The sequence below is a fragment of the Collinsella sp. AF18-8LB genome (genome assembly GCF_003459795.1).
GTDB lineage: Bacteria > Actinomycetota > Coriobacteriia > Coriobacteriales > Coriobacteriaceae > Collinsella.
The window spans coordinates 1-106,578 of sequence record NZ_QRWU01000007.1 but is presented as its reverse complement, the minus strand read 5'-3'; the positions used below and the strand labels follow the sequence as shown (position 1 = coordinate 106,578).

Sequence of the window (106,578 nt, the reverse complement as noted above, 5' to 3'; positions counted from 1 at the left end):
TGGCAGAGGAGGCATAGGGGGCGGTCCCCCGAACATAAGCCAGTCACCCCGGAAGCGGTTCGATCCGAAGCCGTTGAGGCGAACCTCAGGTCCCTTTTCTGCGAGCGCCCAGGGCGCCACACGCGTGCACAGACTGTCGGTTCGACGTAGAAGCCTCAGCCGTAGCAACGGATTGCCCAGCGAGAGATCGCCACGGGCGGATATTAAACTGCAAAGACGAGCGTCGGTAAGACACGCCGAGGTCGCCGCGGACGGGTTGATATAGGGAGAGGGCCTGACCCCATATCGTTGGGGCCAGGCCCGATTTTGCCTCTTGACAATGTCCTGCTCATATTAAAAGGAACGTCCCCAACTGCCGGCAGAAAGGGAACGTCCCTAAGTGCCGAATTAGTATTCGATGCCTTGGCGGGCTAGGAGGCCTTCGTCGAAGTAGTGTTTGACAGGGCGCATTTCGGTTACCAGATCGGCAAGGTCGGCGAGGGGCAGCAAGCCGCGGCCGGTGAGCACGAGCTCCGTGGTGGTCGGTTTCATCGCGATCAACGCTTCGACATCTTCGCGCGTCACAAAGCCCCGTCGCATGGCTTCTCCCAGCTCATCCAAGATCAGCACGTCGACCTGGCCAATCTGCTCCCGCGCCAGCTCCTTGATCTGTGTGGCACAGGCTTCGGGCGTGTCGCGGTCGGCCTGTACGATGCGTAGCCCCAATCGAGATGCTGCGTCATGTTCGGCGCAGTGCAGCTTCTTGGCAAACTGAAGCATGAGTACGTTAAGCCCATAGCCCGTGGCGCGCAGCGCGAGCCCCAGCGCAGCCGTCGTCTTGCCCTTGCCGTCGCCCGTGTAGATCTGAACCTTGCCGACTTCCAGTGATGCCATCTCTGTCCTTTCGTGCCCGGCGTCGGTTTATCGCCGTTCGGGTTGGGTATTCTAGATAGCATTATCAACCCCAGTAGATGGAGTTCAAGCAGATGGAGATGGATGACAACAAACGTAGACGGAATATGATCCTCTACGTGCTCATCGCCTTCGTCGTCTACCTCGTGCTCTCGACCGTTCTGTTCCCCAACATCGGTCACACGCAGCAGATTACGAAGACCGATTATTCGACGTTTGTCAAAGCGCTCGATAAGAAGAGCGTCGACAAGGTCGAGTACAACACGGACGATTACACGATTTATTACACCAAGAAGGGCGAGGACGAGAACATCGCCTACAAGACGACCGGCGTGCCAAATGACGCGGGTTTTACCGATCGCGTGCTTGAATCCGGTGCGTCCCTGGAGTCGGTCGTTCCCGATAAAAACTCGGGTTTGATGACCTACTACCTGCTCACCCTCATTCTTCCCATGGTGATTTTCTTCCTGATTGGCTGGTGGCTCAACCGCCGCATGAAGAAGGCCATGGGCGATGACGGTCCGTCGATGAACTTTGGCGGCGGCGGTTTTGGCGGCGGCGGACTGGGTAAGTCCGGCGCGCGCGTGATCGCCTCCAAGGACGTGGGCGTGACCTTTAAGGACGTCGCCGGCCAGGAAGAGGCCAAGGAGTCCCTCAAGGAGGTCGTCGACTTTCTGGAGAAGCCGCAGCGCTACGAGGAGATCGGCGCCAAGCTGCCGCGCGGCGCTCTTCTTGTTGGCCCTCCGGGTACCGGTAAGACCCTGCTTGCCAAGGCTGTTGCCGGCGAGGCGGGCGTGCCGTTCTTTAGCATTTCGGGCTCTGAGTTCGTTGAGATGTTTGTTGGTCGCGGCGCTGCTAAGGTGCGTGACCTGTTTAAGCAGGCCAAGGAAAAGGCCCCGTGTATCGTCTTTATCGATGAGATCGATACCATCGGTAAGAAGCGCGATGGCGGCGGCTTTAGCGGCAACGACGAGCGCGAGCAGACGCTCAACCAGCTGCTGACCGAGATGGACGGCTTCGATAACCACAAGGGTATTGTCGTCCTTGCTGCCACCAACCGCCCCGACAGCCTCGATCCGGCCCTGCTGCGCCCCGGCCGTTTTGACCGCCGCATTCCCGTCGAGCTGCCCGACCTGACCGGCCGCAAGAACATCCTCGAGCTCCACGCCAAGAGTGTGAAGACCCAGCCACCGATTGATCTGACCGCGATTGCCCGCGCTACGCCCGGTGCCTCGGGCGCCGACCTGGCCAATATCATCAACGAGGGCGCCCTGCGCGCCGTTCGCGAGGGTCGAAAGCGTGCAACCCAGGACGACTTCGAGGAGTCGGTGGAGGTTGTTATCGCCGGCCAGCAGCGTAAGTCCACGGTGCTTTCCGACCACGAGAAGCAGGTTGTTTCCTACCACGAGATTGGCCATGCCATTGTCGCTGCCCGCCAAAAGGGCTCTGCCCCGGTCACCAAGATCACCATCGTGCCGCGCACGAGCGGTGCTCTTGGCTATACCATGCAGGTCGAGGAGGACGAGCGTTTTCTGACCACGCGCCAGGAGGTGCTCGACAAGCTCGCTGTCTACTGCGGCGGACGTGCTGCCGAGGAGCTCATCTTTGGTGAGATGACGACCGGCGCGGCCAACGATATCGAGCAGGCCACCAAGCTCGCCCGCAACATGGTGACGCGTTTTGGTATGTCCGATGAGTTTGGCATGATGGCGCTCGGTACCGTTCAGAACGCGTACCTCAACCAGGACACGTCGCTCACTTGCGCCCCCGGTACGGCTGAGCGCGTGGACGCGATTGTCGCCAAGCTGATCGAGGATGCGCATGATCGCGCCCTGCAGATCCTCAAGGAGAACAAGTTTAAGCTTCACGAGCTGGCTCGTTATCTGTACAAGAAGGAGACGATCACGGGCGAGGAGTTCATGAACCTCCTCACGCGCGAGAATCCGCTGATGCTAAAGCAGCAGTAAAGCCGCGGCCGAGCCAGTGATCACCGACGCCCCATTTGAGCAGCTTTCTCAAATGGGGCGTTTTGCTTGAGAGGGATGGAAATGAAGATCGTGGTGAGCGCCTGCTTGATGGGCGAGAACTGTAAATATAACGGGCTTGACAATTACCATCGCAAGCTGGTCGAGGCTTGCGAACGTACGGGGACCGAGGTCTTACTGGTGTGCCCTGAGGTTTTTGGCGGTCTGCCTACGCCGCGCAAGCCGTCCGAGATTGTGGACGGTGAGGTCCGCACCTGCGAGGGCACCTCGGTCGATCGCGAGTTTCGTCTAGGTGCCCAGCGTGCGCTCGATATGTGCGAGCACTTTGGCGGCCCGTCCGAGATCGCTGCGTGCTTCCTTCAGGACCGCAGTCCCTCGTGTGGCGCGGGTCGTATCTATGATGGAACCTTTAGCGGTACGCTCATCGCGGGCAACGGTGTCTTCGTCGACCTACTGCTGCGCCACGGTTATCGCGTGATTCCGGCTAGCGAGTTCGACCCCAGCATGCTGGAGCAATAATAAACCACCACAAAGGTGCCTGTCCCCCTTGTGGTGGTTTTGGTAGGTTAGGCGAGGAGCGTGTGACCGTAGGCGTTGGCCGCCCGGTATTTTGCTCCAAGAGAAAGTCCACAGCCACGAGATTTTTCGAACGTATAAAACCAGTGTTGAGGGTTTTTTGCCGGCGTTGACCGTGCTACTATACAGCGCATAAGCGTTGATGGGGACGAGTAGTCGGCCATCCGCATGCTACAGAGAGCGGGGAGCGCTGAGAACCCGTGCATGCGACCGATGAAAATCACCCCGGAGCTGCGGTCCCAACGGACGCGCCGCACAGGCACGTCTTAGTAGACATCGCCGAGATGGTCGTCGATACAGGCCAGCCGAGTAACGGATGCGAGCGCGTGGCGATGCGGGCGAGGGCATCTAAGCTGGGTGGTTAAGCGAAGAGCTTTTACGGGCATTCTGCCCGTTTTGTGGCGCTTCGTCCCAGCTTGTAGGGACGGGCGCTATTTTTGGTGCCCAGAGGGCGTGTGCGCCCACGACATGAAAGGGGTACCGTGGCAAACGAGTACAAGCAGACGATGAATCTGCCCAAAACCGGATTTCCCATGCGTGCCGGTCTTTCCAAGTCCGAGCCCAAGCGACTCAAGGACTGGCAGGACAACAAGGTCTACGAGCAGGTTTTGAAGAAGAACGAGGGTCACAAGAAATTCGTGCTGCACGACGGCCCTCCGTACGCCAACGGCCCGATCCACATCGGCCACGCCATGAACAAGATCTCTAAGGACATGATCAACCGTTACTGGATGATGCAGGGCTGCGAAGTTCCCTATGTCCCCGGTTGGGACTGCCACGGTCAGCCGATTGAGCACAAGGTCGAGGAGAAGCTCGGCACCGAGAAGTTCAACCAGACCTCCACGGCTAAGATTCGCGAGCTTTGCAACAAGTTCGCTGTCGAGAACATCGAGTTGCAGAAGGCCGGCTTCCGTCGCCTGGGCGTGCTTGGCGACTGGGACAACCCCTACCTGACGCTTTATCACCAGCACGATGCCGCCGACATCGAGGTCTTTAAGGCCATGTTCGACAAAGGCATGATCTATCGCGGCCACAAGCCGGTTCACTGGTGCAAGCATTGCCATACCGCGCTGGCCGAGGCCGAGATCGAGTACTCCGACGAGACGAGCCCCTCCATCTTCGTGCGCTTTGAGATGACCTCCAAGCCCGCCGGCCTCGAGAACTTCGATGGCCCGGTCGACTTCATTATCTGGACGACCACGCCGTGGACCATCCCCTCCGACCAGGCCGTTTCCCTTAAGCCCGGCGCCGCCTATGTCGCCGTTGAGCACGAAGGTCGTGCTGAGGTCATGCTTGAGGACCTGGCTCCCAAGTGCTGCGAGGAGTTTGGCTGGGAGTACACGCCGGTCATGGTCGACGGTAAGCCCTACGTGGTTCCCGCCGAGACCTTCCATCACATTCACTACAAGCAGCCGATCTTTGACGGTGTTGAGGGCGTGGCTCTGCTGGCCGATTACGTTGGTGTCGATGACGGTACCGGTATTGTCCACAACTCGCCCGGCCACGGCGTCGACGACTACTTTGCCTGCCTCAAGGAGGGCATCACCGACATCTGCATGCCGGTCGATGACGACGGCAAGTTCTACACCGGCGAGGAGTTTGGCGCCGGTGGCCCCTTCAGCGGTATGGACACCGATGAGGCCAACCCGCACATCATCGAGTTCCTGCGCGAGCGCGGCACCCTGGTTCTCGAGAAGAAGATCACGCACAGCTATCCGCACTGCTGGCGCTGCAAGCACCCGGTGCTCTTCCGTGCCACCGACCAGTGGTTTGTCTCGATGGACAAGACCGGTTTGCGTGAGCAGGCTGGCAAGGAGGTTCGCGAGAACGTCAAGTGGTATCCGGCTCACGCCGCCAACCGCATCGGCGCTATGGTCGAGCAGCGTCCCGACTGGTGTATCAGCCGCCAGCGCAACTGGGGCGTGCCTATCCCCAGCTACACCTGCGCCGACTGCGGCGAGAAGGTCATGAACGACGCCACGCTCGACGCCGTCATCAAGCTCTTCCACGAGAAGGGCTCCGATGCCTGGTTTACCGACGCCCCCGAGAGCTACCTGGGCGAGTCCTGCGTCTGCCCCAAGTGCGGCGGCCATCACCTCAAGGCCGATAAGGACATCCTCGACGTATGGTGGGACTCCGGCGTGTCTTGGAAGGCCGTCTGCGAGTATCGTCCCGAGCTGGAGTACCCGGCGGACGTCTACCTCGAGGGTTCCGACCAGCACCGAGGTTGGTTCCAGAGCTCGCTGCTCACCTCGGTGGGTGCCAACGGCCACGCTCCGTACAAGGCGGTCGTCTCGCAGGGCTTTACCCTCGACGGCCAGGGCCGCAAGATGTCCAAGTCGCTCGGCAACGTCATCGACCCCAACAAGGTCTGCGACGAGATGGGCGCCGACATCATCCGTCTGTGGGTCGCCTCCGTCGACACCAGCTCCGACGTCTCCATCGACCACGAGATTCTCGCTCGTACGTCCGATGCCTACCGTCGTTTCCGTAACACGCTGCGCTTCTTGCTCTCCGAGCTCGAGGGCCAGTTTGAGCCCGAGACCGACGGCGTCGCCTTTGCCGACCTGCTGCCGCTCGACAAGCTCATGGTCGCCCGTCTGACCCAGGTCCAGGCTGAGGTCGACGACGCCTACGCTAGCTACGAGTTCCCGCGCGCCTACCGTGCGCTCTACGACTTTGTGGTTACCGAGCTTTCCAACGTGTACCTTGACGCCCTGAAGGACCGTCTGTACTGCGACAAGCCCGGCTCGCTCGAGCGTCGCAGCGCCCAGACCGTGCTGGCCGAGCTCTTCTCGATGCTCATGCGCGACCTGCAGCCGATCTTGTCCTACACCGTAGACGAGGCCATGGCCTACGCGCCTGCTGGCTGCGTCGATCACCAGAAGTACGCCGCGCTGCTCGATTGGTACAAGTCGCCTATCACGGTCGACGAGGCCAACGAGTTTGAGGGCGTGCTCGAGGCTTCGCTCGAGCTCCGTGGCGCCGTGACCAAGGCCCTTGAGGATGCCCGTTCTGCCGGCACCTTCACCAAGAGCCAGCAGGTCCGCGTCAAGGCGGCCGTTCCCGCCGAGATGTATGCGCTGCTGACTGGCGATAAGGCCGTCGACTTGGCCGAGTTCTACATCGTTTCCGATGTTGAGCTGACCCAGGGCGAGGAGCTTTCCGTTGCCATCGAGGCTGCCGAAGGCGAGTGCTGCGACCGTTGCTGGAACTACCGCACCACCGTCGGCGAGTACAACGGCCACGCGCACATCTGCAAGCGTTGTGCAGAGGCCCTGTAGGTTACGGCGTTTTACCAAACGCCGTAACCGGCCGACGCTGCGCGGGCCGCATTTGGACAATCTGCCGTTCAATTTCAAGGGCGCGACCGAAAGGTCAGCGCCCTTTCATTTCGCGGCACCTTGTCTCAAATGCAGCCCGCTCGCTGATTTTTGTTCTACCTGCGGTGTTTTAATGATGTGACAAAGGGACTGTCCCTTTGTCACATTAGTGGATATGTCGTGCGGTTTGCGTATGGCAATATAAGATGGTTACTTGCACAGAACGTAACTTGAGCTTTTGAGGGTAGGGGATTGATTTGGGTCGTACTGCGGATATGGCGCCGTCTTTGCGTTGGCGGCTGGGTATTGCTGGTGGGGTGGCGCTGGTTGTGCTACTTGTTGACCAGCTGACCAAGCTTGCGGTTCGTGCCGTGGGCGATGCCCTGCATATGACCGTTATCCCTGGCGTGATCGATTTTGTGTTTGTTCGCAATATCGGAGCTGCGTTTAGCATGGGCGAGGGCCATGGCGTTGCGTTCGCTATGCTGGCGCTTGCGGTCATTGCCGCCATTGCCGTGTACTTGGTTCGTGCGCCTCAGCTTGCTCGCCTGGAGGTCGTTGGTATGGCTATGGTCGCGGGCGGTGCCGTCGGCAACGTGATCGACCGTCTCGCCTTTGGGTTCGTGACCGATTTTATTGCCACCACCTTCATCGATTTCCCCGTCTTTAACGTTGCCGATATCGGCATTACGGTCGGTGTCGTGCTGGCGCTCATCGGCTACATGTTCTTGAGCCCCGCCGCTCGCGAGGTCGATGCGACCGCCGAGCTCAACGCCCGTGATGAGGCCCGCGCCAAGCGCAAAGCCAAGCAGCGTGGGGAGCGTGCCCGCAAGATTCGCGATAGGAATGAGCGATAATGGCCGACATTCATATTCTTGTTGCTGACGATTCCGCTGGTCAGCGTCTTGATGCCTATCTGGGTGCCAATGACGGCTGCCCTACGCGCTCTGCCTGCGCGCATCTGATCGAGGGCGGTGCCGTTGCCGTCAACGGCGAGACCTGTCTCTCCAAAAAGTACGCCGTGCGAGCCGGCGACCGCATTTCGGTCGATTTGCTCGAGCCGCACGACCCGGCCGACGTGATTCCCGAGGCCATTCCCATCGATATTCGCTACGAGGACGACTATCTCATTGTGCTCTCCAAGCAGCGCGGCCTGGTGTGCCATCCTGCGCATGGTCATGAGAGCGGTACGCTCGCGAATGCCCTGGTCTATCACTGCGGCATCGACCATCTGGGCACCGTGCAGGGCGAGGATCGCCCCGGCATCGTGCATCGCCTGGATCGCGACACTTCGGGCCTTATGCTTGCGGCGAAGGACGACGACACCCAGCGCGCGCTCCAAAATCTTATCCGTACGCGCACGCTCGACCGCCGCTATATTACGCTCGTTCACGGACATATCGCTATGGATGAGGGCACCATTAACACCGGCATTGCCCGTTCTACGCGTGACCGTGTCAAGATGGCGGTTTCGGACGATCCTTTCGCGCGTCAGGCCATTACGACCTTTAAGGTCCTCGAGCGCTTCGATTCCACGCGTTTTGACGACGGCTATACGCTCGTCGAGTGCCACCTGTTTACGGGCCGCACGCATCAGATACGCGTGCATATGCGCCATATCAACCACGCCTGCGTGGGCGATCCGCTCTACGGCAAGTGCGATGCACACGCCGATCAGGGTTTGACCAGGCAATTCCTTCATTCCTGGCGCGTCGCATTCGACCATCCCGTGACGGGGGAGCGCATTGAGTGCCGCGACGAGCTGCCGTGGGATCTCGCTGCGGTTCTTGACGACCTGGCCCCGCGCTCGCTTGGTCGCACCGCTGCCGGCGACGAGATCGTTCCTCAGCTCGGTCTTCTCGAAGCCTAGTCGGTATTAGGTGGTTTCTTGAACGCCCCTAGCCTGCGGTATGATATACGATTGTTTACGTAACGCGTTCCTGGGAGCCTGCATGCTCGCCTTTTTACAAACCAACACGCCCATCGTGATCTTTAACCAGATTGTGGTTACGCTGCTCACGGTCTGCTTTCTGTACCAGGTCGTCTTCTTTGTCATTGGCGCCCTGCGCGGTGAGGTTGCACCTCCCAAGGCCAAAAAGCTCCATCGCTATGCCTTCTTCATTGCGGCGCATAACGAGGAGGCGGTAATTGCCAATCTCGTGCGCTCCATCAAAGACCAGGACTATCCGTCCGAGCTTATCGAGGTCTTTGTGGTCGCCGATGCCTGCACCGATAACACGGCGCAGCTCGCTCGCGAGGCTGGCGCCATCGTCTATGAGCGTAACGACCTGGCCCGTAAGGGTAAGAGCTGGGTCATGGACTTTGGTTTTGACCGCATTCTTAACGAGTATCCCGATACCTTTGAGGGCTACTTTATTTTCGACGCCGACAACGTTATCTCCCGCGATTACGTCTCCAAGATGAATGACGCCTTTGACCAGGGCTTCCATGTGGTCACAAGCTACCGCAACTCCAAAAACTTTGGTAGCTCGTGGATCTCGGCTGCCAACGCCACTTGGTACCTGCGCGAGGCGCGTTTCCTCAATAACGCACGTAATATCTGCAAGACTTCCTGTGCCGTTTCGGGTTCGGGCTACCTTATCTCGGCGAGCGTGATCGAGGGTATGCACGGTTGGCAGTTCCATACGCTGACCGAGGACATCCAGTTCACCACGTTCTGCGCCATTCACGGCATCCGCATTGGCTATGCGCCGGCGGAGTTCTTTGACGAGCAGCCCGTGACGTTCAAGGCATCCTGGAAGCAGCGTATGCGTTGGACCAAGGGCTTTTACCAGGTGTTCTTTACGTATGGGAAGCACCTGGTCAAGTCGACCTTCCGCTATCATCGCTTTGCCGCATATGACATGTTTATGACCATCGCTCCGGGCATGCTTCTGTCCCTGATTTCCATGTTAGCCAACGCGACGTTCCTTATCGTGGGTGGACTCTCACACGGCTTCTTGGCTACCGAAGTCGAGATGCAGGCTTGTGCCGCCTCGCTCATTATGACCTTCGCGATGATGTATCAGACCTTCTTTATCCTGGCGCTGCTCACGACCATCTTTGAGTACAAGCACATTCACTGCGCTCAAAAGTGGCGCCTGGTGACCAACCTGTTTACCTTCCCGATCTTTATGTTCAGCTATATTCCCATCACGGTGGCCGCACTGTTCCTAAAGGTCGACTGGGTCCCGACGCAGCACGCCGTCAGCGTTACCCTCGACGAGGTCATGCAGGGCGCTAAATAACCACCACCAAAACCACCACAAAGGGGACAGGCACCTTTGTGGTGGTTTTTGCTTTTGAGCAGCTGTTCATGGAGGTGCATGATGTTCTATATCCCATTTTGGATCTGCGCCTTTGCCGGTGCGGTGGTTGATGCCCGCGAGCGGCGGTTCCCGAATGAGCTTGCCGGCGCGTGCGTGGTGGCGGCGTTTGCGGGCGTTTGGCTCGACGTCGGTTTGAGCACAGCGCTTGACCACGCGGGTCTAGCCGTCATCATGTATCTTGCTCTCGTGCTGACTGAGTCCCTCTGGCGTCGTCTTCGCCAAACCCCGGGCATCGGCATAGGAGATGCCAAGGCGCTCTTCGCGCTTTGCACGCTCGACCCCATGGGTGGCATCGTGGCATTTGCCGCCGCGCTCCTGGCCCTTGCCCTCTCCTGCCTCATCACAAAATCGCGCTCCCTGCCTTTGCTCCCGTTTTTGGTGCCGATTTTTGCCATAATCGAGGTCGTGGGCTGCACATTGTAACCGATTGCGCATCCTTCTTAAGGAGCATGCCATGGCAACTAATCAAGAAACGGCCGTCATCAAGGCGCGCATGGACCGTATTCCCTCGGCGTTATCGTCCGAACTTGTCGAGCGCATTGCCGCCGATCGTGCTTCGGGCTATGTCAACCCGTATCGTTGCAACGACGACCAGGTCATTCGTCGTGTTGATCGCGTCGCCGACAAAGGTACGCTTATGCGTCCACCGTTTATGCGCGATACCGAAAAGATACTTCATCTTCCGGCGTACACCCGGTATGCAGGCAAAACGCAGGTCTTCAGTTTTCGCAGCAACGACGACCTGTCGCGCCGCGGTCTGCACGTGCAGCTTGTTTCGCGCATCGCACGCGATATCGGCCGCGCCTTGGGGCTCAACTGTGATCTGATCGAGGCGATTGGCCTGGGCCACGACTTGGGACACACGCCCTTTGGCCATGCCGGTGAGCGATTCCTCAACGATATTTACCACGAGCGTACCGGTCGCTTCTTTTTCCATAACGTGCAGTCGGTGCGCGTGCTCGATGCCCTGTATGGCCGCAACGTATCGCTTCAGACGCTCGACGGCGTGCTATGCCATAACGGCGAGTACGAGCAGCGCGTGTTTGAATTGTCGGATATGGGCTCCTTTGACCAGTTCGATCAGACGGTTGAGGACTGTATCGCCACGGGCTATGGCACTATTGAGCACCTGCGTCCCATGACGCTCGAGGGCTGCGTCGTTCGCATTTCGGACATCCTCGCCTACGTCGGTCGTGACCGTCAGGATGCGATCGCGGCGGGCCTGCTTTTGCCCGACGCTTTTGATGATGGCCGGGGCGGTGCCTACAACAGTTGGATCCTCACGCACGCTTCCATCGATATCGTCGAGCACAGCTATGGCAAGCCGCGCATCGAGATGAGTGAGGACCTGTTTGAGGAAATCCGTCGGGCCAAGCGCGAGAACTACGAGAAGATCTATAGCAAGGGCGGCATCGAAGGCGACTCCGAAGCGGAGCTGCGCGAGGCGTTCGAAAAGCTCTACGACCGTTGCCTGCGGGATTTAAACGAAGGCGACGAGTCTTCGTACATCTTTAAGCATCATATTTCTCGCATTGAGCAGCAGCTTTCTTACTACGATCGCGTGTATGCCTGGCAGGACGACAAGGATCAAGCCGTGGTGGATTATATCGCGAGCATGACGGACGGTTATTTCTGCGAGCTTACGAGCAAGCTGTTCCCGGGTTTAAAGTTTCCGCACCGCACCTATATTAACGAACGGTAGTTCGTATCCTTTCGGTATACTGTTGGTCAACAACGATTTTGATTGATGCACGGGATGGCTATGGACGACCTTTTTTCTGCCTCGACGCGCGAGCGTTCCTTTAGAAATGCGCCGCTCGCGGTGCGCATGCGCCCCAATTCGCTCGATGATTACGTGGGCCAGCAAAAGGCCGTCGGTAAGGGCTCATGGCTGCGTGCCGCGATTGAGCACGACGTGCTGTCGAGTGTGATTCTGTACGGGCCGGCCGGTACGGGCAAGACGACGTTGGCCCACATTATCGCCAACCATACCAAGAGCGAGTTTGTCGAGGTCAGCGCCGTCACGGGTACTGTGAAGGATCTGCGCCGCGTGATTGACGAGGCAAAGACGCGCCTGAATACCTACGACCGTCGCACCATCCTGTTTATCGACGAGATTCATCGCTTTTCCAAGTCGCAGCAGGATGCCCTGTTGCATGCAGTCGAGAATCGTACCGTCATTATGATCGGCGCCACGACGGAGAATCCGTACTTTGAGGTCAACTCGGCATTGCTCTCGCGTGGTCGCGTGGTGGAGCTTGAGCACCTCAAAGACGAGGATATCGCCACGCTTATCGAGCGTGCGCTCGAGGCGCCGCAGGGTCTGAACGGCAAGTTCTCGGCCGATGAGGATACGGTTAAGACCATCTGCACGCTGGCCGCCGGCGACGCTCGCTCGGCGCTCACGACGCTCGAGCTTGCGAGCGAGATTGCCGTCACGCGTCCCGATACCGAGGGAACGCCAGCGCCTGCGGCGGGGGAGCGCTATCCCATTACCGTGGATGACGTGAAGATTGCCAATCCGCGTCGCGGTTTTTCGTATGACAAAAACGGCGACATGCACTATGACATTATCAGTGCGTTCATCAAGTCCATGCGCGGCAGCGACCCCGATGCCACCATTTATTGGCTCGCGCGCATGATCGATGCGGGCGAGGATCCTAAGTTCATCGCCCGCCGCATTATGATTCAGGCTTCTGAGGACGTTGGTAATGCCGATCCGCAGGCACTTTTGGTGGCGCATGCTGCCTTTAAATCTGCTGAAGTTATTGGCTATCCTGAATGTCGCATTAACCTGGCACAAGCTGCGCTCTATGTGTGCTTGGCGCCTAAGTCCAATGCGTGCGAGGCCTCGATCGATGCGGCGCTAGCCGATATCCACAGCAGTGGTCTTCGCGAGGTGCCCAGTTACCTACGCGATCGCCATCGCCCTGGTAGCGATGAGTACGGCGTTTACAAGTATCCGCACGATTATCCCGAAGGCTGGGTCGATCAGCGCTACTTGCCCGACGGCCTGGAACATGGTGCCTTTTGGCAGCCTGCCGGCCGCGGTTGGGAAGAGTGGCGTGTGGAGCAAAGCGAACGTGACCGTAGCGGTAACGCGCCCAAGTAGGTCATCGGCACCTCGCACATTCCCTTTGGGTATCTTTCCCCTTCTTTGGGGTACCATGAACAGCGTCTGTATTTCGATTTTTCCGGGAGGCTTGTATGAGTCCCATTCAAATTGCCCTGCTGGTGCTTGCCATTGCCGGCGTGTGGGCTATCGCTGAGCTCGCGCTCACGCTGCGCAAGACCCGCACCGTTGTCGACTCGCTCGATAAGACCGTAACCGACCTCAACAACACTATCGCCGAGGCGCAGCCGGTGGTGGCAAAACTCGACGGCGCTGTCGACGAGCTTACACCGGCACTTGCCCAGATTGAGCCGCTGCTTAAGTCGAGCAAGACCGCCGTTGACGCCCTGACGTCCAACCTCGTTGAGGTTGAGGCCGTCGTTCGCGACATTTCCGAGGTCACGGGCAGTATGGCCGAGGCCAGCAACGCCGTGTCGAGCGTGACCGATTCTGCCGCCGGTGCCGTGCAGAAGCTCTTCAATAAGGTGAAGGCTCCTGCTGCCGACGCCGATCGCAAGCTCGCCGCTGCCGCCGCCGAGGCCGAGCAGCCTACTGAGCGCGTTCTGATTGGCGATGACGATGCCGCTGCTGACGACGACGATGTTCAGAAGCCCGCAGCCAAGCCTGCTCAGTATTACACCTATACGCCTGCCGAGACCTCCGAGGAGTCCTGCGATGAGTAGTGAAGCAACCTGCCCCATCACGCTGAGCGTTGCCGGCGACCCGCGTCTCGCTCGCCTTGTGCGCATGACGGCGGCCAACGTTGGTGCCCTGTGCTCCATGTCTGTCGATCGCATCGAGGACATCCGCATGGCTGCCGAGGAAGCCTTCATCTTTGGCTGCACGGCTGTTGATTCCGACGATATCTCGATCAAATTCGATGTCGACGAATCGCACGTGGGCATGACCTTTACCTTTGGCGATCAGGCGACTGTCGATGAAGACGACCAGGCTGCGGTGTATGCCGAGCTCATCCTTGCAAGCGTGTGCGACTCCTACGAAAAGACCGCGGCGCCCCTGACGCTTTCCCTCGACCTCAAGGCGGATATCTAATATGACCGAACGTTCCCGGAGCGGCAAGACCGCTTGGGATAAGGAGAAAACCCGCGAGCTGTTTCGCCGCTACAAGGAGACCGGTGATCCGGACGCCCGCGAGCAGCTCGTCATGTCCCATATGAACCTGGTAAGGTTTCTTGCCAACAAATTTAAGAATCGCGGCGAGCCACTCGATGACCTTTTGCAGGTCGGCTATCTGGGCTTGCTCAAGGCTATCGACCGCTTTGACCCTGAACGCGGACTTGAGTTCACGACTTTTGCGACACCCACTATCCTGGGTGAGATCAAACGCCATTTCCGCGACAAGGGCTGGAGCGTACGCGTGCCGCGTCGTCTGCAGGAGCTCTCGGCCAAGGTCAACCAGGCTACTGACAAACTTACCAACGAGCTGCAGCGTTCGCCCAAGGTTGAGGAGATCGCTGAGTATCTAGATGTGACTGTCGACGAGGTCCTCGAGGCTATGGAATCGTCTTCGGCCTATACCTCGGTGCCTATCGAGGCTCCCGGTACATCTGATTCCGACGATTCGCCTTCGATTCTCGACCGTTATGCCGACGAGGACAATGAACTCGACTTTACCGATGACCGCTTGGTGATTGAGGAGGCCATTCGCGATTTCTCGCCGCGCGAGCGCGAGGTGATCGAGCTGCGCTTCGTGAAGGGCATGACCCAGATTGAGATCGCCAAGAAGCTGGGTATTTCTCAGGTGCAGGTTTCGCGTCTGCTGCGCCGCACGCTTAAGAAGATTCAGGACAAGATCGACCCCGACGGAGTGATGATTCGTTCATGAGTGAGCGCCCCCAGCAAACCGATCGCGCGCTGCGCGGCACCCGCATTATGACGCTGCGCATTTGGGCTGTTGTCGGCTGCATTGTTATTGCTGCTGTCATCTTTAACCTTATGGGCATCCTGGCACCGGTTATCGAGTTTCTCACTGTCGGTTCCATCATTGCTTTTGTGATGTCCCCGATCACCAACTGGCTCGAGCACCATGGCTTGAATCGCGGCATCGGTTCGCTTATCGCGCTTATTGTGGTCGTTGCCGTGCTCGTCGGTGTCGTTTGCATCTTGTCGCCGATTCTTTTTGGTCAGATCATGGAAGTCCTGAGCCGCCTGCCCGAGCAGCTGCGTGTTGCGGGTGGCGATCTCAATGAGATAATCTCGCATGCCAAGACCCTCAACAACACGCCGCTCAAGGAGTATTTGGACGATAATCTTTCGTCGCTGGTTACCGTGGCATCGAAGTATGTGTCACAGATTGCTGCCGAGCTTGGCCGCGGTGTTTTCCCGCTCATCACCAATACGGCCTCGCAGTTGTTCGTGATCTTCCTTGGTCTGGTGCTTGCCTACTGGATGGCATGCGACTACCCTCGCATCCACCGCGAGATTTGCACCATCATCGGTCAGGAGAAGGAGACTTCGTACCGCTTTATGGTCGCCATCCTTTCTCGCTCCGTCGGCGGCTACATGCGCGGTATGGTCGTGACGTCCATCTGCGGTGGCTTCCTTGCCTTTATCGGTTTTATGATCATCGGCCATCCGTATGCGGCGCTCATGGCTATCTTTACGGGGATCATGCATTTGGTTCCGGTCGTCGGTCCCTGGGTGAGCGCAGCAATCGCCACGGTACTCGGCTTTATGTTCAGCCCCATGTTGGCGTTATGGACGCTCGTCGTGACGATGGTCGCACAAAACGTCACCGATAACGTGATTTCGCCTAAGGTCATGCAGAGCTCGGTGCAGGTGCATCCCATCATGAGCCTTACGGCCCTCGTTATTGGCTCGGCACTCATGGGCCCCATCGGCATGATTATTGCCATCCCGCTGTGTGCGGCCCTCAAGGGTATCTTCGTGTACTACTTCGAGAATGAGACCGGCCGCCAGCTCGTGGCCTATGACGGCGCCGTGTTTAAGGGCACGCCGTACCGCGATGCCGATGGCAACCCGGTCGCCGCCTACGACGCGCTCGGAGATGATACGTTCATTTACGAGTCTGAGCTCATCGGCAACGAGACTGCGCCCGAGGCCAAGGCCATGCCCAAGCCTGAGCTCGATAATCCCTGGATTAAGCTCTCGGGCCTGCAGCCCGATGCGACCGGTTTTTTCAAGAACCCCTTCGCCAGGGATGACGATTCCAATACGGACGACACCAAAACCGGCATCGACGGCTCCATGGACGATTCGGATGCTAAATAGGTCCCATTAACGTTTCTTGAAGTTGTAAATGACAAGAAACGCGATCAAAGCGATTGATAAGGGGCCAGCCACATAGAAAAAGATGGCGTCAATTGCGCTTAGGGTGTAATACGCTTTATCGCCAGATGTTACTGCGTACAATGCGTAGCCAAATCTCGGCTGGTTCACATACCAGCTCGAGTAAGCGAAGATTGCTAAAAGGGCTACTGAGGTTAGTGCATTCACGACAAACCGTTTGCTATTCATCGATCGCTCCTTCCGGACGATTCTTATATGAAATTTTACCGAAATCATTTTTTTTTCAAAGTATTTGACAGACCTAAATAACGTGCACTTTCGCTGGAGGGTCGCTGTTTGGCGGCCCTCTTTTTTGCACAGGCGCGGTGGGATGGTAATATCGTTACGTTTGAACTGTTTCGATGTGAAACTGAGGAGATTCCCTCTATGAGTGCTGACTACCCGTCAATGACTACGGCAGAGATTCGCTCCAAGTTCCTCAACTTCTTTGAGGAGCGCGGTCTTAAGCTCTATCCTTCTTCGTCCCTCGTCCCCGACGATCCTTCGCTGCTGCTTGCCAACGCAGGCATGAACCAGTTTAAGGAGTACTACCAGGGCAAGAAGACCATGAAGGAGATCGGCGCGATCTCCTGCCAGAAGTGTGTCCGCACCAACGACATCGACTGCATCGGTGAGGACGGCCGTCACCTGTCCTTCTTTGAGATGCTCGGCGACTTCTCCTTTGGCGGCATCTCCAAGCAGCAGGCCTGCGCTTGGGCTTTTGAGCTCATCACCAAGGAGTTCAAGCTGCCGCTCGACCGCCTGTACTTCACCGTCTTTACCGAAGACGACGAGACCCACGATGTGTGGCGCTCTCTGGGCGTTGCCGAGGATCACATCTCCCGCCTGGGCGAGGACGACAACTTCTGGGCCGCTGGCCCCACCGGCCCCTGCGGTCCGTGCTCCGAGATCTACTTTGACATGGGCGAGGAGGTCGGTTGCGGCAGCCCCGACTGCAAGCCTGGCTGCGACTGTGACCGCTTCCTTGAGTTCTGGAACCTCGTGTTTACCCAGTACGACCGCCAGGAGGACGGCTCCATGCCGGAGCTGCCGCACCGCAACCTCGATACGGGCATGGGTCTGGAGCGCATGGCCGCTATCATGCAGCACAAGACCGCTAACTACGACGGCGATCTGATGCAGCACCTCATCAAGCTCGGTGAGAAGATCAGCGGCAAGACCTATGACGCCGACGATTACTCCGGTGCCAGCCGCTCCCTGCGCATCATCGCCGACCACTCCCGTGCCGTTGACTTTATGATCTCCGACGGCGTCCTGCCCGGTAACGAGGGTCGCGAGTACGTCCTGCGCCGCCTGCTCCGTCGTGCCGTGTTCCACGGTCGTCTGCTGGGCATCGAGGGCGCCTTCCTGACCAAGTTTATCGACGAGGTCAACGCTCAGATGGGCGAGGCTTATCCCGAGCTGCTCAAGAACGTCGCGCTCGTTAAGGGCATCGTCGCCTCCGAGGAGGAGCGTTTCTCAACGACGCTCGACAACGGCCGCGTTTACCTGGACGAGGCCCTGGCCGCGCTCGCCGACGGCGCTGTCCTTCCGGGCGATGTTGCCTTTAAGCTTCACGACACCTTTGGTTTCCCCATTGACCTGACTGTCGAGATCGCCGGCACCGCCGGTCACGACGTCGACATGGATGGCTTTACCGCTTGCATGGAGGACCAGAAGGCCCGCGCTCGCGCCAATGCCAAGGGCGACGCCTGGGGCAGCTTCAACGACGTGTGGGTCGAGCTTTCCGACAAGGTTGCCGCGACCGAGTTCGACGGTTACGACAACGATGTGATTGAGGGCGCCAAGGTTGTCGCCATCGTGCGCAACGGCGAGTCCGTCGAGTCCGCTGCCGCCGGCGAGGATGTTGAGGTCGTGCTCGACCGCACTCCGTTCTACGCCGAGATGGGTGGCCAGCAGGGCGACGCCGGCAAGCTTTCCGCCGAGGGCGTTGTTCTGACTGTTGCCGACACCAAGAACCACAATGGCCTGTATGCTCACGTCGCGCACGTTGCCGAGGGCACGCTGACCGTCGGTGCTACCGTGACCGCCGCGCTCGACGCCGAGCGCCGTGGTTTCCTGCGCCGTAACCACACCGCCACCCACCTGCTCGACGCCGCGCTTAAGCAGGTCCTAGGCGAGCATGTCTCCCAGGCCGGCTCGCTGGTGACGCCCGAGCACCTGCGCTTTGACTTCACGCACTTCGAGGCTCTGTCTTCCGAGCAGCTCAAGGCTGTCGAGGACCTGGTCAACCAGCAGATTTTCGCTTCCAAGCCGGTCGTGACCCGCGTCATGGGCATCGATGAGGCCAAGGCCGCCGGCGCTGTCGCCCTGTTTGGCGAGAAGTACGGAGACGTCGTCCGCGTCGTCTCCGTGGGCGCCGAGGATCAGCCGTTCTCCCGCGAGCTCTGCGGTGGTACGCATGCCGCCAATACCGCCGAGATCGGTCTGTTCAAGATCATTTCTGAGTCCTCCACGGGTTCGAACGTCCGGCGTATCGAGGCCGTGACCTCCAAGGGCGCTCTCGATTACATGGACGACCGCCTGGCGCTCGTTGACGCTGCCGCCGCTGCGCTCAAGTGCCGCGTCGACGAGGTTCCCGCCCGCGTGGAGAACCTGCAGGCCGAGCTGCGCGAGACTTCTAACAAGCTCAAGAAGGCTCTGACCGGTGGCTCCTCCGACGCCATTTCCAGCGCCATCGACGGCGCTGTCGAGCTGAATGGATACAAGCTCGTCGTCGCTGAGCTCCAGGGTCTCGAGGCCGCAGACCTGCGCAACGTCTGGGATACCGTGCACCAGAAGGTTGCCGGCCCCGTCGCCTGCGTAGTTGCCAGCGTTACCGAGAAGGGCACCCCGGCCCTGCTCGCCGCCGGCTCCGATGACGCTGTGAAGGCCGGTTTCCACGCCGGCAACGTGATCAAGCAGATCGCGGGCCTGGTCGATGGTCGCGGTGGCGGTCGTCCCAACATGGCTCAGGCCGGTGGCAAGAACGCCGCCGGTATCGCCGATGCCCTCGCGGCCGCCAAGACCGCGCTCGGCGCCTAAGAACCTAAGTAGTCGCTGTGGTCGCGCTCGCACTGGACATAGGGGAGACTAGGATCGGTATTGCCGTCTCGAGCCGTGATGGCAAGATAGCGATGCCTGTCAAGGTGCTTCCGGTTGCCGAGGTCACCGGTATGGCCAAGACGTTTCGCTACCTGGTCGAGGACTATGAGCCCGATATCCTGGTAAGCGGGCGTCCCTTGACTATGGCCGGTGAGCCCGGCCCCCAGGCCGAGCGCGTCGCCGCCGTAGCGCAAAAGATTGCCGACGAGCTCGAACTTCCGCTGGAGTTTGAGGACGAGCGCCTGTCCTCGCAAGAGGCCAAGCGCATCTTGCGCGAGCAGGGACTCAACGAAAAGCAGATGAGGGGCAAGATTGACATGATTGCCGCTAGCCTGTTTTTGCAGACGTGGCTTGATCGTAAAAACGAGGAGGTCTCGCATGCCTAGCGCTTCCGATCCGCGCCAGCCGATTCGTACACGACAGCCTGTGCCGCGCCCTACCCAACCTGGCCAGCGTCCGGCACAGACGACACAGCGCGCAGCTCAGTCTGCCGCGCGCCCGGTGCAGTCCTCCTCTCGTTCGGCCCAACCTGCTCAGCGGACGGGTCAGCAGCCCACTGCTCGTACGGCCCAGCCTGCAGGCGGTACCCGCTTTAAGCAGCAGGCACCTATCCAGCGAACGCAGGTCCCCCAATCGCATTCGCATCACGCTCATGGCTCGCACGGCGTTGCTCCGGCCACGCGATCGAGCTATAACACACACACCCGCCGTGGTTCCCAAAAGAAAAGCTCCCCGGTGCCTATGATTATCGGTGGCGTCGTCGCCGTGCTTGCGCTTGTCGCGATCGTGTTCTTTGTCGTGCCAGTCGTCAAGGGCTTCTTTGCCGGCGAGGATTCGAAGGTCACGGCTGGTCAGCAGGTTACGGTGACCATTCCCGACGGTGCTTCGGGCGATACGATCGCCTCGATTCTTTCCGAGAATCATATCGTCGAAAATCCCAAGGATTACTATGCGGCGGTAAAAAAGCTCAGCGCCGATATGTCGCTTAAGCCCGGCACTTATTCGTTCACCACGCTCATGGATGCGACTAAGGTGGTGCAGCAACTCATGGAAGGCCCCAACGCGGGCTCCAATGCGCTGACGATTCCCGAGGGCTTGACGGTCGATCAAGTCGCCGACCGTGTGGCCCAGGCCTACGACAGCATCTCTAAGGAAGACTTCCTCAACCAGGCCAAGGCCTCCAACTACGTGGACGATTATAGCTTCCTTAGAGGTGCTGCAAACGATTCGCTCGAGGGCTTCTTGTTTCCCAAGACCTATTCGCTGGGCGATTCGCCGACGGCCGATGATGTGATTCGCGCCATGCTCGATCAGTTTAAGACCGAGTACAAGTCGCTTGACTTTGCAAGCTGCGAGGCCAAGATCAAGGAGCGCTACGGTGTGGAGATGTCCGATTACGACATCGTTAACCTTTCCTCTATCGTTGAGCGCGAGGGTCTCAACGCCGATCAACGGTCGCACGTGGCCTCGGTCTTCTACAACCGCCTTGCCGGTAAGCTTGACGGTCTGCGTTATCTCAACAGCGATGCGACCATGATGTACGTTACCGGCGGCGAGGTTACCGCCGACGACCTGCAGAGCGATAGCCCGTATAACACCTATAAGCACGAGGGCCTGCCGCCCACGCCCATCTGCTCTCCGTCGCTCGAGGCGCTCAAGGCTACCCTTGAGCCGACCGACTCCGATGACCTGTATTTCTACATTACGCAGGACGAGGAGTATTTCTCGAAGACCTACGAAGAGCACCAACAGTCTTGGAATTAGCATGAGGATTTTTAGCCCCAAACGATACGTTGCCTCGGTCGATCGCATCGACCTTGATGCCCTGTGGGCCGACGGCAAGCGAGCCATTCTGCTCGACCGCGACAACACCCTGGTGCCGCGCGATACCGAGCAGGTTCCCGCCGCGGTTTCCGCTTGGCTCGATGCCGCCCGTGCCAAAGGCTTTAAGCTGTGCATGGTGTCCAACAACTGGCATCGCGACCAGGTCATGAGCTCTGCACGCGAGTTGGGGCTCGAGGCCATCAGCCACGCCATGAAGCCGGCGCCGTTTGCCCTCAAGGCGGGTCTTAAGCGCCTCGACGCCACGGCCGACGAGGCGGTGCTGATTGGTGATCAGCTCTACACGGACGTGTGGAGCGGCAACTTTGCCGGCGTCGATACCATCCTGGTCAAGCCGCAAGCAACCCAGGACCTGTGGTACACGCAGATCTTCCGTATCTTTGAGCGCCGGGCCCTGCGCGACCTTCCCTGCGAGGAATAGGTCTCTCTATGTCCCAGCACATCAAACACGGCTGCGACCATATCTTCTTTATCGGCTTTTTGGGCGCGGGCAAATCGACGCTCGCGCGCAACGTCGGCACCATGTTCAAGCGGCGTTTTATCGATACCGACCGCCTGGTCGTGCGTCGATGCGGCAAGTCGGTTACCGAGATTTTTGAGACCGAGGGCGAGGATCGTTTTCGCGAGCTCGAGACCTCGGCACTCCGTTCGCTTCAAAGCGAGCGCAGCCTGCTGGTATCGTGCGGGGGTGGCATCGTCGAGACGCCAGTGAACATTAAACTGATGCACGAAATGGGTACGTGCGTGTACCTCGAGGGCGACTTCGAGGACTCGTTGCGCCAGATTCGTCGGTGCGACACGCGCCCCGATTTCCGCTCGCCCGACCATGCCGCGCGCCTGTTTGAGCATCGCCGTCCGCTGTATCGCCAGGCCGCCGACCTTACCCTTGATATTCGCAACAAGTCCTTCGAGGATGTTTCCTACCTTTGTGCCGAGATGCTTTTGGAGCGTGGACTGCTATGATTCGCCGTCAACTGATCAATTTCCAAAACCGCAGCGTCGATGTCCGTGTCGGATTGGGCGCGTTCGATGAGCTGTCGCGTATGTTTGCCTCGGCCGTGGGCAAGCCTAAGCGTGCGATGGTCGTTTGGAACACCGCCACGTCAGAGCGTTTTGGCGAGGTCGTTGAGCATGCGCTGGTCGACGCCGGCTTTGCCGTGTCGCTGCTCGTCCTCGAGGTTTCGCCTGCCGGTGCCACGCTGGCCGATGCCGATACCGTCTTTGGCGCCCTGTCGGCTAACGGCATTACCTGTGACGATCTCGTTGTCGCCGTCGGCGACACGGCGACCTGCTCGGTCGTTAGCTGGTGCGCCAACCAGTGGTGTGGCCGAACCGAGTGCGCGCTGCTGCCGACGACCTTCGACGCCATGCTCACGGTCGCGACGACCATGAAGCCGCTCGTCGCTTCGTCGGCGAATGCGCTTCCCGCTATCGCGTTTCGTCCCGAACCGGGCCTGGTCGTGTGCGACCTCGATCTTGTCCGCGATGTGGATCCTGAGGAACTCAAGCGCGGTTATGCCGTGCTCGTGGGCACCATGCTCTCCAGCAGCAAGTCTCGCTGGAATCAGTTTACTGAGACCGTCCCCGAGATTCTCGCGGGTGAGGAGGTCGCGCTGGTCAATGCCGTTCAATGGTCTCAGACTGCCCGCAAGGACGTATTGATGGCCACGAACCCGAGCGCTCGCCATGCGCTCGATTTTGGCAAGACGGGGGAACGCACCCTGCGCGCCTGCTTGGGAGATGCCGCTTCGCGGATCCCTGCCTACCAGCTGTTGTCCGAGGGCATGCGCTTTGAGGCACGCCTAGCACATGATGCCTGCGACTTCGATATCGACTATGTGTTTGATGTCGATGACTGCCTGGAGGACTTTGACATCGAGGAACTTGCCTTCGACCTGGAGCCTACCGCGTTTGTCGAGGAGTTCCGCAGGCAGCAGTTTGCGCGCTCGAACCGTAGCATGCTGCCGTTGCCCGCGGCGCTTGGCGCTATACGTTTGACCAGCGTGGAGGACGAGGTTCTCGAGCGCCATGCCCAGGCGTATCTGGCTTCTCGTAAGGAACTTCTCTAAGATTTATTGACATCCATCGTCTTTCGTATCATGTTGAGGGACGGGTTTTCAATCGGTTACGAATCGCTTACGTTTTCGTACGCTGATTGAGCCCGTCCCGTCTTTATGTGACGACAACAAGAAAGGAATCTGCATGTCTGAGTTTGCTGGCGGTCCTGCCGGTCGTATCGAGCGTGTCCGTGCCCTGATGGTCGAGCGTGGCTACGACGCCATCGTGGTGCGCGACGAGGCAAATCTTCGTTGGCTTACGGGCGTGAAGGGCGTCTTCGATTACACCTTCGAGTTTCCGCACGCGGCGTTTATTACGGCTGACCAGTGCCTGTTCCATACCGATTCGCGCTATCTCAACAGCTTTGAGGAGAACACGCCCGCCGGCAGTCCCTGGGTCTACGACATGGACGAGGGCACCATCCCCGGTTGGGTCGCCGGCAAGATCGCGGCCAACAAGTGCCGCGTCTGCGCTGTCGAGGACGATATGCAGATTAACTTCTACCAGGGCATTCAGCGCGGCCTGGAGGACCGCTCCGTCGCTTGCATGCTGCCGCTGATGCACGACGACATCCGTAAGATGCGCGCCGTCAAGGATGCCGAGGAGATCGAGCTCATGCGCCACGCACAGTCGATCACCGACGCCGCCTTCCAGCATATGCTCGGCTTTATTAAGCCTGGTATGACCGAGAAGCAGGTTCGCAACGAGCTTGAGAACTTTATGTTCGCCAACGGCGCCGACAGCTTGGCCTTTGGCTCCATCGTCGCGAGCGGTCCCAACACTGCGAACCCGCACGCCGTCCCGAGTGACCGCGTGATCGAGAAGGGCGACTTCGTCCTCATGGATTACGGCGCGGGCTATTGCGACTACCGCTCCGATATGACGCGTACCGTCGTGATGGGCGAGCCTACCCAGGAGCAGCTCGACCTGTACGCGCTCGTGCGCCGTACGCACGAGGAGTGCGTCGCCGCCATCTATCCGGGCGTCGAGGGCAACGACATCTTCAAGCTTTCTAAGAAGATTATCGGGGATGCCGGTTATGGCGATTACTACAACCATGGCCTGGGCCACGGCGTCGGTATCGACATCCACGAGCTGCCCAACTTCAACCGTAGCAAGAACATCATCGAAGTTGGCTCGGTTATTACCATGGAGCCCGGCGTGTACCTGCCCGGTGTGGGCGGCGTGCGCTTGGAGGACTACGGCGTGGTCACCGAGAACGGCTACGAGCCCTTCACCAAGACCCCGCATGACCTCCACGTTATCGACTGCTAGTCTACTTCGTAGATAGTTTGGGGCGGGGCGTCCGAAATGATTCGGGCGCCCCGCGTTCTCTTTTTATGCGCTCGCTGCAGGCGCCGTCTGCAAGTGTATAATTTCGGTCGTATGTAATTTGGACGCTTGTGCGTTCTGCCTATAACAAGAAAGGTCGCTATGCCTACCATTTCTACCGCCGACTTCAAGAACGGCCTCGGTCTCCGCATTAAGGACAAGGTCTACACCATCGTCGAGTTCCAGCATGTCAAGCCGGGAAAGGGTGGCGCGTTTGTGCGCTACAAGACCCGCGACATCAAGAGCGGCCGCGTCGTCGAGAACACCTGCAACGCCGGCACCAAGTTCGAGAGCGTCATGCTCACCACCCGTGAGTTCCAGTACCTCTACAACGATGGCACCGACTACATCTTCATGGACAACGAGTCCTATGAACAGGTTCCCGTTCCCGAGGACATGGTGGGCGAGAACTCCAAGTGGCTGCGCGAGAACGACGTCTGCCAGCTGCTCTTCGCCGACGATGAGCTCATGGGCGTGACCCCGCCGATGTTCATCGAGACCACCATTGTCCAGACCGACCCGGGTTTTAAGGGCGATACCGTCCAGGGTTCCACCAAGCCGGCCACGATCGACACCGGCGCTGTCATCCAGGTCCCCATGTACCTCAACGAGGGCGAGGTCATCAAGGTTGACACCCGCGACGGCAAGTTCGTCTCCCGCGTCTAGCAACCAACTCTTCTAGGAGGACTCATGCCCCAGGAAATCAAGATTGACGGCATCGGCATTTCGCCTGATGTTCTGACCGCCATCGTCTCGCGCGCCGTGTCCGATGTCGAGGGCATCGCCTCCGTTGGCGTCAAGGACCTTGCCACCAACCTTGTCTCCATGATGCTCTCGTCCAAGGCCCCGGCTTCCGAGCCGGCGGTCGAGGCGGAGGTCGTCGGCGACAAGCTCGCACTCACCGTGCGTGTCGTGGTGTTCTTTGGCTATCCGTTCAAGAAACTCGCCGAGGCCGTTCGCGCCGCCGTGGTCGCCGCCATCGATGCCCAGGTGGGCGTTGAGGTCGAGCGCGTTGACGTTTGCATCGATGGCCTCGTTTTCCCCAAGGAGTAACCTTTGAGCCTTAAGGTTTATCGCGGGCGTACGCTTGCCCGCAGTCAGGCGCTGCAGCTGCTGTTCCAGGCCGAGGCCACGGACAGCCCGCTCGAGCGCGTCCTCGAGGGCGATTTCTTGATCTCGAAGGGTCCCCTCGACCCCTATGCGCTGGTGCTTTGCCGCGGTGCCTACGAGCATATTGATCGCATCGACTGTGCCCTGCGCGCCGTCGCCAAGAACTGGGATCTTATGCGCATGCCCGGTGCCGACCGCAATCTGCTGCGTATCGCTGTCTATGAGATGCGCTTCCTCACCGACGAAGAGGTTTCGGACGCTATCGTGATCAACGAGGCCGTAGAAATCGCTAAGGCTTATGGTACCGACCAGTCCGCATCGTTTGTCAACGGCGTGCTGGGCAAGATCGCTCGCAGCGAGGAGCTGCCGGGCGAGGACCTGTACCAGGAGCTGCTGGCCGAGGATCGCGCTCGCGAGGAGGCACAGGCTGCCGAGGCGGCCGCCAAGGTCGCTGCCGCTCAGGCTGCCGCCGGCGTATTAGCCGAGGATGCGGACGCTGCTGAGGCCGTCGAGGCCGACTCCGTCGAGGAGTAGTCATGCCAGAGGGTTCTGTCCGCAACTTTGACGAGATCTCGGACCGTCTAGACCAGATCATCGCTACCGTTCGCTCCAAGGATACGTCCTTGGAGCGTTCACTCGATCTGTTTGACGAGGCGATTGAGCTGGGCTCCCGCGCGGTCGATATGGTCGACAAGTTTGAGCTGACTCCGCGTGAGGCCGATAAGCTCGAGCAGGAATACGATGAGGACGCGGCAAACGAATCCCAAGATAGCTAGCCGCATCTCCGGATACGAATGGTTGATGGCATTCATGAAACGCGTGCGTCTTGATGACGAACTGATTTCACAGGGCATCTGCGCCGATCGCGCGGATGCCCTTCGCACTCTTATGGCCGGCTTGGTCTCGAGTGGCGGCGAGCGCTTGACTTCGCCGGGCCTTAAGGTGACCCCGGGTCTGCCGCTGCACGTGAAGGGGCGCATTCCCTATGTCGGCCGCGGCGGTCTTAAGCTCGAAGGCGCGCTTGATGCGTTTGGCATCAATCCGACGGGCCTTGCCTGTCTGGATGTTGGCTGCTCTACCGGCGGCTTTACCGATTGCCTGCTCAAGCGCGGAGCTGCGACCGTTGTCTCGGTGGACGTGGGTCGCGCCCAGTTCGATTGGTCGTTGCGTCAGGACGATCGCGTGACACTGCATGAGCGCACAAACGTGACGCAGCTGCCCGAGCTTGGCTATGCGGGCGCCATCGACCTGGCTGTGTGTGATGTCTCGTTTACCAGCATTGCGAACATTATCGATGCGGTGCTGGCGTGCCTGGCACCTATGGGCGCATTCTGCACGCTCGTAAAGCCGCAGTTTGAGGCTCCGGCGGCGCTGGTGGGTGAGGGCGGCATTGTGACCGATCCCGCCGTGCGCCGCGATACACTCGCGGCGGCGATTGAGCTCTTTGCTGCCAAGGGCCTGTTCCCGGTCGATGTGTGCGTATCACCCATTCATGGTGCCAAGGGCAACGTTGAGTTTTTCCTGTGCGGCACGAGGTTTGCCCCCGGTGAACGCACCGACGATGAGCTGCAATCCCAGGTATCGGTTTTGAGCGAGAAAGCTGCAACGCTATGAAGGTCTTTCTGGTTCCCAATTACTACAAGCAAGAGGCGGTCGAGAGTGGCCTGATGCTCGAGCTTTGGCTTTCGCGCCAGGGCTACGAGGTGGCATGGGCTGCCGATCAGCGCTCCAAGATCCAGAGCGCGCCCGATGTTGACGATGCCGACCTGGTCATTACGCTCGGCGGCGACGGCACGCTGCTGCGCGCGGCTCGTATCCTCAACTATCGCGAGATTCCTATCCTCGGTCTTTCCTATGGCCACCTGGGCTTTTTAACTGCTGCGAGTCCGGAGGAGCGCGACATCCTGCAGGTCGTGAGCGATGCCCTGTCCGGCGAGCTGCACGTGAGCCGTCGCGCCACGATCGCCGCGGATATCGTGTCCGTGCGCGACGATGGCACGAAGGATGTCGTGCGCACGTTCGCCCTCAACGACATGGCGCTCACGCGCGGCCCCCTTTCCGATATGGTCGAGTTTGACATCACGGTTTCCGGCCACCATATCGATCGCTTGCGTGGTGATGGCGTGGTCGTGTCCACGGCGACTGGTTCTACGGGGTACGCGCTGAGTGCCGGTGGCCCCATCGTGAGCCCCGACTATACGGGCATGGTCTGCGTACCCATTGCCCCGCACACCATTCAGGCTCGTGCCTTTTTGACTTCGCCGAGTGATGTCGTCGAAATCTTTATGTCTGATGACCGCCCGAGCGTTCCGGCGATCGCTATCGATGGACAGTTTATTACCTGCGATGGCACCGTCGAGAGCGTGGCGGCGCGCCGTGGGCCCGGAGATGTGCTGCTGCTCGATTACGGCCCCGAGAGCTTTTATAACTCGGTGAGCCGCGTATTCTACGGAGTCCGTCATGATCGATGAGCTGCAGGTTTCTAACATTGCACTCATTCGCGAGGCGACGTTGGTGCCGAGTGCCGGCCTGACTGTCCTGACCGGCGAGACCGGCGCCGGCAAGACCGCGCTGCTCTCGGCGCTCAAGCTCATTTTGGGCGAGCGCGCGGATTCGTCGATGGTGCGCGAGGGCGAGGCGCTGGCGAGCGTCGAGGCGCGCTTGTTCGACGGGCCGCACGACACGGAAGGCTTCACCGTGCAGCGCAGCCTTTCCGCCGAGGGCCGCAGTCGCGTAAAAATTGACGGCCGCATCGCCAGCGTGCGCGAGCTTTCGGAGTGCGTTGGCGTGATGATGGATCTGTGCGGGCAGCATGAGCATCAGCGCTTGCTCGACCCGGCGCATCACGTTGCGATGGTCGATGCCTGGGCGGGGCGCTCTGCGCTCGAGGCGCTGGATGCGTACCGCACCTGCTTTAAGGCATCGCGCGCTGCCGCCAAGGAAGTTCGACGTGTCGAAGAGGCCTCGCGTGCGCAGGGGAGCCGCGTCGAGGAGGCGCGCTTTGCCCTCGAGCGCATCGGCGAGGTCGATCCCAAGCCGGGCGAGTATGAGGAACTCGAGGAACTGCTGCCGCGCTCCGAACATGCCGAGGTACTGGTTGCCACAGCTAACGATGCCCATGCATCGCTTGCCGCCGAAGGGGGAGCGCTCGATGCCGTGAACAGTGCCGTGGCAGAGCTTTCCCGTATGGCTGCCGTCGATCGCAAACTGGGTGACATTGGCGATGCGCTTTCGGATGCCTGTATCTCCCTTGAGGATTGCGCGAACGAACTTCGTGCCTATCGCGATGGCGTCGCCTTCGACCCGCGCGAGCTCGCTCGCATGCGTGAGCGGTATTCCGACCTCAAGGGCCTGTTGCGTCAGTGGGGTCCCACCATGGACGATGTTTTTGCCATGCGCGATCGCTCGCAAGAACTGCTGTCCCTGGTCGATGATGGCGATGAACAGATCAAAAAGGCGCGTGAGGCGCTCGGGATCGCTGAGCGCGAGTTGTTTGCCGCTGCCAAGGCACTTAAGCGCGCTCGCAATACGGCGGCCCCGCGCTTCTGCCATGAGGTTGGCCGCCAGATGGCGCGCTTGGAGATGGGTAGTGCCGAGCTCGTCTGGGAGTCACGTGATCTTCCCCGTGCTGAGTGGACGCCCGTTGGTCCTTCGAGCTACGAGCTGCTATACCGCAGCGGTGCCGGTTTGACGCCGCGCCCCCTGCGCCGAATTGCGTCGGGCGGCGAGCTAAGCCGCGTCATGCTGGCAAGCAAGGTTGTCCTCGGTAACGCAGACGGTGTCGATACGCTGGTGTTTGACGAGGTTGATGCTGGTGTTGGTGGCTCCACGGCGCGTGCGCTTGCAGGCGTGCTGGCAGATCTCGCCGCTACGCATCAGGTGATTGTCGTAACCCACTTGGCACAGGTCGCCGTCATGGCCGACAAGCATTATGTTGTCAGCAAGGAACCGGGCGATGTTCCCCAGACGCATTTGGACGAGGTAACCGGCGAAGCGCGTACCGCCGAGATCGCCCGCATGCTCAGCGGCGATCAGTCCGAGGCAAGCTTGGCTCACGCAAAGCAGATGCTCGAAGAAGCTCGAGGTTAGGTCGTATCAGCGGTGTTGGTGGGACAAAATAGACTGTAATTTTTGTCCCACAACGCGTTTTACTCAACGACCTTGTCCGGCTGGATGAGCTCCTCGTAGTAGCTGATATGCTCGCGCGCGTCCTCGATTTCGGGCAGCAGGAAGTTGTAGATAACCTCGATGATCATCGTTGCGCTGATTTTAGAGAACGCAAAGTCGCCCGTCGTCAGCAGCGCTTCGTGGTTGACGGTATTAAAGGTGTAGTCTGCCAGGCGCGCGAGCGGGGATTTGCTGTCGCTGCTGATGACGACTATGGTTGCGCCGCAGTCGCGAGCCGCTTTTGCCATGCGATTCAGTCGGCGCGATTTGCCGGAGTTTGAGATAAGCACGATGACGTCACCCGGGCGCAACGTGAGCGCAAAGCCGATTGATGTCTCGCTAATGGTGCTTGCCATGCAGCGCAGGCCCAGCTGCGAAAACTTAAACGTCGCATCGAGCGCGACCGCGTTCGTATTGCCCACAGCCGCAAACTCAATAACCCCTGCATGCTTAAGGGCATGCACAACAGCCGCCAGCGTATCGTGGTCGATCCCGTCGATGGTCGCATTAAGCTCGCTTACCTTGGCAGCCAGTATGTTCTTGAGGCTCTGCTCCATATTGTCGAGCGAGACCTCGTCAGTCAGGCCCTCGTTGCGCTGGCTTTCCAAATCCCTTGCCAACGAAAACTGAAAGCTGCGGAAGCTACCAAAGCCAAGCTTGCGGCAGAAGCGAGAAACGGTCGCCTCGGACGTGGCGGCGGCGCGCGAGAGCTGAGCCGCCGTGAGGCGTGGCGCCTCGGACTGGTGCTCCAATATATAGTCGACAATGCGCTGCTCGGACTCGCTATATCCCTGATGGGTACTAATGAGGGAAAGCGCGCTCTTGCTACTATCGGTCATGGATGGCTCCTGGTTGGCATGAAAATCGGACTCGTTTTGTAATGTCATAGTATAGGGGGATTGTCAATTACAAGATACACCTTGCCGTTTCAAGTGTTGATGGTAAACTTTCACTTACCGTTTACGGTTATGAAAGAACCTTTCACCGGAGAATTGCGCCTTGTCTCTTCTCACGCGGACGGTAGGTTGGTATCTTTCAGTTGTGGAAAAGCGCGCAAGGACGCGCGTGTAGGGGAGCGCCTGCGGGCGCAAAACTTAAAAAGGAGGGACACATGGCTAAGTTTGACATCATTGCCGCGACCGGTTGCCCGACCGGCATTGCGCACACCTTCATGGCGAAGGAGGCGCTGGAGAAGGCAGCTGCCGAGCGCGGTCTGACCATTAAGGTCGAGACTCATGGCCAGGTCGGTGTCGAGAACGAGCTCACTAAGAGCGAGATCGCTGGCGCCAAGGCCGTCGTCGTCGCAGCTGACAAGGATGTCCAGGCCGAGCGTTTTGCCGGCAAGCCCATGGTTTCCGTTGGTGTATCCAAGGCCCTGTCCGTTGAGGCCGCCGGTAAGCTGATTGACCGCGCGCTCGCCGCCAAGGGCGACAGCACGGTTGCAGCCGCTGCCGATGTCGAGGACGAGGTCGAGGAGAAGGAGTCCATCGGCCACGTCATCTACAAGCACCTTATGAACGGCGTCAGCCATATGCTGGTCTTCGTCGTCGCCGGTGGTGTCCTGACCGCCGTTTCGTTCCTGTGGGGCATCACGTCCTTCGATTCGACGGCTGCCGACTACAACAGCTTCGCCGCTATGCTCAAGATCATCGGCGGCATTGCCATGAACCTCATGGTTCCCGTGCTTTCCGCCTACATCGCCGAATCCATCGGCAAGCGCCCGGCGCTCGTCCCCGGTTTTGTTGCCGGCATGATCGCCATCCAGGGCCTGCCTGTTAACGCCGAGACCGGCCTGATCGACGCTGGTGGCGCCGGCGTGGGCTTCGGCTTCCTCGGCGGCATCGTCGGTGGCTTCCTCGCCGGTTATGTCATCCTACTGCTCGAGAAGGTCTTTGCCGGTCTGCCCAAAAACCTGGACGGCCTCAAGGCAATCTTCCTGTACCCGCTGTTCTCGACGGCTATCGTCGGCCTGGTCATGCTCGGCATTTCCGGCCCCATGGCTGCCATCAACACCGCCATGATGGACTTCCTCAAGGGTCTGTCCGCCTCTGGCGCCGTTGTTCTGGGTCTTGCTATCGGCTGCATGTGCGCCTTTGACATGGGCGGCCCGGTCAACAAGGCTGCTTATGTCACCGGTACCGCTATGCTCACCGAGGCCCTGGCCGCCGGTGTTGGCACCGACACCTACAACTTCGGTACCAACTTCATGGCTGCCGTCTCCGCCGCTTGCATCGTTCCGCCGCTGATCACCACCTTCGCCGTCGTTGTCGGCAAGAAGTACTTCAGCCAGGAGGATCATGACGCCGGTATCGTCAACCTCATCCTTGGTTGCACCCACATCACCGAGGGCGCCATTCCGTTCATGACCAAGAACATCTGGCCCGTCATGCCCATCATGATGCTCGGTTCCTCTATCGCTTCGATCCTGACCATTATGTTCAACGTTCACGATCCGGCGCCTCACGGTGGCTTCCTGGTCCTGCCCGTTGTCGAGAACGGTCCGCTGTGGGTCCTCGCGATCCTCATCGGCGCCGTTGTCGGTGGCATCCTGTTCGTGGCCTTCAAGAAGCACGACTTCGAGAAGAATCAGAAGGCCGCTCCTGCTGCTCCCTCTAAGTCGGTCGAGGCTCCCAAGCCCGCTGTTGTCGAGGCCCCCAAGGCCGAGGCTGCCGACTTTGTGAAGGTCGAGAACGTTTTTGTCGCCGAGGACTTCACTTCTCGTGACGAGGCTCTGAGCTTCGTTTCCAACCAGGCTGTCAAGGCCGGTATCGCCAGTGACGCCGACGCCGTGATGAACGCCTTCCTGGCTCGCGAGGCCGAGGGCACCACGGGCATGATGGAGGGCTTCGCCATTCCGCATGCCAAGTCCGACGCCATTACCGAGGCTGCCGTCATCGTCGTCAAGGACGAGTCTGGCGTGACCGGTTGGGACACCATGGACGGCGCTCCCGTCAACGTGGCCATCGCTCTGCTCATCCCGGGTGCCCAGGCTGGCACCACGCACCTCAAGATCCTGTCCAAGGTCGCCGAGGCGCTCATGGACGAGGACTTCCGTGCCACCGTCAAGGGTTCCACCGACGCCGCCGAGATCGCAAAGACGATCAACGCCCGCCTGGTCTAATCCCACAGTTCGCGAATTACATCGCCCCCTGTAATAAAGGTGGAGACCCTCTCCAGGGCCTCCGCCTTTTTCGAAAATAGAGAACACACCGGTTGATCCCATCAGCCAGAATTCCTTTCAGCCGACATTGCTCTGGACCGACCGAGTTTCCGCAGCTTGCTCGCCGGGCGGGGCGATTAAGTTTGTCGCGAGTTCCGCACGCAAAGGAAAGCACTTAATGTGCTTTCCGTCTTGCGCAGGACTATAGAGCAGCAAACTTAACCGCCCCGCCCGGCGAGCAAGCGGACGACAAACACATCTGTCCAATAATTCGTCTGAAACACAATGAAAAACCGTTTGATGTGAGTTAATATAAACAACGTCGTGAATCTGACTCCTGTCGCATGCATGACAGGGGTTAAACACAAAAAAGGAGTCAATTATGGTTTCTGAGAAGGCTACCCTCGTTAATCCTCAGGGTCTGCACATGCGTCCGGCTGGCCTGTTCGCCTCCACCATGGGCAAGTACGCCTGTGACGTGACGGTCGTCACCCCCGAGAAGGAGGTCAACGGCAAGTCCCCGATGGCCCTCATGGCTGCTGGTATCCCCTGCGGCACCGAGGTTGAGGTCAAGTGCGACGGCGCTGACGAGGCCGAGGCTCTGGCTGCTGCCATCGAGCTCATCAAGAGCGGTCTTGGCGAGTAGAACTCAAACGGGTCGCATGTTGAACAACTAAGTTCATATTTGGGGGCGCAGTGACCTGTTTTAAGGTAGCTGCGCTCTTTTGTCATGGATATGGCAAAACGCTTTATCACATGACACGGAGAGAGGAATGGGAATGTATCAGGGAGTCAACGCTTCTGAGGGCATTGGTATCGGCACCGTCATGGTCGCCGTCGATCCCGACTTGACGTTTGAGCCGCACGAGGTTGCTGATTCGGCAGCAGAGAAGGAGCGCTATCAGACCGCTCTTTCGGTCTTCTGCGATAAGACCCAGGCTCAGGCCGACCACATGAAGGAGACGGTGGGCGAGGCCGAGGCCGAGATCATGAGCGGACACATTGTCCTGGCTCAGGACCCGGGCATGACCGACGCCATCAACGCCGCCATTGATGGCGGCACCTGCGCCGAGCAGGCGCTCATGGACACCTCGACCATGTTCGAGAACATGTTCCTGTCCATGGACGATGAGATGTTCCGTCTGCGCGCGGCCGACATCGCCGACATCCGCACCGGTATTCTGGCCGAGCTGCTGGGCAAGGAGGTCGTCGACCTCTCCGTCCTGCCCGAGAACACCGTCGTTGTCGTGCACGACCTCACGCCGTCCATGACCGCCACGATCGACAAAGCTCACGTTGCCGGTATCGTCACCGAGACCGGTGGCCGTACGTCGCACTCCGCGATCATCGCACGTGCCCTTGAGATTCCAGCCGTCCTTTCGGTTTCCAACAGCTGCACCGCACTGCGCAACGGCATGACCGTCGTCGTCGACGGTGGCAAGGGTGTTGTCGAGGCCGATCCCGACGAGGAGACGCTTGCCGCCTACACCGCCAAGGCCGAGGCCTTCGCTGCCGAGAAGGCAGCCCTCGAGTCCTTCCGCGGCAAGCCTTCTGTGACTGCCGATGGCATCAAGAAGATCATCGCCTGCAACATCGGCAACCCCGATGACGTGCCCAACGCGCTCGATCACGACGCCGAGGCTATCGGCCTGTTCCGCTCCGAGTTCCTGTTCATGGACTCCGCCGAGCTTCCTTCCGAGGAGGAGCAGTTCAACGCCTACCGCAAGGTCGCCAGTGCGCTTAAGGGCGCTCCGGTCATCATCCGCACGCTCGATGTGGGTGGCGACAAGGAGATTCCGTACCTGCACATGGTCAAGGAAGAGAACCCCTTCATGGGCTTCCGCGCCGTGCGTTACTGCCTGGCCAACCCCGACCAGTACAAGGTGCAGCTCCGCGCCCTGCTGCGCGCCAGCGCCTTTGGCGACGTCAAGATCATGATCCCGCTCGTCACCTGCGTCGAGGAAGTCGTGGCCGTTAAGGAGCTCGTCGAGCAGTGCAAGGCCGAGCTGACCGAAGAGGGCCGCAAGTTCAACGAGAACATCGAGGTCGGCATTATGGTCGAGACGCCTGCCGCCTCGCTGCTCGCTGACCGCCTGGCCGAGGTCGCCGACTTCTTCTCCATCGGCACCAACGACCTGATTGGCTACACCATGTGCGCCGACCGTGGCAACGACACCATCTCCAACCTGTACCAGGTGTACTATCCCGCCGTGCTCCGCTCTCTCAAGAACATCATTGAGAGCGGCGTGAAGGCCGGCATCATGGTCGGCATGTGCGGCGAGGCCGCTGCCGATCCGCTGCTTGAGCCGCTGCTGATCAGCTGGGGCCTGGAGGAGTTCTCGATGAGCGCTCCGTCGATCCTGCGCGCCCGCAAGACCATCAGCCAGTGGACCAGGGCCGAGTGCGACGAGCTCGCCGAGAAGGCGCTCGCCTGCAACACCGCCGCCGAGGTCAAGGCGCTGCTCGAGTCCGCAGCTCGCTAATTTGGTATCAGAGGTAACCGCGTGGCTGGAATGGGCCGGCCACGCGGCCCTCACGTATACAGGGGGTACTGTAAATGTTCTACACGCTAACTGCTAACCCGGCTGTCGACATGACGGTTTCGAGCTCTCCGCTTGAGCCCGATGAGAACGTCCGCACCGGTTCGGCCAGCTACACGGCCAACGGCAAGGGCCTCGACGTGTCCTTCGCCTTCAAGAAGATGGGGGTCGACACCGTCGCGCTCGGCTTCTTCGCTGGCTTCACCGGCAAGTTTATCGTCGAGGAGGTCATGAACCTCGGTTGCCTGTGCCGCCCGGTCTGGACCGACGGTATCACGCGCATCAACACCTACGTCAACGATGGCCAGCACGAGTACGGCATCCTGAACCCCGGCGCTCCGATTACGCCGCAGCACCAGGAGGAGCTCTACAACATCCTGGACACCGCGGGCGATCTTGAGTGCCTGATCGTCTCCGGCTCCGTGCCTCCCAAAGCCACGCCCGACTTCCTGGCTCAGGTCATGGAGCACGCTCAGGCTCGTGGCGCCGACGTCGTCCTGGACCTGTCCTCCGACAAGCTCAAGGAGCTCGCTCACAAGAAGCCGCTGCTCATCAAGCCGAACCATCACGAGATGAAGGCTATCTTCGGTGTGCCGGTCGATACCGACGACGAGGTCCGCATTGCCATGAAGCTGGCTCACGAGGCCGGCGTTCAGAACGTGCTGCTCACCCGTGGTAGCCGCGGCGACGCCTACTTCTCTAACGGCGAGGACATCTGGTACGCGAAGCGTGAGTTCAACATCAAGCTGGTCTCTTCCGTCTGCGCCGGCGACTGCACCCTCGCTGCGTTCCTGCACAAGTGGTACAAGAACCGCGACAACGTCGAGGAGGCCATGAAGCTCGCTATGGCCACCGGTGCCAACGTTGCCGAGTCCGTCGGCATTGGCGACTTTGGTCACGTCGACGAGTACAGCAAGCGCATTGCTGTCCGCAAGCTCGATCGTCAGTAATCGAAACGCGACATATTCGTGCGCATGCGGCGCCCCGGTTTCGGCCGGGGCGCCTTTTTTGTTCGCCCATGGGGGAGACATGTTCTGCCGTACTCCATCGCTTTCACACCGTTTACCGAGTTGTCCTAGCCTTTTACCAATGTGTGGAATATACTTTCATTAACACGTTGCTTTGTGAAAGGAACATTCATGATTTACACGCTCACTGCAAATCCCGCCATCGACTACAACATCGCCTGCGACGGTCTTGACGCCAACACCGTCACGCGTACCCGCAACGCCGTTTACACGCCCAACGGCAAGGGTCTCAACGTCTCGTTCACCCTCGATCACTACGGCGTCGACACCACGATCCTGGGCTTCTTCGCCGGCTTTTCTGGCGAGTTTATCGTCAAGGGCGCCGAGGCCCTGGGCGTACCCGTCAAGCCCGTGTGGACCGATGGCATCACGCGCGTCAACGTGTTCCTCAACGCGGGCCCCGATACCGAGTACAACATGGTCAACGCCGGTGCCGCCATCAACGAGGCCAACGAGCAGGAGATGTTCGAGCTCATCGATTCGCTCGACGACATGACCTGCCTGGTCATTAGCGGCTCACTGCCCCCCAACACTTCCGAGGGTTTCCTGTCCGAGGTGCTTCGCCGCGTCAAGGCCAAGGGTGCCGAGTTCGTGCTCGACATCTCGAGCCATCAGCTGGCAGACCTCATTGCTATGGAGCCTCTGCTGATTAAGCCTAATGACGACGAGCTGCTCGATATCTTTGGCATTAAGGTGAGCGGTGGCGACGACGAGTCCGTCAAGGGTGCCATGGCCGAGCTGCATGCCAAGGGCGCTAAGAACGTACTGCTGACCCTTGGCGGCGATGGCGCGTACTTCTCCAACGGCGAGCACATCTGGTTTGCCAACCGCACCTTCGACGTCAAGCTGCTGTCGACGGTGTGCGCGGGCGACTCCTCCCTGGCCGCTTTCCTGTCCGTGTGGCACGACGCCCCCGAGCGCGTCGAGGACGCCCTGCGCCTGTCGATGGCAACCGGCGCCAACGTGGTCGAGTGCCCGGGTCTGGGTGACTTTGCCAAGGTGGAGGAGTACAAGAAGGGTATTGCCATCCGTCAGGTTTGCTAGCGCGGCACACGGTTACATTCTTTGCTTGTCGAGCACCCGTCTCGGATTTTCGAGACGGGTGCTTTTTTAAGCCTGCTGTCGAGCCCTTGGGGCTCAATCGTGCGCGAAGTGGGTTCGCGTGTGCGCCTTCTTCTGTTTCTTGCTAGACTTCTTGAGAACCAACAATCAATACACTCGCAATTGCAGGAGGCCACAGGAATGTGCACAGTTTCGCTTAACGCTACGCAGCCGTCAGCCGCCTCCCTGCGCGTCCTACGCGCGCTCGAGGCAGCTGGTCTTGAGGCTTGGTACGTAGGCGGTTGGGTACGCGATGCCCTTATGGGATGCCCCAGCCACGATGTTGATATGTGCTGCAGCGGCCTGTGGCAGGAGTCCAAGGCAGCACTCGAGGCTGCCGGCATTGCGGTGGTTGAATCGGGTATTAAATTTGGCGGCATCACCGCCATTAGTGATGGCGAGCGTATCGAGGTCACTACGTACCGCCTGGACGGCTTTTACACCGATGGCCGCCATCCGCAAAGCGTGGAGCGTGCGGCGTCGCTTGAGGACGATCTGGCGCGCCGCGACTTTACCGTCAACGCCATGGCCTGGCATCCCGAGCGCGGGCTTGTCGACCGCTACGACGGCCAGGGTGATTTGGAACGAAAGCTGATCCGTGCCGTCGGCGATCCCAAGCGTCGCTTTAACGAGGATGCCCTGCGCATGCTGCGTGCGGTGCGTTTTGCCTGCCGCCTGGACTTTGTGATTGAGCCCGAGACTAAGCGTGCCCTTGCCGAGTGCGCGCCGCTGCTCGATGCCGTGGCGCGCGAGCGTGTGGGCATTGAGCTTGAGGGCATCCTTTCGACCGGCCACGGGGGAGACGCCATGCTGCGCTACCCCGAGCTTGTTTGCGCCGCCGTGCCCGAGTTGGCAGCGGGTCGCGGGTTTGATCAGCGCAGCGTCTACCATGCCTTTAACGTTTACGAGCATATCGCCCGCGTGCTGACGGTGGCAGGGGAGCTGGCGCTGTGTGACGGCGTCGCGCCCTCGTCGAGCCTGATGTGGGCGGCGTTTTTGCACGACGTTTCCAAGCCCGAGTGTTTTACGGTCGATCATGCGGGCAGCGGCCACTTTTACGGTCATCCCGAGCTCGGCGCTAAGAAGGCGCGTGTCATTATGGATCGCCTGGCGCTTTCGCATGACTTGGTTCGCGACGTGTGCTTGCTCATCAATTACCATGACAAGCCGCTGCGCCCCGAGCGTACTTGTCTGCTCAATATGATGCGCGCGCTTTCGGGCGAGGGCGTCGACACCGCCCGCCTGATGGACGCGCTCATGGATCTCAAGCGTGCCGATACGCTCGGCAAGGCCCCGTCGTGCTTCTATTACGTCGAGACCATCGAGGAGATGCGCGCGCTGGCGCACGAGCTATTGGAGGCAGGGGAGCCCTATACGCTCAAGATGCTCGCTATCAACGGCGGCGATCTGATCCGCGCCGGTGTGAAGTCGGGGCCCGAGCTAGGTCAGCTTCTCAACGCAGCGCTCGACGCCGTGATCGAGGACAACATCCCCAACGACCGCGAAGCTCTTTTGGTCCATCTCAACCTAGGGTAGTTAAATTGGGACGGGGCTTTTTTAGCTACCCCTGCTGGCAGCACCGGCGGTTCGGTCGATTGACGGCTAGGGCAGCTAAAAAAGCCCCGTCCCAAATTAACTACCTTGCTGACCTGCGCGTTCCATAACCTGCCGACAAATTTTCGGCAATTTGTAATTTTTCTTGCGCTCGCGTTTTTTGTCCCGTAATATATTTCCTCGCAGCACGGCAGTGCAGATGTCATGTGGCCCGTTCGTCTAGCGGTTTAGGACGCCGCCCTCTCAAGGCGGAGATCACCAGTTCGAATCTGGTACGGGCTACCATTTCTTTTCTGCCGAGATTTATGGCCCGTTCGTCTAGCGGTTTAGGACGCCGCCCTCTCAAGGCGGAGATCACCAGTTCGAATCTGGTACGGGCTACCATTTCTTTTCTGCCGAGATTTATGGCCCGTTCGTCTAGCGGTTTAGGACGCCGCCCTCTCAAGGCGGAGATCACCAGTTCGAATCTGGTACGGGCTACCATTTCTTTTCTGCCGAGATTTATGGCCCGTTCGTCTAGCGGTTTAGGACGCCGCCCTCTCAAGGCGGAGATCACCAGTTCGAATCTGGTACGGGCTACCATTTCTTTTCTGCCGAGATTTATGGCCCGTTCGTCTAGCGGTTTAGGACGCCGCCCTCTCAAGGCGGAGATCACCAGTTCGAATCTGGTACGGGCTACCATTTCTTTTCTGCCGAGATTTATGGCCCGTTCGTCTAGCGGTTTAGGACGCCGCCCTCTCAAGGCGGAGATCACCAGTTCGAATCTGGTACGGGCTACCACGCATCTGATACCCGGACTTCCCACGGAAGGCCGGGTTTTTTATTATCAAACAACCGTCTGCAATTCCCGTTTGAACAAGAGCTTTGCGTTCTGCTTATGGCCCTTACGGGTACAATAACCAAGTTATTTTGACTGTTAGAAGGAGTCTCATGACGGAGTCCTCTCAGCATACGTCCAAGCCCCTGGTCGAGGTTGAGGCCTCGGGCGGCGATGACAATAAGAGCGCACGCCGCGGCGCCATCTTTATCGGCGTTGTGCTGGTGGGTTATATCCTCTATCTGGTGGTAACCGGGCAGATGGGGCAGTTCTGGGCTGCTATGTCGAGCGTCCAGGCGCCCTGGCTCGTTGTCGCGTGTCTATGCATGTTCATGTATCTGTTCTTTGGCATTGTGGCCTATGCGATCGCCGTCTGGCTCGACCCCAATTCACCCGTCGGCATTCGCGACCTGATCTCTGTCGAGGCTAGCGGCATCTTTTTTGGTAACCTGACGCCCATGATGATGGGCTCGACTCCTGCCCAGATTTACCGCCTGACCAAAGCGGGCCAAAATGTCGGCGAGGCCGGCGCCACGCAGTTCACGCGTTTTATCGTGTATCAGTTTGGCCTTGTTGCCTGGGGTGCTATCCTGCTACTTGCTCGCATGCCGTTTTTCGCCGAGCGCTATGGCGACATGACACTGCTGTGCGTCTTTAGCTTTGGCGGACACTGCTGCATCTTGCTAGGTATCTTTGCCGTCGCGCTCATGCCTAAGACCGTCACGCGCGTCGCCCATTGCATCATTAATTGGCTCGAGCGCATAGGTGTCTCGTCCACTAAGATCGAGGGATGGCGCACGTTTGTCGATGGCGAGGTCTATTCGTTCTCCGAGAAGTTCAAGCTTTCGGCTGGCCATTTTTCGTCCATGCTGCTCACCGTGTTTATCACCATGCTGCAGCTCGCGTTTTTCTATCTGGTGCCGTATTTTCTGATGCTTGCCTTTGGCCACCACGAGGTCGACTTTTTCTCGGTCATGGCCGCGAGCGCCTTTGTTCAGCTCCTCAGCTCTGCTGTTCCCCTGCCCGGTGGCACCGGCGGTGCCGAGGGTGGCTTCGCGCTTTTCCTGGGTCATTTTTTTGGATCGGCTTCGACCGCCGGCTATCTGCTGTGGCGCCTCATTACGTTTATTGCGCCGACCATTTTGGCTGCGCCCCTGCTGGGCCTTAAGAGCGCCCACAACGAGAGCATCCATGCGCGCTGGGATCGCGTGATGTGCAAGCTCGGCCGCACGCCTCAGACGCCCTCTGCGCCCACTAAGCCGCACCCCACGAATGCTGTTACCGTTGATCCCAAGAAGCACGCTCAGAAGGCTTCTGGGACCGCTAAGCCGGCTCATAAAGCCTATGTGCGCCAGACAGGCGATGGTATTCGCGTATCTCCGTCGGCACTCAATAAGAAGAAGCACCTTAAGTCGCAGTAGGGCAGTCGTGCGTTCTTCATGATGCGGGGCATATTTGTGCTGTATGGGGGATAATCCTCTTACGTAGATTATCTCTCATCTGTTGATGAGTGCCCGTATATCGAAGGGACACGCCCATGGCCACCAGCAAACCGCGTATTGATCGCCGCATCGTTCGCAGCCGCACTGCCATCCTTTCCGCTTTCGAGCGCCTGCTCATGGAAAAGCCGCTGGCAGACATTACGGTGAGTGCCATCGCGCGCGAGGCCAATGTCGACCGCAAGACCTTTTACGTTCACTTTGGTACGGTTGATGGCTTGCTCGATGCCATTGCCGTCGATGTGGTGGAGATGATTGTCGACTCGGTCGAGAAAACGCTTGCTTCCATGGACGGTGACACCAACGAGCGCGCCCTGGGCGCGGCGGCGACCTTCTTTAAAACCGTTAACGAGGCACTGTGCAACAACCTGCTGCTCAATCGCCAGCTCATCGAAAACATTCCGCTTGACGACTTTATGGCTCGCCTGCGTGTGCCGCTCGAGCACGAGATTGCCGAGCGCGGCCTGCTGCCCGAGGGCATTAAGGACGAAATGTTCGAATACTACCTGGCGTTCTTGCTGTCCGGTATTATCGGCATCTATCGCACGTGGGCATTGTCCGATGGCTCGGTCGCCATTGAGCGCGTCTCGGCAGTCGCCAACGACCTGACTCTGAACGGTCTTTCGAGCTTGGAGACCCGTTTGTCCTAGCGCGGGCGCCCCTCCCGAGGCGCCCGCGTCTTTGCTGCCTGCTCCGTTATCAAGCGCTAGCAGTTGCTCTTGAGCTTGCGGCCCTGCTGTTCAAACTTATGCATGTCGCTGTCGGCCATGCCCTGCGTCTCGTCCTCATGGCGTTTGATGTAGAGCGGATCGTCGGGATCGTTCCAAATGCGTTCTGCCACGGGCGCCCAGGCCTCGGCTGCGGCGCGGGTCTTTTCGCGCAGTTGCTCGGGCGATTCCTTCTCGACCAGGTCGGTGCTCTTGGCACCGGTCTCGGCCACCATCTTGGGCAGCACGTCGGGGTTCTCGAGCATGGGGCAGGGCTTGAGATAGTTGTCGTTGAACGGCTGGCCCTCGTAGTATTTCATAAAGAGGGGAGAGCGCAGCGCATCGAGCAGGCTCACATCGTGGATGTTGGCGTTGGAATAGTGGATGAACACGCAGGGCTCCACGTCGCCCGCTGCATTGATGTGCAGGTAGCGGCGACCACCGGCGATGCAGCCGCCCACGAACTCACCGTCATTTTGGAAGTCGAGCGTAAAGAGCGGCTTTTTCTCGCGCATCTCGCGTATAAAACGATACATGTGCTCACGCTGTTCGGGCGTGGGCATGAGCTCTGAGGTGGCGTTGCGCCCGACAGGCATAAAGTGGAAGTACCAGCAGAAGAGCGCTCCCTCGCGGATCATCCAATCCATGTTTTCCTCGGTGGCGACGGTATCGGCGTTGGCGCTCGTCCAGCAGGTCGATATTCCAAAGGGCAGATTGCGCTCGCGCAGGAGCTTCATGGCATGCTCGATCTTGACGTAGGTGCCCTCGCCGCGGCGGGCATCGGTGGTGTGCTCGTTGCCCTCGGCGCTGATGGCAGGGACAAAGTTTGCCACGCGGATCATGTCATCGCAAAACGCCTCGTCGATCAGGGTGGAGTTGGTGAAGCAAAGGAACACACAATCTTGGTGCTTTTCACAGATCTTGATGAGGTCGTGCTTGCGGACGAGCGGCTCGCCGCCCGTATAGATGTAGATATGCGTGCCGAGCTCTTTGCCCTGCGTGATGATAGAGTCGATGTCTTCAAATGAGAGATTCTGCTTATAGCCGTACTCGGCTGCCCAGCAGCCCGTGCAATGCAGGTTACAGGCGCTCGTGGGGTCGAGCAGGATGGCCCACGGAATATTGCACTGGTACTTTTCGCGGCTTTTTTCCTGCTGCGGCCACGCGAGCAGGTTGCCGTCGACAATCAGTGCCTTGAGCAACTTGGTGCGCATATCGGGATTGAGGGTGAAGACGCGCATGATCAGGTCATACCAGTTGCCGCGGCTCTTGATGACGTTGGTGAACGCCTCGCGCTGCGCGGGAAATACGCGATCGGGGACCAGCTTGTTCACAAGGTCCATGATTTTGTCGATGTTTTCCTGCGGGTTGTCGTCGAGATAATCGATGAGTTTGTTGAGCGCTGCGCGCTCCGCTGACTGTGTAAGCGACATGAGCATATCCTTTCACGTGTACTTCGTGTGAGATAATACCCATATGTGGAATTAAATGCGTCTAAAGAATCCGTAATGTGTCTATTCAACGAATCAATTTGATTTGGGGCGAAGTGTCATGCCCCGACACCTTCTAAGTTACGTTGAAATAGTGTCTAATATGCGCTTTTAAACGCATAAACAGTCAGTATTTCACCGCAACGTATGGGTGGTTGCTTACTGATAGCGGAGACACTCGACCGGGTCGAGCTTTGCGGCGCGGCGGGCGGGGTAGAAGCCAAAGATTACGCCGATGCCGACTGAAACCGCAAAGGCGAGCAACACCGTCGTAAGGGAAAAGCTCGGCGTAATCGTCCCGCTGGCTCCAAACTCGCTCATAATGCTCGAGTTGGCGGCAAAAAACGCGAGCCCCCATGCCAGCAGATAGCCGATCGCAACACCGAGAATGCCGCCGGTGATGCACAGTGCCGAGGATTCGGCCAAAAACTGAGAGGTGATATCACGTCGGCTTGCACCAAGCGCGCGACGGATGCCGATCTCGCGGATGCGCTCAGTCACGCTGGTGAGCATCATGTTCATAATGCCGATACCGCCGACAAGCAGCGAGATACTGGCGACAGCACCCATGATGAGCGAGAATGCGCCCATAAAGGAGTTGAGTGCATCGATGGCGCTTTTCATGGAGGTCGCCGATACACTGTCATACTCATCATCCTCCGCGATGCCTTTCATCGCGCGCACCTTGGACTCGATGGTCTTGCAGAGCTCATCCATGTCCGTGCCCTCGGCGGCAAGTGCCGTCACGCTGGGGAATGAAGGATTCTCGTCGCCAAATAGGCCGGAGATGGTTTCACGTGGCATATACAAAGTGAGCGAGCCCATGGAGTCGCTGCCGCCATCAATCACGCCTACAATCTGCACCTCGCCGTTGGACACCTTGATGGTTTTTCCCAGCGCATCTCGTTCGTTGCCGCAAAGCTGATCGGCGCCGCCGCGGCTGATGAGCGCCACGCGCGAGCCTGCCTTTGACTCGACATCGGTGTAGGTGCGCCCCGCAACGAGCTTACTGGCACCCACGGCGTCGAGCATGTCGCTATCGACACCCTGTGCCATGACGGTATAGCTTTTATCGCCGGTCTTGTACTCGGTGTACGCGCTGTTGACAATGCCGATCTGTTCTATCTGCGGCACCAGTTTTTGAAGCTTCTGGACGTCAGAATCAGAGAGTTCTTGGGACGAATAGATCTGAACCATGCGAGCTGCGTTGAGGCCCAGGCTGTTTACCAAGCTGTTTTGGATGCCACCGATGAGCGAAGTCATGGCAATGACCGAGGCGATGCCGATGACAATGCCCAGGATGGTGAGCAGGCTGCGCCCCTTGTTGGCCTCGAGCGAGTGAAGGGCTTCCTGGATGAGATCGCGGGCGCTCATGCCATCACTCCTTTCGGCGGGTTGGCGGAGGCGGAAATCATGGGCAGGCTATCTACGGCGCTGCGCAGGGTCCGCGGTGCATGCGGAATATACGCGCCGTCGTGAATGCGACCGTCGCGGATGGTCACGGCACGGTCGGCCTCGGCGGCGATGCCGGGGTCGTGTGTGATAAGCACGATGGTTTTGCCGCGCTCCTGGAGCTTGCGGAAGGTTTCCATGACAAGCGCCCCGGTTGTCGAGTCCAGGTTTCCCGTCGGCTCGTCAGCCAAAATGATGGGCGGATCGTTGACGAGGGCACGTGCGATGGCGACACGCTGCATCTGGCCGCCCGAGAGCTCGGATATGCGGTGGTCCCAGTGGTCGACGGGCAGCGTGACGGCCTGCAGCGCGTGCACGGCGCGCATTTCTCGCTGGCTACGGGGCACGTTAGTGTATGCCAGCGGCAGCATGACGTTTTCGATAACCGACAGGCGCGGCAGCAGGTTGAAGCTCTGAAAGACAAAGCCGATGCTCAGGGCGCGGACTTCGGTGAGCTCGTCATCATCGAGCTCGGCCACGTTGAGGCCCTGCAGGTAATAATCGCCTGCCGTCGGTTTGTCCAGGCAGCCCAGGATGTTCATGAGCGTTGACTTGCCCGAGCCCGATGGGCCGGTGATGGCGACGAACTCGCCGGGATCTACTGCCAGGCTCACGTTGTGCAAGATATGGGCGCAACCCGCCTCGCTCTCAAAGATGCGATGCACGTTGCGAATGTCGATGACGGGACGCATTACATGCCCTCGTCGGCAGACATGCTGCCCGAATCCGCGCTGTAGCCGTCGTCAGCCGTTGCGTCCGCTCCGGTGTCCATGACGAGGGTGTCGCCATCGCGCAGCTTGGTAACCGGCACGTTAGTGTTGATCTCGTTGCCCTGGTCGTCGCGCTTGACCTGCGTCTTACCGACTACAGCCTCGTTGTCGTTTTGCGCCACGACGGTCACCTTCACGCGGCGCGTCTTTTTGCCCTCCGAATCGGTGGCCAGATTGACGTAATATTGCTCGCCATCTTCGGTCATCAGCGCCATGGTCGGCACCATCACCACGTCGTGGAGCTTCTCGGTCACTACCGAGACCTCGGCAGTCATACCCGGCTTAAGGCGACTGTCGGGTGCTTCGATGAGGATGTCGACGTTAAAGGTCACGCTGCCGCCGCTCCCGGAGGAGAAGTCGGAGGTTGCCACCGAGGCGATAGCCGTGACGGTGCCCTGGCTCACGATATCGGGAAACGCGGGATAGGTCACGTTGGCGCTTTGGCCCACGGCAATTTTGGCGATATCCTTTTCGCCCACCTGAACCGTCACCTTCATCTTGGACAGGTCGGCGATCTGCATGCACTGCTTGCCGCCGCTCGTATCGCTTTCGCCCATGATCATGCCGCCTGTTACCGTGGCGCCCACCTTGGCGTTGAGCTCCACGATGCTGCCCGAGCTCGGGGCCGTGATCGTACGGCTGGCGGCCTTGGCGTTCGCCTGATCGAGGTTTGCCTGGGCCGATGCGAGGCTGCGCTGCGCGGCCGATACGGCGTTCGTGTCCGCTGATGCGGCGGAGATGCCAGCCGCTGCGGAAGCTTCGTCGACGTCCGTCGTTGGGGTGGCCTGCGCGGCAGTTGCGGCTTTCTGCGCGTTGGCGAGGTCTTCCTGAGCTGCTGCAACTGCGCGCTGCGCCTCGGCAACGTTGCGATCGAGCTCGTCGTTTTTAATGGTCATAAGCACGTCGCCCTCGTTGACGGATTGGCCTGCCTGCACGTTTATCGAATCGACCATGCCGTCGACAGAAGGGGAGACCACTGAGGACGAAATGGGTTTGAGCTGGCCTTTCGCTTCGACCGTTGTGCTAAACGTGCCCTCGGTCACCATGTCGGTCGCAGGCCCGATATCGCCCTGTGGCTGCGCATTGATAACCAGGGTTGCGACAATGGCAATGAGCGCGATGACACCCACGATGCCGGCGGCAATGCCGCGTCGAATCAGCTTTTTGCGTCGACGTTCGGCACGTTTTGCCTTGAGCTTGGCATATACCTCTTCATCGGAAATCTCGGCCGTGTCGTTCGTGCGTCCGCTCTCCTTGTCGGCATGTGCGTCTGTGATCAGAGGAAGCGTTTCGGTGATACCTTCGGGCGTGTGCTCGGTATTATCCGGACCCGGGGTGATCGTGGGGACATTCGGCATAGCGTCTCCTTTATAGAAAGAACCTCGATAAGTATATGCGCCCACCGGTTGGGGCGGGCGCATAGGACGGTTTCTTTCGGAACTGTTAGATTGGTCGCAGCGGTTCCACGCTGTATGAATGCGCGCGTTGCACTACGAGTGGACAACCACGCACAGGCCGACTTTGATGCAGTCGTGAAGTGCCTTGGCGTCGGCCAGGCGCAGGTTGATGCAACCGTGGCTGCCGCACCACTTGTACGACTCGGCGTTATCGAAGCTCTTGTCGTTTTGCCAGGTGGCATCGTGGAAGCCGATCATGTTGCCCTCAAACGGCATCCAGTAGCTCACCGGGCTCTCGTATTTGGGCTTGCCCGTCTCGGGGTCCTTGGCGCCAATCAGCGTGCTCGCGCCGTCGTTGCTGTTGATCTGCCAGACGCCTTCGGGAGTGGCGTCCTCACCCGGCTTTCCTGAGATAAAGTTGGCCTCCCACACGATATTGCCGCTCTCGTCGTAGTAGCGCGCGTGCTGCTCGGACAGATCGACATCGACGTATGCCTTCCAGTCGGGCTCTCCCTTTGCGGTAAAGGCGTCGGCCTTCTGGGAGTACTTGATCTCGATTTCGCCGGTCTGCTTGTTGTTAATGGCGTCCTCGACCTGCTTGGCGAGCGAGCCGCTGTCGATGGACCAACCAAAGTCGCCGCCTTCAACGGCGCATTGCTTGCCATCGGCGCGCGTCCACCAGCGAGTGGAGCCCACGGTGTTAAAGCCGTTGGCGAGCTCGGTTGCCCAGCTGCTGATCTGTGACGTATCAAGTGTGGGGTTGGCCGGATCGGCAAAGCTGATCCACTGCAACACGGAGCTGCCATCAACCTTGCCGGCATCCTCGCCGTTGAGCTTGAGGGTCACGTTGACGCCCAGGAAGTTGTTGGCGGCATCGCATGCGGCCTGAATCTGATCATCGGTAAGCGTTCCATTGAGCGGCTCGTAGGCATCGCTGCCGAGCTTGGAAAGGTCTACGGTCTCGGACAGCGAGGCAAGCTCGAGCTCGGCATACTTAATGACATGCTCGCGGTCGAGTTTTTCGTTGGAGCGCGCCTTCTCGACGGTAAACTTGCCGGCCTGCTCGTCATAGGAGCTATTGGCCTCGAACGTGCCCGAACGCCCCTCGTTAAACTCGTCGATGGCGGCGCCCAGATCCCCCTCAAACTTCTTTTGGTCAAAAGTGTCGGAGAGCATGGACAGGTCGACGTCTTGATCAAGATCGACTTCGTTGGAGGTAGCGGTTGTTTTGGTCTTTCCGCTTAAGGATTCCACAAGGCGGACCGGCCATACAAAGGCTTCGTTGTGGCTGATAATCTCTTTTGCGGCTGCTTCGCCGTCGACGATGGGCTCATCGGACTCGGGCTGATAGGTCCAGCTAAAGTCATCGCCTGTCACGGTGAGCTTATAGTGCTTCCATGCCGAGTTGACCTTGGTGGCGGCAGACGAAGCGTTGGAGAACGAGACGTCGACGCCGGCGATGGTGGTATTGGGGTAGGCTACCTGCGAAAACGCTACGACGCCTACGATATAGACAATGACGATAAGACCAAGGACGACAAAGAGCGTCGTCTTTTTGCCCGACTTATTGTTCTCGGCGGGTTTGCGCGCGGGGCCGCGATCGCCTCGACCGTGCGCGGGGGGCTGCTTGGGCGCATTGCCGTTTGCCTGGCGCTGCTGACGTTGATGGTTCGGGCGTTGGGGAGCGTTTGCCGCACCACGCTGCTGACCGTGACTCGGCGCGATAGGACGCGGCGACTGAACGCCACCGGTGTGCCTGCTCGGCTGCTGCGGATCGGGAATCAGTTGAGTTCGATCGTTTTGCGACATCGTATGCATATCCTTCGAATTTCGCCTTGCGGCTCATCGTGTTTTTACTGGGCTTGCATTATAGCTATTACCTAGTTGTTTGTGGTACGGAAACGGTGGCATTCAAAAGAGGTGGGACAGTTGTCCCACTATCGAGTCGTTCTTGGTCACTACCCGCACACACCGCATTTTGCACAGGCCGAAAGCGCGGCCGGAGCCTGCGCGATGCCGCCCTTTGCCGTCTCGCGCAGCGTGGCCGGCAACGCGTGGCCCACCGAGAGCATGACATGTGCCATCTGGTCAAACGGCACCAGGCTCTTAATGCCGGCGAGGGCGAGTTGTGCCGAGCTAAAGGCCGCTGCCACGCCGATGGCATTGCGGTTTTGGCAGGGCACCTCGACCAGGCCTCCGACGGGGTCACAAACGAGGCCCAGCAGGTTACTCAGCGCGATGGAGCTGGCGTCGAGCGCCTGCTCGGGCGTGCCGCCGAGCATCTGCACCAGCGCGGCGGCAGCCATGGCGGCGGCGCTTCCCACCTCGGCCTGGCATCCGCCCTCGGCGCCGGCAACGCAGGCGCTCGTGGTGAGGTTGAGGCCGATGGCGGCTGCGCAGTAGAGCGCGTCCATCACCTGCTCGTCGTCGAGCTGAAGGTGATCGGCGAGCGCCAGCACGCAGCCGGGCACGACGCCTGCGGAGCCTGCCGTGGGGGCAGCGACGATCACACCCATGGTGGCTGAGCGCTCGAGCACGGCCATGGCGCGGGCCACGGCGTCAGTCTGGACGGCGCCCATTAAGTTGGAGCCAAGGTCGTTGCGGCCGGTGGCATCGACAAGCTTGGCCTCGCCGCCGATAAGCCCGCCGAGCGAGCGCTGCGGATTGACGATGGGGGCTGTGGTCTCCTCGCGCATGACGTCGAGCACGCGGCGCATGGCGGCGACGGCGTGGGCCTCGCCGGTCAGACGCGCCTCGCGCACGGCCATGACGGCGCCGATGCTGAGTCCCAGTTCCTCGCACGCATCGAGCAGCTGCTCGCCGTCGTCGAAGATTTCCTTTGCTGAGACGCCGGGGGAGAGCGACGAGGCAGAACCGGGGAGCTCGATAAAGGTCGCGTAATCGACATTGTCGAGCTTGCGCAACATAGGGACGACGGTGTCGTCGGGCGCGCCGTCGGTCTCAAAGACGGAGTAGGCCTGGCCGCCCACCTCGGTGCGGTAGGTGCGGCAGAAGGCGATGTTCACGTGGGCGTAGGCGAGCAGGTTCGTGAGCGCGGCGAGCACGCCGGGAACATCCTGGTGCGCCACGAAGAGCGTGGAGTACATACCCGAGATGTCAACGCCGACGCCGTTAATGCGGCTGATGCGCATCTTGCCACCGCCCAGGCTCTCGCCGCGAACCTGTGCCGTAGCGCCCGTGTCGTCGACCATGTCGATGTCGACGGTGTTGGGGTGGATGGAGGCGTCGTCGCCCTTAATTTCAAAGTGATATTCGAGGCCCTGCTCACGTGCGAGGTCGAAGGCCTGCTTGATGTTCTCGTCATCGGTGTCGAGGCCCAGGATGCCCGCGACGAGCGCACGATCGGTGCCGTGGCCGCGGTAGGTGTGGGCAAAGGAGTTCCACAGGCCAAAGGTGACTTTGGTGATGCGGCCTTCCAGCAAGCTGGCGGCAACCTGGGCGCAGCGCAGGGCGCCGGCGGTGTGCGATGAGCTGGGGCCGACCATGACGGGGCCCAAGATCTCGAATGCGGAGGTCGTAGCTAGTGTTTGCGGCTTGCCTGCCATGGGTGCTCCTTTGTTTTGTCCCATCGTCCCGAGGGCGGGGCATACACTGTCCCACCGTTCCGAGGGCTTTAGTATTTGGTCGCCTGCTCGGACAGTCCTGCTCGCACGGAGGCCACATTAAGTGGCCTCCGGCTCGTGCGGAACTCGCGATCGACCAAATACTAAAGCCCTCGGAACTTAGGATACATGGTTGGAGTCGCTCTGCTGCAATATTTATCGGCATGTGACCTATTCCATGTCCCAGGTCGGCTTATCTTCACCACCGTTTAAATAAAAAAGAAGTACCGGTTGGAGTCGGTACTTCTTTTGGTGCGTTGTTATTTGCAGTAGCTTTTCGGGTTAGCTTACAGGCCGCAGGCTGCTTTGAGTTCTTCGACACGGTCGGTCTTCTCCCAGGTGAAGTCGGCGTCTTCTCGGCCAAAGTGACCGTAGGCTGCCGTCTTTTCGTAGATGGGGCGACGCAGGTCTAGGTCGCGGATGATTGCGCCTGGGCGCAGGTCGAAGGTTCTCTCTACGGCTTCAACGATCTTGTCCTCGGCAACATGCGCGGTACCGAAGGTGTCGACCATGATTGAGAGGGGCTTGGAAACGCCGATGGCGTAGGCAAGCTCGACTTCGCATCGGTCGGCTAGACCGGCGGCGACCACGTTCTTGGCGACCCAGCGCGCGGCATACGCGGCGGAGCGGTCGACCTTGGTGCAGTCCTTGCCGCTAAAGGCGCCGCCGCCGTGACGGCCGTAGCCGCCGTAGGTGTCGACGATGATCTTGCGGCCGGTGAGGCCCGTGTCGCCCATGGGGCCGCCCACGACAAAGCGACCGGTGGGGTTCACGTAGATGTCCGCGTTGTCCCACGGCATGTTCTCGGCGGCCATGACCGGGGTGATGACGTGCTCGATGAGGTCGGCCTTGATCTTTCCCATGTCCTCGATCTCGGCGGCGTGCTGCGTGGAGATGACGATGGTCGTGACCTCGACGGGCTTGCCTTCCTCGTAGCGCACGGTGACCTGGGTCTTGCCGTCGGGACGCAGATAGGCGAGGGTGCCGTCGTGACGCACGGCGGCCAGGCGCTCGGCCAGGCGGCTTGCCAGGTAGTGTGGCATGGGCATGAGGGTCTTGGTCTCGTTGGAGGCATAACCGAACATCATGCCCTGGTCGCCGGCGCCGATCAGGTCGATCGGGTCGGTGGTAGCGCCGGTCTGGGTCTCGAAGGACTCGTCGACGCCCTGGGCGATATCGGGCGACTGCTCGTGGATGAGGCTCATAACGCCGCAGGTGTCGCAGTCAAAACCGAACTTGGCACGGTTGTAGCCAATGCGGCGGATAACGCCGCGGGCGATTTCCTGTACGTCGACGTAGGCCTGGGTGCGAATCTCGCCGGCGACGATGACGGTGCCGGTGGTCACGAGGGTCTCGCAGGCGCAGCGGACGTTCTCCACGTTGGCAGGCACGCCGTTGGGGGCGATGTAGCCCTGTTCCTGGAGCTCTATTTCTTTGGCGAGGATTGCGTCGAGGACGGCGTCGCTGATCTGGTCAGCGATCTTATCGGGATGACCTTCGGTCACCGACTCCGACGTAAAAACAAAGGACCCGTGTTGGGGTGGGATGGAACGAAGTTCTTCTGACATGATTGTCCTTTCAAAAACGTGTCCCGGCGACCGTTACCATTCCGCCGGGCTCTCTATGCAAGGGCACATCATAGCGCGTAAATCAAACATTCACACCCTTTCCGCACCTAGTCATACATCGCTTTGGGGGTAGCTAATTTGGGACGGGGCTTTTTTAGCTACCCAATCCGGAGTCTTCGGAGCCAGAGGCCTACCTCGACATAGGGTAGCTAAAAAAGCCCCGTCCCAAATTAGCTGCCCAATGAGTAGGTCGGTGCCCTTTGTGCGGAGGTGGGCATTGTTGCTTTATACTGGTGCGGTTCGACATCCATCCTGCAATCGAGGAGATTTCCATGGCATCAGACGTTCGCGTCCGCTTTGCACCCTCACCGACGGGCAAGCTGCACATCGGCGGCGCCCGCACCGCTATCTATAACTGGGCTTTCGCCCGCGCAAACGGCGGCACGTTCATCCTGCGCATCGACGACACCGACCCCACCCGCTCCACCGACGAGAACACGCAGATCATCCTGCGCGCCATGCGTTGGCTGGGCCTGGACTGGGACGAGGGTCCCGAGGTGGGCGGCGATTTTGGCCCCTACGCCCAGACCGAGCGCCTGGACCTGTACAAGCAGGCCGCCCAGAAGCTTTGGGACGAGGGCAAGGCCTATCCCTGCTTCTGCACCAAGGAGCAGCTCGACGCCGATCGCAAGGCCGCGCAGGAGCGCAAGGACCCCTTCCAGGGCTATCAGCGCCGTTGCCGCGATCTTGATCCCGAGGAGGCCCGCCGTCGCATCGAGGCCGGCGAGTCCTACGTCCTGCGCATCAAGGTGCCCGAGGACCGCGGCGACGTCCGTATCCACGACGCCGTCCACGGCGAGGTAACCTTCGACGCCAAGGAGCTTGACGACTTTGTCATCTTCCGCTCCGATGGCACGCCCACGTACAACTTCGCGACCGTCGTCGACGACGCCATGATGAAGATCACCCATGTCATCCGCGGCGACGACCACCTGTCCAACACCCCGCGTCAGGTCATGGTGTACGAGGCCCTCGGCGCTCCCGTGCCCACGTTCGCCCACATCTCCATGATCCTGGGCGCCGACGGCAAGAAGCTCTCCAAGCGCCACGGCGCCACCTCGGTGGAGGAGTACCGCGACGCCGGCTACCTGTCCGACGCCTTCGTCAACTACCTGGCGCTGCTCGGTTGGTCGCTCGACGGCGAGACCACGATCATCCCGCGCGATGTCCTGGCCAGCAAGTTCTCGCTCGACCGCATCTCCAAGAACCCGGCTACCTTCGACCCCAAGAAGCTCGACTGGGTCAATGCCGAGTACATTAACGGCATGTCCGATGCCCAGTTTGCCGACGAGATCATGGTCCCCGAGCTGCACGAGGCGGGTCTCATCGAGGGTAATGTCGAGTACGGCGAGGATTGGATCGACGCGCTCGCTGCCATCGTTAAACCGCGCACCAAGATGCCGGCCGACGCCGTGACCGTCGCCGCTCCCATCTTTGCTACGGCCGAGACGCTCGAGTATGACGAGAAGTCCGTCAACAAGGGCTTGGCCAAGGAGGGCATGGGTGCCATTCTGGACGCCGCCAAGGCCGCGCTCGAGGGTGTGGGCGAGTGGACGGCCGCCAACATCGACGCCGCGCTTGAGCCGCTGCCCGAGCAGATGGACCTTAAGAAGCGCGTGGTGTTCCAGGCCGTGCGCGTCGCCGTCTGCGGCAATATGGTGAGTCCTCCGCTGGGCGAGACCATGGCGCTCGTCGGCCGCGACGACTGCCTGGCGCGCATCGACCGCGCCCGCACAATGGCACTGTAATCGCTGCGCAAACGTTTGTATCCGAGCCCCGTTCACCCCGAGCGGGGCTCTTGTTTCTGTACCGATGAGCGTGTTGCTGGGACAAAATAATCAGTAGTGTTTGTCCCATGTTCGAGCGACGCAACACGCTCGACACTCGTATCGGCCATGGGACAAACACTACTGATTATTTTGTTCCAGCCCTTTCAGGTCCGTTCGTTAGAGGTGGTGTATGGCTCAACAACTGTCGCTGTTTGGTTCGCCGGAACCGGAGGAGGTTCTAGCGGCGCCCGTACCTGCCGCTGCACCGGCCAAGCCCGAGCATACACCTGACCCCATCGCCGCCTACGCGAGCGTGGTCCTCGACATCCCGACGCGTGCGCTGTCCGAGCCATTTGCCTACGGCATCCCCCGGTCCCTTGCCAACGAGGCGCAGATCGGATCCACGGTCCTGGTCCACTTTGGTAACCGTGCGGCCGTGGGCTACATCGTCGACATTGCGCCCGAGCTGGCCGACCTGCAAGGTAACGACGCTCTCGATCCCGCGCGCATTAAAGTCATCGAGGCTATCCTCAGCAAGCCGCTTTTTACCGCCGAGGCTGCCCGTATCGCACGCTGGATGAGCCGCGAGTACGTCGCAACGCTTTCCGAGTGCCTGCGCCTGTTCTTGCCTCCGGGCGGCAGCCCGCGCGTGGTCAAGGGTGACGACGGCGTGTGGACGGTTGAACGTCCCGCCGTCAAGCCAATCCAAAACCGCTGGGTCATGCTCACGCCCGAGGGTTTCGACTATACGCCGCCCAAGACTGCAGTTCGTCAGCGTCAGCTCATTGAGGCGCTCCAGTGCGGCCCGGTCACGACGCGCGACCTCAACCTTCTCTATAACAGCATGTCGGCGACCATCAAGTCGCTCGAAAAACGCGGCGTCGTGGTTGTGGAGGAGCGCCGCGCCTGGCGTGGATGCAGCGAGCAGACCACGCTGTCCTCGGCAAGCGGCAAGGCGCCAGTCTCCCTTACCAACGGACAGCAACAGGCACTCGCGCAGATTGAGCGCGCCCGTCTGGACGCTCATGGCGACGTGGTGCTGGTCGACGGCGTCACTGGCTCCGGCAAAACTGAGGTTTACCTCTCCGCCATCGAGCGCGTGCTCGCAGCCGGCCGTTCGGCCTGCGTGCTGGTGCCCGAGATCTCGCTGACGGCCCAGACCGTCGGCCGCTTCCGCTCGCGCTTTGGCGAGACGGTCGCCGTTTTCCATTCGCGGCTTTCGGCCGGCGAGCGCCTGGACCAGTGGGATATGGTCGCCAGCGGTGCCGCCCGCGTGGTCGTCGGTGCACGCTCGGCGCTCTTTTGCCCGCTTAACGACCTGGGCCTCATCATCATTGACGAGGAGCACGAGACCAGTTACAAGCAAGGCTCCAGCCCGCGTTACCACGCGCGCGAGGTGGCGGCCGAGATGGCGCGGCGCTATCGTTGCCCACTCGTGCTGGGCTCGGCCACGCCTTCTGCCGAGGCCCTCGACCGCTGCCGCCGCGGCACGTATAACGGTGCCACCTGGACGCGCGTCGAGATGCCCAAGCGCCCGGGACAAGCCGTGCTGCCTACGGTCCGTATTGCCGACCTGCGCCGCAAGTTTTCGCACGGCAGTCGCTCCATGTTCTCAAAGCCGCTGATGGAGGGCTTGGAGCGTGTGGTCGAGCGTCGCGAAAAGGCCGTGTTGCTGCACAACCGCCGCGGTTTTGCGCCGTTTTTGATGTGCCGCGAATGCGGCTGCGTGCCCACCTGCAACCACTGCTCCACCGCACTCACGTATCACGAGCGCACGCACACCCTGCAGTGCCACACCTGCGGATCGTCCTGGCGCGTGCAGCCGTATCCGACGCCCACGAGCCGTTGCCCCAAATGCGGTAGCCGCTACCTGGCAAAAATGGGCCTGGGCACGCAGCAGATCGAGGACGCACTGCACCAGATGCTTCCCGAGGACGTCGCCATCATTCGCATGGACGCCGACTCCACGCGTGGCAAGGACGCGCACAAAAAGCTGCTCGAGCAGTTCGATGCCGCCGATTGCGCGGTGCTGCTGGGCACCCAGATGATCGCCAAGGGGCTCGACTTTCCCGAGGTCACGCTCGTGGGCGTGGTCAATGCCGACTTTGCGCTCAAGCTGCCCGATTTTCGCGCGGGGGAGCGTGCCTACGATTTGCTGGAGCAGGTGGCGGGGCGCGCCGGCCGCGGCGATCGCCCCGGCGAGGTCATCATCCAGACCTATCTGCCCGAGGACCCGGTCATTCGCGCCGTTGCCGAGCATGACCGTTCGATCTTTACCGACCACGACCTGGACCAGCGCCGCGACGCGCTGTATCCGCCGTTTGTTCGACTAGTCAACATTTTGGTGTGGTCGGCGAATGCAGATGATGCACGGGATTATATTGGGCGCATCGCGAAGCTCCTCAAGCGTCGCTGGCATGCCTCCGCGCCCGATTTTTTGCGGGCGGGGAGTGCCGTGCCGCAGGTGCTGGGCCCGGCTTCGTGTGTAATCGAGAGAGCCAAGGACCGTTATCGCTTCCACCTGCTTGTGAAGTCGCCCGTGGGGTACCATGTCTCTGACGATATCGACGCCTGCCTCAAAGAGGTGGGCTCTGTGCGCGGCGTGAGCGTGAGCGTTGACGTCGATGCCTATGATTTGATGTAACAACCCGAAAGGATGGCCATGGAAGCCAACGGAATCGTACTGTCGCCCGACCCTCGTCTGCGCCAGGAGTGCGCCGTCATCGAGGAGATCACCCCGGCGATCGAGGCGCTTGCCGAGAAGATGAAGAAAATGATGTTCGAGAACGCCGGCTGCGGCCTGGCTGCCCCGCAGATCGGCGAGCTCATTCAGCTCGTCACCATCGACTGCGACTACACCGACAAGAACGACTACGACCCGTACGTGCTTATCAATCCCGTCATTGTTGAGCAGAGTGACCATCTGGTGCCTTTTAGTGAGGGTTGCCTGTCCATTCCGGGCATTAACTGCGAGATCGAGCGTCCCGACCATGTCGTCGTCGAGGCGTACGATCTGGACGCCAACCTGATTCGCTACGAGGCTTCGGGCGATTTGTTCTGCGTGTGCCTACAGCACGAGATCGATCACCTGCACGGCAACACCATGTTCGAGCGTCTTAAGCCCATGCAGAGACTCAAGGCTGTCAAGGAGTACCAGGACGCCCTGGCCCGCGGCGCTCGACCGGGCGAGACGGAGTAAGTCCTACCGTCCCCGGTGCTGAGCGCCCACATATCATCCCGTGCTCAAACATTCTCGCTTTGCTGCGAAACTGCGCGCGGGACGATATGTGGGCGCTCAGCACCGGGGACTGCGTTGTTCTGGCTCGGTTCGCCCGGGTGCCGCTGGGCCAGGGATGGGCGTCTTCGCTGATAATTGCTTTGCTGAAAGAGCTGCTTTTATTGCGGCTCTTTCTTTGGTTTTGTGTATATTTGTTCTTATTGAATTGTTCTTGCGGATGGGCTGGGTACTTGGCATTCCGCTGCTCTTTCTAGCCGTCTCGGCTTTGGTTGAGAGGAGACGATCTTTATGCGTATTGTGTTTATGGGTACGCCTGATTTTGCTGTGCCTTCTTTGACTTCGCTTGTTGAGGCTGGGAATGAGATTGCACTTGTTGTTACTCGTCCTGATGCTGTTCGTGGGCGTGGTAAGAAGCTGGAGCCGTCTCCTGTTAAGGCTCGCTCGCTTGAGCTGGGGTTGCCTGTTGTTGAAGCTAATCGTATGACGCTTGAGGTTGTTGAGGCGCTCCGGGCTGCCCAGGCTGACATTTTCTGTGTGGCTGCCTATGGCTGCATTTTGCCCGATGAGGTGCTGCATATGGCGCCGCTCGGTATTGTGAATGTTCATGCGTCCCTGCTGCCTCGTTGGCGTGGGGCTGCTCCTATTCAGCGTGCGATTCTCGCTGGTGATGAGATTGCTGGCGTTTCTATCATGCGCATTGGGCATGGCGTGGATACCGGCGCTTATTGCGCCCAGGCGTCTACGTCAGTCGCCGGTAAGCATGCCGAGGCTTTGACCATGGAGCTTGGTGAGCTTGGCGGCAAGTTGCTTGCCGATACGCTTCCCTCGCTTGCCGATGGTTCGGCTGTTTGGACTGAGCAGGATGAGGCGCTCGTCACTCATGCTGCCAAGATTTCTAAGCAGGAGATGCGCCTGGATCCGCACATGGCGGCGCTTGATTGCGTGCGCCATGTGCTGGCTTCGTCCGATACCGCGCCTGCTCGTTGCGTGATTGCCGGTAAGACCGTGCGCGTGCTCGATGCTGCGCCGGCTGATGTGTCGCTTGGCGAGGGCACCGTTGACGTTAAAAACAAGCGTGTGTACCTTGGTCTTTCCGATGGCACGGTTGAGTTGCTCGAAGTTAAGCCCGATGGCAAGCGTGCTATGGCCGCTTCTGCTTGGGCTGCTGGCCTGCAGGGTGCCGATCTTATCTGGGGTGTTTTGTCGTGAGCAAGCTGTCTCCTGCGCGCAAGCTTTCACTCGATGTGCTAATGGAAGCTGACCGCCGCGGCATGTATGCGCGTGACGTGCTGTCCTCTCGCGCATCGGCCAAGGCTATTGACCAGCGCGATTCCGCTTTTGCTGCCCGCTTGGCGCTGGGCGTTGCCGCCACGCAGGGCATTTTGGATGAGCTGCTCGACCAGTTTCTTGATAAGCCCAAAAAGGTTGCACCGCGTGTTCGCATGGCGCTTCGTATCTCGGTCTTCGAGATGCTCTATCTGCATACGCCTGGCCGCGTTGCCGTAAGTCAGGGTGTTGAGCTGGTTCGCTGCGGTGCTAAGTCCGCCGCTGGCTTGGCCAATGCCGTGCTGCACAAGGTTGCGGACAATGTTGATGACTTTGCTACTGCGTCCGATGTGGATGAGTCTGAGCGGCGCTTGGTCCGTCTGTCGCGCCTGATGGGTCTGCCGCGTTGGCTGTGCGCTCGCATTATGGCGTCGTTTGACACGCCAGAGGGTGCGCTTAACTTTGCCGGCAATCTGGCCCCCGCGCCGCTGGCCCTGCACGAGAATGCGTTTGCGACTAAGCCCGATCCGTATATCTCGCAGCTCGTTGCGCCTGTCTTCCCGGGCTGCCATGCTCCGGTCGATGCGCAGGTCACGGTTGCGTCGGGCGTGTTTGAGCGCGCTGCGGCCGTGGCCTCGGATCTCAATGCCCAGCTTATCGCGACCGCGGCGACCCGTCCTGGGCGTTGCCTTGAGATTGGCGCCGGCCGTGGCACCAAGACCTATGTGATGATGTGCCAGGCCAAGCGTGCGGGCTATGAGCGTCAGCATACGGCGCTCGATCTGCATGATCGCAAGTGCGATCTGAATCTCGCTCGCCTGCATAAGGCCGGTATTCAGGGCGTTCGTACGGTTTCGGGCGATGCTTGCGAGCTTGATGAGGTGCTTACATCGTTTGATGCCATGCTTGGCGAGCCGGTAAAGTTCGACACGGTCTTTATCGATGCACCGTGCTCGGGCACCGGCACCATGCGCCGTCATCCCGAGATCCCATGGCGCCTAACTGAGAATGACGTTACGACCGAGTTGCCCAAGCTGCAGCTGGCAATGCTCAAGGAAGCAGCCGTGCGCGTGGCTGCCGGCGGTGAACTCATCTATGCGACGTGCTCGGTCTTCGACGAGGAGAACACGCAGGTCGTGGACGCGTTCCTTGCTTCTCCCGAGGGTGCCGGCTTTACCATGGCACCGCTTTCCGGGGCACAGATTCTGCAACTGCCCGACTTCGAGCAGGCCAAGAAGCTCGTTTCTGTACGCCAAAACGACCGAGGCCTCTTCCAAAGCGTGCCGGTAAACGCCGACTCCTACGACGGCCACTTCTGCGCCCGCCTGGTCCGTCAAAGTAGCTAATTTGGGACGGGGCTATTTTAGCTACCCAGACCGTATTGGCGCAAAGGCGTTGACATTACGAAAAAGAGCGGCCTGCGACTGGTGTAGTCGCAGGCCGCCCTCGTTTGTGTTTATGTTGGCGTGTGGTTGGTTGCTCGGCTGTTAGTGGTTGTGCGGGCAATTGGCGCAGCAGCCGCTGGTGGCGCTGGTGCTTGAGCCGCCGCTTCGCTGGTCGGTGTTGTAGAAACCGCTGCCCTCAAATTTAATGCCGTTGGCCGAGAACGTCTTGGCCGCCGGAGCGCCGCAGCTCGGGCAAACGACCTCGGGAGTCTCGGACATGGGATGCTCAACCTCAAACACGTTGCCGCAGCTCGAGCACTTGTAATCGTAGCGCGCCATAATACTTCCTTTTCAGCACAAAGCGGGCAGATTACTCTGCCCGCAAAAATTCAAACGTCTGTACTGTACCCTATATCGGGCGTTTTATCACGCCTCGCCCCAGAATCTATGGGTGTCGCGCAGGAGCTGCGCAGTTTTGCCCTCGGCGGCCGCAACGTCGGCCTCGTCAGCCTGCCAGGTCCAGTTGCCCGTGGCCACGCCCGGAACGTTCATGCGCGCGACGTCGCCTAGCCCCAGAACATCCTGCAGCGGCATCATCACGAGGGGAGCGTCGCTTGCCAGCGCGTCGCCCATCAGCTTGGCCGCCACCTCGACACCGCTCGGTCCATCGCCGTCCGCAAAGGAACGCGTGCACCACCCGGCCAACGTCGACGTATCGTGCGTCGAGGTGTACAGGATCTTTCCTGGCGTGGGGTGCACGCCGCAACGGACGTCGTAGTCGCTAAACTCCAGCACGTCCATGCCGGGGAAGCCGCAGGTCAAAGCCATGGCGCGAACGCCAGGCGTCAGATAGCCCAAGTCCTCAGCGATAAAGTTGAGCGGACCCAGCTCATCGTAGGCGGTCTGGAACAGGTCTTTGCCCGGTCCCGCCAGCCAGCGACCGTCGGCGCAGTCCTTGCCCGCAGGAATGCTAAAGTAGCTGTGGAATCCCAGGAAGTGATCCAGACGCACGCGGTCGTAGAGCGAGAACGCGCGACGCAGGCGATCCATCCACCAGCTATAGCCGTTCTGCTTCATGTGGTCCCATCGGAACGTCGGGTTGCCCCACACCTGGCCCTCGGGCGCAAAGTTGTCGGGCGGCGCACCGGAAATCTCAATCGCCTTACCGGTATCGGACAGCCAGAAGTTCTCGGGCTCGCTCCACGCATCGGCCGAATCGTCCGAGACATACATAGGAATGTCGCCGATGACCTCGATACCCTTCTTGTGCGCATAGTTCATAAGCTCGCACCAGGCCAGGTCAAAGCGGTACTGCATGTACGCCTGCAGCTCGGCCTCGTCGTGGAAACGCTTGTCGTCGATCAGATGCTCGTTGTAGCGCGCGACATCTGCCGGCCAATCGTGGCGCGACTCGCCCTCAAAGTACTTCTTAACCGCCATGTAAACGCAGTACTTCTCGAGCCAGTCGGCGTTGCGATGTTTAAACGCCGTGTACAGCGGGTCGGCATCCTCACCGCCGCGAGCCTTCCAGGTAACAAAGTCGGCGGCCAGCTCCTCGTGGCTTTCGGGCAGCAGATCGATATTGCCCGCAAAGGCCGAGGGACCGGCGTAAGGGGATCGGAAGAAATCCGTCGGGTTGACGGGCAGGACCTGCCAGTAGCGCATGCCCATTGCGGCCAGATGGTCGATAAAGCGACGTGTGGGAGCGCCGATCGTACCGGGCTTGCCATCGTCGGTGGGCACCGAGGTGATATGGCACACGACACCCGCGCCGTGATCAAGCGGCTCTTGTAGACGTTGCTCGGCGTGGTGATAGATGATCGACGACCCCAGCGGATACAGATCGAGTGTGACGGTACCGTTGTGGATTTCGCACTCGTGGCCGCTGATCACGTCGCTTGCGCATTCGCCGAGCGCCGGAATTGTCACACGGTGCGAATTGCGCAGGCTGCGGTTGATGATAACCGTTGCGGCCTCACCGTCTTTACCGGTGCGCGTGTAGGCTAGTACCTCGTCGTTGAGCGCGAAGGCCTTGATCTCGCCGTCTACCATAAATGGCAGGGCGCGGCGCACGGCCGAGGCGTTTTTAAGGATGGCGAGTGTATCGAAGTCGTGCAGGTCTTCCTTTAAAGGCAGCGTGCGGCGATTGCCCGGATCGGTCAGGCCCTCAAGGCCGTACTCGTCGCCATAGTAAATCGAAGGCACGCCGGGGAACGTCATCTGCATGAGCGTTGCAAGCCAAAAACGGCTCTTGGCCAGGTCCATCGAGTTTTCGTCCAGGCGCCACTTGCTGCGCTCGCACTCGGGTAGCTGCGACTCGTCAGGGCCGCCTCCGAGCACCGAGATGATGCGTGGGCGGTCGTGGCTCGATAGCAGGTTGAGCGCGCAGGACAGGGCTTCGCGCGGATAATTCTCGCGCAGGGTCTCGATATCCTCGGCTGCCTGGAAGGCATTCTTGTAGCCCATCAAAAAGCCGATGACCATGTCGCGGAAGGGATAATCCATAGCCGAGTCAAGCTCAGATCCTTGCAGGTAACGACGCAAATGGCCATAGCTGATCTTGTTAGAGGCATCTTCCCAGACTTCGCCGAGCAACAGCGCGTCGGGCTTCTCGGCGAGCACGGCCTTTTTGATCTCGGCCAGGAAGTCATCGGAAAGCTCGTCGGCCACGTCGAGACGCCAGCCATGGGCGCCGGCACGTAGCCATTTACGGATCACGCCGTCCTTGCCCAGGAGCCGCTCGCGTACCAGTTCGGAGCTCTCATTGATGGCGGGCATATTGCCCACGCCCCACCAGCAGTCGTACGAGCCGTCCTCATGGAAATAAAACGCATCGCGCCACGGCGAATCCTCGCTCTGCCACGCGCCCACGCCGGGGTAGTTGCCGTAGCGGTTGAAGTAGATCGAATCGTCGCCCGTGTGGTTGAACACACCGTCGAGAATGATGGAAATGCCCAGCTTCTCGGCCGCCTCGCACAGCTCAGTAAAGTCCTGCTCGGTGCCCAGAATTGGATCGATCTTTGTGTAATCGGCGGTGTCGTAGCGGTGGTTACTCGCGGCTTCAAAAATAGGGTTGAGGTAGATGGCTGTAAATCCCAGCTCGGCGATGCGAGGCAGGTCTTCTTGTATGCCCTTGAGCGATCCGCCGTAAAAGTCCCAGGTCTTGATGGAGCCGTCCTCGGCGCGCTCGTATACGGGCGGCTCGTTCCAGTCCTCGACCATGCGGCGCTGAATGCCGCGACGCGGCTTTTCGACCTCGGCCAGCGTGCGCTCGCGCCAGTGCTCGTCGCGGGCATAGCGATCGGGGAAGATCTGGTAGACCATACCGCGCTCGTACCACTCGGGTCGAACTTCGCGGTGCTTGTAGACGGTGATCTGGAACGACGGCACTTCGGCGTAGTCGTAGGTTACGCCCTCGCCGCCGGTGCGTCCCTGCGGTGCGCCCAAGCGGACCTCGGGCTGGCCCTCGATATTGCATATAAAGCTGTACCAGATAAGACAGGGCTCGGTGCACTCTAGCTCGGCGGTAAAGATGCCGTCGCCCTCGTGCGTCATGGGATACAGAGTTTCCCCGATCTCGTCGACCCAGGTACGCAGGGTAAGCGTTGCCTGGCTGGGGTCGGCATCCTCCAAAATTACCGACAGCGAAACGGAAGTTCCAGTGGTCACAGCGCCAAACGGAGTGCGAAACTGCGGCAGACGGCTGTTGTGTATCAATCTCATAGTACGGTCCAGTTCAATAGAATCACGGCCTGCGGGCCATGGGCTTTACGCGCAGGATGTAAGTATATCTGTTGTACACAGGGTGTATAAACAACATCCGTTTACCATCGGCGAACGGTTGTCCTAGAAAATCGTTTTACCACTTTCTACAGAGAAGGGGCGCCCGGTTGGAGCGCCCCTTGCTTAGGGTTTGATGAGGTTTTGGATCGTCTGTGGGCTAGCGGCGCTTTCGGGCAGCCGTGGCCTTGCGGACGGACGTCTTCTTGGACGGGGCCTTTTCCTCTGCCGGAGCGGCGGGGGAGACTGGGGGCTCCTTGGCAGGCTCGGGCTTAGCCTCTGCCTTCGGGGCAGCCTTGGTCTTAGCCTTGACCTCGGCGGCCTTCGGTGCCGGCTCGGGCTTTACCTCGGGCTTGGGCTCCTCTTTGACGGCGGCGGGCTTAGCCTCTGCCTTGGTAGCTGCGGCCTTAGTCGTGGTCTTTCTGGTCGTCGTCGTGCTGCGCTTGCGCGTGGTGGTCTTGGCAGCTGTTGCCTTCTTGGCGGTCGTGGTCGTCTTCTTGGCGGCGGTCTTTGCCGGAGCCTTGGCGGCCGGTTTGGCCTCAACGGCGGGAGTCTCGGCCTTTACCTCGGGAGCAGCCTCGGCCTCGGCGGCCTTCTTGGCAGCGGCGGTCGTGCGCTTGCGTGTGGTTGTTGTCTTGGCAGCCGTCGTTTTAGACGCAGTAGCCTTGGTCGTCCCAACTTTCTTAGCCGTAGTCTTGCGGGTCGTGGTCTTCTTAGCTGCAGGCTTTGCAGCCGGCTTGACCTCGGCCTTTGCCTCAGGAGCAGCCTCAGCCTTCACCTCAGGCTCGGCCTTTGCGGGCTCAGCCTCAACCGGCTTGACCTCGGCCTTGGGCTCGGGCTCGGCCACAACCTCGGGCTCAGCCGCAGCCTCCACAACAGCCGCCGGCCTCTCGATCTCCGGATGCATAAAGAAGTACAGGTCCAGATACTTGTCGGCCGAGCGCGTCCAGCTAAAGTCCTGGCTCATGGCCTGCGTGACCAGCTGGTTCCAAGCGTCGCGGTTATCCCAGAACAGGCGCGCCGCGCGGAACACCGCGTCGCCCATCTCATCTCCGTTAAAGTTTCTAAACGAGAAGCCCGTGCCCTCGCCGGTAAACTCGTTGTACGGCTGCACGGTGTCCTTCAGGCCGCCGGTCTCGCGCACGATAGGCAGGGTGCCGTAGCGCATGGCGATGATCTGCGACAGACCGCAGGGCTCAAACTTCGAAGGCATCAGGAACATGTCGGCGGCGGCGTACATGCGCTGCGACAGCGCCGGGTCAAACTCGATACGCGCGGCCATGGTGCCGGGGTACTTGTGTTGGAAGTAGCGCAGGCCGTCCTCGTAGTCGCGGTCGCCAGTGCCCAGCACGGCCACCTGAACGCCGCCGGCCAGAATGCGGTCGAGCGCGTACATGACCAGGTCCATGCCCTTTTGGCGCGTCAGGCGCGTGACCATCACCATGAGCGGGCGGTCGTCGCGCACCTCGAGCCCCAGCTCTTCCTGCAGCTTGGCCTTGCACACGGCCTTGCCGGTGCGGTCCTCCACGGTGTAGTTGGCGGCAATGCGCTTGTCAGTCGCCGGGTCAAAGCCCGCCACATCAATGCCATTCAGGATGCCCTGCAGCGCGTAGGAGCGCTCGCGCAGCACACCGTCCAGGCCCTCGCCAAACTCGGGCGTCTGGATCTCGGCCGCATAGGTGGGGCTCACCGTGGTGATGGCGTCGGCATAGCGCAGCGCGCCCAGCATGTAGTTGACGCTGCAGGCGTCGCAACGCAGCTGCGAGGCGGCGGCGGGAATATGCGCCACACCCAGGATGTCCTCCATCACGGTGTCGCTAAACTGGCCCTGGAACGCCACGTTGTGGATCGAGAACACGGTCTTGACGCGGTCGTACAGCGGCAAGCCCTGGTAGAACTCGCGCAAAAACACGGGCGCCAGTGCCGTCTGCCAGTCGTTGCAGTGCAGGATGTCGCACTCAAAGCCGGCCGGCAGGTGCTGCAGACTCTCGGTGATGGCCTTGGAGAAGAACGCAAAACGCTCGCCGTCGTCAAAGAAGCCGTACGGATAGTCGCGCGCAAAGTAGCGTTCGTTGTCGATGAACATATAGGTGACGCCGTCGTGCTCGAGCTTCTCGAGACCGCAGTACTCGTTGCGCCAGCCCAGGCTCACGTAAAAGTTGGAGAAGTGCTCCATCTGCGCCTTGTACTCGTCCTTGATGGTGGCGTACTTGGGCACCATCACGATAACTTCGGCGCCGGCGCGCACAAGCGCCGCGGGCAGCGAGCCCGCCACGTCACCCAGGCCACCGGTCTTAACAAACGGTGCGCACTCGGCCGAGGCAAACACGATCTGCATCTTTTTGCTGGTTTGTGCCATTTTGTCTCCTATGTTGCAATTCGAGAATAGCCGCCTGGCGCTAACCGGGCGGCTATTCTACATGTTACGAGCGATGTTGCGGTACCAACGTTAACGTACGATGGTGGTGTCGGAAGTTAACGGAGCCTTGCCCAGCACCAGGATGTTCTCGGGTGTGCCGCGAAGCTCGGTGTTGGTGGGAACCACGTTGTTCTTGTCCAGAATGGCATTCTCGACGCGGGCGCCGCTCTTGATGATGCAGCTCTGGTTGATGATCGAGTTGGTCACCGACGCACCTTCCTCGACCACGACGCCGCGCGACAGGATCGAATTGCGCACGGTGCCCTTGATGATGCAGCCGGCTGAGATGATCGAGTTGCACGCGTGGCTGCCGGTCGCATAGCGCGAAGGCGGCACGTCGTGAGCCTTGGTCAGGATCGGGCGCTCGGGATCGAAGAGCTGGTCGGCGACGGTCTGGTCGAGCAGGTCCATGCTGCGGCGATACAGCGACTTCTCGCTAAACACGCCCACGACCTCGCCCTTGTACTCGTAGCTGCACACGTCGATGTTGCCAAAGTCGCCCTGGAGTGCCTCGAGCAGGTCCAGATAGTCGGCGGCCTGGTAGTGGTCGATAATCTCGAGCAGCGTCTCGCGGTTGACGATGCAGCAGTCCATAGAGGCGTTGTCGCCGTACACGACGCCGGCGCTGACGCCCGTCAGGCGGCCGTTCTCGTTAATCTCGAGCTTGGTCTCGTCATCAACGTTGCGCGTGGCCTTGCAGTACACCACGGTCATCTGGGCACCGGAGTTCTCGTGCGCCTCGATGATGGTGTTGAGGTCCATGTTAAAGATGATGTTGGTGCCCATCATCACGACATAGGGCTTCTCCGAGCGCTGGAACAGCGTCTTGTTGGAGATGATGTCGCGCAGCAGGAAGCGCATGCCGCCCTTGGTGGTGCCATACGCGTTGCCGGGGACCATGAACAGGCCGCCCTTCTTGCGGTCCAGGCCCCAGTCCTTGCCCGAGCCCACGTGGTCGATCAGCGAGCGGTAGTTGCCCGGCATGACGACGCCGACGGTCTTAATGCCGGCATTCATCATGTTGGACAGCGGAAAGTCGATCAGGCGGTAGCGGCCCAAAAACGGAACGGACGCGATGGGGCGGTCCTTGAGCAGCACGCTGCCGTAGGTCGAAGAGTAGTTAGCGGTGATATAACCGATGGCCTTGCGATTGATCATCGGATCATTCCCCCTTCCCGATAACGACGTCATTTCCAACGACGGCCGTATCCTTGGTGGTATCGACAGAGCCGAGCTTCACGCCCTCTTCGACCGTGGAGTTCTCGCCCAAAATAGCGCGGCAGATGTGCGCGCCGCTCTTAACGTGCGCACCCGGCAGCAGCACGGAGTCCTCGACCACGGCGCGCTCCTCGATGATGACATCGGTCGAAAGGATCGAGTGGCGAGCGGTGCCGTAGATCTTGCAGCCGTTGGAGACCAGGCAGTCGTCCAGGCGGCCGTCCGGGCCAATGTAGTGCGGCGGACGCGTGGTGATGTTGGACATGATGGGGAAGTTCTTGTCAAACAGATCGAACTCGGGGTTGTTGCCCAGCAGGTCCATCGAGGTCTCGTGGAAGCTGGCGATGGTGCCAACATCCTTCCAAAAGCCGTGGAACTCGTAGCTGTACAGGCGCTTATTCTCGCCGAGCAGCTTGGGGATGATGTCCTTGCCAAAGTCGTGGCTCGAGCGCTGGTCCAGAGCGTCCTCCTCGAGCGCAGCGATCAGCACGTCGGCCGAGAAGATGTAGATGCCCATGGACGCGAGGTTCGAATCGGGCTTCTCGGGCTTCTCGGTGAACTTGGTGATGCGGCCGTCCTCGGGGTCGGTGGTCAGGATGCCAAAGCGGCTGGCCTCCTCCCACGGCACGGGCATAACGCTCACCGTGAGGTCGGCGTTGTTCTCAATGTGCGTCTTGAGCATCTTGCGGTAGTCCATGCGATACAGGTGATCGCCCGAAAGAATCAGGACGTACTTGGGGTCGTTGGCCTTGATGTAGTCGAGGTTCTGCGTAATGGCGTCGGCCGTGCCCGCATACCAGGCGCCGCCGGTCTGCGTCTCGTACGGCGGCAGGATCGACACGCCACCGTCGCGGCTGTCCAGATCCCACGCCTCGCCAGAGCCCACATAGGCATGCAGCAGGTAGGGGCGATACTGCGTCAGAACGCCCACCGTGTCGATGCCCGAGTTGGAGCAGTTGGACAGAGAGAAGTCGATAATGCGAAACTTACCACCAAAGCTAACCGCCGGCTTGGCGATCTTTTGGGTAAGTGCCCCCAATCGGCTGCCCTGTCCTCCCGCGAGGAGCATCGCGATGCATTCTTTCTTACTCATCGATCTCTCCTTCTGTCATCGATGTTCCTAAACCCATTAGCGACGGGCGCGGCGCTCGGTCGCGCCCGTCGAGTAATGCCGTGCGGCAAAGGGGAGTCGCGCGCCTTTACGCGTGCCAGATCTCGTCGCGGTACTCGCGAATGGTACGGTCGCTCGAGAACCAGCCGCTCGAGGCGGTGTTGAGCAGGGCCTTGCGGTTCCAGGTCTCCTGGTCACCGTAGCTGCCAGTGAGCTTTTCCCACGCATCCACGTAGCTGCGGAAGTCGGCCATGACCAGGTCGGGATCGTTGTTGTTCATAAGCTCGTTGTAGATGCTCTCGAAGTTGCCCGAAAGACCCGCAAAGGTGTTGTCCTTGAGCTCGTCCATCACGCGGCCCAGACGCTCGCGATCGTTGTTGAGCGTATCCCAAGCAAAGTAGCTGTTCGATGCCCAGAGCTGCTCGACCTCGGGGGCGGTCAGGCCAAAGATGGCCTCGTTCTCGCGGCCGGCCAGGTCGGCGATCTCGATGTTGGCGCCGTCGAGGGTGCCCAGCGTAATGGCGCCGTTCATCATGAGCTTCATGTTGGACGTGCCCGAGGCCTCCTTGCCGGCCGTGGAGATCTGCTCCGAGATCTCGGCGGCGGGGTAGATGAGCTGGGCGTTGCTCACACGGAAGTTGGGGATAAAGCAGACCTTCATGACCTCGTTGACGCGTGCATCATTGTTGATGACGTCGGCCACGGAGTTAATGAGGCGGATGGTCTCCTTGGCAAAGGTGTAGCTCGAGGCTGCCTTGCCGCTAAAGATGAAGGTCGTAGGCGTCACGTGGAAGTTGGGATCGGCGATGCGACGGTTGTAGATGTCCATCACCTTCATGATGTTCATGAGCTGGCGCTTGTAGGCATGGAAGCGCTTTACCTGAACGTCGAAGACGGTGTTGGGGTCAATGACCAGACCGGTCTCGGCCTTAACGTAGGCGGCCAGACGCTCCTTGTTGGCGCGTTTGGAGGCACCCACGGCCTTCAGGAACTCGGTGTCGTTCTGGAACTCTTTTAGTTTCTCCAGCTCAAAGGCGTCCTTGAGCCAGCCATCGCCAATGGCATCGGTCACGAGCTTGGCATAGGTGGGGTTGGCCTCGGCAAAGAAGCGACGGTGCGAGATGCCGTTGGTCTTGTTGTTGAACTTCTCGGGCGTCAGGGCATAGAAGTCCTTGAGCACGATGTTCTTGATGATGTCGGAGTGGATCTTGGCCACGCCGTTGACGCTATGGCTGCAGATCACGGACAGGTTGGCCATGCGAATCTCGCCGTCCCACAGAATGGCGGTCTGGCGCAGACGCTCCTGCCAGCCCTCCTTCGTGGTGTCGAACGACTCGTGCCAACGGCGACTGATCTCGTCGATGATCTGGTACACGCGGGGGAGGAGCTTGGAGAACGTGCCGATGGGCCACTTCTCCAGAGCCTCGGGCAGGATGGTGTGGTTGGTGTAGCTCACGACCTGCGTCACGATGTTCCATGCGTCGTCCCACTCGAGCTTCTTCTCGTCGATGAGGATGCGCATGAGCTCGGGGCCGCACATGGCGGGGTGCGTGTCGTTGGTATGGATGGCAACAAACTGCGGCAACAGCTCCCAGTTCACGCCGTGCTCCTTCTCAAAGGTGTCGAGCAGGCTGTAGATGCCGGCAGAGACAAACAGGTACTCCTGCTTCAGGCGCAGCAGACGGCCGTGCTCGCCGGCGTCGTTGGGGTAGAGGATGGCGCTGATGGCCTCGGCCTCGGCGCGCTCGGCATCGGCCAGGGCATAGTCGCCACGGTTGAAGGCCTCCAGGTCAAAGTGCTCTTCGACCGGCTCGGCGGCCCAGACGCGCAGCTTGTTGACGGTCTCGCCGGCATAGCCCACCACGGGGATATCGTAAGGAACGGCCAGGATGTCCTGCGTATCCACCGTGCGGTAGAACGTGCGGCCGTCCTCCTCAAAGCCCTCAACGCGGCCACCAAACTTGATGGTCACGGCCTTGTCCTGACGACGGACCTCCCAGGGATAGCCGTGGGTGAGCCACTCGTCAGTGGTCTCGACCTGGCTACCGTTAACAATCTCCTGCTTAAACAGGCCGTAGCGGTAGCGCATGCCGTTGCCGTAGCCGGCAATGCCCTCGGCTGCCATGGAATCCAGGAAGCACGCGGCCAGACGGCCCAGGCCACCGTTGCCCAGTGCCGGATCGGGCTCCTGGTTCTCGATGACGGACAGGTCAAAGCCCATGTCGTCGAGCGCCTCGGCGACCATGTCGCGCACGCCAAAGTTGAGCAGGTAGTTGTCGAGCAGGCGGCCGATCAAAAACTCGATCGAGAAGTAGTACACACGCTTCTTGCCCTCGGCGGTGACGCGGGCGTCGCTCTTGGTGGCGACAGTGCGCGCCTTCTCGGCCACGAGCTTGGCCAGGGCGTTAAAGCGGTCCAGGTCGCTGGCGGCCTCGACGCTCTTGCCGCTGATGCTCATGACGGCATCGCGATAGAGCTCGGTAAACTCCTGCTTGTTGGCGAAGATCTTATTCATACGTTCCTTTCCCCCGGGGACGGTTCCCCCGGAACGGTTATGACTTACATCCTACGCCCCGACGGGGCGGGTAATTACAGCGGTAACGGCTTTGTTACGCGTCCTTGCCAGATGCCTTAACGGCGCCTGTCTTGGCCTTGGGAGCAGCCTTTTTGGCAGTTGCCTTCTTGGCCGTGGCGGACTTGGTCGAAGCCTTGGCAGCGGGCTTAGCAGCCTTTGCCTTAGCCAGAGCCTTCTTAGCAGCCGCGGCCTTGGGCTTCACCGAGGACGTGCGCTTCTTGGGCGCAGTCTTGGGCTCCTCAACCACCGGCGGCTTGTAGCTGCTGGGACCGCGGCGCTTAAGCACCACGCCTGCCAGGCCGGGAACCTTAATCTCAATGGAGTCCATCTGCCCATTCCAGGGATAGGGCTCACTCGAGCAGGTGTAGGGCTCCACGCCGGCATAGCCGCTGCCGCCAAACTCGGGACGGTCGGAGTCAAAGATGACCTCCCAGTCACCCTCGCGCGGCACGCCCACGCGGAAGCTCTCGTAGCTCGCCGGGTCAAAGTTGATCAGGATCACCAGGTCGTCATCGATGTCCTCGCCCTGACGCACAAAGCTCACGATGGACTGCTTGGAGTTGTCCGCGTCGATCCAGGTAAAGCCGTCGTCGGTGTAGCCGCGCTCGTACAGAGCGGGCTCGGCGGTGTACAGGTGGTTGAGCGCCTTGATAAACGCCTGATGATGACGGTGGGTCTCATACTCCTCGGTCAGGAACCACTGGATGGACTCGTAGTAGCGCCACTCGATAAACTGGCCGATCTCGTTGCCCATAAAGTTGAGCTTGGCACCGGGGTGCGTCATCTGGTAGAAGGCAAGCGTGCGCAGGCCGGCAAACTGGCGCCACCAGTCGCCCGGCATGCGGCCGATAAGGGAGCACTTGCCGTGCACGACCTCATCGTGGCTCAGCGGGCAAATGAAGTTCTCGGTAAAGGCATACATGATGGAGAACGTAAGCAGCCCGTGGTTGCCGGGGCGCCACGGAAAATCGGTCTGCATGTAGTGCAGGGTGTCGTTCATCCAGCCCATGTCCCACTTGTAGTGGAAGCCCAGGCCGCCGTCCTGCGGCGGATAGGTCACGAGCGGCCACGCGGTGGACTCCTCGGCCATCATCATCACGTCGGGGTAGTGCGCCTCCACGGCGCAGTTGACCTGGCGGATAAAAGCGCTGGCGTCCAGGTCCTCCTCCGTACCGTACTTGTTGAATTTCTTTTGACCGGGGTCGTCGATGCCAAAGTTGAGGTACAGCATGCTGGACACACCGTCCATGCGAATGCCATCTACGTGGAAGTTCTCGAGCCAGTACAGCACGTTGGAAACCAGGAAGGAGCGGACCTCGCCACGGGCGAAGTCGAACTTGTGCGTGCCCCAATTGGGGTGAATCTCGTGCTCAAACAGCATGTGGCCGTTAAAGGTGGCAAGGCCGTGGGAGTCGGCGCAAAAACCGCCGGGCACCCAGTCCATGATCACGCCGATGCCAGCCTCGTGGCACGCATCGATAAAGTGCATGAGCTGCTGCGGGTCGCCATAGCGCGACGTGGCGGCATAGTAGCCGGTCGTCTGGTAGCCCCAGGAGCCATCGAAGGGATGCTCCATAAGCGGCATGACCTCGATATGCGTGTAGCCCATGTCGTGCACGTAGTCCACGAGCTCCACCGACAGGTCGTCGTAGGTGTAGAACTCGCCGCGCTGCGCGGGGAAGGGGTCCATGGGACCGGGGTAGTTGCCGTACTCGTCCGGCTCGCCCTGTGGCGCGTCGCCGTGGCGCTTCCACGAGCCAATATGCACCTCGTAGATGTTAAGGGGCTGCGACATGTGGTTATGACTGGCGCGGCGCTTGAGCCATGCGGCGTCGTTCCACTTGTAGCCATCGAGGGTCCACAGCACGCTTGCCGTTCCCGGAGGGCACTCGGCCTTGAAGGCGTACGGATCGGCCTTGTAGAGCTTCTCGCCCTCGTTGGTCTCAATGAGATACTTATAGAGCTGACCTTGTTCTGCGCCAGGAATAAAGCCTTCCCAAATAGCGCTCGTATGCACGGGCACCAGCGGGTTGGCTTCCTCATCCCAGTCGTTAAATTCGCCAATGACATGCACGCTCTTTACATCGGGCGCCCAAACGCAAAAGCGCCAGCCGCGCGTACGGTTCTGCGTGTCGGGGTGCGCGCCCATCTTTTCCCAGCTGCGCTCCCACGTACCGATGCCAAACAGATAGACATCGTCCTTAGAGAGCTCCGGTGCGTGCGGGGCGGCTTTACGGGTAGCGGGCTTTTTGGCCGTTGGCTTTAGCTTTGTATCGCTCACGTTTGATCCCATCATGACACGGCAGCATGTTGCCTTGGTGACTAGATGCGAAAGGTCCAAGGCTGCACGAATCGAAGGGACGGCGATAGTTCTATGATTCATTCCACCTCGCGTGCTCGGTGGAACTTTCGGCACGAAATACGATAACACCTGTTCGTTACTTTTATGGAGAAAAGTGGATTTGCGGCGGCGTTTAATCGGCGAGCGCCATGTTTAGACCACTGACAGAATTGCAGTGGTAAAACTCTTGACAGTTTTACCAATTAGGGTTTCAAGATTGTTAGTTTGACGTTTGGTAAAACGTTTTTAGCAGGTTGTTTACCATTTGACATCGAAAGGTTCGTTTATGTCCCAGACCGCCGCTCACAATGTCGCTTTTATTTTCGATTGCGACGGCACGCTGGTTAATAGCACCCCCGTTTGGGCCTATGCCCAGCCCGAGTTATTGCATCGCCACGGAGTTGATGTGACGGTCGACGATTTTGCCCAGTTTGAGCATTTGTCGCTCGAGGACGAGTGCCAGGCCTACCACGACACCTGGGGCATTGGCGCGAATGGCGAGGAGCTCTATCGCGAGCTGAGTGACATTCTGATCGATGGCTACTCCAAGGTGCCGCCGCGCGAGGGGCTCCTGGCATTTTTGGAGCAGGCGAAGGCAGCGGACATTGCCATGTGTGTGGCTACGTCCACGCCGGCCGAGCTGGTGCAGTCCGCGCTCGCTGGTGCCGGGCTCGACGCTTACATGGAGTTTGTTACCACGACGGGCGAGGCGGGGCGCTCCAAACAGTTCCCTGACGTATACGAGCTGGCGCTGCGCCGCCTAGAGGAGCGCCACGGGCACAAGTTTGAGCGCGCGTGGGTGTTTGAGGACGCCGTCTTTGGGCTAAAAAGCTCTGGGGTCGCCGGCTTTAAGCGCGTGGGTATTTATGATGCGGAAGGCCGCATGGAGCGCGACGAGGTCCGCGACAACTGCGATATCTTTATCGATAGCTATGAGGACCTGGACCTGGCCCGCGTGCTTGCGTTTGAGGGATAGGCGATGGCTGTGGCTTGCAAGGTATTAGTGGTCTGCGGCTCGCCCGTGGTTGCGAGCGCGGATTTGTTGCGTAGGCTAGCAGAGGAGTGCGATCACATTGTCGCCGTGGACCGCGGACTCGACGCGCTGCTGAGCGCCGGTCTGGGCTGCGACGTGTATGTGGGGGATGCCGATACGGTGAGCGACGCTGGTCGTGCGTTGGTCGATGCCGCCACCGACTTTGAAGTTGAGCGCCACAACCCGTACAAGGACTATACCGATTTGGCGCTGGCGCTCGATTCCGTCCGCCGTCGCTGGCCGGGTGCCGAAGTGGTTGCGACCTGCGCCACTGGCGGCCGTCCCGACATGGCGCTTTCCGTACTGGGCCTGCTCGCAGGCTATGAAGACGCCCCAGTCTGGATTGCTGAGGACAAGGTAGTCGCCCGCATTCTTCACGCAGGTGAGTCGTGGACCATCGAGGGCGCCGAAGGCAAGACGTTCTCCATCATCGCCGTTGCTCCCAAAACTGAGGTAAGCGAACACGGTCTAGAGTGGGAGCTAGACCACAGCCCCCTGGACCTGTTGGCCGATACGGGTATCAGCAACGTCGTCAGGTCAACAGCCACGATCCAAGTCCACGCCGGCACCGCCATCGCTTACCAATATCGATAGGCATTTAGAATCTGACTCAAAAAGTCCTTGCATCAAAGAAAGTCTTCCCCTATAGTATCTCCTCGTCACGGGGGCGTAGCTCAGCTGGGAGAGCGCTTGACTGGCAGTCAAGAGGTCAGGGGTTCGATCCCCCTCGTCTCCACCATCGTGAATGGAAAGGTCTTCGGTATTCCGAAGGCCTTTTTTCATATGAAAACACCACACGCCACAAACCCCACCTACGCCATCAAAAGTTGCACAATTTATTTCCCATGTCTGTACATAGTTTGTTATCCAAACGCAATTACCAATGCAGCTCGCTGCTCCAGTTGGGCTTCAGGAACGCTCCCAATAATTGCCAGCACCCCAATAACCTGCGCCAACGTGAACAACATCCCAAAACAACCCCCTTAAGCACGTCAAATGAACGATATGTTGTCCAACGCAGCTTAAATCAGTTTCACTAACAGCTTGTGCTAGGATACCTAACGTTACATGAGTTCAACTGTGATTACGGCTCCAACAAGCCACATAGTGCAGGGTCGATCAGCATCCGGCCGTAACGGCGGTGCCAGAAACACCACGAGCTCCAATATCGATTGTCATGTGCGTTTTGCACTTGCTTTTTGTGGCTATTTTTAAGCTCGCATTGGACAGTGCAATACATTGTGATGACAAAACAGCAGTCCTTCAGCTGTTTGCGTGCGGTCCAGTTTTGTATCCGCTTGATTGGCTCGCACGCAGCCAGCTGAGGTTGTAGGCATTCTTACGATACGTGCCTGTAACCTTAGCACTGCTTTTATACATACCGTTCACGGTGGGGCAGAGCCACGTGCTTGTCTAACTGGGCTCAGGGTTTGAATATGGAGCGCCTTCGCGCACAAGCGCCCTGGCGAAGCCATACCCAAACCCCGTGAGCCACACGTAAGACAGCAAGGGGGTGGTGCTCGTGTGGTATGTAATCCAGGTCATTAACGGTCGCGAAGACGTAATGCGCGAGCGCATTGAGCGTATGGTGCCGGCTGGTGCCATGCAGGAGCTCTTTTATCCCCAATTTCAAACCGAGATCAAAGTACACGGCGAATGGGTCAATACGACCAAGCCGCTCTTTCCCGGTTATCTTATCTGCGAAACGGCAGATCCCCGCACCGTGCAACAGTATCTGCTGCGCATGGACGACTTTGCCAGGGTGTTATCCCAGGACGGTCAGTTTGTGCCGCTGGCAAAAGAAGAGGTCCAGCTTATTGGCGGCTTTACGCATAGGGGAGACCGCGTTGTGCCCATGAGCGAGGCCCTAAAAGACGGTGACCAGGTCATAGTGACGGCTGGTCCGCTGTTGGGCCACGAGGGCCTTATCAAAACCATTAACAGACGCAAGAGCACTGCTTATTTGGAGCTCGACTTGTGCGGCCGACGCGTAACTACGCGCGTTGGCCTCGCTGTGCTTTCGGCCGAGCAGCGTGTGATGCGCAAACTTAAAAAGGCGATCGCCTAGCTGCAGGCGACTGTTTAACGGAACAGGGAGGATCTCCGTGGGCGGGGACGTAGTGTTGGAAGAGAACGTGCAAAATAATCAAATGGAGGATGCAGCAGCTCTTGCTGTTACGCTTGAGGACAGGCGCGAGGCTGCAAAGCTTAACAACGTCGGAAAGCATGAGCCTAAGCTGTCGGAGAACGGTATCCCTGCTGACGTGCTTGAAAAGTTGTTGCCCGGTGACGACATCATTGAACTTGAAGAACCCGTTGTTAACGGTAGACTCTTCTACCGCTTTATCAAGCGCTCTTTCGATGTTGTCTCATGCGGATGCGCTCTCATTATTCTCGCGATTCCGATGGCTGCTATCGCAGTCAAGATTAAGAGTGAATCCGAAGGACCCGTCATTTATGCGCAGCGTCGCGTTGGCAAAGATGGCAAGGTCTTTAATATCTATAAGTTCCGCAGCATGTATACCGATGCTGAATCTCGTGGTGCCCAGTGGGCTCAGGACGAAGATCCGCGCGTAACGCCATTTGGCAAGTTTATGCGCAAGACCCGCCTAGATGAGATTCCGCAGTTTTGGAATGTCTTTAAGGGCGATATGAGTCTTATCGGTCCGCGTCCGGAGCGTCCTGCTTTCTGCAGTGAGTTTGAGAAGCGCATTCACGGATGGCATTACCGCACTATGGTCCGCCCGGGCATTTCTGGTCTTGCCCAGGTAACGGGCGGCTATGACTTGCTTCCAAGTGAGAAGGTCATGTTTGACCTTGAGTACATCAAGACGAGAAACATCAAGATGGATATTACGATCATGCTTAAGACGCTTGGCGTCGTGAGTACGGGCGATGGTGCTCGTTAATGAAGATACTCGTTGTCTGTCAGCATTATTGGCCTGAGCCTTTTAACACTTCCGATGTATGCGAAGAGCTCGTCAAAAGGGGGCATAGCGTCTCCGTTATTACCGGTTTGCCGAATACTGGAATGCCAAACTCTGACATTCCCGAAGAGTACAAGGATAAAGGCAGGCGAATCGAGCAACATAACGGTGTAATGATCTATCGCGCCAGCTTGCAGCCTCGAAAAACGGGTGCGCTAAATCGCGTAAAAAACTATATATCTTTCTGGCATAACGCAAACCAGCTCGCCCGAACGCTCGATGAAGAATTTGATGTTGTTCTCGGATATCAGTTCTCTCCCGTTATGCAAGTTGATCCGGGACTTGTTTATGCCCGTAAGCATCATAAAAAGATGCTTTTGTATTGCTTTGACTTATGGCCCGTAAGCCTTACGGCTGGTGGTTTTTCAGAAAGCTCGCTGCCCTACAAGTGGATGACTGCCGTCTCAAAGAAGATTTATAAGCAGGCCGATCGTATTGCCGTTACTTCTCCTTTGTTTGACGAGTACTTCACAAATAGTCTGGGAATTGATCGGGAAGCTTCAGCATACCTGCCCCAATACGCTGACGATGCTTTTTCTAACTGCGTTAAATGTTCCTGCGAAGGATATGAGCCGACAAAAATCAATTTGACGTTTGCGGGCAATGTTGGCCAGGCGCAATCCGTTTTAACAATTGTCGAGGCTGCCAATGTCGCGCAGAACAACCCAAAGATTGTTTTCCATGTCGTTGGCTCGGGGTCTCGCTTAGAACAATGTGAATCGAGAGCCGCTGAACTCGGTTTAAGCAACATCGTGTTTCACGGTCGCAAGCCAATCGAAGATATGCCTCGATATTACGGTGCGTCTGATGCAATGGTTGTCACGTTCGAAAATAGCCCGATGGCCACTTATACGTTGCCACGAAAAGTCACCACATATATGGCAGCTGGAAAACCGATTTTAGCTGCGCTTTCAGGAGAAACCAAGCGCGTTATCGATGATGCAAATTGCGGCTTTTGCTGCGATATCGAGGATGCAGTTGGACTTGCGCAGATTGCATTCAAGTTCGCCACCCTGCCCGACTCTACCCGACTTGGCATTAATGCGAAGTCTTATTACGAACGTCATTTCACAAAGAAGCTGTTCTTTGACAAGCTCGAGAGCCTTCTCGCGGAACTAATGGAGGAATAAAAAACATGTCTGGCAATTCCACTTTCAAAGACAAGACCCTGATGATCACGGGAGGCACCGGCTCGTTCGGCAACACCGTGCTCAAGCACTTCATGAACACCGACCTGGCCGAGATCCGCATCTTCTCGCGCGACGAGAAGAAGCAGGACGACATGCGCCACCGCCTGCAGGAGAAGTCTCCGGAGCTCGCCTCCAAGGTGCGCTTCTTCATCGGCGACGTCCGCAACGCCCAGAGCGTGCGCGACGCCATGCACGGCGTTGACTACATCTTCCACGCCGCCGCCTTGAAGCAGGTGCCCTCCTGCGAGTTCTTCCCCATGGAGGCCGTGCGCACCAACGTCATCGGCACGGACAACGTGCTGCACGCCGCCATCGACGAGGGCGTCGACCGCGTCGTGTGCCTGTCCACCGACAAGGCCGCATACCCCATCAACGCCATGGGCAAGTCCAAGGCCATGATGGAGTCCATCATCTACGCTAACGCCCGAAACGGAGCCGGCCGCACCACCATCTGCTGCACCCGCTACGGCAACGTCATGTGCTCGCGCGGCTCAGTCATCCCGCTGTTCATCGACCGCATCCGAAAAGGGGAGCCGCTCACGGTCACCGACCCCAACATGACCCGCTTCCTCATGAACCTGGACGAGGCGGTCGACCTGGTGCAGTTCGCCTTCGAGCACGCCAACCCCGGCGACCTGTTCATCCAGAAGGCCCCTGCCTCCACCATCGGCGACCTCGCCGAGGCCGTGCAGGAGGTCTTCGGCCGCGTGGGTACGCAGGTGATCGGCACCCGCCACGGCGAGAAGCTCTTCGAGACCCTCATGACCCGCGAGGAGCGCCTGCGCGCCGAGGACATGGGCGGCTACTACCGCGTCGCCTGCGACTCGCGAGACCTGAACTACGACAAGTTCGTCGTGGACGGCGAGGTGGAGACCCAGGCCGACGAGTCCTACACCTCCCACAACACCGAGAGGCTCGACGTGGAGGGCACCATCGCCAAGATCAAGACCGCCGAGTACGTGCAGCTGGCGCTCGAGGGCCGCGAGCACGAGGCGGTGCAGTAGGGTGCGCGTCCTCGTCACCGGCGCCAGGGGCTTCGTGGGGAGGAACCTCTGCTGCGCGCTGAAGAACATCCGCGACGGCAAGGACCGTAGGTCCAAGTATCAGCCCCTCCTGCCGCTCGAGGTCATGGAGTACGACGTCGACTCGTCCCCCGGGGAGCTGGACGTCTACTGCTCCCGCGCCGACTTCGTCTTCAACCTGGCCGGCGTCAACCGCCCCGAGGACCAGTCCGAGTTCATGGAGGGCAACTTCGGGTTCGCCTCCACGCTGCTCGAGACGCTCGAGCGCCACGACAACACGTGCCCCGTCATGCTCTCCAGCTCCGCGCAGGCGAGCCTCACCGGCCGCTTCGAGGGCTCCGTATACGGCGAGTCGAAGCTCGCGGGGGAGGGCCTGTTCCGGGCGTACTCCGAGAGGACCGGGGCGCCCGTGCTCATCTACCGCTTCCCCAACCTCTACGGCAAGTGGTGCCGCCCGCGCTACAACTCCGCCGTGGCGACCTTCTGCGACGCCATCGCCAACGGCCGCCCCTACACCGTGAACGACCCCTCGGTGGAGCTGGAGCTCCTCTACATCGACGACCTCGTCGACGAGATGCTGGGCGCCCTGCTGGGGGAGGAGCACCGCTGCGGCTACGAGGGCCTCGAGCGCGTCGTGGGCGACGGGTTCTGCTACGTCCCGAAAACTGACGTGAAGACCCTGGGCGAGATCGTCTACCTGCTGGACAGCTTCCGAGACAGCCGCGAGACGCTCTCCGTGCCCGATCTATCCGAGGGTTCCTTCTCCAAGAAGCTCTGGAGCACGTTCCTGTCCTACTACGAGCCGGGGCACTTCGCCTACGGCCTCAAGCCCAACACCGACGATCGCGGCTCGTTCACCGAGTTCCTGCGCACGCCCGAGCGCGGCCAGGTGTCGATCAACGTGTCCAAGCCCCGCATCACCAAGGGCAACCACTGGCACATGAGTAAGTGGGAGAGGTTCCTGGTGGTCTCCGGCACCGCGAGCATCAAGCTGAGGAAGGTGGGGGAGGACTCCGATGGAAACCCGTTCCCCGTCGACGAGTACATTGTCTCGGGTTCGGACATGTGCGCCGTGGAGATGATCCCCGGCTACACGCACTCCATCACTAACCTGTCCGACACCGAGGACCTCGTGACGGTCATGTGGGCCAACGAGCCATTTGACCCCGAGAACCCCGACACTTACTACGAGGAGGTCTAGCCGCATGGGCAAGGACTGTTCCGATATCGCTTTCAAGGACGATGGCCGCCTGAAGCTCCTGATCATTGTGGGAACCCGCCCCGAGGTCATCCGCCTGTCCGAGGTCATCAAGAAGTGCCGCCGCCACTTCGACTGCCTGCTGGCGCACACCGGCCAGAACTACGACTACACGCTCAACGGCATCTTCTTCCGCGACCTGTCGCTGGACGACCCGGACGTCTACCTGGACGCCGTGGGAGCCGACCTGGGCGAGACGGTGGGCAACATCATCGCCGCGAGCTATAAGCTCATGGTGCAGGTCCAGCCCGACGCGCTGCTGATCCTGGGTGACACCAACAGCTGCCTGTCCGCCATCGCGGCCAAGAGGCTCCACATCCCCATCTTCCACATGGAGGCCGGCAACCGCTGCAAGGACGAGTGCCTGCCCGAGGAGACCAACCGCCGCATCGTCGACGTCATCTCCGACGTCAACCTGGCCTACTCCGAGCACGCGCGCCGCTACCTCAAGGACACCGGCTGCGCACCCGAGCGCACCTACGTCACGGGGTCTCCCATGGCGGAGGTCCTGCGCGCCAACCTGGACAAGATCCAGGCCTCCGACGTTCTTACCGAACTCGGTCTGGAGCCCAAGCGCTATATGCTGCTCTCCGCACACCGCGAGGAGAACATCGACACTGAGGCGAACTTCACGAGCCTGTTCACCGCGATCAACGCGCTGGCCGAGAAGTACGACATGCCCATCCTGTACTCCTGCCACCCACGGTCGCGCAAGCGCTTGGAGGCCACCGGCTTCAAACTCGACCCGCGCGTGCGCACGCACGAGCCCATGGGCTTCCACGACTACAACTGCCTGCAGATGAACGCCTTCGCTGTGGTGTCCGACTCCGGCACCCTGCCCGAGGAGTCCAGCTTCTTCGCGAGCGTCGGCCGCCCGTTCCCGGCGGTGTGCATCCGCACATCGACCGAGCGCCCCGAGGCCCTGGACAAGGCATGCTTCACGCTCGCCGGCATCTCCGAGAAGGGTCTGCTGCAGGCCGTCCACACCGCTGTCGAGCTCGACGCCGAGGGGTCGCTGCCCGAGGCTCCCGTTCCCGACTACGCCGACGAGACCGTGTCCACCAAGGTGGTCAAGATCATCCAGAGCTACACCGGCGTCGTGGACAAGATGGTGTGGAGGAAGAGTCTCTAGTGACTGTTTATGCTCACATAAACACAGTGGCGACCGGCTCGACCGGTGGCATAATGATAAAGGAGCATCGAGAGCTTCTAGCTGCCGGCGAAGATTCATATGCGTTCTGGGGTCGCGGCCGCGAAGCGGAAAATCCGAACGAAATGAAGTTCGCTTCTGATGCAGAGGTTAAACTCGATGTGCTTCAGACACGCATTGATGGTAAAACGGGATTTCATAGCAAAAACGCTACGAAACGTCTTCTTGCTCGACTTGATGTTATTAAGCCTGACGTAGTGCATCTGCATAATCTGCACGGCTACTATGTCAACGTCGAGATGCTTTTCGAGTGGCTCGTAAAACATGAATGCAAGGTCGAGTGGACTCTACACGACTGTTGGGCGTTTACGGGCCACTGCGTATACTTTACATGTGCGAATTGTTCGCAGTGGAAGGAATATTGCGCGAATCCGAAACCTTGTTCGCAGCTCAGCACTTATCCCAAGACATACTCTAAATCCTCCTGTTCATGGAACTTCGAGCAGAAGAAACGTCTCTTCAATCTGTTGCCCGCCGAGCGCATGAAGATTATCACCCCATCGCAGTGGCTTGCTGACCTGGTGAGGGAGAGCTTTCTAAAGGGTTATCCCATCGAGGTGCGCCACAACACAATCGATACGAGCGTTTTCAAGCCCACCCCGAGTGATTTCCGCGAGCGCTGCGGCATCAGTGATCGTTTTATGATTCTGGGTGTTGCAAGCCCATGGACCGAACGAAAAGGTTTATCCACCTTCGTTCGTTTGGCTGAGTTGCTTGACAGTAAAAAGTACGCAATTGTACTCGTGGGACTATCTAAAAAGCAAATTAAGCTGCTCTCGAAGCAACTTGTGGCGCTTCCCAATACCAAGAATCAAGAGAAGCTCGCAGAGGATTACAGTGCAGATGGTGTGTCTGTTCATCCTGATATCGAAGTGGCCTTTGGGCCAACCGTCGTCGAGCCTCAGGTCCGCAGCACCCCCGTAGTAGATGCTGCGGACTCGGTTTGCGCCGAGGTCGCCGATTCCGCTATGGACACTGTCGCCCCAGCCGACTTTTCCACACTCGAGGTCACTGTTATACGGCTTATTGGAGGGGGTCGTATGATTTTGACGACCAAGACTAGCTCTGCAATACAGCTTGCGGCCATATATACCTCTGCTGACGTGTTCTTCAACCCGACCGTGGAAGACAACTTTCCTACCGTAAACCTAGAGGCCGAGGCCTGCGGGACGCCCGTGGTGACTTACGACACGGGAGGATGTAGCGAAACTATTTCAATGCCTGATTCGGCGCTTGTTTCGGCCAAGGACATCCAGCATGAAATAAGTAGACTTGAAATGAGAAAATCATGCAATCTAAAGATTGCGAATCCGTGATTTCGGATTCACTGTCTAATACGGAAAAACCCAAAACGAAGGCTGCGCTCGTTATTTTTTCCCTGCTAGTGATTCTCTGCACTGCAGAAACGCTGCCTTTTCTAAAGTCTTCCGCTATACCGAGCTATGCACGCGATAACGGGTTTTTACTCGTTGCTTTAGGCGCAATCGTTGTGGTAATTGCCGAGAAAGGGAAGATTAAACCCAACAAAGCGATAACCGCCTTCTTGCCGTTCGCCTTTATCGGCTCTATTAGTACTGTAGTAATGGCTATTTTTCTTAATGGGCAAACTGGTGAGCTTTTCGGGGTAACGCCGATCGAGGCCGTGGGCGAGGGACTTCTATGGCTCTGGTTTGATGTGATAATAATTATTTTCGTCACATATGCGTATGCTCATTGTTCATTAAAACTTTTAAACCGCATCTTCGATGCCTTGCTTATTTTTGCCCTGTTCTTCGGCACCATTCAGGCTGGCGTTTGGCTAGGAATCCCATGGTTTTCTGCTGCTTTTGACGTAACAGATATAGGTGGCTGGTTCTCGATTTTTGAGAAAGTTGCACCCAACCGTATATCAGTTATATGCAGCGAGCCTTCCTCTGTCGGAAAAACTTTTGGACTGCTACTCCTGCCTTATTGCTATTGCAGGGCGGCTAATGGGGACGGTAAGAAGTATAGCGCTGCTTTCGTTGCACTTCTAATTCTTGCCTATATGACGAAATCAACAACCGTTTATGTGACGGTCGCTTTTGTGGTTATCGCAATACTCTTGCTGCGCATTCGAGGAAAGAAAAGCAAGTTGTTTTATGCGGTTACGTCGATCTTGCTCGCGATTATGCTAGTTTGTTCGGTTTTTCTTGTTACCTCTGGAGATAACGCTGGAACGGCTGACATTTCTGAAACCGTTCAAACTGTGCTTGGAAAGATTACAGACACTACTAATCAGTCTACGGCATATCGCAACAGCACAATCATCAACGACCTTGAGATATTTAAGAGCTACCCAATCTTAGGGGTCGGGGATGGGAATCAAGGATTTTTTTACGCGCAGAATCTCCCCTCCTGGGTTTTAGCTACGGGATCCGGGGAGGCCGCACGCGCTCTTTCTGGCGGAGTTGGAGTGCTTAACGGCGGTGCATTCATTCCGTCCCTTTTCTCAGGATATGGATTTGTGGGCTGCGTATTATTTGCCGTTTGGCTCGTGAGCTGTATTCAGATGGCTTTTGCCAACAAAGAGGGGATGGGGCATTTCTATGAGATGTTCTTTATCTCCCTTTTTGCATGCGCGCCAATTTGTTGGATGGCTATCGGTTTCCAAGGCGCTCCGGTCGTCGTCTTCTTGATTCTTTGCATGCCTACATTGGGCACGGCGATTGGCTCCAACCAAGGCATCGATTCCACTGCAGTTCATATGGAAAAAAAGAAAAAGGTAAACCGTTGTTGAATATCTCCTTCTTCTCAAACTACCTCAACGCACACCAGCTTCCTCTGGCACTTGCATTCGATTCGATGTCAGATGTCAACTATACATGCGTCTCTCTGGTTGCCGGCGGTGGCAACGTGGGCAGGAAGAACCTCGACAACGACTATCCGTTTGTCGTCAAGGCGTACGAAGGTGAGTCCGATGCCGCTGAGGCGATGAGGCACGCCGTCGAGGACGACATTGTCGTGTTTCAGCACATGGGTGGCCACGAGGAATATGTGAAGGCGCGTGCTAAGACGGGCAAGCCGTTCTTTAGGGCGACCGAGCGTCTGCTCAAGCGCGGTGCCTGGTGGCGCTGGGCACCCCCGAAGATATACCGGACCTGGGATTGGTACACGCGGTACAAGAGGTCGCGCATGTACGTGTTGTGCATCAGCGGTTTTGCCGCAGGCGACCTGGCACGATTCGGCTTTCCAGTCGAGAGGTGCCTGAAATGGGGCTATTTCCCTCAGGTTGATACTACGCCCATGATAGCGCGTGGGCCATTGCTTCAAGGGGGTGTGGCTCTGGGATCCGCCCAACGCCTTATCCCGTTGAAACGTGTTGACCTCCAGGTGCGCATGGCTGCCCGTCTGAAAGAGGCGGGCGTCCCGTTCCGGTTGGAGATCGCTGGGGGCGGCCCCGAGCGTGAGGCGCTGGAGGGCCTGGCCAAGGAGCTCAACGTCGAGGATGAGGTGGCGTTCCTCGGAACCCTTTCAAAGAACGACACGGCCGACCTTATGAGAAGGAGCGACGTTTTTCTCGCCACCAGCAACAGGAAGGAGGGTTGGGGTGCGACCGTGAACGAAGCGATGTCGATGGGGTGCGCCGTTGTCGCAAGCAGTCAGATTGGCTCTGTCCCCTTCCTGATAGCCGACGGGTTGGACGGTGCCGTGTTTCGTTCTGAGGACATCGACAGTCTAACCGAGGTAGTGATGGGGGTCGTGCGCGACCGCCTTAGGATTGAATCGATGGGCAGCGCGGCGCAGGAGAAAGTGCATGGGCTGTGGGGAGCCCAAATCGCCGCCGAGCGTTTTATAGCTTTTTCGGAAAAGTTCATCATCGACGGGAGCGCTACCCCTTTCGATGACGGGCCCCTGGGCTCCGTCGAAGCCCTTGACGAGGATTGGTTCCAATGTGGGGAGCACAAATGAGGAGAGTTCTGTTTATCGCCCAGTCCTACCCCTCCGTGAGGTCGCCCAACGTGCTGTGCGACGACATGATCATCCAGAGGCTTCTGGTAACGCGGGAGGCTGAGATACATTGCCTGTGCATGCGATATTACGGTCAACCCCTCGAAGAGGAAGTGGGCGGCGTGCACGTGCATCGTTTTCAGGTCGGGCCGTATTTCGAAGCCAGTGACAGGGCATTGCGCAAGCCTGGCACCACCAAGGAGAGGCTTGTCCGTGCGCTCAATCGCGTCTTGCTGCGGGCTGACCAAGTGTTGACCGCGCCTATCTACCCTTGCTATCACCCCTTGCGAGTTTGGCAATTCGTCAAGCAGGCGGAGAGCCTACAACGCCGCTACAGCTTCGACATCGTCGCGTGTGAGCACTTCGGGTACGAGACCATGATGGCCGGGCTCAGGCTTAAGGAGGTCCATCCCGAAATCCGTTACATTCAGTTCTTCTGGGACGCTCTTTCCGGGGGGACGCGCCCCGGTTACCTTCCGAAAGCTTTTATCGATAGGAAGCGCAGCCGCCTTGAAAGGCGTGTTGTCGGAGCGGCAGACTGCTCGGTGGCGATGCTCAGCCATCGGGAGCATCTAATGGAGATGGACTACGCCTTGAAAGCGGATGCCGAAGGACGACTTTGCTTCAAGGGTGTGCCCTATCTGCAAGAGATCGTTCCAATCGGAAAGGACAGCGTAATCGATTTCGAACCCGACAGGATAAATGTCGTATTTGCCGGAAACCTCTGGGGTCGCAACCTTGAGTACATCGTTTCCGTCTTGAGCCGAGTCCGCAGCGCGGACGTTACTCTCTGGGTCATCACGTCGAGCGGGACGGGAGGGCTCAAAGCCAAGCTCGCGCCCTATGAGGACATGGTCAAATTCGTCCCATTCTTAGAGCACGAGGAGCTGATCGGCGTCTTGGCGAATGCCGACGTCCTTCTCAATATGGGGGTCAAGAACCCCAACGCGATATCCGGCAAGATATTCGAGTACATGGGCTGCTGCAAGCCCATCGTTTCTACCTACTCCATTGACAACGAGGCGTGCCTGCCGATTCTTGGTCGCTACCCCAACAGTCTGTTGCTTGATGAAAGAGACCCCGACTTGGAAGCGGCAGCTCGCAGGGTGGAGGACTTTCTCGTTTGCAGTACCGGTAGAAAAATCAAGTATGCAGACATCGAGTCAGCCTTTTACGACTGCACGCCCGACTCGTATTGCGACCTGTTCGACCTTCCACTGAAGCAAGGCTGGCACCGTGGGTAGCGGGGCTCGACAGGGCGGCTCGATCACGGGGTCGCTGTTCTGGAAGATTAGCGAGAGGTTCGGCGCGCAGGTCATCCAGATGGTAGTCTCCATCGTAATCGCAAGGGTTCTCGAGCCAACCGAGTACGGCTCGGTCTCGATGCTCTCGGTGTTCATCAGCCTGGCGACGGTATTCGTGGAATCTGGGCTGAGCTCGGCGCTAATCCAGAAGGCCGATGCCGATGACACCGATTGCTCCGCGGTGTTCTTCTACAGCATGGCGATGGCAATGCTGTTGTATGCCCTTCTGTTCCTCTGCTCGCCCGCCATAGCTGCCTTTTACGGCATGCCGCAGCTCGAGGGACTCTTGAGGGGGCTTGCGCTAGTGCTCTTCCCTGGCGCGTTCAACTCGCTACAGATATCCATGCTCTCCAAGCGGATGGAGTTCAGGGTGCAGGCGAAGTGCAGCCTCGCTGCCGTGGCGCTGGCCGGCTGCGTGGGGGTAGGGATGGCCCTTGCTGGATTCGGCGCCTGGGCTCTTGTGGTCTACCAACTTGGGAACAAGCTGGTAGATTGCCTGCTGCTTTATATGCATTTGAGGTGGCTTCCGAAGGCCGGCTTTTCCTTGCGCAGGACCGCGGGGCTCCTGCATTACGGCGTGAAGCTACTCGGCGCGAACTTGGTCGACACCTTCTACCACAATCTGGAGAGCCTCATCATCGGCAAAAAGTTCTCCGCCGAAACTCTTGCGTACTGTGACAAGGGCAAAATGTTCCCCCTGATACTCATCAACAATGTTGACGGCGCCATACAGTCGGTCATGTTCCCAAGTTACGCGCTCAGGCAGGACGATTTGCCGGGACTTCGAAAACTTCTCCTCAAGATAATCTCGGCCAGCACGTACTTTGTGTTTCCGCTGATGGTAGGGCTTGCCTGTGTGGCAGAGCCACTCGTTTGGCTTGTCTTGGGTGACAAGTGGATGGGGGCCGTACCCTTTCTTGTCATCTACTGCGCCATTTGCTTGCTGATTCCTTTCCAAACGGCAGGCTTGCAGGCGCTCAACGCAATCGGGCGAAGTGGCGATTATCTCAGGGTCATCGTCGTGAAGCGTCTGATTGGGCTCGTGCTGCTGGCCGGAGCAGCGTTTTTATTCGACTCGCCTTTTGCCATACTTGCGGCGGCTTTTCTGGGCGAAGTCGTTGGCACGGTACTAAGCGCTGTACCGCTGCAGACTGCGCTCGGCGTGACGTTGGGCGAGCAGCTCAGGGCATGCGCGCCCAACTTCCTCATGTCTTTCCTTATGGGCCTGGCTGTTTATGCGTTGACGGTGACGGGCCTACCGTTTCCGGTCCTGCTAGTCGCGCAAGTCGCCGTGGGGGCAGTGGTATACGCGGTCGAGTCGATCGTCGTCGGCAGCGAGAACTTTGAAATGGTTAAGAGAATGGTCGCGAAGGCGTCTCGCAGGAAGAAATCGAGCTGACGGATCTTGGCCGCTGGCGTCTATTTGTAACGCGAGGGTTAGAGGAATGTAAAACGACATTAGTCAGAAGCGAAGGAATCTATCAATGGACGATGTACTTGATGGCGGACGCGATTATTTGTCACTCGAGGAGATACAATGCGAACTGCTTACAATGCTTAAGACGGCTGGGCCGTGGTTCAAGGAGTACGGCATTCGCTACAGCCTCTCCGATGGCTCACTTCTGGGCGCAGTGCGTCACAAAGGGTTTATCCCCTGGGACGACGACCTGGACATATACATGCCGCGTCCTGACTACGAGAAGTGGCTGGAGCACGCTGACGAGTTCAAGGCAGCAACGGGCTTGGGTATTAAGACCTGCCGTGACGGCTCGTACCACTATGCGTTCTCGAAGATGACAAACCCCGCTATACGCGCCCAGGAAGTTTCGGTCGAGGGGTTCTACGAGGGCTACCTGTGGATAGACGTATTCCCCATCGATGGGGTGCCCGATGACGGTAGTGAATACGAGAAGCTTGTCAGTTGGCGTTGGTTCAGGGAGAAGCTGATCAACCTGGCTCTCACCAAGGGCAGCAAGAACAAGTGCAAAGCAGCCTTCAAGGGCGTAACGCAGCCGGTCTTCCGTTTGCTTGTGAACCCTGTGAAGCTCGCCAATAAAATCGATGCGCGCTGTAAGGCTACTCCCTTCGAGACCGCCGAGCGTGTCGCGTGTCCGGTTTACGGTTGCACATTCAAAGGCAAGTCCATTCCCCGGGAAGGGTTCGAGCGCACAGTGATGATGCCCTTCGGTGACACGATGCAGCCCTGTATGTCGTGCTGGGACGAGTACCTGAGAAAGAGTTACGGCGACTACATGCAGCTGCCCCCAGAGGAAAAGAGATGGCATCATCCCCAAAAAACCTGGCGAGTAGAATAGTAGCAAGACAGGAGACAGACGATGGCTGAAGAGCCAATTTATTTATTTGACCTCGACTCGACGATAACCCAGCAGGAAATACTGCCGACGATCGCCGAGTCCGTCGGGCGCGGCGAGGAGATGCGCGACCTGACTGAAAAGTGCATGAGTGGGGGGCTCCCCTTCCGAGAGAGCTTCCTTTCACGGGTTGACTTGCTGAAAGATGTGCCCGTGGCTGATGTGTCCAATGCGATAGCCGGGATACCCGTGCACGAGGAGGTGTGCGCCTTCATGCGTGAGCGCAAGGGCCGCTGCTTCGTGGTAACGGGCAACTTAGACGTGTGGATAGCTGGCCTTATCGAACGAATAGGACTGACAGGCAGCGTTTTCTGCTCGCGCGGAATCGTTTCGGACGGTCGACTCTTGGGTGTTGCCAGTGTTATTGATAAACGTCTGACGGTCGAGCAATTTGTTGGACCGCTCGTGGCGGTGGGCGATGGCAGCAATGATGCTGACATGATTTCGATGGCCGAGATAGGCATCGGATTCGGTGGCGTACGCCGAATAGCGCCTTCGGTACTCGAAGTGTGCACGCATGCGATCTACGAGGAGAGCCGCCTGGTCGACTTCCTCAGGCGACTGAGCTAGGGAGAACGAGAGATGGCAATATCTAAAACTGTAATTATCAGCTGCGCGGGTATGGGCAAGCGCCTGGGTCTTGGTACTTCGAAATGCTTGGTGGACGTTGCCGGCGAGTCGCTAATTATGCGTAATCTGAAAATGCTCGATGAGGTTGACGATGTTCGCGTGGTTGTTGGCTTCCAAGCCGAGAAGGTTATCGAGGCTGTTAACGCCTACCGCACCGACGTGACGTTCGTGTTCAACCACGATTTCGCGCACACGAACACTGGCGATTCGGTGCGTCTGGCCGCCAAGCACGCTAACGATTACATTCTCACCATCGACGGCGACCTGTTACTGCATCCCGAAGACATGCGAAAGGTCATCGAGGCAGACGGTGAGTTTGTGGGCGTGACCGCCCCCGGCACCGACAATCCCGTACTCGCCGACGTAGAGGGAACAGACGTGGTCGGCTTCTCGCGCGAGCACGGGCAGTACGAGTGGACGGGCGTGACGCAGGTTAAGGCGGATAAGATCCTCGACGGATCGGGACACACCTACCAGCTGATCGAGCCCTTCCTCCCCATGCCCTATATATACCTGCGCACCAAGGAGATCGACACCCCCGATGATTACGACCGCGCAGTGCGCTGGGTGAAGGGAGGCTACTCCGACGCGCTGACCGTGGGCGTCGTTGGCGGTATGGGCTCCTATGCCACCGTGGGCTTCTTCAAGCGCCTGGTCGACGCGTTCCCTGCCCGTTACGAATGGGAACGTCCCAGAATCCTTATAGACAACCGTTGCACGATGCCGAGCCGCGTTCGCGCCATCCTTTACGGCGAGCGACGCGACGAGTTGGTGCGCCAGCTGGCCGAATCGGTCAAAAATCTCGTGGGGGGGGGTTCCACTCATGTCTTCCTAGCCTGCAACACCTCGCATGTTTTTCTCGATGAGATAAAGGCGCTCGCACCCGAGGCTGCAGGATACATCGTGGACATGATCGCCTTGTTGGCAGCGGACACCGCAAGCAGGGGAGTTAAGCGAGCATTCCTGTTAGCAAGCGAGGGGACGATAGCCTCTGGCATTTACCAGGATCGCTTCGGTTGCGAGGGCGTGGAAGTGGTACCTGCAGGTGACGGAATGCAGGAAAGGCTACGCGGATTCATCGAGGTGGTGAAGCAGAGCAAGGTGAACAATGCAGCCAAGGCGGAGTTCGCGGCATTTGTGCGCGAGCTGGACGAGCCCATCGTCATCCTTGGTTGTACCGAGCTGCCGCTGCTGGCTGATAGCCCCATCGAGGGCGTGGAACTGCTCGATCCGATGCAAGCCGCCATCGACTATGTGGTGCGGGTCGGGGCTGAGGTGAAGCGGCCCATTAGGTAGGCGGCCCCGTCTTGCCGTTGTTCATTGTCACGTAGGTAATAAAGCGTTGGTAACATTTGATTTAGGAAACAACCTTTGAACAAGACAAATACTAAACAAATGGGAGAGGGCTGTAGTCGGGGGGCTTCTCCGAGGATTGGGTGGATTGACTGCTCGCGAGGCATTGCGATGCTTTTCGTCATTCTTGGCCACTGCTACATCGGGCTTGAGGATCCAGTAAATCGTTTCATCCTTTCCTTCCATATGCCGGTGTTTTTCTTCCTGTCCGGTATGTGCACCAAGACGTCAGACGGATCCTTCAGGGCTTGGACGATCAAGAAGGCACACAGCCTGCTCATTCCACAGCTGACGCTCGCGGCAATCGTGTTCGTCTACGCTGTGCTCTCACAGGGTTTCTCAGTGACGGTGATTGTGAACTCGCTTCTAGTGTGGTTCCTTCCGACTTTGTATCTCAGCTTGCTAGCGTTTTACTGGCTTGCGAGGGCTTGCGGGGACTCGATAAAGGTTTGGGTCGTCGTGCTTTGCGCTGTGGGCTTTGCGGCGCCGATTGCAGACCTCCTGAACATTGCGGTTTGCCCCATTTACCCCGAGACAGTTCTCGCTGGGCTGTTCTTCTTCTGCCTCGGGCATGTTTGGCAGTTGCTGGATTGCAAGGTTTCGATCGGGAAGCCCGCCAAGAGGGTTGTGATAGTTTTGTTGGCCCTAGTGCTTTTCGCGCTTTCCCAGCTGAATGTGCCAATCGCCATGTACGAAGGCGAGTTTGGCTTCTGGCCGCTTTTCTACTTTACTGCTTTGATCGGAACGGTGTGGGTGTGCCTGCTCGGACGGTTGCTCGAAGGCGTTTCTTTCTTTACTTGGTTTGGACAGGTCAGCGTTATCGCATTTGTGCTCCACTTTCGTCTTATCTCGTTATTACGGGCTGTGACGGTGCGGGTCCTTCCTTTAGCTGGGATTTATCTTGATTCGAACGGAATGGCGTTGCTGCTGTTCATTTTGGCCATGGCCATCTTGATACCGCTTGTCGACTTCTGCGAAAAGCATGTCGGGTTCCTGTTCGGAAAAGAGAAGCTCAAGTAAGAACTGCATTTTATTGTTAAAGAATAAATCCCGGGGCGCATCGTTTCTCAAAACGCGCCCCGGGATAATTTGTTTTTCTAACAATTTTGATAAGGGGTGATGCCGCACCACCCCTGCAGACGGATCCTATCTGTCGCGCGCCTGATTGACCCTGAAAAGGTAGACGTGCCGCTCGAGATAGGCCTGGAGGTTTCTATGCGAAGACCCCGTGAAGCGCCAAATGCAGCGCTTGAGCTAGGAGCACAGGTCGTTCACCATCTCCATCCGTTCCAGGCGCACAGGGTTGTTCACGTCAGCCCTGTGCGCCTCACTCTCGAGCCTGCCGTCCCTGACCAGTATGCCATGCGCCCTCTCCAGGTCGTGGATGAGCAGCGACCCGTGTGCCATCCTGCAGCCTATGGAACCCCTTCGGGGCGCTCGTGGCGGGCCTTGTCGCCGGTGAGTTCCAGCTGCTCAAAGAAGCCGTCGACGAGAGGCGCTGCCGCGAGGAGGTCGGCGTGGGCACGCTCGTCGAGGCAGCAATCCTATCGGACGGACCTGAAATGTCCGGGGTACGGCGCTCGTGGCGCCTGGATGGACGGTTCCATCACTGCCGGCGTCCCGAAGTGGCGCTGCCGCTGCTGCGGCGGGAGGTTCACCTTCCTCAAGGGCGCCGTCCTCGAGCACTGCCGCAATCCCTTGCCACCTGGGTCTCCTTCCTCAAGGTCATAAGCCACAACTTCCCCGTCGAGTGCGCGGCCGAGCCGAGCGGCGTCACCCACAAAACGGCCTTCGAGTGGCGCCACCGCGTGATCGCCACGGTATCCGGCTACAAGGACCGGATCGTGCTGCGCGACACCGTCTGGGTGGACGAGACCTACGTCAACGACACCGACCTCTCCAAGGGCTACGGGCAGGTCTGGAAGAGCGGCCTATCCCGCCAGAAGCTGTGCATCTGCGTCGCCATCGACATCCACAAATACCTCGTCGAGGTCGTCTGCGGCCACGGGAAGCCCAGCTCGGCACAGAAAAGGAGTTCGCTCTTCTCATATGGATCTGTCCCATTCGCCCGGACACCCATCCGGAGAAATTGTCACCAAACATAGATCCGGGTGGGCACTCGAGTGAATTCTTTGTTTGGCTGGAAAAGGCGCAGCATTCGGGGAACCTGCGCCCCCGAATGCTGCGCTTGTTTTCTAGGCTTTTAGATATCCGAATTACTCGATAGTCACGATCCGATGGTCGGGATCCATCAAATGAGAGGTCATGTGCGTCAATCATCGTGCTGTGGGTGTGTAAGCGATATGCCAGCGGCGGTCATCTCTGGCCATCTTCGCGTTTGCACTCGCAAGGCAAGGATTAAGGTCTGCCGCCTTAATTGGCATTGACGCGTCGACGGTAGTGTCAAGTAAGTTGGTGTAATTGGCTCTTTGGCCCCTGTGTCCAGGATCCGGAATCTATCGATATCCTAGGTAGAGTCCACCCTGTCGGCAAGCTCAAGGCTGGATTCGACCATCTTCCTGGCGGTCTTCTCCAGCTTGGCCCAGTCATGACGGCCCGAGGCGCCCTTCCGGAGCGCCGCGTCGTGCATCTCGGCCATCTTCCTCTCCGAGAAGTAGCGCGAGCCGGACCATGTCTCGGCCTGGTCGCACATGACGGCGCCCACGAGCCTGAGCAGCGAACCCTCCGGCGGGAAGACCTGCACCACGCGCGAGTGGCGCTTGATTTCCCTGTTGGCGCGCTCCTGCACGTTGTTGGTGCGCAGGCGCTTCCAGTGCGACGGCGGGAAGTCCAGGTACGCGAGCGCGTCGGGCTCCGCCTCGAGCACCCTCGCCGTCCTCGGGCAGCACCCCTCCAGCATCTCGCACGCCACCATATAAGGTACTGAATGCAGAGCGATAATTGTAGTATTGCCAATTGATTCTTGATAGCGGAGGAGACAATGGGTCTAACGAATCTACCTGAGTACATCTCGGCGATTGTGGCAATCATCGCATTGCTCATTTCTTGTTCCCAAGCTCGTCTCAGTAATAAACAGTCTCTATTTAATCGACGTTTAAATATATGGATAAACGTCGATAAGCTCATGAGCGTTTACGCAAATAACGCGGAGAACTTAGAACATGATGACGAACCGCAAATGGCTATCGACCTACTATTTGTATGACTGACTAACACCACGTACCTGCAATCAATTTCAGCCTCAATTAATAAGGTGTTTGATGCCGACCTTCAACTCAAATTGCATTTAAAACTTGATGAAATGAGATCGCTCGCCATGGAGGCGAGATTTTGCTTCAAGGGAAAGAGTGGGGAGGCAATTGCCGAATTCCTAGACGCTTATCTATCCCTTTTATTTTCAATGTATCAGTATCAGATTCTATTTAATAAGACGCTCCAGAATGCAAGGGAATATCAATGGACGCTTGAACAGGCTTCTGAAAAGCTATGCGAGCTAGAACAGCGGCAAGAACTCTTTGAGAAAGAAAATGCTCTTGCCGCTTCATACTCGACTCTATGTCAGCAAAACAAGCGGGGAGCAATTCAGCGGCAAATAAAACTAGCAGGTCCTAATTGGTGCTGGATGAATTGATGGATTACGGGATGATTAGTAGTGCAACGGTTCAGATGACGCGACTTACCGCACCTACCCCAAGCTGCGGTAAGTCGCGTCGGCCATCAGGATATGGCGCACCGCGCTTTCGATCGGGTCCCATCTGCCCCTGGCCTGGTTGACCCGGAAGAGGTAGACGTACCAGTCGAGGTAGGCCGGCAGGTTCCGCGGCGACATCCCCGTGAAGCGCCAAAGGTAGCGCTTGAGCCAAGAGCACAGGTCGTTCACTGTCTCCATCCGGTCCAGGCAGACCGGGTCGTTCTCATAAGCCCTGTGCGCCCCGCTCTCGCGCCTGCCGTCCCTGACTAGCGCGCCGTGCGCCTGCTCGAGGTCGTGGATGAGCAGCGACCCGGGCGCTATCCTGCCGCCCATGGCCTTCCTCACGCGCGCCGAGCTGGGCTTCCCGTGGCCGAGGACGACCGCGACGGGATTCTTATGGACATCGAAGGCGACTCAGACGCACGGCTTTTGACGGGTTAGACCACGCTTATGCACCTGTTCGTAACCCTTGGAGGGGTCTGTGTCGTTGATGTGGGTCTCGTCAATCCAGAAGGTGTCGCACAGTATAAACCGGTCCTGGTAGCCGGTTACCGTGGCGATCGCGCGTACCGCCACTCAAAGTCCGTCTTGTGGCCGACGCCACACAGCTCGGCAGCGCACTCGACGGGGACGATGGGGCGCATGAGTCTAATGAAAGTGACCCAGACAGGGAGTACCTTTCGGCAGTGCTCAAGAATGGCGCTCGTGAGGGAGGTGAGCCTCCCGCCGCAGCCGCGCGTCTCGTCGACGGCTTCTCAGTGCAGCAGGAACTCGTCGGCGGTGAGGCCCGCCACGAGCGCCCCGAAGGGGTTTGCCTTTCCCATATGGATCTATCCCATCTGCCCGAGCGCCCGCCCGGAGGGATTGTCGCCAAACAAAGATCCGGGCGGGCGCTCGGGCAAATTCTCTGTTTGGCTCGGAAGGACATAGCATTCGGGGGCCTTGCGGTCCCCGACTTATCACCTGTTATCTAAACTGGTAGAAAATCAACAATAACGAATTAATCGATCCCTGGGGACAATATTAGTTCCCTAGGGATCGATTTCAATTATTGCGCTAATTTTCGTAGTTGAAGCATCAGTACGTTTGTAACTAGAAGCAAATATTACTTCTAATGCACTATCTATTCCATATGTTTAGCATGACAATTGGTACAAACAATCGAACGTGAAAGAGGACATGAAGATGGAGAAGGGGATTGGCTATTACGAACATGATATCAAGGTTAGGTTTACAGAAGAACGGATAAACAAATCATCGAATTGGCAGTGGCTAATTGAATGCACTGAAGAGCGCTTCTCTGCACCCAAAGAAATCACTTCAGTAAATGAATTTCTAGGCGTATTGACAACGCTTCATGAGCCCTTTGATTTTCTTGCTAGCGTCGTCGATTTGGTTGGCGATTTCAAACCAGATATTTCATCAATGTGGCTGGTGAAGTTGTACGATTGCGTTCTCCTTAGAAGCGGAATGACCAAGCCAGAAGATTATGACGAACATGTTGGGTTTTTCGGCATGCTTGGCGTAGCGTCCTATGCAACTTTCCTTTTCAATAAATTGACTGGCAGAAATGCCCTTATTGATACCCGTCCCATTTTTTATTCAAATCTCCATCAGCTGTATGACTTTACTGCACTAAACGATGAATGGTCAAAACTTGAATACTTAACCGGGAGAATCAATTTAACGGGAATTGAACTAGTTACCGAAACGCTTCGGCGCAATTTTAAGTGCGTCGATGCACCAATCAAATGCGATAGCGTTATTAAACTAATGGATGACAACTTTGATGCTGATTTCCTCAGTTTTAAACACGTTGATCGGGAGCTTTTTCAAACATGGCAGGAGGCTCTTCTTTGCGATGCTTTTAGGAGTTCTTACCAAAATAGAAAACTTACTCCAATGATCAGCCTTGGTGAAGGTGAAAAATCGTCATATAGCTCTGCATGGACAGAAGGCATGTTTTTAAAAGCAAAGGATGTCTTTGACGATGAACGTGCGATTTGCTTACTTGAGTCTATAGAATTTGCGAAATGGAATGAAATTCCTTCGACCCGTAGCCAAAGCATTCTGGTTGAACTAACCATAAATCATACCAAGCGAATAATAGACAATAGTGAACCGTTGTACCTTATTCAGTGCACAGCGATTGATATTGTCACTCAGCTAAAGAGGAAATCGTTATTTTGCAAAGAAGCTCAGACAGCCTATTTTCGAAGCATGAATGAACTTCTAAAAGACCGTACTGATTACAACGATCTTCGTTATATGTCGGAACATTCAATTCCGATGACAAAGGAGCAAATAGCTCTATTTAAAACGAAATGCCAAGATTTCTTTGCCGAAAATTTAAAGAAGGTCAATACTGCACACGACCTGTTGGCCCTATTTGAAAACCCCCTAAGCGCTAAATACTGCAGTCAGCAGGATGCAGCGTGCGCACTCGACTTATTCTATAAGCACACAGGGCATAGCGATGTTGAAACTGCGGAGCTGTTCTATTCCGCAATGATGTTTTTATTAGATGTTTTGAGCAATCCTGGAGTGAATAACAATTGGGCAAAAAAATTAATTATAGCTCTTAGACATACTTGGCAAGATAGATACTACAGTCAAGTTGTATCGGGAATGCATTGCTTTACGCGAGAATTCTCCATTCCAAACACGGAAATCAAAATGCTAAATAAGCAGTTTCTAGAATCACCCCACGGATTTGCACAATCTTTATTACAGCTTTCCGATGATTCAATTTCATCCAGCTTAGAGGACATGTCAAAGTACTTAATTGCTTACCTTTTTGGCAAGACAACAGTCAGTGAATTCTATCCCAATCACGTTCACGTAATAATAGAAGATGATGCGCGCTCGATCGATAAAATGATTGCAGATGAAGTCAAACGGGTTTACAAGGAGCGTTCTTATCGCTTCATCAATCATCTTAGCGAGCAAGTTATGCTTGACGGTTTCTTTGAAAAGCTCAACAGGAATATCCAGTTGGTTTGCAGCATGGTTGTCATAGAGCCCGTTTATGACAAGGTGGTTACACTTGCTCCAAGTCAATACGAGCTTTTGCCCAATCCTGGCAACAGGCCGACCCTCGGTCATCTTACGCAGCTATTTCCTATTCTTGAAAATACTATTAGAAACATAGGAGAGATGTTTTCCATTGTTCCCTTCCAAGCAAATAGGGATTCCTTTAACAAGCTTAGGGAAGTATCAGGCGTCTTGGCTGACCTCATAGGAAGCGTTCGTGAACTTACGGGAACTATCCAAGGATGCGGAGAGTTCCTATTTGTCTACTTAGTTATGTACTCTTCTAACGGATATAACATCAGAAACGATTGCATCCATGGTCGTCAATACCAAGGTTCCGCAGATGTCGCTTTCGCCTACAGACTTACCGTGATCTGCACCTATATGATGCTAAAAAGGTTGCAGGGGCTTGAAACAATTGTTGAGAATGAGGTAGACAGCATAGACCAGGAGGAGATCGTATGTCAAAGTCGACGATTTTTTGGATTGACAGCTTTTAATGCGATACATTCTTCTCTCAAAAAACTCAAGAACTGTCTGAGGATTCCGATTACTTTTGAACGGTAATTACCCCCCCCCGAGAGTAAAGATTAATGCGGCCGTATGATGTTACGAAGTGGATTATGGGCCTTAGTGACAGCTGAACTATATTGAAGACCCCTCCTTTCACCGATTGGCAAAACGATTTACACCTAATTATTGGCACTTCTCCGGGGCATTTTCTTTCTTCTCGGCTTGATCTCGCTAAACTAATAACTGCTGCTACCAGGGCATTTTCTGGTGCACATTCTATTGGCTCCTGCGAGATCGGAGCGGGTATGTTTGCTGCCGAGTCCTACACCAGCCGTCATTACTTTGCGATTGTTGCCATGGCCTGCCTATGCGTTTTGCTGGGCGGGCCTTCTTATGCCGCGGGCGCGGAGAGCCTCATCATCGCAGGCGCGACGTACTACGAGCCGGGCGTGTCGGGACCCGGCTGGACCTGGACCGATGCCTACCACCTGGAGCTTAACGGCTACGCGGGCGAGGCCATCGGCGCCGACGGCGACCTGGTGCTGACGCTTGCCGGGCAAAACTCCGTGACGGAGTCGCATGTGCCCGATGCGGACATCACGCTGTGCGGCATGGAGGTGTGGGGCAACCTGACGCTTCGCGGTACTGGGACCCTGACGGCGACGGGCTCGCAGTGCGGGATCCACGCCTCGCAGGCGCTCGTGGTGGAAGGATGCACCGTCGATGCCCGGGCGGGCGGGGCCGATATTACGGAAGAGGCGGTCGCCGGCGTGATCGCAGGCGACCTGGCCGTGCGCGGCGGCGGGCGCGTCGTTGCCGCGGGCGTCGGGTCCGGAGCGGGTGTGCACGCCTACGGCGTGTATCTGCAGGATGCGGGCCTTGGCGATGGCGCGGCCGGCTGTCGGCTTTCCGTCGACGCTTCGTGGCTTGACGCGGCCGGTGCCGATGGCGGCATTGCGTGCACAGGCGGGTCGCTTGTGTCCGCACGATTTGTGACGCCAGCCGGTGGGGCTTTTGCTGCTAGCGGCGTGGTGGATGCCTCCGGTGCCGTGGCACCGCATGTGGTGATTGAGCCCGATGTCGCCACGCCGCCGGCGGGGGAGACCGACAGGGGCGAGGTGACTGGCGATAGCGCGGACAAGTCTCCCGCCGATTCAAGCCCCGCTGCTGGAGAGCCCACCACGGGGCCCACGGCAAATCCCGTGCTGAAACCTACGGCCACGCCAACTAAGACATCAACGACGTCCAAGACGACGGTAACCAAGACCACGGTGTCCACGTCCTCCAAGCCCAAGACCGCCACCGCGGCCACTGCGGTACTCCCCAAGACCGGCGACACCAACTGGATCGCCGCTTCCGTGACGCTTTTCCTGTTGGGAACAGTGTTTCTAGCCGTCGCATATCGCTGCCAAGGCCCCGTTTAAGCGAGACCAGGGGAGGGGTGAATGCAGCTATTGCAGAAGCCTTTAGCCTTCCACTAAATCAATTTCTTAGAGATTGGTACCGTATCAGCCATCGCTGCGACGGAACTATTTTGTTCAGCTCAACTGCCTCTCGATCCATTACCGATGTTGAGCCTTACACCCTATCTGCCAGAGCGATAAGATAATTGCAATTCAAATACTGCCGTTTATAAAGCTCCATTTGGATCCAATTGCCTATATCACTGGAGTCATACCATGAGGAACTACTATCAAATTAAAACCGTCGCTTCGGCCCCTCCAAGGAGGCAAATTCAGGCAGGAAAGGTCATTTGCGTTAGCGGGCTTATATTTATCCTTGGCAGCCCATTTATAGCTTGGCCGCTCAGCGTTGGCGTAAATCGCGTGCCGTCTTTCCCCTTGATATTTTTCGGCTTGTTCTTGGATGGTCTCCTAATTATCTTGATCGCTTCGAAGCAGCAAGAAGCACTTCTTAAACTACGCCAATCGCTCCTAGAAGATGATCCTCAAATCGCCGCAAGCGCCGAAGAGTTTATGGCTCAGCGAAAGGCCCTGACACAGCAAGGCGAAATTACTGGCATCTTCATTGTCCATAATGCAACCAAAGATCTGTACTACGTAGGCCAAAGCGAAAAAGCGATTGACCGGGCGGCCATACAGTTTCTCGGTAGGGGCAATTGCGATATGAATGCCGACTACAAATACGGTGACTCATTCAACGTGCGAATAATCCCGCTGTCGGGAAGCGGCTACGATAGTCTCAATGAGCTAAAACGCGCAGCGATACAAGCGCTCGAGGCTGCTGGCGAGGAGCTTTATTAAGGGCGAATGTTAGGATAAATGAAATGGCAAGCTCAAATAACACAGGCAACAACGAGGAATTAACGCCGTCCGTCGAAGAAACGCCTCTAAACGATTCTGGCTCTATTGTCAGAGTACAATCTTACTCGTGGATCTGGTTTATCAATAAGGAACTTATCCACGACATAGATCCCGTCCAATGCGGCAAATGGATGTTCTTCTTCTCTCCATTCAAAACCGCCCTCATGGACGACATTGTCGGAACCGCAGTTCTTGATGGCGTCGTCGTAGAGGCCAAATACTCCAATCCCGAAACACTCATCGCGGCGGGCTCGAAACAAGGTGTCTGTTGCTTTTACTTAAACGGCAACGATAAAGAAAGCCATAAGAGGGTACTGAGCTACATGTTGGAAAACGGGTTGATCAGGAAGACAAAGACCGGAAAGCTTTATAACATTTCGTTCAAGTACGACTCTGAGACCTATGCGGGAAAGTACAAGGGGAGCGGCTTCTCCGGAAAGATAAAGCTCGCGGACTTCGTTGACCTGGTGACGGGAGAGTTTATTTAGGACAGCGGGGCGGAGTAATGAACTCTGCTTATGCTAGGGATGACGGGACCATTCGCGTAGCCGTCGAGCGTCCGGTTGGCCTTGGCTTTGACCATACGGAATGCTTCTTGCCTACGGTTAATTGGTTCAATGTCGAAGGTTTTTCTACTGACGATCTGGATTTTATGACCGAGTTCGTTAGATCAAACGCCCCATTTATCTTCGAGCTTGCAGAACGGCAAAAACCGGATCGGCGGTTTCGGCGCTGGCCCCCTGACGTTCTACTGTTGAACGGCAAATAACCCATGATTTCGCCTACCGACATATCCACCTCCGCCTCTCGCGTGCTTGCTCAATACGACGTCAGCGAAGCATATTTATTTGGTTCGTTTGCCCGAGGCGAGCAAAGGCCCGATAGCGATATTGACTTGCGCCTAGTCTGCGGCAACACCATGACGTTCGGCGCGCTTTACGAACTCTCCCATGAGCTCGAGAAGGTACTTAGACGATAGGTTGATATCGTCACCAACCCACCAGAGCACACGCGCCGCCCTTCCGCAAAAGTATCGAGCAAGATGAGGTGCGCATCTATTAAGTAACATGTGCGGGACGATGAGTTTACGAATACCATCCTGCTACCTGATCCTCCCGATGTACTCAACGTTGAGAGCCTAAAGGCCATCCGCGATGGGGATGCGTTAATAGCCACGGGAAAGCCCAGCCGGTCTAACGCCAAAATAGCTCGCCACCCAATCGAGGGTTTACTTCGCGTTATACAGCTCTACGAGCAGATCCGACTCGACCTACGCCGTACCTCGGTCTCTTCGGCATTGGCGCTCGCAAAGACCCTAAACTGCGTCATCGAAGACCCTGTCAGGCAACCGGTTACTCTGGAGTACGATTCGAACCCCGTTCATCCGAAACAATCAATAGTAAGAATATTGCTGTTTAACTTTCCTTTACGTACGTATTTAAATGAAACTATAATACGTATTAGAGAAAGATTTTAAAGGAGGTTGCTATGGTTGCCGTGATAGACAAGAAACTCGTTTTCGGACGTGAACAGGTGCTAACTTCGACGCAGGCAAGCAAAAATTTTGGCGAAGCGAGACGTCGCGCTCGAAGAGAGCCGCAATTTGTCTCAGACAGGAACGATGGCATCGATACTGTTATCGTTGGCTTCGACGAGTTCGAAGCGATGGCGGTCGAACTCGAACAGCTCCGAGAGGAGCGCCTGCACGCTATAGCCGCTGCAAGGCTCGCGCAGGGCGACACTGATTCGAATCGCAAGGGCATTCCGTTCTCCGATACCGTGGGACGTGAGAGGTTCGAGGCCATGCTAGAAGCCGAGGCGACCGATCCCATTTCCGACGAGGAGCTGTTCGAGTGAGTGTGGCTAGGTTTAAGGTTAAGTTTTACGACAAGACTGCCGAAAAAGAGTATCTGTCACTCGATGGCTCGGTTCGCGCTATGGTGGACAAAGGCATTGCGCGTCTTGCACTTCGGGCCGATGAAATTGGCAAGCCGCTTTCGGGTCTTCTTGCAGGTTGTAGGGAACTTAAGTTTCGCACTGATGGCATTCGCGTAATTTATTGCATCCGCGATGGGCACGTCGAAGTAGTTCAAATCATCGCAATAGGTGCAAGGGACAAGGGCAAGGTTTTCGACCTGGCATCTAGACGCTTGGACAGCGATGATTGATTGCCTCAAGAATATCAATTTAGGTTGCATGGTCGAAATGCCCGGGTTAAACGCTCGGATTCAGTCAGCAGATGGACGGCGTGATGAAAACGTTAAATGCAACGACATGCCCTGATAGTTGTTGCAGCAATTATCCTGAAAGCATGACTTTTGACAACTGTACAGCAGACGCAACCGACCCTATCGCGCCGAAAGCACCCCGCACTTTACCCGATGATCTGGACAGCATCGCCCTGATCGACGAGGCCATTCAGTCAAATATTGCGGACATGCCCAACGCGCTCAGGCTCTTGGAGAACTCATGATGGCGTTCGCATCGTTGGTGCTCGATGATGCTAGATTGCTCGGGGCCATGGTCGCGGCCGTCATGAGCATGCTATGCAGGCTCATGACGATCGGACGCTGTTATACGACCGACGCCGCAGGGGACCGGGCTGCGCTCAAGCTCGGACGCGTCGAGTCCGTGCTGGCGGGTGCGCAGTTCTACGGCGGCCGGATCTAGCTACTGCTGCCGCTGTGCCTGACCGTCGACAAGCCCGAGCTGGCGCCGGCCATCCACCGCGAGGACGGTTTCTACGCGCACGCACCTGCCTCACGCTCGACATGGCCTACAACAACGCGCGACTGATCTGCCGCCCCGAGACCTCATGGATTAAGCGATAAATGCTGGTTTAACTGCGGTTTTTCCGATTGCTTTGATTGTGTTGGCTTGGCTAGCACCCACGAATTTAAAATCGAGGGCAAAAAGTTCTTGGTAAACCACGCGCGGCTATGTTAGTATCTCTTTTGCCGAAAGGCGACGGGCGATTGGCTCAGGGGTAGAGCATATCCTTCACACGGATGGGGTCACAAGTTCGAATCTTGTATCGCCCACCATCAAAAGTGCAGGTCAGAGGTGTTATGCCTCTGGCCTTTTTCTTTTTGGAACCAAAATCGAAGCGAAGTTACCTAAGGCGTTATATGTTACGCAGTACACCTTAGGTGTCGTCATTGCGCGTTTTGCAAAATGCGTCTGCGTTCATTCATTGAATTTCCTGCGTAATCTATGTGCAATTGTGGAGACAGAGACCGCTGGCTCACAGCTTGTACCAGCGCGTTCATGCCTATGGCGGCTTTTCAACGGATTGCGCCAAGCTTTTGGTCAGTGTTTGGTCAGCTTCCCGTACTTACCCGCATGATGCGCCAGTAGATAATCGACCTTACCCGCAATCCGCAAGGTCCGAGGCCGAAACCAGGGGAGGCGCAAATGGACGAAATCGTCTGCGCAAACACTGCATTCCGCTATTGGCGCTGCCCACCGCAGGTGCGCGACCTCTACCCGCGCTTACCCAGCTCCGAAGATGGCTGGCGAGCTCTATCCCAAGCCCCTTTTGTAACCGATGTCCTCAAGACCCCGATTATCGCTGTTGCTTCGCCAGGTTGTTGTAATCACCACTCGGGATTGCGCTCTACTATTCGCTGGGAAGGGGCATCGGATGCCGGCACAACAATCGACACTCATTTAGGCTTTAGTGTCACCAATCCACTTAACACGTTATTTACTATGACACGCTTTGTGTCCCAAATAGATCTCGTACTGGCCATGTACGAACTTTGCGGCTGGTTTTCTGTTTTCGAGCCGGTTCCCGCTGCCGAAATGCAGCTAAAAATGGCGGTAGAGGAGAATCGCAATTCCAGCACGCAGGATTTGTTCGAACTAAGAGAGGGCGAAGACGAGGTTCCTTGGAAACGAGTTTATGCCCGCGCAACCGTTAAGGACCCAGATAATGATAGCCAAACGAGCAAGCGTGAAGATGGAAGAGAGGTTACGAAACTCAAAGGTACTTCTCTCTGGATGAGAAAGCCGCTCATCGAACTGAGCGACCTGCATCGTTTCGCCGACAAGGTCAAAAGTCAAATGTGGGGAAAGCAGTTTTATGATGCCGCTCAGCAGGTTATCGGCATTGCTGCGTCTCCGCTCGAGGTCGCTGGGGTCCTGCTTCTAAGTCGTTCTCGACGTCTAGGTGGTGCAGGATTCAGATACGTGTACCTCAACGATTTAACCCCTCTATCCATGGCGGCCCAAAGCATCGCAGGTCAAAAGGTTTGCTATGGCGACATCGTGATCGTAAATCCGATTCTTATGAAAGGGGCAATTATCGAAATCCAAGGTGAAGTCATTCATGGCTCAGGTGCAATACTTGACCACGATGCGGAACGCATGACTGCGTTGCAGAGCATGGGATTCGATGTATTCCTGGTGACTCACGATATGCTCAACGATTCAAAGCAGCTAGACACCATCGTCAGAAGTGTCTGCGACCGTTTAGGGATTCGCTATAAAGCCAAAACTGAGGCAATGAAGTGCGCCGAGACGAGACTGCGAGCAAATGTTTTGTGCAACTGGTTGGAAATCGGAAATTAGCCGGCGACAAGGCGCTAGAACTACCTAGTTTGCCTGTTAGTGAATTAATGTCATTTCAAAACTATGCCGGATTACGGGGCTGGACCCGGGCCGGCCGTCCATGCCCTGCATTTCACGGAATGCGCAAGTCGTCTACCTGCGGTTTTGAT

The 106,578-nt window shown here is 58.3% G+C and carries 89 protein-coding genes and 8 tRNA genes; 77 read left to right on the top strand and 20 right to left on the bottom strand.

Going from position 1 to position 106,578, the window contains the following annotated elements:
- Nucleotides 1-387 precede the first annotated feature (387 nt).
- Complete coding sequence (locus DWX25_RS07725; RefSeq protein WP_117799232.1) at nt 388-873, bottom strand: cob(I)yrinic acid a,c-diamide adenosyltransferase; 486 nt, start codon at nt 871-873, stop codon at nt 388-390.
- A gap of 92 nt (nt 874-965) precedes the next feature.
- Here DWX25_RS07725 and ftsH point away from each other — a divergent pair, with 92 nt between their 5' ends.
- The 13 genes from ftsH to DWX25_RS07660 all read left to right on the top strand — a co-directional run bounded on the left by ftsH (nt 966) and on the right by DWX25_RS07660 (nt 16,468).
- A complete protein-coding gene (gene ftsH / locus DWX25_RS07720) occupies nt 966-2,858 on the top strand; it encodes an ATP-dependent zinc metalloprotease FtsH (protein WP_199412339.1) in 1,893 nt (630 codons plus the stop codon).
- Between the two features lie 81 nt (nt 2,859-2,939).
- Nucleotides 2,940-3,395 (top strand): DUF523 domain-containing protein, encoded by a 456-nt coding sequence (locus tag DWX25_RS07715; protein WP_117799234.1) that lies wholly within the window; start codon nt 2,940-2,942, stop codon nt 3,393-3,395.
- A gap of 563 nt (nt 3,396-3,958) precedes the next feature.
- Nucleotides 3,959-6,736: an isoleucine--tRNA ligase gene (ileS, locus tag DWX25_RS07710; protein WP_369832072.1), complete on the top strand. Its 2,778-nt coding sequence runs from the start codon at nt 3,959-3,961 to the stop codon at nt 6,734-6,736.
- Nucleotides 6,737-7,032: 296 nt separating this feature from the next.
- Nucleotides 7,033-7,632: a signal peptidase II gene (lspA, locus tag DWX25_RS07705; protein WP_233502182.1), complete on the top strand. Its 600-nt coding sequence runs from the start codon at nt 7,033-7,035 to the stop codon at nt 7,630-7,632.
- A complete protein-coding gene (locus DWX25_RS07700; protein ID WP_199412338.1) occupies nt 7,632-8,645 on the top strand; it encodes an RluA family pseudouridine synthase in 1,014 nt (337 codons plus the stop codon). The genes lspA and DWX25_RS07700 overlap by 1 nt, the downstream gene beginning before the upstream one ends.
- A gap of 82 nt (nt 8,646-8,727) precedes the next feature.
- Nucleotides 8,728-10,023 carry a glycosyltransferase family 2 protein gene (locus tag DWX25_RS07695; RefSeq protein WP_089571721.1) on the top strand — a complete coding sequence of 432 codons (1,296 nt, stop codon included), beginning with the start codon at nt 8,728-8,730 and terminating at the stop codon, nt 10,021-10,023.
- A gap of 78 nt (nt 10,024-10,101) precedes the next feature.
- Nucleotides 10,102-10,527, top strand: a complete 426-nt coding sequence (locus DWX25_RS07690; RefSeq protein ID WP_117799237.1) for a prepilin peptidase — start codon at nt 10,102-10,104, stop codon at nt 10,525-10,527.
- Nucleotides 10,528-10,558: 31 nt separating this feature from the next.
- Nucleotides 10,559-11,806 (top strand): deoxyguanosinetriphosphate triphosphohydrolase family protein, encoded by a 1,248-nt coding sequence (locus DWX25_RS07685; RefSeq protein ID WP_117799238.1) that lies wholly within the window; start codon nt 10,559-10,561, stop codon nt 11,804-11,806.
- 60 nt (nt 11,807-11,866) lie between these two features.
- A complete protein-coding gene (locus DWX25_RS07680; RefSeq protein ID WP_199406626.1) occupies nt 11,867-13,216 on the top strand; it encodes a replication-associated recombination protein A in 1,350 nt (449 codons plus the stop codon).
- 95 nt (nt 13,217-13,311) lie between these two features.
- Complete coding sequence (locus DWX25_RS07675) at nt 13,312-13,899, top strand: hypothetical protein (RefSeq protein WP_117799239.1); 588 nt, start codon at nt 13,312-13,314, stop codon at nt 13,897-13,899.
- Complete coding sequence (locus DWX25_RS07670) at nt 13,892-14,269, top strand: ATP-binding protein (RefSeq protein ID WP_117798324.1); 378 nt, start codon at nt 13,892-13,894, stop codon at nt 14,267-14,269. The genes DWX25_RS07675 and DWX25_RS07670 overlap by 8 nt, the downstream gene beginning before the upstream one ends.
- Before the next feature lies 1 nt (nt 14,270).
- Complete coding sequence (locus tag DWX25_RS07665; RefSeq protein WP_117735059.1) at nt 14,271-15,062, top strand: RNA polymerase sigma factor SigF; 792 nt, start codon at nt 14,271-14,273, stop codon at nt 15,060-15,062.
- A complete protein-coding gene (locus DWX25_RS07660; RefSeq protein ID WP_117799240.1) occupies nt 15,059-16,468 on the top strand; it encodes an AI-2E family transporter in 1,410 nt (469 codons plus the stop codon). Before DWX25_RS07665 ends, DWX25_RS07660 begins: the two co-directional genes overlap by 4 nt.
- Nucleotides 16,469-16,474: 6 nt before the next feature.
- On the opposite strand, the gene DWX25_RS07655 is transcribed toward DWX25_RS07660, so the two are convergent.
- The gene (locus tag DWX25_RS07655; protein ID WP_117735061.1) at nt 16,475-16,714 is read right to left on the bottom strand and encodes a hypothetical protein; all 240 of its coding nucleotides are present in this window, start codon (nt 16,712-16,714) and stop codon (nt 16,475-16,477) included.
- 198 nt (nt 16,715-16,912) lie between these two features.
- Here DWX25_RS07655 and alaS point away from each other — a divergent pair, with 198 nt between their 5' ends.
- From alaS to DWX25_RS07585, 14 genes are all read left to right on the top strand, one after another.
- A complete protein-coding gene (alaS, locus tag DWX25_RS07650; RefSeq protein WP_117799241.1) occupies nt 16,913-19,570 on the top strand; it encodes an alanine--tRNA ligase in 2,658 nt (885 codons plus the stop codon).
- 17 nt (nt 19,571-19,587) lie between these two features.
- On the top strand, nt 19,588-20,016 hold the full coding sequence (gene ruvX / locus DWX25_RS07645) for a Holliday junction resolvase RuvX (RefSeq protein ID WP_117799242.1): 429 nt from the start codon (nt 19,588-19,590) through the stop codon (nt 20,014-20,016).
- Nucleotides 20,017-20,371: 355 nt separating this feature from the next.
- Nucleotides 20,372-21,394 carry an endolytic transglycosylase MltG gene (gene mltG, locus DWX25_RS07640; protein ID WP_117799243.1) on the top strand — a complete coding sequence of 341 codons (1,023 nt, stop codon included), beginning with the start codon at nt 20,372-20,374 and terminating at the stop codon, nt 21,392-21,394.
- A gap of 1 nt (nt 21,395) precedes the next feature.
- A complete protein-coding gene (locus tag DWX25_RS07635) occupies nt 21,396-21,893 on the top strand; it encodes a YqeG family HAD IIIA-type phosphatase (protein ID WP_117799244.1) in 498 nt (165 codons plus the stop codon).
- An 8-nt stretch (nt 21,894-21,901) separates the two neighbouring features.
- The gene (locus DWX25_RS07630) at nt 21,902-22,435 is read left to right on the top strand and encodes a shikimate kinase (RefSeq protein WP_117799245.1); all 534 of its coding nucleotides are present in this window, start codon (nt 21,902-21,904) and stop codon (nt 22,433-22,435) included.
- Nucleotides 22,432-23,541, top strand: coding sequence for a hypothetical protein (locus DWX25_RS07625; RefSeq protein ID WP_117799246.1), 1,110 nt, complete (start codon nt 22,432-22,434; stop codon nt 23,539-23,541). Before DWX25_RS07630 ends, DWX25_RS07625 begins: the two co-directional genes overlap by 4 nt.
- A gap of 133 nt (nt 23,542-23,674) precedes the next feature.
- A complete protein-coding gene (locus tag DWX25_RS07620) occupies nt 23,675-24,805 on the top strand; it encodes a Xaa-Pro peptidase family protein (protein WP_117799247.1) in 1,131 nt (376 codons plus the stop codon).
- A gap of 159 nt (nt 24,806-24,964) precedes the next feature.
- Complete coding sequence (gene efp, locus DWX25_RS07615) at nt 24,965-25,528, top strand: elongation factor P (RefSeq protein WP_117799248.1); 564 nt, start codon at nt 24,965-24,967, stop codon at nt 25,526-25,528.
- Nucleotides 25,529-25,552: 24 nt separating this feature from the next.
- Nucleotides 25,553-25,915 (top strand): Asp23/Gls24 family envelope stress response protein, encoded by a 363-nt coding sequence (locus DWX25_RS07610; RefSeq protein ID WP_006233982.1) that lies wholly within the window; start codon nt 25,553-25,555, stop codon nt 25,913-25,915.
- Between the two features lie 3 nt (nt 25,916-25,918).
- Entirely contained in the window at nt 25,919-26,506 is a 588-nt protein-coding gene (nusB, locus tag DWX25_RS07605) for a transcription antitermination factor NusB (protein WP_147326609.1), read from the top strand.
- 2 nt (nt 26,507-26,508) lie between these two features.
- Nucleotides 26,509-26,748, top strand: a complete 240-nt coding sequence (locus DWX25_RS07600) for an exodeoxyribonuclease VII small subunit (protein WP_006233978.1) — start codon at nt 26,509-26,511, stop codon at nt 26,746-26,748.
- Between the two features lie 34 nt (nt 26,749-26,782).
- On the top strand, nt 26,783-27,586 hold the full coding sequence (locus tag DWX25_RS07595) for a TlyA family RNA methyltransferase (RefSeq protein WP_233505267.1): 804 nt from the start codon (nt 26,783-26,785) through the stop codon (nt 27,584-27,586).
- On the top strand, nt 27,583-28,443 hold the full coding sequence (locus DWX25_RS07590) for an NAD(+)/NADH kinase (protein ID WP_117735069.1): 861 nt from the start codon (nt 27,583-27,585) through the stop codon (nt 28,441-28,443). The genes DWX25_RS07595 and DWX25_RS07590 overlap by 4 nt, the downstream gene beginning before the upstream one ends.
- Nucleotides 28,433-30,061, top strand: coding sequence for a DNA repair protein RecN (locus DWX25_RS07585; RefSeq protein ID WP_117799250.1), 1,629 nt, complete (start codon nt 28,433-28,435; stop codon nt 30,059-30,061). Before DWX25_RS07590 ends, DWX25_RS07585 begins: the two co-directional genes overlap by 11 nt.
- 59 nt (nt 30,062-30,120) lie before the next feature.
- On the opposite strand, the gene DWX25_RS07580 is transcribed toward DWX25_RS07585, so the two are convergent.
- Nucleotides 30,121-30,978 carry a MurR/RpiR family transcriptional regulator gene (locus DWX25_RS07580; RefSeq protein ID WP_118273438.1) on the bottom strand — a complete coding sequence of 286 codons (858 nt, stop codon included), beginning with the start codon at nt 30,976-30,978 and terminating at the stop codon, nt 30,121-30,123.
- A gap of 272 nt (nt 30,979-31,250) precedes the next feature.
- Here DWX25_RS07580 and DWX25_RS07575 point away from each other — a divergent pair, with 272 nt between their 5' ends.
- The 14 genes from DWX25_RS07575 to DWX25_RS07510 all read left to right on the top strand — a co-directional run bounded on the left by DWX25_RS07575 (nt 31,251) and on the right by DWX25_RS07510 (nt 42,488).
- Nucleotides 31,251-33,260 (top strand): fructose-specific PTS transporter subunit EIIC, encoded by a 2,010-nt coding sequence (locus tag DWX25_RS07575; protein ID WP_117794269.1) that lies wholly within the window; start codon nt 31,251-31,253, stop codon nt 33,258-33,260.
- Between the two features lie 421 nt (nt 33,261-33,681).
- Complete coding sequence (locus DWX25_RS07570; protein WP_022094575.1) at nt 33,682-33,945, top strand: HPr family phosphocarrier protein; 264 nt, start codon at nt 33,682-33,684, stop codon at nt 33,943-33,945.
- A 133-nt stretch (nt 33,946-34,078) separates the two neighbouring features.
- Nucleotides 34,079-35,782: a phosphoenolpyruvate--protein phosphotransferase gene (ptsP, locus tag DWX25_RS07565; protein WP_117735073.1), complete on the top strand. Its 1,704-nt coding sequence runs from the start codon at nt 34,079-34,081 to the stop codon at nt 35,780-35,782.
- A 74-nt stretch (nt 35,783-35,856) separates the two neighbouring features.
- The gene (locus DWX25_RS07560; RefSeq protein WP_117735074.1) at nt 35,857-36,789 is read left to right on the top strand and encodes a 1-phosphofructokinase family hexose kinase; all 933 of its coding nucleotides are present in this window, start codon (nt 35,857-35,859) and stop codon (nt 36,787-36,789) included.
- Between the two features lie 189 nt (nt 36,790-36,978).
- The gene (locus DWX25_RS07555) at nt 36,979-37,911 is read left to right on the top strand and encodes a 1-phosphofructokinase family hexose kinase (RefSeq protein ID WP_117799251.1); all 933 of its coding nucleotides are present in this window, start codon (nt 36,979-36,981) and stop codon (nt 37,909-37,911) included.
- Between the two features lie 198 nt (nt 37,912-38,109).
- A complete protein-coding gene (locus DWX25_RS07550) occupies nt 38,110-39,504 on the top strand; it encodes a CCA tRNA nucleotidyltransferase (RefSeq protein ID WP_117799252.1) in 1,395 nt (464 codons plus the stop codon).
- Nucleotides 39,505-39,730: 226 nt separating this feature from the next.
- Nucleotides 39,731-39,807 (top strand) — tRNA-Glu (locus tag DWX25_RS07545).
- Between the two features lie 22 nt (nt 39,808-39,829).
- Nucleotides 39,830-39,906, top strand: a tRNA-Glu gene (locus DWX25_RS07540).
- A gap of 22 nt (nt 39,907-39,928) precedes the next feature.
- Nucleotides 39,929-40,005: transfer RNA gene (locus tag DWX25_RS07535), tRNA-Glu, on the top strand.
- 22 nt (nt 40,006-40,027) lie between these two features.
- Nucleotides 40,028-40,104 (top strand) — tRNA-Glu (locus DWX25_RS07530).
- 22 nt (nt 40,105-40,126) lie between these two features.
- Nucleotides 40,127-40,203, top strand: a tRNA-Glu gene (locus DWX25_RS07525).
- A gap of 22 nt (nt 40,204-40,225) precedes the next feature.
- Nucleotides 40,226-40,302, top strand: a tRNA-Glu gene (locus tag DWX25_RS07520).
- A 150-nt stretch (nt 40,303-40,452) separates the two neighbouring features.
- Complete coding sequence (locus DWX25_RS07515) at nt 40,453-41,760, top strand: lysylphosphatidylglycerol synthase transmembrane domain-containing protein (protein WP_117762929.1); 1,308 nt, start codon at nt 40,453-40,455, stop codon at nt 41,758-41,760.
- Nucleotides 41,761-41,876: 116 nt separating this feature from the next.
- Complete coding sequence (locus DWX25_RS07510) at nt 41,877-42,488, top strand: TetR/AcrR family transcriptional regulator (RefSeq protein ID WP_117762930.1); 612 nt, start codon at nt 41,877-41,879, stop codon at nt 42,486-42,488.
- A 56-nt stretch (nt 42,489-42,544) separates the two neighbouring features.
- Here DWX25_RS07510 and DWX25_RS07505 read toward each other — a convergent pair whose 3' ends face one another.
- The 7 genes from DWX25_RS07505 to metK form a co-directional block, all read right to left on the bottom strand.
- Nucleotides 42,545-43,978 carry a radical SAM protein gene (locus tag DWX25_RS07505; protein WP_117794271.1) on the bottom strand — a complete coding sequence of 478 codons (1,434 nt, stop codon included), beginning with the start codon at nt 43,976-43,978 and terminating at the stop codon, nt 42,545-42,547.
- A gap of 216 nt (nt 43,979-44,194) precedes the next feature.
- Nucleotides 44,195-45,409: an ABC transporter permease gene (locus DWX25_RS07500; protein WP_117762932.1), complete on the bottom strand. Its 1,215-nt coding sequence runs from the start codon at nt 45,407-45,409 to the stop codon at nt 44,195-44,197.
- A complete protein-coding gene (locus DWX25_RS07495) occupies nt 45,406-46,179 on the bottom strand; it encodes an ABC transporter ATP-binding protein (RefSeq protein ID WP_117762933.1) in 774 nt (257 codons plus the stop codon). Before DWX25_RS07495 ends, DWX25_RS07500 begins: the two co-directional genes overlap by 4 nt.
- Complete coding sequence (locus DWX25_RS07490; protein ID WP_158557589.1) at nt 46,179-47,615, bottom strand: efflux RND transporter periplasmic adaptor subunit; 1,437 nt, start codon at nt 47,613-47,615, stop codon at nt 46,179-46,181. The genes DWX25_RS07495 and DWX25_RS07490 overlap by 1 nt, the downstream gene beginning before the upstream one ends.
- A gap of 132 nt (nt 47,616-47,747) precedes the next feature.
- On the bottom strand, nt 47,748-49,463 hold the full coding sequence (locus DWX25_RS07485; protein ID WP_158557590.1) for a L,D-transpeptidase: 1,716 nt from the start codon (nt 49,461-49,463) through the stop codon (nt 47,748-47,750).
- Between the two features lie 149 nt (nt 49,464-49,612).
- Nucleotides 49,613-51,220: an L-serine ammonia-lyase, iron-sulfur-dependent, subunit alpha gene (gene sdaAA, locus DWX25_RS07480; RefSeq protein WP_117799254.1), complete on the bottom strand. Its 1,608-nt coding sequence runs from the start codon at nt 51,218-51,220 to the stop codon at nt 49,613-49,615.
- Nucleotides 51,221-51,564: 344 nt separating this feature from the next.
- On the bottom strand, nt 51,565-52,845 hold the full coding sequence (gene metK / locus DWX25_RS07475) for a methionine adenosyltransferase (protein WP_117799255.1): 1,281 nt from the start codon (nt 52,843-52,845) through the stop codon (nt 51,565-51,567).
- 332 nt (nt 52,846-53,177) lie between these two features.
- Between metK and gltX the strand changes: the two genes are divergently transcribed.
- The 5 genes from gltX to DWX25_RS07450 all read left to right on the top strand — a co-directional run bounded on the left by gltX (nt 53,178) and on the right by DWX25_RS07450 (nt 60,524).
- Nucleotides 53,178-54,653 carry a glutamate--tRNA ligase gene (gene gltX, locus DWX25_RS07470; protein ID WP_117799256.1) on the top strand — a complete coding sequence of 492 codons (1,476 nt, stop codon included), beginning with the start codon at nt 53,178-53,180 and terminating at the stop codon, nt 54,651-54,653.
- A gap of 211 nt (nt 54,654-54,864) precedes the next feature.
- Nucleotides 54,865-57,318 carry a primosomal protein N' gene (priA, locus tag DWX25_RS07465; RefSeq protein WP_117799257.1) on the top strand — a complete coding sequence of 818 codons (2,454 nt, stop codon included), beginning with the start codon at nt 54,865-54,867 and terminating at the stop codon, nt 57,316-57,318.
- An 18-nt stretch (nt 57,319-57,336) separates the two neighbouring features.
- The gene (gene def / locus DWX25_RS07460) at nt 57,337-57,873 is read left to right on the top strand and encodes a peptide deformylase (protein ID WP_117742857.1); all 537 of its coding nucleotides are present in this window, start codon (nt 57,337-57,339) and stop codon (nt 57,871-57,873) included.
- 327 nt (nt 57,874-58,200) lie between these two features.
- Nucleotides 58,201-59,121 (top strand): methionyl-tRNA formyltransferase, encoded by a 921-nt coding sequence (gene fmt, locus DWX25_RS07455; protein WP_117799258.1) that lies wholly within the window; start codon nt 58,201-58,203, stop codon nt 59,119-59,121.
- Nucleotides 59,118-60,524 carry an RsmB/NOP family class I SAM-dependent RNA methyltransferase gene (locus DWX25_RS07450; protein WP_233505264.1) on the top strand — a complete coding sequence of 469 codons (1,407 nt, stop codon included), beginning with the start codon at nt 59,118-59,120 and terminating at the stop codon, nt 60,522-60,524. The genes fmt and DWX25_RS07450 overlap by 4 nt, the downstream gene beginning before the upstream one ends.
- Nucleotides 60,525-60,665: 141 nt before the next feature.
- Here DWX25_RS07450 and DWX25_RS07445 read toward each other — a convergent pair whose 3' ends face one another.
- The 7 genes from DWX25_RS07445 to glgB form a co-directional block, all read right to left on the bottom strand.
- Entirely contained in the window at nt 60,666-60,902 is a 237-nt protein-coding gene (locus tag DWX25_RS07445) for an FmdB family zinc ribbon protein (RefSeq protein ID WP_117735090.1), read from the bottom strand.
- Nucleotides 60,903-60,989: 87 nt separating this feature from the next.
- Nucleotides 60,990-64,286 (bottom strand): 4-alpha-glucanotransferase, encoded by a 3,297-nt coding sequence (locus tag DWX25_RS07440; RefSeq protein ID WP_117799259.1) that lies wholly within the window; start codon nt 64,284-64,286, stop codon nt 60,990-60,992.
- A 217-nt stretch (nt 64,287-64,503) separates the two neighbouring features.
- Nucleotides 64,504-66,702: a glycogen synthase GlgA gene (gene glgA / locus DWX25_RS07435; RefSeq protein WP_199412337.1), complete on the bottom strand. Its 2,199-nt coding sequence runs from the start codon at nt 66,700-66,702 to the stop codon at nt 64,504-64,506.
- Nucleotides 66,703-66,792: 90 nt separating this feature from the next.
- On the bottom strand, nt 66,793-67,920 hold the full coding sequence (gene glgD / locus DWX25_RS07430) for a glucose-1-phosphate adenylyltransferase subunit GlgD (RefSeq protein ID WP_099431724.1): 1,128 nt from the start codon (nt 67,918-67,920) through the stop codon (nt 66,793-66,795).
- Between the two features lie 4 nt (nt 67,921-67,924).
- Nucleotides 67,925-69,073, bottom strand: a complete 1,149-nt coding sequence (locus DWX25_RS07425) for a glucose-1-phosphate adenylyltransferase (RefSeq protein ID WP_117799260.1) — start codon at nt 69,071-69,073, stop codon at nt 67,925-67,927.
- 106 nt (nt 69,074-69,179) lie between these two features.
- Nucleotides 69,180-71,606: a glycogen/starch/alpha-glucan phosphorylase gene (locus DWX25_RS07420; RefSeq protein ID WP_117799261.1), complete on the bottom strand. Its 2,427-nt coding sequence runs from the start codon at nt 71,604-71,606 to the stop codon at nt 69,180-69,182.
- 94 nt (nt 71,607-71,700) lie between these two features.
- Nucleotides 71,701-73,962: a 1,4-alpha-glucan branching protein GlgB gene (glgB, locus tag DWX25_RS07415; RefSeq protein WP_117799262.1), complete on the bottom strand. Its 2,262-nt coding sequence runs from the start codon at nt 73,960-73,962 to the stop codon at nt 71,701-71,703.
- A gap of 331 nt (nt 73,963-74,293) precedes the next feature.
- Here glgB and DWX25_RS07410 point away from each other — a divergent pair, with 331 nt between their 5' ends.
- From DWX25_RS07410 to DWX25_RS07320, 19 genes are all read left to right on the top strand, one after another.
- The gene (locus tag DWX25_RS07410) at nt 74,294-74,983 is read left to right on the top strand and encodes an HAD family phosphatase (protein ID WP_117799263.1); all 690 of its coding nucleotides are present in this window, start codon (nt 74,294-74,296) and stop codon (nt 74,981-74,983) included.
- Nucleotides 74,984-74,986: 3 nt separating this feature from the next.
- Complete coding sequence (locus DWX25_RS07405; RefSeq protein ID WP_117799264.1) at nt 74,987-75,634, top strand: thiamine diphosphokinase; 648 nt, start codon at nt 74,987-74,989, stop codon at nt 75,632-75,634.
- Nucleotides 75,635-75,703: 69 nt separating this feature from the next.
- Nucleotides 75,704-75,779: transfer RNA gene (locus tag DWX25_RS07400), tRNA-Ala, on the top strand.
- A 783-nt stretch (nt 75,780-76,562) separates the two neighbouring features.
- Nucleotides 76,563-77,108, top strand: coding sequence for an antiterminator LoaP (gene loaP / locus DWX25_RS07395; RefSeq protein WP_233505265.1), 546 nt, complete (start codon nt 76,563-76,565; stop codon nt 77,106-77,108).
- A 55-nt stretch (nt 77,109-77,163) separates the two neighbouring features.
- The gene (locus DWX25_RS07390) at nt 77,164-77,949 is read left to right on the top strand and encodes a sugar transferase (RefSeq protein ID WP_199412336.1); all 786 of its coding nucleotides are present in this window, start codon (nt 77,164-77,166) and stop codon (nt 77,947-77,949) included.
- Nucleotides 77,949-79,157 carry a glycosyltransferase family 4 protein gene (locus DWX25_RS07385; RefSeq protein ID WP_117799267.1) on the top strand — a complete coding sequence of 403 codons (1,209 nt, stop codon included), beginning with the start codon at nt 77,949-77,951 and terminating at the stop codon, nt 79,155-79,157. The genes DWX25_RS07390 and DWX25_RS07385 overlap by 1 nt, the downstream gene beginning before the upstream one ends.
- Before the next feature lie 5 nt (nt 79,158-79,162).
- Nucleotides 79,163-80,221, top strand: a complete 1,059-nt coding sequence (locus DWX25_RS07380; protein WP_117799268.1) for a polysaccharide biosynthesis protein — start codon at nt 79,163-79,165, stop codon at nt 80,219-80,221.
- 1 nt (nt 80,222) lies between these two features.
- A complete protein-coding gene (locus tag DWX25_RS07375) occupies nt 80,223-81,440 on the top strand; it encodes an NAD-dependent epimerase/dehydratase family protein (RefSeq protein WP_117799269.1) in 1,218 nt (405 codons plus the stop codon).
- A gap of 4 nt (nt 81,441-81,444) precedes the next feature.
- A complete protein-coding gene (gene wecB / locus DWX25_RS07370; protein WP_117799270.1) occupies nt 81,445-82,629 on the top strand; it encodes a non-hydrolyzing UDP-N-acetylglucosamine 2-epimerase in 1,185 nt (394 codons plus the stop codon).
- Nucleotides 82,611-84,023 (top strand): glycosyltransferase, encoded by a 1,413-nt coding sequence (locus DWX25_RS07365; protein ID WP_199412335.1) that lies wholly within the window; start codon nt 82,611-82,613, stop codon nt 84,021-84,023. The genes wecB and DWX25_RS07365 overlap by 19 nt, the downstream gene beginning before the upstream one ends.
- Complete coding sequence (locus DWX25_RS07360) at nt 83,996-85,465, top strand: O-antigen ligase family protein (RefSeq protein ID WP_117799294.1); 1,470 nt, start codon at nt 83,996-83,998, stop codon at nt 85,463-85,465. Before DWX25_RS07365 ends, DWX25_RS07360 begins: the two co-directional genes overlap by 28 nt.
- Nucleotides 85,462-86,637: a glycosyltransferase family 4 protein gene (locus tag DWX25_RS07355; RefSeq protein ID WP_158557591.1), complete on the top strand. Its 1,176-nt coding sequence runs from the start codon at nt 85,462-85,464 to the stop codon at nt 86,635-86,637. Before DWX25_RS07360 ends, DWX25_RS07355 begins: the two co-directional genes overlap by 4 nt.
- A 50-nt stretch (nt 86,638-86,687) precedes the next feature.
- The gene (locus DWX25_RS07350; protein ID WP_158557592.1) at nt 86,688-87,920 is read left to right on the top strand and encodes a glycosyltransferase; all 1,233 of its coding nucleotides are present in this window, start codon (nt 86,688-86,690) and stop codon (nt 87,918-87,920) included.
- On the top strand, nt 87,913-89,379 hold the full coding sequence (locus DWX25_RS07345; RefSeq protein ID WP_117799273.1) for a lipopolysaccharide biosynthesis protein: 1,467 nt from the start codon (nt 87,913-87,915) through the stop codon (nt 89,377-89,379). The genes DWX25_RS07350 and DWX25_RS07345 overlap by 8 nt, the downstream gene beginning before the upstream one ends.
- 85 nt (nt 89,380-89,464) lie before the next feature.
- Nucleotides 89,465-90,295, top strand: a complete 831-nt coding sequence (locus DWX25_RS07340) for a phosphorylcholine transferase LicD (protein ID WP_117799274.1) — start codon at nt 89,465-89,467, stop codon at nt 90,293-90,295.
- A gap of 21 nt (nt 90,296-90,316) precedes the next feature.
- The gene (locus tag DWX25_RS07335) at nt 90,317-90,922 is read left to right on the top strand and encodes an HAD-IB family phosphatase (RefSeq protein ID WP_117799275.1); all 606 of its coding nucleotides are present in this window, start codon (nt 90,317-90,319) and stop codon (nt 90,920-90,922) included.
- 12 nt (nt 90,923-90,934) lie between these two features.
- Nucleotides 90,935-92,278 carry an amino acid racemase gene (locus DWX25_RS07330; protein WP_117858890.1) on the top strand — a complete coding sequence of 448 codons (1,344 nt, stop codon included), beginning with the start codon at nt 90,935-90,937 and terminating at the stop codon, nt 92,276-92,278.
- Between the two features lie 99 nt (nt 92,279-92,377).
- The gene (locus tag DWX25_RS07325) at nt 92,378-93,355 is read left to right on the top strand and encodes an acyltransferase family protein (protein WP_255412946.1); all 978 of its coding nucleotides are present in this window, start codon (nt 92,378-92,380) and stop codon (nt 93,353-93,355) included.
- Between the two features lie 419 nt (nt 93,356-93,774).
- Nucleotides 93,775-94,440, top strand: coding sequence for a hypothetical protein (locus DWX25_RS07320; RefSeq protein WP_117799277.1), 666 nt, complete (start codon nt 93,775-93,777; stop codon nt 94,438-94,440).
- 362 nt (nt 94,441-94,802) lie between these two features.
- Here the strand turns inward: DWX25_RS07320 and DWX25_RS07315 are convergent, their stop codons facing one another.
- The 3 genes from DWX25_RS07315 to DWX25_RS09455 all read right to left on the bottom strand — a co-directional run bounded on the left by DWX25_RS07315 (nt 94,803) and on the right by DWX25_RS09455 (nt 96,563).
- Nucleotides 94,803-95,195, bottom strand: coding sequence for a transposase (locus DWX25_RS07315; protein WP_255412945.1), 393 nt, complete (start codon nt 95,193-95,195; stop codon nt 94,803-94,805).
- Between the two features lie 786 nt (nt 95,196-95,981).
- Entirely contained in the window at nt 95,982-96,320 is a 339-nt protein-coding gene (locus DWX25_RS07300) for a hypothetical protein (protein WP_117799280.1), read from the bottom strand.
- Between the two features lie 81 nt (nt 96,321-96,401).
- Nucleotides 96,402-96,563, bottom strand: a complete 162-nt coding sequence (locus tag DWX25_RS09455) for a hypothetical protein (RefSeq protein WP_158557594.1) — start codon at nt 96,561-96,563, stop codon at nt 96,402-96,404.
- A 609-nt stretch (nt 96,564-97,172) separates the two neighbouring features.
- Here DWX25_RS09455 and DWX25_RS07290 point away from each other — a divergent pair.
- The 12 genes from DWX25_RS07290 (at nt 97,173) to DWX25_RS07230 (ending at nt 106,429) form a co-directional block, all read left to right on the top strand.
- The gene (locus tag DWX25_RS07290; RefSeq protein ID WP_147335826.1) at nt 97,173-99,587 is read left to right on the top strand and encodes a hypothetical protein; all 2,415 of its coding nucleotides are present in this window, start codon (nt 97,173-97,175) and stop codon (nt 99,585-99,587) included.
- 251 nt (nt 99,588-99,838) lie between these two features.
- Nucleotides 99,839-100,957: a hypothetical protein gene (locus DWX25_RS09395; protein ID WP_147335827.1), complete on the top strand. Its 1,119-nt coding sequence runs from the start codon at nt 99,839-99,841 to the stop codon at nt 100,955-100,957.
- 255 nt (nt 100,958-101,212) lie between these two features.
- Entirely contained in the window at nt 101,213-101,797 is a 585-nt protein-coding gene (locus DWX25_RS07275; protein ID WP_117799285.1) for a hypothetical protein, read from the top strand.
- Between the two features lie 23 nt (nt 101,798-101,820).
- Nucleotides 101,821-102,345, top strand: coding sequence for a hypothetical protein (locus DWX25_RS07270; RefSeq protein WP_117799286.1), 525 nt, complete (start codon nt 101,821-101,823; stop codon nt 102,343-102,345).
- Between the two features lie 17 nt (nt 102,346-102,362).
- Complete coding sequence (locus DWX25_RS09555) at nt 102,363-102,626, top strand: hypothetical protein (protein ID WP_117799287.1); 264 nt, start codon at nt 102,363-102,365, stop codon at nt 102,624-102,626.
- Between the two features lie 3 nt (nt 102,627-102,629).
- Entirely contained in the window at nt 102,630-102,836 is a 207-nt protein-coding gene (locus DWX25_RS09815; protein WP_117799288.1) for a nucleotidyltransferase family protein, read from the top strand.
- A 509-nt stretch (nt 102,837-103,345) separates the two neighbouring features.
- Complete coding sequence (locus tag DWX25_RS07255; RefSeq protein ID WP_117636992.1) at nt 103,346-103,714, top strand: hypothetical protein; 369 nt, start codon at nt 103,346-103,348, stop codon at nt 103,712-103,714.
- Nucleotides 103,715-103,716: 2 nt separating this feature from the next.
- Complete coding sequence (locus DWX25_RS07250) at nt 103,717-104,025, top strand: type II toxin-antitoxin system RelE/ParE family toxin (RefSeq protein WP_199412334.1); 309 nt, start codon at nt 103,717-103,719, stop codon at nt 104,023-104,025.
- Between the two features lie 301 nt (nt 104,026-104,326).
- Nucleotides 104,327-104,527, top strand: a complete 201-nt coding sequence (locus tag DWX25_RS09550) for a hypothetical protein (protein ID WP_199406672.1) — start codon at nt 104,327-104,329, stop codon at nt 104,525-104,527.
- A gap of 101 nt (nt 104,528-104,628) precedes the next feature.
- Entirely contained in the window at nt 104,629-104,688 is a 60-nt protein-coding gene (locus DWX25_RS09810; RefSeq protein ID WP_369832071.1) for a hypothetical protein, read from the top strand.
- A gap of 138 nt (nt 104,689-104,826) precedes the next feature.
- A tRNA-Val gene (locus DWX25_RS07235) sits at nt 104,827-104,901 on the top strand.
- A 370-nt stretch (nt 104,902-105,271) separates the two neighbouring features.
- On the top strand, nt 105,272-106,429 hold the full coding sequence (locus tag DWX25_RS07230; protein ID WP_147335828.1) for a hypothetical protein: 1,158 nt from the start codon (nt 105,272-105,274) through the stop codon (nt 106,427-106,429).
- The last annotated feature ends 149 nt before the right edge of the window (nt 106,430-106,578 follow it).

Bases quoted from the DNA above. Each gene is read 5' to 3' on its own strand.
- alaS (WP_117799241.1), top strand. From the start codon at position 16,913: ATGAGTGCTGACTACCCGTCAATGACTACGGCAGAGATTCGCTCCAAG.
- DWX25_RS07660 (WP_117799240.1), top strand. From the start codon at position 15,059: ATGAGTGAGCGCCCCCAGCAAACCGATCGCGCGCTGCGCGGCACCCGC.
- DWX25_RS07690 (WP_117799237.1), top strand. From the start codon at position 10,102: ATGATGTTCTATATCCCATTTTGGATCTGCGCCTTTGCCGGTGCGGTG.
- priA (WP_117799257.1), top strand. From the start codon at position 54,865: ATGGCTCAACAACTGTCGCTGTTTGGTTCGCCGGAACCGGAGGAGGTT.
- DWX25_RS07725 (WP_117799232.1), bottom strand. From the start codon at position 873: ATGGCATCACTGGAAGTCGGCAAGGTTCAGATCTACACGGGCGACGGC.
- DWX25_RS07510 (WP_117762930.1), top strand. From the start codon at position 41,877: ATGGCCACCAGCAAACCGCGTATTGATCGCCGCATCGTTCGCAGCCGC.
- DWX25_RS07425 (WP_117799260.1), bottom strand. From the start codon at position 69,073: ATGAGTAAGAAAGAATGCATCGCGATGCTCCTCGCGGGAGGACAGGGC.
- DWX25_RS07575 (WP_117794269.1), top strand. From the start codon at position 31,251: ATGGCTAAGTTTGACATCATTGCCGCGACCGGTTGCCCGACCGGCATT.
- fmt (WP_117799258.1), top strand. From the start codon at position 58,201: ATGCGTATTGTGTTTATGGGTACGCCTGATTTTGCTGTGCCTTCTTTG.
- DWX25_RS07570 (WP_022094575.1), top strand. From the start codon at position 33,682: ATGGTTTCTGAGAAGGCTACCCTCGTTAATCCTCAGGGTCTGCACATG.
- DWX25_RS07275 (WP_117799285.1), top strand. From the start codon at position 101,213: ATGAGGAACTACTATCAAATTAAAACCGTCGCTTCGGCCCCTCCAAGG.
- DWX25_RS07255 (WP_117636992.1), top strand. From the start codon at position 103,346: ATGGTTGCCGTGATAGACAAGAAACTCGTTTTCGGACGTGAACAGGTG.
- DWX25_RS07495 (WP_117762933.1), bottom strand. From the start codon at position 46,179: ATGCGTCCCGTCATCGACATTCGCAACGTGCATCGCATCTTTGAGAGC.
- ftsH (WP_199412339.1), top strand. From the start codon at position 966: ATGGAGATGGATGACAACAAACGTAGACGGAATATGATCCTCTACGTG.
- DWX25_RS07300 (WP_117799280.1), bottom strand. From the start codon at position 96,320: ATGGGCGGCAGGATAGCGCCCGGGTCGCTGCTCATCCACGACCTCGAG.
- ptsP (WP_117735073.1), top strand. From the start codon at position 34,079: ATGTATCAGGGAGTCAACGCTTCTGAGGGCATTGGTATCGGCACCGTC.
- gltX (WP_117799256.1), top strand. From the start codon at position 53,178: ATGGCATCAGACGTTCGCGTCCGCTTTGCACCCTCACCGACGGGCAAG.
- DWX25_RS07515 (WP_117762929.1), top strand. From the start codon at position 40,453: ATGACGGAGTCCTCTCAGCATACGTCCAAGCCCCTGGTCGAGGTTGAG.
- DWX25_RS07610 (WP_006233982.1), top strand. From the start codon at position 25,553: ATGCCCCAGGAAATCAAGATTGACGGCATCGGCATTTCGCCTGATGTT.
- DWX25_RS07625 (WP_117799246.1), top strand. From the start codon at position 22,432: ATGATTCGCCGTCAACTGATCAATTTCCAAAACCGCAGCGTCGATGTC.
- DWX25_RS07360 (WP_117799294.1), top strand. From the start codon at position 83,996: ATGCAATCTAAAGATTGCGAATCCGTGATTTCGGATTCACTGTCTAAT.
- DWX25_RS07655 (WP_117735061.1), bottom strand. From the start codon at position 16,714: ATGAATAGCAAACGGTTTGTCGTGAATGCACTAACCTCAGTAGCCCTT.
- metK (WP_117799255.1), bottom strand. From the start codon at position 52,845: ATGTCAGAAGAACTTCGTTCCATCCCACCCCAACACGGGTCCTTTGTT.
- DWX25_RS07385 (WP_117799267.1), top strand. From the start codon at position 77,949: ATGAAGATACTCGTTGTCTGTCAGCATTATTGGCCTGAGCCTTTTAAC.
- DWX25_RS07230 (WP_147335828.1), top strand. From the start codon at position 105,272: ATGGACGAAATCGTCTGCGCAAACACTGCATTCCGCTATTGGCGCTGC.
- DWX25_RS09550 (WP_199406672.1), top strand. From the start codon at position 104,327: ATGATGGCGTTCGCATCGTTGGTGCTCGATGATGCTAGATTGCTCGGG.
- DWX25_RS07505 (WP_117794271.1), bottom strand. From the start codon at position 43,978: ATGTCGCTTACACAGTCAGCGGAGCGCGCAGCGCTCAACAAACTCATC.
- DWX25_RS07595 (WP_233505267.1), top strand. From the start codon at position 26,783: ATGAAACGCGTGCGTCTTGATGACGAACTGATTTCACAGGGCATCTGC.
- DWX25_RS07270 (WP_117799286.1), top strand. From the start codon at position 101,821: ATGGCAAGCTCAAATAACACAGGCAACAACGAGGAATTAACGCCGTCC.
- DWX25_RS07325 (WP_255412946.1), top strand. From the start codon at position 92,378: ATGGGAGAGGGCTGTAGTCGGGGGGCTTCTCCGAGGATTGGGTGGATT.
- DWX25_RS07635 (WP_117799244.1), top strand. From the start codon at position 21,396: ATGAGGATTTTTAGCCCCAAACGATACGTTGCCTCGGTCGATCGCATC.
- DWX25_RS07695 (WP_089571721.1), top strand. From the start codon at position 8,728: ATGCTCGCCTTTTTACAAACCAACACGCCCATCGTGATCTTTAACCAG.
- DWX25_RS09815 (WP_117799288.1), top strand. From the start codon at position 102,630: ATGATTTCGCCTACCGACATATCCACCTCCGCCTCTCGCGTGCTTGCT.
- DWX25_RS07290 (WP_147335826.1), top strand. From the start codon at position 97,173: ATGGAGAAGGGGATTGGCTATTACGAACATGATATCAAGGTTAGGTTT.
- DWX25_RS07445 (WP_117735090.1), bottom strand. From the start codon at position 60,902: ATGGCGCGCTACGATTACAAGTGCTCGAGCTGCGGCAACGTGTTTGAG.
- DWX25_RS07485 (WP_158557590.1), bottom strand. From the start codon at position 49,463: ATGTCGCAAAACGATCGAACTCAACTGATTCCCGATCCGCAGCAGCCG.
- DWX25_RS07670 (WP_117798324.1), top strand. From the start codon at position 13,892: ATGAGTAGTGAAGCAACCTGCCCCATCACGCTGAGCGTTGCCGGCGAC.
- DWX25_RS09395 (WP_147335827.1), top strand. From the start codon at position 99,839: ATGTTTGCTGCCGAGTCCTACACCAGCCGTCATTACTTTGCGATTGTT.
- wecB (WP_117799270.1), top strand. From the start codon at position 81,445: ATGGGCAAGGACTGTTCCGATATCGCTTTCAAGGACGATGGCCGCCTG.
- DWX25_RS07490 (WP_158557589.1), bottom strand. From the start codon at position 47,615: ATGCCGAATGTCCCCACGATCACCCCGGGTCCGGATAATACCGAGCAC.
- efp (WP_117799248.1), top strand. From the start codon at position 24,965: ATGCCTACCATTTCTACCGCCGACTTCAAGAACGGCCTCGGTCTCCGC.
- DWX25_RS07500 (WP_117762932.1), bottom strand. From the start codon at position 45,409: ATGAGCGCCCGCGATCTCATCCAGGAAGCCCTTCACTCGCTCGAGGCC.
- DWX25_RS07315 (WP_255412945.1), bottom strand. From the start codon at position 95,195: ATGCTGGAGGGGTGCTGCCCGAGGACGGCGAGGGTGCTCGAGGCGGAG.
- glgB (WP_117799262.1), bottom strand. From the start codon at position 73,962: ATGATGGGATCAAACGTGAGCGATACAAAGCTAAAGCCAACGGCCAAA.
- DWX25_RS07665 (WP_117735059.1), top strand. From the start codon at position 14,271: ATGACCGAACGTTCCCGGAGCGGCAAGACCGCTTGGGATAAGGAGAAA.
- DWX25_RS07335 (WP_117799275.1), top strand. From the start codon at position 90,317: ATGGCTGAAGAGCCAATTTATTTATTTGACCTCGACTCGACGATAACC.
- DWX25_RS07680 (WP_199406626.1), top strand. From the start codon at position 11,867: ATGGACGACCTTTTTTCTGCCTCGACGCGCGAGCGTTCCTTTAGAAAT.
- ileS (WP_369832072.1), top strand. From the start codon at position 3,959: ATGAATCTGCCCAAAACCGGATTTCCCATGCGTGCCGGTCTTTCCAAG.
- DWX25_RS07340 (WP_117799274.1), top strand. From the start codon at position 89,465: ATGGACGATGTACTTGATGGCGGACGCGATTATTTGTCACTCGAGGAG.
- def (WP_117742857.1), top strand. From the start codon at position 57,337: ATGGAAGCCAACGGAATCGTACTGTCGCCCGACCCTCGTCTGCGCCAG.
- DWX25_RS07700 (WP_199412338.1), top strand. From the start codon at position 7,632: ATGGCCGACATTCATATTCTTGTTGCTGACGATTCCGCTGGTCAGCGT.
- sdaAA (WP_117799254.1), bottom strand. From the start codon at position 51,220: ATGGCAGGCAAGCCGCAAACACTAGCTACGACCTCCGCATTCGAGATC.
- DWX25_RS07380 (WP_117799268.1), top strand. From the start codon at position 79,163: ATGTCTGGCAATTCCACTTTCAAAGACAAGACCCTGATGATCACGGGA.
- DWX25_RS07405 (WP_117799264.1), top strand. From the start codon at position 74,987: ATGGCTGTGGCTTGCAAGGTATTAGTGGTCTGCGGCTCGCCCGTGGTT.
- DWX25_RS07560 (WP_117735074.1), top strand. From the start codon at position 35,857: ATGTTCTACACGCTAACTGCTAACCCGGCTGTCGACATGACGGTTTCG.
- DWX25_RS07600 (WP_006233978.1), top strand. From the start codon at position 26,509: ATGCCAGAGGGTTCTGTCCGCAACTTTGACGAGATCTCGGACCGTCTA.
- DWX25_RS07585 (WP_117799250.1), top strand. From the start codon at position 28,433: ATGATCGATGAGCTGCAGGTTTCTAACATTGCACTCATTCGCGAGGCG.
- glgD (WP_099431724.1), bottom strand. From the start codon at position 67,920: ATGATCAATCGCAAGGCCATCGGTTATATCACCGCTAACTACTCTTCG.
- DWX25_RS07715 (WP_117799234.1), top strand. From the start codon at position 2,940: ATGAAGATCGTGGTGAGCGCCTGCTTGATGGGCGAGAACTGTAAATAT.
- DWX25_RS07330 (WP_117858890.1), top strand. From the start codon at position 90,935: ATGGCAATATCTAAAACTGTAATTATCAGCTGCGCGGGTATGGGCAAG.
- DWX25_RS07590 (WP_117735069.1), top strand. From the start codon at position 27,583: ATGAAGGTCTTTCTGGTTCCCAATTACTACAAGCAAGAGGCGGTCGAG.
- DWX25_RS07550 (WP_117799252.1), top strand. From the start codon at position 38,110: ATGTGCACAGTTTCGCTTAACGCTACGCAGCCGTCAGCCGCCTCCCTG.
- glgA (WP_199412337.1), bottom strand. From the start codon at position 66,702: ATGGCACAAACCAGCAAAAAGATGCAGATCGTGTTTGCCTCGGCCGAG.
- DWX25_RS07580 (WP_118273438.1), bottom strand. From the start codon at position 30,978: ATGACCGATAGTAGCAAGAGCGCGCTTTCCCTCATTAGTACCCATCAG.
- DWX25_RS07420 (WP_117799261.1), bottom strand. From the start codon at position 71,606: ATGAATAAGATCTTCGCCAACAAGCAGGAGTTTACCGAGCTCTATCGC.
- DWX25_RS07675 (WP_117799239.1), top strand. From the start codon at position 13,312: ATGAGTCCCATTCAAATTGCCCTGCTGGTGCTTGCCATTGCCGGCGTG.
- DWX25_RS07630 (WP_117799245.1), top strand. From the start codon at position 21,902: ATGTCCCAGCACATCAAACACGGCTGCGACCATATCTTCTTTATCGGC.
- DWX25_RS07410 (WP_117799263.1), top strand. From the start codon at position 74,294: ATGTCCCAGACCGCCGCTCACAATGTCGCTTTTATTTTCGATTGCGAC.
- DWX25_RS07555 (WP_117799251.1), top strand. From the start codon at position 36,979: ATGATTTACACGCTCACTGCAAATCCCGCCATCGACTACAACATCGCC.
- DWX25_RS07440 (WP_117799259.1), bottom strand. From the start codon at position 64,286: ATGAGATTGATACACAACAGCCGTCTGCCGCAGTTTCGCACTCCGTTT.
- DWX25_RS07685 (WP_117799238.1), top strand. From the start codon at position 10,559: ATGGCAACTAATCAAGAAACGGCCGTCATCAAGGCGCGCATGGACCGT.
- DWX25_RS09555 (WP_117799287.1), top strand. From the start codon at position 102,363: ATGAACTCTGCTTATGCTAGGGATGACGGGACCATTCGCGTAGCCGTC.
- DWX25_RS07620 (WP_117799247.1), top strand. From the start codon at position 23,675: ATGTCTGAGTTTGCTGGCGGTCCTGCCGGTCGTATCGAGCGTGTCCGT.
- mltG (WP_117799243.1), top strand. From the start codon at position 20,372: ATGATTATCGGTGGCGTCGTCGCCGTGCTTGCGCTTGTCGCGATCGTG.